Here is a 115,343-nt window from a genome sequence, read left to right as displayed (position 1 = left end):
AATGTCAGTTGCCAATTCAGATAAATCATGTAAATCGGAATTGCTAGCAACTGCAAAATACAGGGGATAAAGTCGTGAAATACTTTATTTACCACTTCGCCAACGCGGTCAACATCTTCGGTGAGACGGTAAGATAAATCACCTGCTTTTGCGGTTTCAAAATAGCTGAGATTTAGCTTTTGCAGATGGGCGTAGACTTGCTGACGGAGATGAAAAGCAACTTGCAAAGCAGCTTTCGCCATGTACATATCTTGTATAGACTGAAACAAGCCTCTAACAAGAAATACTAAAGCACAACTGCCAGTTATTTGAGCGATCGCTACTACATTACCTTGGGCAAAGGGAGTTGCCAATTTCCCGGCAAGATTAATCAACACTAAAGTCGCTAGTACGTATCCCAAGATCCCAATAAGTCCCTTGGTGATGGTTTGCCACTGGAGCTGGATATAAGGCAGTAGTTGCCAGTAATTAGAACGCGTTTTCAAGCTCGAAAGTCCACAGCGATATTTTACTTTGTTTGACGCTAGCAGTTTTGGGGAGTTTCTGAACACTTAACTAATTAGTTACACACTGTTTGAGCGTTCGTTCTTTTATGATTGAAGTGGAATGTTCATTCGTGGGGTCTTGCTTTATGAAACTGGAAGAGTATTTCAACACCCTTGCACCAGATGACATTCGACTCAAAGGAACCCGCATTGGGATTGAGAGCATTCTTTACGAGTATATCTATCGCTGCAAAACACCAGAAGAAATTGCCGGACAATTTCATACGGTGACGCTGGAACAGGTTTATGCCACGATTTTGTATTACTTGCATCATCGTTCAGAGGTTGATGCGTATCTGGTAAATTGGTTAGAATTTTCTCGAACCATGCGCGAAGAACAACAGCGCAATCCTTCTCCTGCCAGGATGAGGTTTCGGCGGATGCAGGAAGAAAACGCTCCAAAGCATTTACAGGAAAGCTAATGGCAATCCGGTATCTGTTGGATGAACATCTGAATCCTACATATCGCTCCCAACTTGTGCGGCGCAACCCTGAATTGATCGTGCGAATCATTGGCGATTTAGATGTGCCATCCAAAGGCACTCCAGATCCAGAGATTTTGATTTGGTGCGAAACCAATGAATTTATTTTGGTGACAAACAACCGTAAGTCTATGCCCGGACATTTGGCTGACCATTTAGCTTCAGGTCGCCATATACCTGGAATATTCACCATCGATGCAAACCAAAGCATCGGACAAACTGTTGAAGAGTTAATTCTCATTGTGGAAGCTTCGTTTGAGGATGAATACCAGGATCGAATTGAATATCTACCCCTGAGCCAATAGCCCATTCTCCACTCCCTCACCCTTCCACCCCTCACTTCCCTGCCTACTAAGATAATTTTTGCTGTTTCTCAACAATTCGTGTGTTAATTTCTTGAAGTTCTTTTATGTAGGGTATCCATAACTCTTTATCAGCTTGCTTAATTACTTGCTCAACCTTACGCATATCTTTTTTGCTATAGCTGATTTCAGGGATCTCAGAAACTCTTTTACTCAAATTACCCTCTAGTTTAGACAGTGCGTTGTGCTGTTGCTAACGCTCTCTACTGTGTTCTAAAAAATTAGCCCTCTCCTTGTAAGTAAGGAAAAGGCTGAATTAATCTTAAAATACTTCGTAATTTTCCGGTTTAATTACGAATTACGAACTTGTACTGAGCGTCTTGCTCTGAGAGAAGCCGTAAAGCCTGCGGCATAGCTACGCTTCGGGCGCAGCCTCTCCAAGAGTTGGGAGCCGAAGTATTACGAATTACGAACTACTTAATATCCGCCTTCTTCTTCGTATTCTGGCTGTCTTTCCTTGACTTTTTTAGGAATATTCACAGGCTTCGGTGCATCTTCCCAAGCATCGCCGTCTACGTCGTCATAATCATCGTATTCGTCAACGTATGGCTTGCTATAGGGCTGGGCTTCATACTTTAGCGGCTGCGGTTGTTGATACCTGTCGCTGCCCGTTGCCTCGCTCCAGTTATCTTCTTCCTCGTCTTCTTCGTATTGAATAGATTCATACTGCCGCGCTTTCATTACCTGACGCTGTGGCCTTTCTTCTTCCACATAGTCTTCATTCCATTCTTCTTGCGCTACGGGTTCGGGAGCGCGAACTTTTTGCCTGGGTGGCTGCAATGGCACTCCACTAGGCAGTTGATTGGGTGGTGCAATTGTACGTGGTGGAGTATAGCCGTATTCTTCTTCTATATCTCGCTCCCAAGGTGCTTTGCCGATACCCAAGCGCTCTAGTAAACCAACTGTTAATTGATTCACTCGTTCTTCGGCTCCCTCAAACACAATCAACCGATTGGGGCCAGTGCTGACAATTTCATCCACTGAGAACTCGTAAGTACTCACAAATTGATCGGGAATTTGGGGCAATCCTAAAGAAGCAATGACTATAGATTCAAGCTTCCCACTTTCGCCGTTGAACTTAAAACCGCGAACTTTGCCTAAGACTTCACCTGTTTCTGTAATTACTTCCCAGTTAATCAGATTACTGAAGGATTCAACATCGATATCTTCAATAACATCTTCGTTATCAACCAGGATGACATCACCAATCTGGCTGATGTTGTTGAGGTACATATAGCGCGGTATGCCCGAAATAGAGATCAGGCTGTCTCGCAAACCAAGAGCCACAACCTCTCGTTGATCGATATCAACCCAGACTTGACTGATGATGCCTAGCCGCTTGCCGTTGTCGCGGGTAATCACCTGGGTATTTAATATGTCGGAACGCCTAATTATCTGTTCAGAGGTCATTCTATACCGAGTCCTGATCTCGAATCCGGTTTGGTTTATCTATACACTATTATTAACAAAAACTCAAGCAGATGTATTGGATGATTGTAATTTAATCCCCAAAACTTGAGTGTAAGCTCCTCGTGCTTGAGTAACGCCAATTGTGCGTTCGGCTGATTCTATCATCGGACGACGCAAACTCACAACTATAAATTGCGCTTGTTGTGACTGTTGTTTAATCATTTTAGCTAATCGCTCTACGTTTGCTCCATCTAGGAACATATCTACTTCGTCAAAGGCATAAAAGGGCGATGGGCGGTAGCGTTGCAGGGCAAAAATAAAGCTCAAGGCGGTGAGTGATTTTTCTCCCCCAGACATGGAAGCTAGGCGCTGTACGGGTTTACCTTTGGGATGTGCGACTAAATTTAGCCCACTATTAAAGGGATCTTCGGGATTTTCGAGTTGCAAGAAGCCGTCACCATCTGAAAGAATGGCAAAAATTGATTGAAAGTTTTCATTCACAGCATCGAAAGCTTCTTTAAAGGCAAGTTGCCGCAATGTGGTAAAGTTTTCAATTCGTAAAAGTAGTTCGGTGCGTTCTCCTTCTAGTGTTTCTAATTTTTGCGTGAGTTCCTGGAGACGGTTTTGAGTGCGTTCGTATTCTTCCAACGCCAGCATATTTACAGGTTCCATTGCCTGTAAGCGTTTGGTAAGCGATCGCAATTCTTTCTGCAATTCTTCTAAATCTACTTTATCTGGAACTTCTGGCAAAGGATTTGGTAATTCTGCTCCTACATCTTGCAATTGAGTTTGCAGTGCAATTAATTCTTCTCGCCGCTTCTCTTGGGTTTCTTGGAGTTTTTGGATTTCCCATTCCAATTGTTGTTGGCGCAAAAGATGCGATCGCACTTCTTGTTCTGTAGCGTCGCGTTTTTGTTTCTCTTCGCCTAAATTCTGTTCCATTTGACTCAACGATAAACGGGTTTGGGTGATTTGCTCGTCTATCGTTGTGGTTTGTGAAAAGACGCGATGAATTGCGTCTTTACAAGAGGTTTGTTGGGTTTCGTATTCGGTGATTCGCGTTTCTGCTTCTTGGATTTTTTCTTGTAAACGTTGTTGCTGATTCTCTAAATTTTTTAATCTTTGTTCTGCTTCCCGTAATGCTGTTTCGCGTTGTTGCAATTGTTGCTCTTGAATTTTAATTGTCGCCTGGATTTGTTGCCATTCGCTGGGGGTTTGGGATGCTTCTAACTCTGCTAATGCGTGTCGCAATTGTTGCAACTCATTTTCTTGCCCAGGTAATTCCCGCTCTAAAATTTCTAATCGGGATTGAGCAGCGGCTAATTTTTCGCTGTTTTGGGCGAGTTGCGATCGCGTCCCTTCTAATTGCGCTGTCAAATTCTTAATATCTTTTTGCAACTGTTCCAATTGCAACTGCTGTTCTCGCCGTGCTTGACGCGCTTCTGTTAATTCTTGGGTGAGTTTTTTGGCTCTAGCTGACAAAGTAGCGATCGCTTCAGTACAACGCTCTAAAATTCGCTCAATATCCACCAAGCGACTTTTTAAAGCGATCGCTTCATCAGATTCCGCCGCTTCACCCGTACCAAAACGTAACGCTGAACGCTGGGTATTACTACCACCAGTCATTGCGCCACTAGTTTCCAGAAGTTCCCCGTCTAAGGTGACGATGCGATACAATCCTAAATTTTTCCGCGCCGTCTCTAGGTTGGCAAATACTACCGTGTTACCGAAAACATAGCTAAATACATCTTTGTAACGGCGATCGCAATCAACTAAGTTCACAGCATAGTTCACAAAACCGCTAGCAAAACGCAGCGTTGCATCTTGGGTAAATTTGGGAACGTGAATTTTATTTAGTGGTAAAAAAGTCGCTCTCCCTGCACGTTTCTGTTTGAGCAGTTCAATCCCGGCTGCGGCGATGCTGTCATCTTCTACCACAATATGTCCCAAGCGTCCACCAGCAGCCATTTCCAAGGCTAGCTGATGGCGGGGTTCCACCAGTCCCAACTGCACAACTAAACCGCAAACACCAGGCATTCCTGATTGTAAAATGACTTTACTAGCTTGGGTTCCTTGGACTTCTTGCTGTGCTTGCGCTTGCGCCTCGATTTTATCCAACTGACGTTGTTTTTCTCGTTGTTCAGAAAGTAACCGTTTTTGGGTTTCCTGTTGGATTTGCAGTTCTTGTTCTGTGGCTGAGAGATTTTGGGCTAAATTTTGGATGGGTTCGCTAGAGGCGTTAAATTCTGTTTCAATTTGATTACATTCAGTTTGTTTTTGAGCTAGTAGGGGTTCGTCGCGTTCAATTAACTGGGTTTGCTCTTGGATAAGCTGCTGTAACTGATTATTGCGTTCTCTGAGTTGTGCTTGTTCGGTGCGTTGCGGTTCTAGAGTGTGCAGCAAAGCTTCAATTTGACGGTTGAATGCTGTTTGTTGCTGCACCCAAGCTTCTGAAGCCGAGGCGATTTCTGCGGCGGCTTCGCGGGAGGTTTCTAAGGCTTGGTGGGCTTCATTTCTTTGGTGCTGGGAAGACGCGATGAATCGCGTCTCTACAATTTGTGTTTCGGCAATTTCTTCTAGGGAACGACGGTGTTTTTGAATTTCTTGCTGAGTTTGAGCTAGACGTTTGGCAGTTTCTTGGGAAGCTGTTTGTAATTCGGTTAGCTGACGCTGGAGTTGTTTACGTTCTGCTTCTTGGGTGGCGAGGGTAGATTGTACTGCCAAAAGTTCCTCTTCTCCCAATGCTTTGACGTGGGCATTGAGTTGTTCGAGTTCAGCCGTTTTTTGAACGATTTCGGAATTTAGGTTGGTGAGTTGGGTAGTGAGTTCGGTAAAATTGCGATCGCCTGTTTGAATTTCGCGAACTAACTTTTCTTGTTGTGTTTGCAAGGAACGCCATGATAAAACAGCTTCCCAAGATTGTTTAGCGAGAAATTCTGTGCGGAGTTTTTGATATTTCTCAGCTTTCGCCCGATCTTGGGAAAGGCGATCGCGCTGTGCAGTTAATTCCGTTTCAATAATCCGACAGCTATCTTCCTTTTCCTTCACCTCATCTAAAGTTGATTTGGCTTGGACAATTTTGCGATCGAACGCTGCCACCCCAGCTAATTCATCAATAATTTCCCGCCGTTCCCGCCCATTCATCGAGATAATACTGGTGACATCCCCTTGCAGTACTACATTGTACCCTTCAGGATAAACCCGTAGATTACTTAGTTCCCCATGCAACTCTGTTAACGTGCAAGGTACACCATTGATATAATAATTCGATGTGTAAGTCCCTTGGTGAGTGACTCGTAGCCTTCTAGTAACACTCCACTCTGCCGATTTTGGATTTTGGATTTTGGATTTTGGTTCTTCCTCTACTTCCTCCGCCTCCCCTGCCTCCCCTGCCTCTTCTACTTCCTCCCTTTCCGCCTTTGCGTCTTTGTGTGAAATTTCATCCGACAAATCAAACGTTACGGTGACGCTAGCCTCAATCGAGGCACGTCCTTTAGCCGTTTGAGTGTTATTTACCAAATCCGGTAAGCGATCGGCTCGCATTCCCTTAGAACTAGAGAGTCCCAGGCAAAAGAGCAGTGCATCTAAGATATTAGACTTACCCGAACCATTTGGCCCAGATATGACAGTACACCCCGGTAGCAAAGGGACAGAAGTAGTGCCACCGAAGGATTTGAAGTTCGTAAGTTCCACGCGCTTGATGTGCACCATAGGCGCTGGTTCGCTGGGCTAATGAAGAACAAGTGTATCAACTAATTAAGAATTCGCAAGAGGGTAGGAGGGAGGATTGGGGATTATTGTAGACGCACTGCGATGAGCCTGCAAGCTTCACCCAAAAGCCTTACCACAGGCGATCGCTCAGTGTACGACAAAAATTTTGATGTCGCAAACTGAACATCAAAATTTTCCCAGAGCAGATAATATCATGTCTGACTAATTACTTGTAATTCAAAAATTTATTTCAAGATATAACTAGTTTGAAATCGGCTCAAGGCATTCTCACACCGTAATGTGACCTGCTCAGGAACAGGAAGGAGTAAGGAAAAAAAGTAACTCAACCAAATGGTAGAGGGTATTAAAAGCACCAAATGAATTTATAATATAGTAATCTTTACAATTGGAAAAACGTAGAAAGAAAGTCCTCTTTACTACCCCAATCTACTGTCTGTGATTTAGTTCTTAACCCGCAAATATTTGTAGAACTTAGTAATGAAGAAATTAATTAAAGGTCTGCGCGAATTTAAATCTAGCTATTTTTCGGTACATCAAAAATTATTTGAACAACTTTCGCATGGTCAAAAGCCCAGAGTATTATTTATTACCTGTTCTGATTCTCGTCTCGATCCAAATCTAATTACACAAGCTCAAGTTGGTGAATTATTTGTCATTCGCAATGCAGGCAACATCATTCCACCCTATGGGGCAAGTAATGGCGGTGAAGGTGCGACAATTGAATATGCTGTTCAAGCTTTAGATGTTCGCCAAATTATTATTTGTGGTCATTCTCATTGCGGTGCAATGAAAGGATTAATGAAGTTACACAATCTCAGCGATGAAATGCCACTTGTACATGATTGGCTGAAATATGCAGAAGCAACTCGAAGGCTAGTTATAGACCACTATAGCCACTACGACGGAGAAGAACTGCTAGAGATTATGATTGCCGAAAATGTTCTTACTCAAATTGAGAATTTGCGGACATATCCAGTGATTCACTCTAAGCTTTATCAGGGGGAACTCAGCATTTATGCTTGGATTTATCACATTGAAACAGGAGAAGTTTTCGCATACGATCCCCAAAAGCACGCTTATGTTTTGCCTCAAGCTTTGGTTCCAGAATCAGAAATAGATGAGTCGTTCAAGGATCGAGTTCCAAATACCAATGTAGCAGTGCGTTCCCCTCAAAACCAGCAGGATGATGTTCAACCTTATGAGAAACAGTCTGTTTCTCCATTTGAATGGTTTCCAATGAGACGACTTTCTCCAGAGCAGATGGAGCGAATTTATCGAGGTTCAAATAATGGAAGTTGAAAGATAAAAATATAGAATTTCAAACATTCTATTAGAGGGTTGAGGGTGAGGTTTTTGTACCTTACAGCTATTTTCAGGTAAATAAACTACGCGGTAGGGGCACAAGCAATGCTCAGTGGTGTAAACTTAAGCCAAAACCCTTTTAAAATCTCGTTTTCAGCCAGAGGCTGAAAATGTTACTCTTGGCGGTGCCGCGAGTTGGGAGGCGGAGCCTCAATGAAGGGCATTCCCAGTCTGAGACTGGGAACGAGATCGATGGGTATTAACTACCTATTCCTGACTTTTATTTAAGTAAGTCAAAAATAGAGACTTACGTCTGTATAAGTCTCTATTTGGTTTCCATGTCGATGCTAACTGAAAGCTTCAATTATTCTTTTATGGCTTTTTTACAGCATCAACTTTTGCTTCTACCTTCACCGTCTTCACACCTTGAACTTCTTTAGCCAAAGTTTCAGCTTTCTTAAGTTCTTCAACAGAACTGGCTGTACCTTTAAGAACAATTTCACCCTGTTTGTTTTCAACTTGTAACTTGTTGCCTGGTAAGCCTTTATTTAACTTGGCGCTAACTTCAGTTTTTAAATCGCTCTTAGCTTTTGTTGCTGCTGTTTTTTCAGCATCAGTTTTAACTTTAGTATCTGTACTAGCTGCTAAAGGAGTAGTTTGTGTTTCTGGAACTTTGACAGTTTGATTTGTCTGTGAAGCTGGTTTTGCTGGTGCTTGAGCGGCTTCATTAGTTGTGCTAGGAGTTTCTGAACTAGTTTTAGGAGCCTCTTGGCAGCCAAAAGTACCAACTACCAAAATGCTACTAACTAATAATAGAATTAGTTTTTTCATTATTTATCTCCGAATTGAGTACTTGAAGCGATTAATTGAGATGTGTGTCATGGTGAGGAGCAAATTTAAAAAAACAATTAAAAGTGAAGTCGCAAAAGTGCTTCAGCAATAGCTCAGGTTACTGAAAATTGAAATTTGGGCAATTTCTTGAAGCTAAGATTTTGCACCCGGTTTTGAGAAATCTCAATTCAATTTTTCTGACGGCTGCTAACCAGGATGGCTTTACACACAGTCTGTGGCTCTCGATGAATTTAATGTAGATGCACAGTAGCTCTTTTGATGGTAGACTATGCCACTCCACAGTAGTGACTCGATGTTATCAGATTTGAATTAATTTGGCGATGTCTATGACGAATTTCAAACTTCAGCCTTTTTGCAATCCTGTATAAGCATTCTTACCAGCAAAATGTTACTTTATAAAACTATGGCTTACTTACAATGCCTTAAATATCAGGAAATATTAGTCAATGCCCTACCTTACTTCGGCTAGCGAAATTCGTGCCATTGTCGCTGAATATACAAACGCTAAAACATTGTGGATAGATACAGAAGTCGCTGACTATAAAAGTCGTAATCCCCGATTATCGCTGATTCAGGTATTAGATAATCCTCAAGATATGAGTGGCGATCGCGTCTATCTTTTAGATGTATTAGACCAGCCTAATATTATAGCTGAATTTATTGAAAAAATTATGATAAATTCTGCCATTGAAAAAGTTTTTCACAACGCGAGTTACGATCTAAAATTTCTCGGTAGCAAGAAAGCCAAAAATATTACTTGCACTTTGGAAATGGCTAAAAAAATACCTTATTATCTTTTGCCATTACCCAACTACCAACTCCAAACAATAGCTACAGCACTTTGTAGCTTTAATAATATCGATAAACAAGAACAAAAAAGTGATTGGGCAAAACGCCCTCTGACTGAAGAACAGATAGAGTATGCTTACCTAGACTGCATTTATCTTGCTCAAATTCACCTAAACTTGTTAGGCTTACAAGCCCAAGCCAGCCCCGAACCTGCAACAGAAGACTTAAGCTCGCTAAGTGCTAGATACTCGCAAGTTGAGCAGCAGTGGAAGTTGTTGAATTCAGAATTTGAGCATTTGCAAGAACGTATAAAAAAAGCTATGCAAGCTCAGAATATATCAGAAACTTATGATTATAAACTGACTAGTTATGAACGAACTACAATCAAAGCTGCATTTACAGAATTGGCAAAGCTAGCACAAACTCAAGGTATTGATTTAGATTTTCCGATTACGCTAACTCAGAAACTCCAAAAAGATTTAGGGGAAAATCTAGAACAACTATCTGTAGATATTGACAAAACTACCTCTTGGCGACTAACTTCTAAAACTCTAGAGAGTGAAACAGAGGATGAGTAAATTGTTCATATTGATACAAATGTCAGATTTTATAGAGTGATTGTGAAGAATAAATATTGAAATTTAATAATTCTTTCCTCCTCCCTTATCTGAGAAATCTATAAAATATTAGGGAAATTTGTCAATTAACTTGAAAGGACTATCAAAAGTTAGAATAATTATTGAGTTGAAGAATTAAAATCTAGATTTTGGTACTAATTCCATTCAGGTATTATGGCAGTTTATATTAACTTATGAAACGGCGTTTATTTGGGCGAAAGCGAACAAGGGTAAATACTTTATTTACCATAGCTATTTTTACTACATTGACAGCAACTAGCAGTATTTCTTGTAGTAAGAATGACAATGTATTAGTAACAGAAATAGGAGTTAGTCAACCTAGCCGTGGTTCAGCGACAACTTCCATTGGTGGGGAATTTTATCTTCAGGGAAAGAATCAGCATTTAAACGGCGACTTGCAAGCTGCGATCGCTTCTTATAGTAAGGCAATTAGTCAAAATTCTCAGTATGGCGCTGCTTACAACGCGCGGGGATTAGCCTATTTTGATTTGGGAGACAAGGAAAAAGCGATCGCAGATTACAATCAAGCACTCCGCATCAACCCCAATGATGCCGAAGCCCACAATAACTTAGGGAATGCCCGCGCCTCACTGGGAAACAACAGAGAAGCAGTTAAAGATTACAGTGAAGCAATTCGCCTAAATCCCAACTATGCCGAAGCCTACAATAATCGGGGAAATGCCCGCGCCACCAATGGAGATAAAAAAGGGGCAATAGACGATCTCGATCAAGCGATTCTCCTCAACCCCAAATATGCGATCGCCTATAATAATCGAGGAAATGCTCGTGCTGCCAATGGAGATTTCCAGGGTGCGATCGCAGATTACAATCAAGCCATTAGCCTCAATCGTAACTTTGCCCCTGCCTACAATAACCGAGGAAATGCCCGCGCCACCAATGGAGACAAACAGGGGGCACTCAGGGACTTACAACAAGCAGCAAGTATTTTTCAAAGTCAAGGTAACAACGACTTATACCAACAAGTGATGAATAATATCAAAGAACTTGGACAGTAGCAGGGGGGCAGGGGGCAGGGGGCAGGGAGCAGGGGGCAGGGAGCAGGGGGCAGGGAGCAGGGGGCAGGGAGCAGGGAGCAGGGGAGCAGGGGAGCAGGGGGCAGGGGAAACCTAATGCCCAATGCCCAATGCCCAATGCCCAATGCCCAATGACAAAATCACATCCCAGAACCAATGTGAATGCGATCTTCAACTTCCGCAAATTTTTCCTGTGCTTGTTGTTCAGTACTCAACAGTGAAACGACAATCGCCACAATAAACGCCAGTGGAATACTGATTAATCCAGGATTTTTGAGGGGAAAGGGTGCAGAAGCGTGCTTGAGAATCGTTACTTGAATAGTAGGTGATAAATAAATCAGCACTAAAGAGGAGACAGTTCCTACTAACATACTTGCAACCGCACCATTGGTTGTGAAGCGTCGCCAAAGCATGGATAAGAGCAATGCTGGGAAGTTTGCACTCGCAGCGATCGCAAATGCTAAACCTACCATATAAGCTACATTTTGCCCTTTAAACAAGATACCCAAGAATATCGCCACTAACCCCAAAAGCATTGTTGCACCGCGAGCCACCTTCAACTGTTCTGACTCGTCAGCATGGCCAGAGCGCACCACATTTACCCACAAATCATGAGACAATGCAGCTGCACCTGAAAGTGTCAACCCAGCGACAACCGCCAAAATCGTTGCAAAGGAAACAGCCGCGATAAAACCTAAGAAAGCATCGCCACCGAGAAATTCTGCCAACATTGGTGCAGCCATATTACCACCAGTACCAATTTGCTTGATGGCATCTTGACCTACTAACACCATCGCTCCAAAGCCCAGAATGAAGGTAAGGAGATAAAAGAGGCCAATAATAGCTGTGGCATAAGTAACAGAGAGCCGCGCTGCTTTGGCGTCGGGTACTGTGTAGAAACGCATGAGAATGTGGGGTAATCCAGCAGTGCCGAACATCAACGACATCCCCAAGGAGATAGCATCAAAGGGATCGGAAACCAGTTTGCCCGGAGCTAATACACCTGTATACTTCTGGGATGCAGCAGCGAAAAGAGCGATCGGGTTAAAACCAAATCGTGCCAGTACCAAGATAGCTAGTAAAACAGTTCCGCCGAGCAACAAAACTGCTTTGATAATTTGTACCCAAGTGGTGGCAATCATCCCGCCAAAAATCACATAAGCCATCATCACACAACCGACGATGACCACAGCTAATTCATAATCAAAGCCAAATAGTAGTTTGATTAATTCCCCAGCACCTACCATCTGGGCAATTAAGTAAAAGCTAATTACTACTAGCGTTCCAATTGCAGATGCAATACGTACAGGTTTTTGCTGCAAGCGAAAAGCCACTACATCGGCAAAAGTGTATTTACCTAAGTTACGCAGTGGTTCGGCAATTAGGAACATGACAATCGGCCAGCCCACCAGGAAGCCGATAGAATAAATTAAGCCGTCAAAGCCATTGAGTGCCACCAGCCCAGCGATACCTAAAAAGCTAGCTGCACTCATAAAGTCTCCAGCCAAGGCCAGCCCATTTTGGAAACCGCTGATTTTACCACCAGCTGTATAGAACTGTGCCGTATTTTTGGTGAGCTTTGCCGCCCAATAGGTAATGCCTAAAGAACTTACAACAAACAGAAAAAAGAAAGCGATCGCCAATGGGTTAAACTTACCAAGACTGGTAATATCCGCCGCTAGTGGCAGATCGAACCACACACTATTCATGCTTTTTTGGTTTAGTATTTTGAATTTGGGACTAGAAATTGCTAATAGCTATTGAGCATTGGGCATTGGGCATTGGGTATGGGGCATTGGACATTGGACATTGGGCATGGAAAAGAGACAAGGTAGACAAGGAAGAGGGGGAAGACTTGGGAGAGATTTGTTCAATAATTCCCCCTTGTCTCCCTTGTCCCCCTTGTCCCCCTTGTCCCCCTGCTCCCCTGCTCCCATGCCCAATGCCCCATGCCCCATACCCCATTTTTATTTGCGTGTCAGCCTTGCAATTTGGTCGTCATAACTACTATTTGCCCAACGCACATAGATAAAAATTAATACCCATGCTGAGACAATTACCAGCGCCCCTAGTAAAATTCCCAAGCTGAGACCAGGAACTACTAATGACCCCAGCAGAGGTTTATTGAACGCGATTAATAGGATAAAGCCAAAGTAAATAAACATCATGGCTCCACTGAGAATCAGGGATACCCGCCAACGTTCAGCGGCGAGAGCCTGGAGAGCCTTTGTGCGATCGTTCATGTCTTCCTTTAGGTTGAGAAGATTAGGTCAGATTGTCTCATTGAAGCTGATTTCTGCGTAATTTTCTTAAAGATTATTAGTAAATCTATTGCTATATCAGGTAATAAAATTAACTTTGCATGATATACCCAAATAACAAGACAATAGCGACTCTGTTTTGAGTCAAGAAACATAAAACTATAGATGCAGTTAGACACAAATAAAGCTCATCTATTTGTGATTTGTGATTTTGCGCATACAAGTATTTTTTTATACATTCAATTAAGTCTATAGCTAACCAATTAAGTTTTTAGATACTAAAAAATAAAATAAATACGTAGTTATTCCCAGGTTTTAAAATCCTTAAAGTGTTATGAACTACTTTTTTTAAGCTATAAAATCAACTGAGATTAATATAAGTAGTAAATTTTAATTTATAAAATATACCAAAAATTACAGTAGCTATTTAAGTACCAGTTTTAGTAAAATTTATACCATTATTTTGTTATTACGCAGATAGGGCATTACCAAAATTTAGTAACGTATGTTTATCGAAACACTAATCACAAACCCGATTCATTTTTTCAGAATCGTTGTAATTGTTATATTCTCCATCACTTTGCATGAACTTGCTCACGGCTGGGCTGCGATGAGTCAGGGAGATGACACTCCAGAACAAACTGGTCATCTGACGCTTAATCCTGTAGTTCATATGGGTCAAGAATCTCTCATCTTTCTCTGTCTCATGGGTATAGCTTGGGGACAAATGCCCGTCAATCCATCCAAGTTTCGCTCAGGTAAGCTAGGCAATATTTTGGTATCCGCTGCTGGGCCAATATCAAATCTGGCTTTAGGTATTTTATTTATTATGATGCTTAAAATTCTCGCTAATTTGAGTCTTTCAGGACTATTCAGTGCCGAATTTCTTTACCTAGCAGCTCGGATAAATTTGACCTTATTTTTGTTTAATCTTTTGCCGATTCCACCACTCGACGGCTTTCATGTCTTCAGTGAAATTTTTCCTCAGCTAAAACCATTGAAATATACTCAATTTGGACTTTTTGCCATGATGGTTCTATTTATAGTTCCGGGTTTTGGCATCGGACTTGGTAGGATTGCTGATTTTTTTATCCGGTCAGGATTGGGGATGTAAACAGCAAATATTTAGGCAAAAGCAAGGAAAATTTAAATGGAAATCAAGCAAAAATTTGTGGTTGCTGCTACTAGTATTGCCTTGAGTATTGCTGCTATACTTCTACCATCTGGAGAATCAATGGCGAGTACATTATCTATAGGTCAATATAGTAATAAATGGTATTCTATAAATAATCATTTAGTTAAATATCCTCACGAAATAAGTCCACAATTAATGGTTGTGCAACCAGAGCTATTTAACTCTGTGTTAGGAAATTTTGTAATTGAAAAAGGTAATTTTATGACCTGTTTGGATCGGGAGCGATCGCCATTTACCTCTTCCATTGAATTATTGATGAGATTATTAATCATTGGAAGTTTTGGTTCTGTGGGAATTGCAGGTTATTCTTCCTTTGTAGAGCGCTATTTTCAAATCATTAATAAAGATTTAAAAATTATTTACTACAGTATTATTTTGTTATTGTCTTTACAGATTATAGGTAGTGTTATTGTTTTGATGTCTTCACCCACAAGGTCAATTTCTTCTGTAATTAGTCCAAGCTCTACCTGTATTTTAGGGAATCCCTAATAAATGGTGCTTATATTTACAGTCTTTTAAAAGAATACTGAAAAATATTGGATAGTGATTACTTCAGTAATCTTAACATTGAAGTTAGTGGATATGCTTAGTTACCTTAAAGACACAACTTGAGTGGCAAGATTACTGTGTTTGATCTGGAAGACTTTTTTAACCTTTCATCTGATCTATTTTGTATCATCGGACAAGATGGTTTTTACCAACAAGTTAATCCAGCATGGGAACAAGTATTGGGATGGAAAGCGGAAAACTTAATCGGGCATCCGTGGCTGGTATTAGTGCATCCAGATGATATCACAATCAGTCACTTGCCAACGGAACCACAGCAACAGTTGCAATGGGACAGCCGTTATCTTCATAAAGATGGTAGTTATCGGTGGTTGTGTTGGAGTTTATCAACTTCTCAAAAAGGACTCATTTATGCAGTAGGTAAAGACATTAGTCAACAACTGCGGCGAATAGAAGCGCTACAAACTGAACGGGAAAGCCTTTATAACCTACTCAATCAGTTACCAGCTTTTCTCTATCTGCAACCCAAGGATTATGGGGTGGGATTTTATAACCAACGCTTTTGCGAGGTATTTGGAGACCCCACAGGGAAACATTGTTACGAAGCGATCGCCGGATTAAAACAACCTTGTCCTGAATGTCCTACCTTTCGTGTTTTTGATAGTAATGCTCCGCAACTTTGGGAATGGGTGGATAGTAAAACAGGCCGGGTATATCAGATTTACGATTATCCATTCAAGGATATAAATGGTGAGCCGATGGTTGTGGAAATGGGTTTAGATATCACTGCTGTCAAAAAAGCCGAGGCTGCTTTGCGACAAAGGGAGCAGGAATTAACTCAAAAAAATCAACAACTTCAAGAAACCCTTAAACAATTACAAAAGACCCAAGCACAACTAATTCAAACAGAAAAAATGTCTTCTTTGGGACAATTAGTCGCGGGTGTAGCTCACGAAATTAATAATCCCATTAGCTTTATTAATGGCAATATCACTCATGCTAAAGAATACATCCAACAATTGCTAAAAATACTGCAACTTTACCAAAAAGAATATCCTCATCCAACACCATTGATTCAGGAAGTAATAGAAGCAATCGAGTTAGATTTTGTCATTCAAGACCTACAAAAATTGCTAGATTCTATGCAAATGGGAAGCGATCGCATTCGCAACATTGTACTGTCGTTGCGGAACTTCTCACGATTGGATGAAGCAGAAATGAAAGCAGTGGATGTTCATAGCGGTATTGATAGTACGCTAATGATTCTGCAAAACCGCCTCAAAGCCAAACCTGACAGTTCCCAAATTCAAATTATTAAAGAGTATGCTCAACTTCCTCTAATAGAGTGTTACGCTGGTCAACTTAACCAGGTGTTTATGAATATTATTACTAACGCGATCGATGCTTTGGAAGAGTTATATGTCAATAACCAAGAGTCAAGTTGTAATCCACAAATCACTATTCGCACTGAGTTACTCAACTCAGATTGGGTTGCTATTGAGATTGCTGACAATGGAGTGGGAATGTCGCAAGAAATTCAACAACGTCTATTCGATCCCTTCTTTACAACTAAAGTAGTAGGTAAGGGAACTGGTTTAGGGATGTCAATTAGTTATCAAATTGTCACAGAAAAACATCAGGGTCAATTGCGATGTATTTCATCTCTAGGAGAAGGAGCAACATTTATAATTGAGATTCCTATTCGACATTTACTGCTTGACAATAAAGAAGTGCAAAAATGCTAAAAACCTTTAATCTTTTGGGATTTTCTATGAGGCTTTTCCAGTAGTTATCAATTAAATTCATAATACATATTTGTAGTAACACAACTATTTGTGCCACTCCTGTGTAATCAGCAAAAATTAGAATTGCTAAATAATCTAATTATCTGTAATGGCAGAAAGAACTTTACTGTAATATTCTGTTTTGGTATAGATACTGATAATACTATCACCAACTGCAAAAAAACTGCCTTCTTGCTCATTTTTAGAAAATTGTAAGTTTGGGTATTTCGCAGCAGCTTCGTCAGCAGTCATAGTTTTGGCTTTCATTTGATCTGGCAAGAGTCCAGTACAACCAATGTAAAATACCAAAGGAGATATTTTATCTTGGTAGATATTTTCTGCATATTTTTCTAACTTTTTATTTGCCACTATTAAAACTAAAACCATTTCCTCTTTGCCGATTTGCTTACCAGCTTGTTTGTCCCGTAATAACTGCGCTAAACTATCAGCACCAACTTTCTGAAGAATACCTCCAACAATACCATTTTGCTCAAGCCCAAGAAAATCATCAAAAATTGGTTTCATCAATTCGTCAGCTTTTGTAATCTTGGTACGTGATGACAGTAATCTGTGCCTCACAGCGAGATTCTGATTAAATGCCATCTCGAAACTCGGATTCATGATAATTTCTCCAGTTTCTTTGTGATAAAGACGATACATTTTATTGAGAAACTTGTTAGCAGAAGGTAATTTACTCAAATTCAGAATATCTTGATTGCCGATATCGATTTTATAACTCAATTTGGAGTCAATAGTACCATTAGCTAAAGCTTCGCTGATATCAGTGTATTCATTGGTTGTAGGAAAGTTGATGTAAGTATTCTTAGATAGATAGTGCTTTTTAAACTCATCTAACTGCGCCTCGATAAATACATCTGATTCCTTTTTTAAGTGAGCAGAAATAATACTAGTCAGTACTTTAATTTCTGCCAGTTCATTGAATAGTCCATCAATATTGCTGTAACGACTATTAGCAGCTACAAGTGGCAAATTATTTAACTGAATCGTATATTCTGCTCGGAAATCAAATTCTTCTGCGTCCAATATACCTTTTTGTTTGAGTAAATCAAAGACTTTTTTACTGCTAATTTTGACTTGTAATGAATTTACATTCATTTTGCCGTCACTTACAATTGTATAATTATTAAATGTTTTGAGGTCATTTACTAACAATCCTGCTACTTCAATAGTAGGAGTTTGATCTTCAAATTTTATAAGTTTAACTCTACGTTTGACAAGCATATTGATAGTAGCAGTGTTGCGGCTAAACTTAAACTCTCCCAGATCGACGTACTCAGCATTATCTATATATTCTGTTGTCAACCAAGGTTGTAACAGTTCTCCATTTTCGTTTCTAATGCCTCTAATACGCTTAACACCTGTTCTTTGATAATATTCTTGTAGGTGCTTGATATTGATGATAATGTTATTGCGATATTGTGCAAAAATTTGGATTAATTCTACTAGAGAAATTTTATTGTCGCTCATATTCTCACCTTGCGAATAAGGTCAATAATCTTTGATAACAACGGTTATTGAAGTTTATTAATATTCCAAAATAAACTGTTCTTACCGTGTGAAATTTCATGGTAAGTTCGTGGAGATTGAGGGTTTAAGTTTAAACGCAGAGGGGAGGCAGCGCGTTGCGGGGGTTCCCACGGCAGTCGCTCATGGGGGGAACCCCCAAGACCAGGCTGCCTCACCGTTGTAGCGACTGCCGTCGCGCAGAGTATAGCGCAGAGGAACGCAAAGTAAGTTTTGAGTCTATTCGCTAGGAATTTAGGCAACGCGAAGAACAGCCTTGCCTAAGCTTATAGTACAATTGTATCATACAAAGAACAAGCTGTGTAGGCGTAGCCGCTGGTAGATATTGCTTTGTTTTGAGTCTAGATTTAGGCTCCGGGTTTGAAATAATCGAAGAGGCGATCGCCTGAATCTGCGCGAATCAATGCTACAACTACATCTGGTAAGGTGGCTAAACTGGGATAAACCAAGTAACGCGGTTCCCAACGGGGACGGAACTTGTCTTTGTAGGCGTGCAGTCCTTTGAAGTTGTAGAAACGATTCAAATGCTCGTAAAGATAGTGCAATACTTTCTCCAAGCGGCGCGATTCCGGGTTGTCTCCAACTCCAGCAAGTGCAGAAAGACCGAAATTAAAGCTGTCGTACCCATTCTCTTTAAAATGCTGGAGCAGGGAAATAAATAGAAAGTCCATTGTGCCATTTTCAAGAGATGAGCGATGTCGCATCATGTCAATAGTCGCTTCGTTAAGTTGATACTCTCGGATAATGTTGGCAAAGGCGCTAATCTCACCTTCAGGATTATGCACCACAGCAATCTCGCACTCTCGCAGGTAAGCTTCGTCAAACCAACCCAAAGAAAATTGTTTTTCTGAACCTTGTACCATTTTTAGCCATTCATCACTCACAGATTTGAGCCGATGCAATAAATCATTAGCGATTGGTGGTTGGTAAAAGTCGATTTGGTATCCTAGCTTAGTTAACCGACTGATTGATGGTCTAAAGTTTTTACCAGCTTTACCTTGTAAGGTAAAACTTTTTAAGTCAACGATCGCTTCCTCTCCAATCTTGAGTACCTTAAACCCCAACGATTTATAAAGCTCAATATCATCGGGCATAGTTTGGTAAAAGCCAGGATACCAGTCATTACGCTGACAAAACTGTTGGAAAGCAATAATTGTCTCTTTGCGGTCTTCAATGGGGCCGATGGGATCTCCCAAAGCGATCGCGCCCCGTCCTTTGGGAACATAAGCAATTATACTATTACCCGAAGGACTGAAATAATAACTTTTATCATTTAAGAGAGTGAGCGCTGCTAAAGAAGAACATCCATATTGCTCGACAATTTCTTTAACTCTTCGTCGCTCATTTGTAGTTGCTAGATTGCGCCAAAACACAGGTTGCAACAGCATTACTATTGCATAAGTAAAAGTACCTGCGGCAATAATATAGATAGAATTAGCAAAAAATTCTCCAAATCTACTTTTTGGTTGCAGTCCCCAATTATCCTCGGTGAAGAACATTGCCAAAGTCTGAACTATCGCTTCTCGCCAATTAAAATTCTCTGAAAATTTCCCGTCTAACAAGTAAAATCCAATAGTTCCGTATGCCAGAGTAAATAATAAAGCGCCTATCAGCACTCTGACTCCCCGTGCAATCGAAGGACGGTCTGATTGCGCCGTGAAATAATGCCGCATCAAGATTAATTGCAGCAGCAAAACTCCAGAGAGTAGACTCTCTTCATAGTCCAGTCCTTTCAGCAAATGGCTGAAAATGGAAATTATTAGTAAACCAATGGTAAGTAACCAGGCTATTTTTTTACGGCGTAATAAATTAGTAGCAAGTGTTAATAAAACAAACCCAGTCAAGGCTGCAAATATATGACCGCTGGCACGAATTTCAAATGGTAAAAATTCCTTTAACCACTGATTCCGTCCATACAGGTTAGGTGTCACGGCTGATAATAAATTTACTACTCCGACTAAACCTGTTAGAAAAGCTGCACTCCAAAGTCCAATCTGAGTTTTTAAATTATTTGTCATTTTTCGTTAGTAGTTAGGAGTGAGGAGTTAGGAGTTAGGAGTTTTCAATTTTTAACTCTTAACTCTTAACTCCTGTACAGACGCGATTAATCGCGTCTCTACTCTGACTGTTTAAACTGCTCTCCAACATAGGAGAGTGAATCTTTAAGGTGTTTGTGGAAGTAGTTCCAGCCTACATTAGCACCAGACAAACCATGACCGCCAGGAAATGCATAAAATACGTGAGCAATACCTAATTTATTTAAGGTTTCGTTAAAGGCTTTGGTAGAGGCTAACAAATTAGGATCGTTCACACCTGCATCTAGGTAAACACGCAATCGCTTCCTATCTTTAACTGGTAGCTGTTGCACAATTTGTTGAGGACTATTTTGTGAACCGCTGTCATCAGTAAAGTAACCACTATGGCTAAACAAAATCTGAAAGTTATTGAGATAGCGTAATCCAATATTAAATGCACCCCATCCTCCAGAAGATAGACCTCCTAGCGCCCAAAATTGGGGTTCTTCCAAAGTGCGGTAGCGCGACTTGACAACTTGTACTAATTCTGAACCAATCAAAGTCCCCATTTTGCCATTCGGTCCATCAAAGTAATCGGGGTCGTATAAAGGACTAGAACCGCGATTATCATTACCATCAGGTGTAATCACAATCGATGGCGGTAATTTTCTACTTTGATAAAGTTCATGCAATACATCTAAAAGTGCGTATTTATCAGCATAAGCACGAGCATCATCATGACCCCCGTGTAGTAAGAATATCACAGGGTAGCGCTTTTGGGGATTTTTGCTATAACTAGGGGGCAAAATCACGCCGTAGTTACGGACTGCACCCATCGCTTGGGAGTTGAAGGTTGCTAATTGAAACTTTAGCCCGGTATTTGCCTCTTCTTGGGGTGGGTCTAGTTGTGGCGCACCTAAGATGAATACATAATAATAACCAGCGCTAGCCAGGAGTGCGATCGCTCCTACTAAGGCAATTAAAAATTTAGAAATTTTCATATTCTTTATATTCTTTTAACTTAAAAAAAATTACCTCCATTAGAACTTACTATAATGAATATTTTACAAATGTCAGTATACTTTTTAACTGTGGTTTTAAAGTATTAACTGGTTGGCAAAATAATATTATTTCTACTAGTAGTTCGCCAAGCGAACGCAAGCGGGGTAAAGGGGAAGGTGGGGTCCCAAGAAGGGGATAAGGGGAGGGTGGAAGGGGGAAAGGGGAAGGGGGAAAGGGGAAAGAAATGGAATTTTCCCTTTCCCTTTAACCTTTAACCTTTTCCCCTCTTTCCTTCTCACAAGCGCATTTTTGGGTTGGCAGACTACTAGCTTAGACATTGTATAGCAGTTCTTGCTGGAGGTAAAACTATTGCTAACTCTAGCATTCACCTTTCCAAAGGTTCTAACCTGTGTAACTGCGGCTATACTATGGATTGTTAATTATTTTGAGCATTTTTTTATGATTAATACTTAAAGTTTTATCAGCCATATTTGCTGTTTCTGAAGCTCGAAATTGTTCGCCGACAAATGTTAATGAATCTGCTAAATGCTTCCGCCAGTACTGCCAAGTGTGACTACCAGGAAACTGACGAAATGAATTATAAATTTTCAGTTGATTTAGTATTTTACTAAATTGTTCTGCTTCCTTGAGTTCATCAATATCTGATGTACCCGAATCCAGGTAGATTTTTAACCTTTTTTGAGCTTGTATAGGAATGGTTTTAATATAAAATATTGGGCTATTTGCTGGGCCACTTTTATCATTAAAATAACCACTATGACTAAATAAAATCGAGAAACGATCCAGGTTGTGTAATCCGACATTTATTGCTCCCCAACCACCAGAAGATAAACCACCTATCGCCCAAAAATTTGGATTATTTATTGTGCGATAACGGCTTTGCACAACTTTTACTAACTCATCGCCTACGGCTGTAGAGACTTTACCATTAGGGCCATCGAAATATTCTGGATCTCGGTAGGGACTAGAGCCACGTTTGTCGTTGCCATCTGGTGTAATGATGATGCTGGGTGGCAACTTACCTGTAGTATAAAGTTGTTCTACAGTCTTGAGAGCTTGTCCCTTATTCTGAATAAACCAATCACTGGGATTACCATGTCCACCGTGGAGGAGAAAGATTACAGGATACCTTTGTTTGGGGTTTTGCTCATAGCCAGGAGGTAAAGAAACGCCATAAGTGCGACTTGCACCCATTGCTTGACTATCGTAGGTTTCAATTTTGTAGGTTAGGAGAGTTTGTGAGTTGCTAGTATTGCGCTGGATTGGAACAACGGAAGGCGTTGTTTGTAAATCCTGCTGTTGCGGTGGTTTTGCAACGACACTTTGGTAAAAATTACAGCTAACTAGAGTGAATACTGAAAATAGCAAGAGAGTTTTAGGTTGTTTGTAGTTCATCTTTGAAGGAAATTGAGCATGAGGTAGTCGTTGCTTGTTTTCAAAATCTTATGCAAATGATATGTCAACGCTGTGTCAACAGAATGGAAACTTTACGACTGGTTGTAAATTAAAAGTCAAGGTTAGGATAAGTTTCTTTACTATGCTTAAAAAGCTGCAACTGAATTTCAGTTCTTTGTTTGGCTTGTTGCTGCTGGTGCTTTCCCTGTTGGCGATCGCTAACGAATTACGTGAGTATAATTATCGTGATATTCTCAACTCTCTAGCTGCTATTCCCAAAAATCGCGTAAGTTGGGCAATTTGGCTAACAGCTTTGGGTTATCTAGTGATGATTGGATACGATATCTTAGGTTTTAACTACATTAATCGTTCTTTAAGTTGGAATAAGATAGCTTTCACTAATTTTATTAGCTCTGCATTTAGTAATACTATCGGTTTTGCCTTGCTAACTGGCAGTGCTATCCGTTATCGATTTTATGCTAGTTGGGGAGTGTCAGCAGTGGCGATCGCTCAAGTAATTGCTTTCGCCAATTTTACTTTTTGGTTGGGAATGTTTGCCGTTGCAGGTTTCTTATTTATCATCAACCCCCTGAAGATTCCCACTCAATTACATTTACCTTTTGCTACTGTGCGTCCCATCGGCGGAATTTTTCTGCTATTAGTTGCAGTTTACTTACTAGGAAGTATTTTTATCAAACAACCATTAATAATTCGGGGACATGAATTTCGATTTCCTTCTTTGAAAATATCCCTGGCTCAAATAGCAATTTCTAGTTTTGACTGGATTCTTGCGGCAGCAGTTCTTTATGCTTTACTTCCTAGCAATATATCTTTGTCATATTTAGACTTTTTGGGAATTTATTTACTAGCGATGTTTGCAGGTGTAGTTAGTAATGTTCCCGGTGGTTTGGGAGTATTTGAAACTATAATTTTGCTGATTCTATCTTCAAAAGTTTCGGCGGCGGCAGTTTTGGGTTCAATGTTAGCTTATCGGGGAGTCTACTATTTCTTACCTTTGCTAGTAGCAGCAGGTTTGCTCGGAATTTATGAGCTTAGATTTAGAAAGGGGAATTAAAAAATAGAACTCTTGTATGAATCAAAAGCCCCGATCTCCCAACCCCTTCTCCCAAGCTTGGGAGAGGGATTTAGGGTGAGGGGTATTTATGTCAAATTCGTAAAATCAGTAACTACCGTTATTTTTAAATGCGGAATTCTGCGGTGTTATCTTCACATTTGGCGGCAGAAATTCATAATTTTTGCTGAGGCGATCGCTAAACAAATACCACAAAAATAGTAACAGTTAGTTGCAAATTTTGAAGTAGATTTCCAGAAATCACCATCAAAATTTGGTTTTACTGTTTGAGGATAGAAATAATCATGAAAAATAAAGTATTGTTTGGCGCCATCTTCATGGCAACTTGGGTAGGAACATTAATTCCCAGTGCTTTTGCTGCTTCACCCTGTTCTGTAGGACAAAAGGCTGAGGTTCTTTGGAAGGAAAGATGGTATCCAGCAACGGTACTTAAGGTTAATGATGAGAAGTGCTATATCACCTACGATGGTTATGATAGTTCCTGGGATGAATGGGTTGGCACTGCACGCTTTCGGGCATCATTTCAAGCTGGAGATGCAGTGAGAATTTTGTGGAAAGGAAAATGGTATCCAGGGCAGGTTTTAGAAGTTAGCAACGATCTTTATAAAATTACTTATGATGGCTATGATAGCTCTTGGGATGAGTGGGTTGAACCTGCTAGGGTAAGCAGATAAAGAATATTTCACTTTTATAAGTTTAAAGGGACGATTTCACCTGTTGGAGTCGTCCCTTAATTTGTTTTATCAAAACAGAATTCAGGAGTCAGGTGGTCACTGAGCGTAGTCGTTGGCGCAGCCTCTCGTAGAGAAGTGAGTCAGAATTAAGAATGAATTTTGTACAACTGGTGAGAGGCTGTTAAACTAAGAGCCATAAGTGAAATCTCGTATACTTTGGCAAACTTATGGAGCCAGTATCACTGACAGCAGGTGCGATCGCAACTTTGGTAATTATCAAAGCCTTTGAAAAAACTGGGGAAATCATCGGCGAAAAGGCTTGGAACGAAGGCGAAAAGTTGTTAGTTTTGCTGAAACGCAAGGAACCTAGTACGGCAAAGCTTATCGAACAGGCTAAAACACAATCTTTAGATTACGGTCAAGCTTATCTCATTGGGCAGCAAGTAGAGGAAGCGGCGAAGAAAGATCCTGAAATTGCTCAAGCTGTAGAGGCAGTGGCGGATGCTGTTAAATCTCAACCCTCTATTATCCAGAATTTTACGAACACAGTAGATAAAAATTATGGCGGCAATGTTGGGAACGTTTCTAATGATAACCGAACCCAAACCTTTAACTTCTGACTACAGTCGCCCGAACGGGAACGGGTAAAGTTAAATCCCTCTACTGAAATACCGCAAAATTTGCCCCTGAGTGGGGTGGTGGAATTTGTTGGACGTGAGGAAGAATTGCAAAATCTTCACCAACTTTTGCAGGATAATAAACAAGTTGCCATTGCTGCGATCGCTGGGATGGGTGGAGTTGGTAAAACAGAACTCGCCTTACAATATGCCATCCAGCGCCGCGAAACATATAACGGTGGACTTTGCTGGTTGCTACCAAAAACTGGAGATGTGGGCATTCAAGTTGTGCAGTTTGCCAGAACGCAGCTTGATTTAAAGCCGCCAGAAGATTTTGATTTACTCGCCCAAGTGCAATATTGTTGGCGGCGTTGGCGTGAGGGTGATGTGCTGCTCGTGCTGGATGATGTCAGTGACTACGAGGAAGTCAAACCTTACTTACAGTCGCTACCTTCTCGGTTTAAAGTGCTGATGACTACGCGCCAGAAGTTGGGACGCATCGCACAGTTATCTTTGGATGTGCTGCAACCAGAGGCGGCGCTGGAGTTATTAAAGTCAATTATTGGCGTAGAACGAATTGAAAAAGAGAATGACCTAACCCCCCAGCCCCCTTCCCTGCGAGGGAAGGGGGAGTTTGATTCCCCTCCCCTGGTAGGGGAGGGGTTAGGGGAGAGGTCACGCGGGGAACTGGTAGCATTGCATCTGTGTGAATGGCTGGGATATTTACCTTTGGGTGTGGAATTAGTCGGGCGCTATCTGGCGCGGAAACAGGATTTATCTCTAACAGAAATGTTGCGGCGGTTGGAGAACAAGCGATTAGATGAGCGTTCTCTGTCTAAATCTAAGTCGGAAGCTGACATGACAGCACAACGAGGTGTGTTAGCAGCCTTTGAGTTGAGTTGGCAAGAATTAGAGGACGACGATAAACAATTGGGTTGTTTATTGAGTTTATTTGCCGCCGCACCTATACCCTGGAAGTTGGTGGAACAGTGTTTACCAGAAGAAGATGCGGAAGATTTAGAGGAAATTAGAGATGATCGCTTGCTGAATCTGTATTTACTCCAGCGCAAAGGTGAGGGAATCTATCAATTGCATCCACTGTTGCGGGAGTTTTTTCAATATAAGTGTACAGGTTTAGATAAGGGAGAGGAATTAAAGCGATCGCTTTGCCGAGTAATAGTAGCAATCACTAAAGAGATTCTTGAATCTCCTACTATTAAACAAATCACCGATGCTAGTCCCGTCATACCTCATTTGACAGAAGTAGCCAAGAATTTTATTCAATATCTTAGTGATGAAGATTTAGTTTCAGTATTCATGGGTAACGCTCAATTTTGTGAAAGTCTGGGATTGTATGACCAAGCACCACCTTGGTATGAGCAGTGTCTAGAAGTCACTAAACAGCGATTGGGAGAGGAACATCCAGTTGTTGCCCAAAGCCTCAACAACTTGGCATATCTTTACCATTCCCAAGGAAAATACAGCAAAGCCGAACCTCTGTACCTACAAGCATTGGAACTATGGCGACGCTTAATGGGAGAGGAGCATCCAGATGTTGCCCGAGGTCTCAACAACTTGGCGAAACTCTACGAATCCCAAGGAAAATACAACAAAGCCCAACCTCTGTACCTGCAAGCATTAGAACTAAGGCGACACCTGTTGGGAGAAGAACATCCAGATGTTGCACTTAGCCTCAACAACTTGGCATGTCTCTACTACTCTCAAGGAAGATACAGCGAAGCCGAACCCCTGCTGCTGCAAACTTTGGAACTAAGGCGACACCTGTTGGGAGAAGAACATCCAGATGTTGCACTTAGCCTCAATAACTTAGCCTGTCTTTACGAATCCCAAGGAAGATACAATGAAGCCGAACCCTTGCATATGCAAGCTTTGGAACTCAGGCGACACTTGCTAGGAGAACAACATCCAGACGTTATACTTAGCCTCAATAACTTGGCCTGTCTTTACAACTCCCAAGAAAGATACAGCGAAGCCGAACCCCTATACTTGCAAACATTGGAACTATGGCGATGCTTGCTGGGAGAACAACACCCATTTGTTGCACTTAGCCTCCATAACCTGGCTTATCTTTACAACTCCCAAGGAAGATACAGCGAAGCCGAACCCCTGCATCTGCAAGCTTTGGAATTAAGGCGAGACCTGCTAGGAGAAGAACATCCAGATTTTGCGGTTAGCCTCAAAAATCTAGCAGAACTCTACCACTTACAAGGACGTTATGTGGAAGCTGAACCATTGTATCTGCAAGCTTTGGAGGTTTTGGAGCAACAATTAGAGGTGAATCATCGCTACACTGTCAAGTGCCGTGAAAATCTGGCAAATTTGCGCGATCGCCTCCCTCCAAATCCAGAATAAGCTAGTTTTGTGCAAAGCGTACCGCGATCAAACTGAAAAGCGCGATCGCCTAGACTAAAATTCATATTGAACTAAGTAAAAATGCCATTCAACTTACTCAAAAAGAGCTTTTACTTTCTCAAAAGCAGCTTTTACTTTCTCAAACCCCAGTTTGCTTTCTCATTTTGGTGTTTTCCGCAAGCAAAATAAGCTTTGACTTACTCAAAAGCAGCTTTTACTTTCTCATTTTGGTGTTTTCCGCAAGCAAAATAAGCTTTGACTTACTCAAAAGCAGCTTTTACTTTCTCATTTTGGTGTTTTCCGCAAGCAAAAGCAGCTTTTACTTTCTCAAACCCCAGTTTGCTTTCTCATTTAAGTAATTCACGCATTCGTTTTGGTATATCATTGAGCCAAAAGCTGGCGTAGGCGTAGCCCGTCGGAGACATCGCTTTAGAAAAGAAGTTAAATCAACAGGCGATCGCTATTATGCAGTTGTGAATGATGAAGAGCAATGTCTCCCACAACAAAAAATCAGCTACGATAAATCATATAATTATCTTCACAAACATAGCAATGTTAATTACATACACTGCAAAATATACAAAAACTAATAGCGGATATATGGGACAACTTATTGAATGGCAAGAAGTCATCACAGAAGGAGAAACCTTAGAAGAATGCAGGGCTATGTTACAAGATGCAATCAAAGAAATGATTCTTGCCTATCGCCAACAAAATAAAGAAATGCCCACAGGTGGTTCTTTGCTCGAACAAATTCCTATAGAGGTTTGAGTGTGTTAGTCAAGCGAAAAGAGCTAATTAAATACTTAGAGCAAAATGGCTTTTATTTATTAAAGGAACGAGGAAATCATTAAATTTATACTAATGAGATAAAAACTCTTACTGTAAAACGCCATCGTACCATTGATCGTATTACTGCTAATGAAATATGTAAACAAGCAGGTTTATTACCTAATTTTTAACTACAAAGTGTAAATCAATAAGCGATTGCTCTTTTAAATCTCATCAAACACAGCAATGTTAATTAAAATATAGGATTACTCAAATAAATCAAATCCCTTTTCGCTTCTCAACTTTCTGTCAAAAGTCACTGTTGAACTACAACCAGAATCTTGAGCAATCGCCCCAATTAAATAATCAGAAAAATCTGCACTTCCCTGCTTAAATCTTTGTAATGCTTGATAAACTAAAGAGCGATTTTCTAGCTCAAATACCGAACATTGCAGCATTAATTCTATAGTGTTACTAATTTCTTCCCTACTAAATTGATAAGTACTACTCCGTAAAACCCATACCAATTCACAAATCACTATATTAGCAACAAAACATTGCTCTCCCCCTTCGATAATTTCAGCAGCTTGCTCCCACTGCTTTTCATCATCTTTTGTTAAGTAGCGCACTAAAATATTTGTATCAAGTCCAATCACTTGCGCCTTCTTTAATTGCAGCTTCCATTTCTTCTAAAGTTGCGCTTTTCATGCCCGGACGGTGTAAAATCCCTGATAAACTTTGGATGGAGATATTCAGGGGAATTAATTTAACTATTCCATTTTCATCAATGACAAAATCAACTTTACTACCTGTATCAAGGTTAAGATAATCCCTAATTTCTTTAGGAATAGTTACTTGCCCTTTAGTGGTGATGGTCGCACTAGCCATTATCCAGGCTCCTTACATAAGTTCCTTACCTGATTATAAAGTCTACTGCGCCTAATGCACCGCCACAGGTAAATCGGCACAATAAAACCTTTAAAATATGATAGCCTCGCCCCAACAAAACTATCTTACTGCTGAAGAATACCTCCAAATGGAGGAACAGAGCGATATCAAGCATGAATATATAGACGGTTATATTTACGCGATGGCTGAGGTGCTCGATCCACACGTAACCATAGCTGGAAACTTTGCTACCTTCCTCCGTAATCATGTGCGCGGCTGTGGTTGTCGTGTTTACATCGCTGACATGAAAGCTCGAATCGAATCTCTGAATCGCTTTTATTATCCTGATGTAATGGTTACTTGCGATCAACGAGATCGAGAAACGCCAGGTTATAAAAGATTTCCCTGTTTAATTGTGGAAGTTTTATCTAATTCTACCGAAGCCTTTGATCGGGGCGACAAATTCGCCGATTATCAAACATTGGAAAGTCTGCAAGAGTATGTTTTAATTAATACAAAACGTCAGCTAGTTGAGTGTTTTCGACGCAATGAACAAGGGTTGTGGGTTTTACAATCTTACACATCAGAACATCAATCATTTCGACTCAATAGCGTGGATTTTGAGGAAACAATGGCAGCACTTTACGAAGATGTGGTTTTTGAATAATCAATTATTATAGGGCATTCGACGCAATATTTAGTAAACTATATAACTGATAAGCCTTGAAAGCTTCCTTACCAGGCGGAAGCGTTGATGAAAACAGGCACAATTGATTAAATAAAAAGTTATGGCGCTCATAGTTCAGAAATACGGTGGTACATCTGTCGGTTCAGTGGAACGCATTCAAGCTGTTGCACAGCGCGTTTATAAAACTGTTCAAGCTGGAAACTCTATTGTCGTAGTAGTTTCGGCAATGGGCAAAACCACCGATGGACTCGTCAAACTAGCTAACGAAATTTCTCCAAATCCTAACCGCCGGGAAATGGATATGCTGCTTTCTACTGGCGAACAAGTAACCATTGCCTTACTCAGTATGGCTTTGCAGGAACTCGGACAGCCCGCAATTTCTATGACTGGCGCTCAGGTAGGAATTGTTACTGAAGCTGAACACAGCCGCGCTCGGATTTTGCATATTGAAACTACTCGCCTAACTCGCCACATAAATGCAGGTAAAGTAGTTGTAGTAGCTGGGTTCCAAGGTATCTCTAGCGTCGGAGAGATGGAAATTACGACTTTGGGGCGTGGTGGTTCCGACACTTCAGCAGTGGCGATCGCAGCTGCATTAAAAGCGAATTTTTGCGAAATTTATACAGACGTTCCAGGTATTCTCACTACTGATCCCCGCTTAGTTGCCGAAGCCCAGTTGATGGATGCCATCACCTGCGATGAAATGTTGGAATTAGCTAGCTTGGGGGCAAAAGTGCTGCATCCCCGTGCTGTAGAAATTGCCCGTAACTATGGTGTTCCCCTGGTAGTTAGGTCTAGTTGGACAGATCAACCAGGTACTTGGGTGACATCAGCCAAACCCCAAGGGCGATCGCTAATCAATTTAGAAATTGCCCGTCCTGTAGATCATGTAGAATTTGATACTGACCAAGCAAAAGTTGCTTTGTTGCGCGTACCCGACAAACCAGGTGTAGCAGCTAGGTTATTTGGCGAAATTTCTCGGCAAAAAGTAGACGTAGATTTAATTATTCAATCAGTTCATGAAGGTAACAGTAATGACATTGCCTTTACTGTCACCACACCAATATTAAAACGGGCAGAAGCAGTGGCAACAGCGATCGCCCCAGCACTGAGAAGTCCATCTAACCCCAAATTTGACGAAGCCGAGGTAATGGTAGAACATAACATTGCCAAAGTCAGCATCGCAGGCGCAGGAATGATTGGCCGCCCTGGTGTGGCTGCAAAGATGTTCGCTACCTTAGCTGAAGCAGGCGTGAATATTCAAATGATTTCCACCAGCGAAGTGAAAGTAAGTTGCGTAGTCGATGCCGCAGAATCCGATCGCGCCGTTTTGGCACTCCGCACTGCTTTTGAAATTGAAGCAGGGGAAGGGGGGACAAGGGGACAAGGGGGACAAGGGGGACAAGGGGGACAAGGGGGACAAGGAGGACAAGGAAGAATCATTGAACAAATTTCTCCCTTGTCTCCCCCCTCTCCCTTGTCTCCCTTATCTCCTCCCTCTCCTCCCGTTCGCGGTGTCGCCCTCGATTTGAATCAAGCGCGTCTTGCGATTCGCCAATTGCCAGATCGTCCGGGAATGGCGGCGAAGTTGTTTGGATTATTAGCGCAACACAATATTAGTGTTGATATGATTATCCAATCTCAGCGTTGCCGGGTGATTGATGGTGTTCCCAGACGAGATATTGCTTTTACAGTCTCGCGGATAGACGGGGAAAATGCCAAAAAAATGCTTACTCAAGTAGCGGCAGAGTTAGGATGGGGTGAAGTTGTTTTAGATAATGCGATCGCTAAAGTAAGTATTGTCGGTGCAGGGATGGTAGGACAACCAGGCGTTGCGGCTAAAATGTTTGAAGCTTTAGCTCAACAACAAATCAATATTCAAATGATTGCCACCTCAGAAATCAAAATTAGTTGTGTTGTGGCACAAGAGCAAGGTGTTAAAGCTTTGCAAGCCATTCATGCAGCCTTTGAACTGGCTGGTAGCGAGAAATTTGTCGTGCCAGCGTAAAATCTGAATCAATGAGCTTTCTACCCCAAATTCCTCTCTTAAGCTTGGGCTACGGTTTACACACAAGTCAAATTACCCCCCTTAATCCCCCCTTATAAAGGGGGGATAACAATAAATCTTGTTCCCTCCCCAATACATACGGGGAGGGTTAGGGCTTTCAAGGGCAGGCTTTTAGGCTTTCGATAAATAGTTGAGAATGTTCTCAATTATTGAACGTAGTTTTAAGTTCTCAGACAATGGTTTTGGTTTTAAAATCCCAAAAATTTGTCTAATCAAAAAAACCTGCCCCAGAAAGGAGGGTTAGGGTGGGGTAAAACCGTGTATTTCTCAGCTATTTCAGACTTGTGTATACACCGTAGCCTTTATAAGGGGAGGGTTAGGGTGGGGTAAAACCCTGGTTACTCAGCTATTTCAGACTTGTGTATACACCGTAGCAAGCTTGAGAGAGGGACTTTGCAATATACACGCGGTAGCAGCTTGCGCATCGCTCTCATTTGAAATTGCTTAATAAATAAATATTTATATTTTAAAATCAGTAATAATAACACGTAAGCTATAATCGAACAATTTATCAGACTATAATTTTATATTGATGAATAGTCATTTACTAGATGGACATTATCAAATACTAAAAGTTCTCAATGATGGGGAAAAAGAGAAAACCTATCTAGTTGAAGATGTTAATCTTAATGGCCAAGAATTTATAGTAAAGCATTTATCTCTTCCTAATAGCAATCCTCAAGCTTTAACAATCCTACGCCGCTTGTTTGCCAGCAAGGCAGAAACTTTAGAAAAACTCGGACAAGAAGACGATAAAATTCAAAAGCTCATTGCTTCTTTTGAAGAAAATGAAGAATTTTATCTAGTCCAAGAATTCATACCGGGTAATCCTTTAACTGAGGAAATTATCCAGGGACAACTTCTCAAGGAAGACCAAGTAATTAGTCTTTTGTCAGAGACATTAGAAACTTTGGTAGTTCTACATAGCTATGGCATAATTCATCGGAATATTACACCAGCAAATATTATTCGCCGGGAATCAGATAAAAAATTAGTTTTGATTAATTTGGGTACTTTTAATGAAGCGATCGCTAATACTGTTGATAATTCTGAGTATATGCCTATAGAACAAATTAACGGCAATCTCAAATACAACAGTGATATATATGCTTTAGGTCTTGTTGCGATCGCCGCACTGAAAGGTTTACCTACAAAGGAAATATCTAATTTGCGAAGTCATAAAAATAAGCTGACAGGTGAAATACTTTGGCGCGATAAAAATATAAAAGTTAACAGAAAATTAGCAAAAATTATTAATAAAATGGTGCGTTTTGATTATCGGAAGCGCTACCAGTATGCAACGGAAGTCTTAGAAGACCTGAAAAAGTTAATAAATGTTGATGACGATCGACAAAAACAGCATCAAAAAAAATTATTACTGGTTATAGGGGGGATAGCTGGCTGTGTTGCACTTGGTATCGCAGCTTGGCAATTTAAGTTGCTAAAACCTGTAAGTGATGCTCAACAGACATTATACCAAGAGGGAGTGAATAAATATGAGTCAGGAAACTATGAAGGAGCAGTTGCAGATTTCAATCAGGTTATTGAATTAGATCCGCAAAACGCTTTAGCTTATAATAGGCGGGGTGATGCTTATTATCGATTAGGAGACTACGAGCAAGCACAAACAGATTCTAGCCAAGCTATTTTACTCAATCCTCAAGATGCTAATGCCTATTTTGATCGAGGATTTGCTTTTTCGGCATTAGGCAAATACAAAGAAGCGATCGCAGATTATACTCAAGCCATTAAGTTAAATTCTAAAGATGCTTATGCTTACTATGGACGAGGATTAGCTCGTGCTCAATTGAAGGATAATAAAGATGCAATTGAAGATTTTAGTAAAGCGATCGCTCTTAAACCCCAGTATACCGAAGCCTACTTGCAACGAGGTATTCTCCACCGCCGCCTCAAACAAAGAATTGAAGCAATCCAAGATTTTGATAAAGTAATTAAGATTAATCCTAGCGATGCTAAAGCTTTTTATCAAAGGGCTTTAACTCAATCTCTTAATAAACAAAAAGATGAAGCAATTAAAGATTACACAGATGCACTCAACATCAATCCCAAATACATAGAAGCTTATCTGAATCGTGGTGATATTTACAGCGATCTGGGAAATCAAGTAGAAGCTACTGAAGATTACAACACTATTTTACAGATCGATCCTAAATTTATTGCAGCTTATATTCACAGAGGTATTCACCGCTTTTCTTTTGGAGATTATAAAGGGGCTATTCAAGATTATACTGAAGCACTAAAACTAGATACTAATAATATAGCAGCTTACAACAACCGTGGTAACGCTTATCTGGAACTGGGAAATAAAAAAGCTGCAAATCAGGATTATTCACGAGCGATCGCAATTAATCCTAACAACGCCCTAGCCTATTATAACCGGGGTGTGATTCGCACTAAGCAGAAAAATAAATCGGGTGCGATCGCAGATTTCAAAAAAGCTGCAAAACTATTCCAACAGCAAGGGGAACAAGATAGTTATCAAGATGCACGGCGGGAAATTGCAATTTTACAAAATAATTCAGCGCCAGCTCTAACTAGTCGCCCGAAATCTGGGAAAATAGAAAAAAATTGAGCTACTACTCAATATAGTGTTGGCTATCAACGGTCAAAACTCTTAGAGAGTGATTGTGCTATTTAAATGTGTTTTATTTTACAAATTTACGATATTACTTTATCAAGCTAGTTTTTATGGTTTGTAGTAAGCACTTTAGTGCTTAGAAAACAAGGACTAAATTCCTGATTAATTCCCATGAGTCACTGCATTGTATTACGACTCAATTAGGATTACTATATGCTAATTCTCCTGACTTTTTATCCAGATAACCTGGAAATATTTACTCATAGAGATGTTGATACGGTACTGAAAAGAATTGATGGTTCTCACAATATTTGGTTGCGTTGTGTTCACTTCCGCGATCGCACTGGAACAGCCAGGATTATCAAGCACTTTGGACTAAATCCATCTCGTGTTAACATGATTTTCAACCATTCCCCTGTAGGAATTGATGAAGACGTAGAAGATTGTTTATTTGACAGCTATGAAATCCTAACTTCTCAAATAAAAAATAATGAGTTTGAGGTGGTGCGTGGCAACATTGTAGTTGGAAATAATTTTATCATAACTTTTGAAATCACAGAATTAAAAATTTTAACTATTTTAACTAATAATCTCCAAAAGCGATCTCTAGATATTGAGAAATTAGGAATTGACTATCTTTTTTATCTCATATTTAAAGACATTTTAAATAACTACGAAACTGTATTTACCTATATCTCTAGAAAACTTGATGATTTAGAAGATGAAGTTTTAGACAATTCTGGTGATGAATTAACGTACAAAAAAATTGCCACAATGAGGCAATCTACTCGTTCTGGGCGCCGTAATTTTCAAAGCATCAAGTTACTTATGGCTATTATGGATAATGAAGATTTCCAATGGATCGGTCAGCCAGTAAAAGAACTATTCAATCAAGAATTAGTTCATCACGTTGATAAACTCTGGCAAGAATATCAAGCTATAAGAGCCTGGATGTCAGAATTAATGGAAATTCAACGCGATAATATTGCTAGTAAAACAGGCGAACGAATTAATCGCCTGACTATCTTATCGACCATCTTTTTACCAATTACTTTTATATCTGGTTTCTATGGTATGAACTTCAAAAATATGCCGGAATTAGAACAACCTTTGGCTTACCCTGTAGTAATCTGTATGATGGCACTAATTGTGATTGGCAGTATTGCCTATGCTAAAAAACAACGTTGGCTGTAGAATATATAAAGTTACTAATAACAAGATTATCGATTCATTAAAAAGCCATTTATTTGAGTCTGTTGGTGCAGAATAAATTAAAATGCGATGACTATATATATTATTTAAATAAACTGAATCAACCCTAAATCGGCAAAGAAACGTGAATTTACCATTGATTATTCGTGCTGAAGAATATAACCAGAAAACAGCAATTGTGACAACAGACGGAGCATTTACCTATCGGGATTTGCTACACACTTCCAGTCAAATAGCAACAAGTCTTCTTCAAAATACAGAAGATTTGCAAGAGCAGCGAGTTGCCTTTCTCATTCCGCCTGGGTTTGAGTATGTAACGACTCAATGGGGAATTTGGCGGGCTGGTGGCATAGCTGTACCTCTGTGTATTTCCCATCCCCGCCCAGAATTGGAGTATGTAATTACTAATTCTGGAGCATCGATTATTGTTGCTCATCCTAATTTTGAGGATATACTGCGCTCGCTAGCTGAAAAATACAATTTACGATTTATCCTCACCTCAGAAACGCTTCCACATAACATTAGTCGCCTCCCAGAGATAGATATCACTAGACGCGCCTTAATTCTCTATACCAGTGGTACAACAGGTAAACCAAAAGGTGTAGTTACGACTCACCAAAATATTCAAGCGCAAGTGACTAGTTTAATCACCGCTTGGGAATGGACATCGGACGATCGCATTTTGCATATTCTGCCACTACATCATATTCATGGGATTATTAACGTACTGACTTGTGCATTATGGGCTGGCGCGGAGTGCCATATATTGAGCAAATTTGATGCCGAAACCGTTTGGAGGCGAATTTGTGATGGTGACTTAACCTTATTTATGGCAGTACCAACAATTTATGTAAAGCTAATTGCGGCTTGGGAAACTGCCCCTAAAGAACGCCAAAAAATCATGTCAGCAGGCTGTGCTAAAATGCGCCTGATGGTTTCTGGCTCGGCAGCGTTACCAGTTCAAGTTTTAGAAAAGTGGCAAACCATCAGCGGCCATTTTCTGCTAGAGCGCTATGGTATGACTGAAATCGGCATGGCGCTATCAAACCTTTTACACGGTGAACGGTTGGCTGGATATGTCGGCAAGCCTCTGCCTCAAGTTGAAGTGAGATTAGTAGATGAGAACGGAGAGTTAGTTCCAGCCGGAACACCAGGAGAAATCCAAGTTAAAGGCCCCGGAGTGTTTCTCGAATATTGGCAAAACCCGGAAGCAACCGCCAAAGCCTTCCAAGATGGCTGGTTCCGTACTGGAGATACCGCCGTAGTTGAGAACAGCAACTACCGAATTCTGGGACGGATGAGTGTGGATATCATCAAAACTGGAGGGTATAAAGTTTCTGCTTTAGAAATTGAAGAAGTACTAAGAACCCATCCAGATATCCAAGAATGTGCAGTGGTTGGGGTTGCTGATTTAGAATGGGGCGAACGGGTGTGTGCCGCCTTAGTATTGCAAGGCTCACAACCTTTAACATTACAAGCTTTCAGGAGTTGGGCAAAAGAGCGATTAGCTGTTTATAAAGTGCCAACCCAAATTTTGATCGTTGAAGAATTACCGCGCAACGCGATGGGGAAAGTGACTAAGCCGACGGTGGTTGAACTATTTTGCTGATAGGGATGGTCATTGGTCATTGGTCATTTGTGTTTCTAAGGACAAAGGACAAAGGACAAAGGACAAATGAGGTGATTTATGAGTGACTTAGTTTTTCTACCCGCTCATCAACTTGCTCAGATGATTCGCGATCGCCAAGTCTCTGCTGTCGAAGTGTTCGATGCTTACCTGGCGCAGATTTATAAACACAACTCAAAACTGAATGCGATTTGCACGTTAGACGAAGACAATGCTCGTACCAGAGCAAAGCTTGCAGATGAAGCCCTAGCTAGAGGAGAACACTGGGGCGCTCTGCACGGTGTCCCTGTGACAATCAAAGACATTTTTGAAACAGTAGGACTACGTACCACAGCAGGTTACATTCCTCTCAAAGACTACATTCCTCAACAGGATGCTACCGTTGTTGCCAGGTTGCGAGCAGCAGGAGCCGTTATCCTGGGAAAAACCAACATGGCAGAACTGGCTGGTGATTTTCAAAGTACAAATTCTCTATTTCCACGGGTAAATAATCCCTGGAATCTTGACTATACAGCAGGTGGCAGTTCTGGAGGTAGTGCTGCTGCTGTTGCCGCCGGACTTTCAGCATTAGATATAGGCAACGATATAGCGGGTTCTGTGCGCCAACCTGCAACTTTCTGCGGCGTGTATGGCTTAAAGCCAACAGATCGCCGTATTTCCACCGCCGGAAGTATCCCTGAAGTACCGGGAATGCCGCTATGTTTGCGACAAATGTTGACTATTGGCTGTTTTGGGCGATCGCTCGAAGATATTCGCCTTTGTTTCTCACTGATTGCTGGTGCGGATCTGCGTCGCCCAGATGTGCCACCGATTCCCCTTGATACTCCATCAGGCAAGTCCTTGCAGGATCTTAAAATTGCTTGGATCGATCAATGGGTGGAAGTTCCCGTTGCTGCGGAAATTCGAGGCGCAATACAAACAGTCGTACAAAAACTCGCTCAAGCAGGTAGTTATGTGGAACGCTGGCTTCCCAAAGACTTCGATTTATCGACAGTGTGGAACCTCTGCGGGCGGATGGAAGCATATATCAACAACTACGCCCAACCCAAGGATCGCTATAATGTGCTACGCAGCTTAGAATTACTTTTTCGCACGGCAACTCAAGGCGACAAAAAATTGCGAAAATTGGGGAATTTCAGCAGCTTTCTGCCAGAAATTTTGAATCCCAGCTTAAAAGGATATTTCGAGACACTCACCGAGCGCGATCGCTTCATTTCCCAAATGGATGAAGCCTTAGAAGTATGGGATGTATGGCTCACTCCTGTGACAGCAACCCCTGCATTTACCCATTGTCCGGCTTGGAGCGCCATTGATATTCAGGGCAAATCCTATCCTCATGCAGTGGCAAACGGAGCTTACACTATGCCATTTAATCTCAGCGGTCATCCGGCGGTGGTGATTCCTATTGGGCAAACTCATAATGGCTTACCGATTGGAATCCAAATTATTGGCAAACGATGGCGCGAGATGGAGTTGTTAGCGATCGCTCAAGAACTTGATAAAGTGGTTGGTGATTTCCGCCATCCATTAGGCTATTGAGGAATGGCAGCAATTAAACTTCACCGTTATAACCCTATCCTGACTGGTTCCCAGCCTCCAGGCTGGGAACTCATTCTGGGAGGCTCCGCCTCCATAGCTTGACAAGAGGTGGAACCTCTTTTGAATACATTCCCAGCCCGGAGGCTGGGAACGAGGCTACACAAAGGCGCTCTTTGGTTTTTAATTAACGTGAGTTCGACAAGACCTTTTTTGACCTCTCCCCCAACCCCTCTCCGACACGGAGAGGGGAGCCAAAACCGTAATTTCTCGTTGCTCCTCCCTTTCCCCGTGGGAGAGGGAGGTTGTCCGGGAGAGGTTCATCGAACTCACGTTTAATTAAGGATAATTGTAGGTTGGGTGGAATGTAGTGCAACCCAACAAACCCGCGAAAATGTTGGGTTACGTTCCTCCACCCAACCTACGCAGTTTATGGTTTTTGACGCTAACCCAAGCCTATTGCGCTATAACCAACTCACGGGAAGTTAAAAAACTCAAACAACCCAGTCGCCAAAATAGCAAATGAGTACGCCGAAATAGCAATTGCGTTCGCCGAAATAACAAATGCGTTCGCCGAAATAACAAATGAGTTCGCCGAAATAGCAATTGCGTTCGCCAAAATAACAAATGAGTTCGCCAAAATAGCAATTGCGTTCGCCGAAATAACAATTGCGTTCGCCGAAATAACAAATGAGTTCGCCGAAATAACAAATGAGTACGCCGAAATAGCAAATGAGTACGCCAAAATAGCAATTGCGTTCGCCGAAATAGCAAATGAGTACGCCGAAATAGCAAATGATTAATTATTGTAGAGACGGCGATTCATCGCGTCTCTTGCCTTAACCGAACAGTATTGCGATCGCCTCTACCCAGTTTCCCACCCCTTCGGTATTTTCGGCGGACACCAAAAGAGGTTTTTACTAGACACACCAAGGGATTCCAGAATTCCTCGCATCACCTCTGTGCAGTACATCCAATGTCCCAAATCGTCATACATACGATCGGGATTAAACTCGACATTGTAATGCAGCACATTGGGAAGGTCTAAAAACTCATCACCGCTTTGGGGAGAAAGAAGCAAGAGATGAAATGGCTTCCCCTGGCATTGTTTTTCCAGCTTGTTCACTAAATCGATCACACCACCGCGTAGCTTGCCGCCGTAGGCATCGCTAATTCCTGTGCGAACAAAAAGCACTTTGTCGCAGTGCCGCAGTGTATACCAAAACCTTTCAGCGCGTGCTGTGTAACGAACCCGCATCCGTTCATAGACGGGAGACATATCTTGAACAGCGTTGTCTGTCTCCTCGACTTCATGGGCAAAGGATAAACCCGACCATTTACTGTGGTAAATTCTACCTGCATCGGGACTGTAATGCAAAAAAGCAGGGTTCCACATATCATCAAAACCGGTTTCGATCGCATCCGCAACATCTGCAATATTAGTGGTGCGCGTTAAATCGAAGGGAAAGGCGGGGCCATCATATTCCATTTTATACAACATCATCCGGACGGCACAGCGATCGCCAAGGGGAAGAATTGCCACACGGCTGATATCCGATAACTCACATTTGTATTGGAACAACACCGCAGACTTAGGTGGTGCTTTTACTCGGCTTTCTAGCCCATTTTTACCAATCATCATTGTGCGAAAAGGGACATCGGGATAAAGCGGATCTTCATAAACACCCGATGGCATGGCTTTAAGGGCATTGCAAACTTCCGTCCACATTGGCTGGATGTTGTACTCGCTGTCTGATTCGTTGATTATCCAGAGGTGGCGTTCATCCGTTTGCAAAATCCCTAAATGCCCGTCATAGAATAAAACGTTGTTCGGCGAAAAGAGATTGAAGGCGGGACTATATTCTAAATCGGTATTTGGGGGGATGTTTATTGTAGTTGCGATCGCACCATCCTCTACAGCGAAGAAGGGGAGCGTCCCCGGCTTGACAGACTTCGCAATGTAAATACCTGATATCAATCCAGCCTTAGTTTGCAGTGCAGTTTGTAGTTCTTGCCAATAGGGAGCGATCGTGTAGCTGTATTTTGAGCGATTAACAATCCGTAAACGCCTCTCTTTCATACACACGGAGACATGAAAGCCCCCATTATCAAAGTAGATAGGAAATTCATTCGGTTGCCGGAAGCGTTGTTTTTCTTTTGCTAATTCGTCTTTGTCGATATCGAATAGTTGCTGGTCGATCTGCTGATACATGAGGCTATGGCCAACTGTGTTCGGGTGAGCCGGATCGAAGGATGTCCCCGCTTTCCATCTTCCTTGTCCATCATCTACAGCTGCCAACCAATCCAGTACAGGTACGCCCCAATTTAGCATCCGGTTGTGTGTGTCTCGGAGCAGCCAGTAATGTTCCTGGGAATAATCGCCATTGGGATAGACACTGCCTAAAATCGGAATTGCCCCGATGTCGCGCGTCATTTTCACAAGTTGCTGCAAGCCACTTTCAAACCGTCGCTGTACTGCTCGTCGTTCGTGAGGGGAACAGTAAGCTAACCCTTCGTTACCCAGAGATAGGGCAATGATAACGATATCCGGTTTTTCTGGGGTGACAAACCAGGGAAATCGAGCGATCGTTCTGCTGACATTCGCTCCCACCTCCGACACGTTCACCAGTTTATGCCCATATTTTTGCTGTAAAGCTTGTGCCAACTGCCAAACCCAACCTTTCAAAAACCAGGCTTTATGACCTAATGCAACGGAACTACCAATGACTACGATTTTTAAACCTTCAGACTCTCGATCCAAGGTGACTTTAACAGCAGGTTTCTCAATATATCCAAACGGATAAGCTTGTAAATAACCGAATGCGCCATCATCCACAATAATTGTGCTGGCACGATCGCTAGAGTCAATCGGAATCCAGCGGTTTGTATCTATTAAGCTTTCCCATTGGGCGTTGCCGTTGACATCGAGTAGCACATACTTGTATTCAACTCTCTGTTGACCACCTGACTCTTGAATGCCAATTTCATCTGTCCACCATAAAGGATAGCGATCGCCACTTGTACGCAGATGAACACATTTACTAATATCCCACAATCCCAACTCTGGAGTAGAACCCACCAGACCAATGGATTCGCCCGTTTGAGTGTATGCACTGATCTGGAATCGATACATAGAGTTTATCCTGATTTAGTGAGGACAATACCAAACGGTCAACCCCTTCGGGGAATTCAAAATTCAAAATTCAAAATTCAAAATTACAATCCCCATAAATAAATTTAGGGGCTTGTATCCTTTTTGTCTTCGGTCACCTGAATCCTGAAATCTGTTTTGAGAATATCACATAGAACTCTTAATAATCCGGTATTAATCTTTTTAAGTATAGTGAAGCTCTGATTTACATCACCCAAAGCTATAGTAGGCAACCTTTTCAAAGCTAAAATCCGATTTTTATCAAAGAATCTTATACTGATTAAATAGAACTTATTGTATTAAAAGTCTTAACACAACTAAGAACAAATCAAAAAAAGGATAAGATTAAGTTAAATTGGTTCTATCGCTCAATACGCTTGGGTTAAGGAAAATTGTAGGTTGGGTTGAAGCTTTGAGCAACCCAACAAAGCCCCGAAAATGTTGGGTTTCGTTCCTCAACCCAACCTACACATTTCAAAGTTTTTGGCACTAACCCAAGCGTATTGTTCTATCGCTCTCTTTTATACAAGTAGAACGAGGTGAAAAAACCAAACTATAGTAACCTTTTCCCCAAACCAAATTCTGAGTTCAAAATGCACAAAGCGAGTAGTATTGGTGCCGCAAGGTGGCTTTGCACCGCTTCACGAATGTCAGAAAATGAGACAGGGCTAAATTGTATGTCCATATCTACGATTTTTTGTGACACTTGCGTAAGTCCTAGTAAGTGTTACAAATAGTTTCAATTGAAATTAATACTTACCGAATAATTTTTAGCAATAATAAGTTAAGCGAGTTGAGATTTAGCTCAGTATGGATAACTTACCTCAAAACGATTCTAGCTCCCCTGTTGGGGGTGGTTTACCTGTGATTCAGTATTGGGTAGAAAAAACTCTCTCATCAAAAGGATTAAAATTATGGCAAACTCTCAATCATAAAAGTGCGTGTTTATCCTGCGCTTGGGGCACGGGTGGACAAAAAGGAGGGTTTGTTAATGAAGCGGGAGAATATTTACAACGCTGTGCTAAAAGTGTAGAGGCGATCGCTGCGGAATTGCAACCAGGAATTAAGCGAGATTTTTTCCGAGAAAATAGCATTAGTGAATTACAAAAACTGACTTCTCAAGAATGCGATTCCTTGGGTAGATTAAGTTATCCTGTCATTCTCAGATCGGGTTCATCCCATTATCAACGTATAAGCTGGGAAGAAGTTTACCAGATCGCTACACAAGCTTTTAATTTCCCACCAGCACGAATTGCTAGTTATAGTTCTGGACGCTCATCTAATGAAGCTGCCTATTTACTACAATTATTAATGCGATCGCTAGGTAGTAATAATCTAGCAGACTGTTCAGATTTGTGTCACGCACCCTCAACAGTGGGGTTAAAAAAAGTTTTCGGCTCAGGTACATCGATGGTGAGTTTAGAAAACCTAAAACATAGTGATTGTATAGTTTTAATTGGTTCTAACGCCCCTGCAAATCATCCACGACTGATGAACGAATTGATCGAATTGCGGGAAAGAGGCGGAAAAGTAATTATTATTAATCCCCAAATTGAAATCGGTTTAGTTAAATTTGCGTCTCCTGCATTTCCGATCAAATCTTTACTCACAGGAGGTTCTGATATATCTTCTTTATATTTACAACCAATTCCTGGTAGTGATGCTGCATTATTTGTCGGTTTACAAAAATCTCTGATTGAACAGAATTTAATTAAAATAGAATATCTGAAATCCTATACACAAGATTGGCAAAAAGTTGTAGATTACGCTAATAATATCTCGTGGGATAATATCACTAGCACCTGTGGCTTATCCCAAGAAGAAATCACAGCAACAGCTTATATAATTGGTAAATCAACGCGCGTAGTTTTTGCCTGGGCAATGGGGATAACTCAACACTCTAACGGCGTAGATAATATTTTTAGTATTGCTAATACAGCTTTAATTACAGGTAACGCTGGTAAAATTGGTGCTGGGACAATGCCCATTCGAGGACATTCCAATGTGCAAGGCTTTGGTTCAATGGGTGTTACTGTAAACTTGCGAGAAGAAATCAAACAAGCACTATCTCAATTATTAGGCAAAACTCTCAATGAAACTCCTGGCTATCATACTCGTGACTTAATCACAGCAGCAGAATTAGGAAAGATAGATACGCTGTTTTGTTTAGGAGGAAATTTGTATGCAGCTAACCCAGACTTACAGCAAGCAAAACAGGCATTCTCGCAAATAGAAACCGTATTTTATGTAGCCACCAAACCAAACTTAGGACATTTCCACGGATTAGCGAAACAGCAAACTTTAATATTACCTGTATTCAATCGTTTTGAAAATCCTCATAAAACAACAACTGAATCGGGTAATAATTTTGTGCGATTAAATGATGAAGGTAAAAGTCATTTAAAAGCGCCTAATGCCGAGCTAATTTCGGAAATAGAATTAATTACAGAAATTGCTCATCGTTTACATAGTGAAACCCCGATAAATTGGCGTAAGCTGCAAGATACAACTTATGTTAGAGAATTAATTGCTAAAACTATTCCTGGCTATGAGAAGATTGGCACAATTGACCAAAACAAGCAAGAGTTTATCATTGGAGGGCGGATTTTCGATGAACCGAAATTTCCCACACCTGATGGTAAAGCACAGATGTTTGTCACACCGTTACCGCAATTATCAGTACCAACTAAAGCAGCGTTTGGTGTGGCAGAAAATCAGCCAGGAATTGTGGTAATTTTAGGAACAGGACGCAGCTACGGTCAACATAATACTGTAGTTTATCGCAGTGAAGATAAATATCGAGGTATGCCTCATCGTCACTGTATTTTAATGAATTCTCTAGATGTCAAAAAAGCGGGATTCCAAGAGCATCAGCGAGTCATAGTGAAAGGCGATCGGGAAGAATTAGACAATATTGAAATTATTTGTGGGGCGATTCTTGAAGGTGTAGCTTTTATGTTTTATCCTGAAGCTAATGTTTTATTTAAAGCAAAAATCGATCCGCAAAGCGGTACACCTGCTTATAAAAGAGTTCCAGTTTGTATTATAGGTTCTCGTCTTCTTTAAAAACAGGCGAATCCAGGCTTTGAGTTTTTGTCGTTTGTAGACATCAGTTAAATTATTGAGAGTAAATTGTAATAAATAAACTTATTATCCGTTGTTTCAGAAAAGTTTAAATGGCTATTCCACAATCAGTTTTGTTACTACTCAACTGGGATGTGCCTGAATACAAGCATCATAAAAACATAAATAAATATTAATATCTTAATAGTTATATATAAGTTAAGAGTTAAATAATCTTAGGAGAAATAAAATACCTGGGATTTGCATGGCAGTTGTATTTGCCAGATAGAGTGATGCAGATCCTTTCTCAACCTAGAATAACAATTTTTTAGCTGGTACTGGCAGGCATCCTGAGTCGGTGACTGCCGAGAAACCTTGCGTTTGAACATGAAGGAAGCAACAATGAGTAGCAATCTAGCCGTCAAACTGCGCTCTGGAACTCAACAAGCCCACACCTCAGCGGAAAATGTGGCATTCATGAAATGTTTTTTGCAAGGAGTTGTGGATAGAGACTGCTTCGCTAAATTCTTAAGCAACTTGTATTACGTCTACAGCGAACTAGAAGCGGCATTAGAGAGCCATAGAGAGCATCCTGTGATTAGTGCGGTTTACTTTCTGGAACTTAATCGCCAATCCTCACTTGAAAAAGACATGGTGTTCTATTATGGGGATAATTGGAGAGAGCAAGTTACAATCTCACCTGCTGCCCAGAGCTATATTGAGCGCATTCGGGAAATTTCTGCTAGTGAACCAGCCTTATTGCTAGGTCATGCCTACACTCGCTACATGGGCGATCTTTCTGGGGGTCAAATGCTACAAAAAGTTGCTCAGTCAGCCCTAAAGCTTTCTGGCTATGAAGGCACATCCTTTTACAACTTTGAGCAAATTCCTGACAAAAAGGCATTTAAGGATAAGTATCGTCAGGCATTAAATGCATTACCTGTTGATGATATAACAGCAGAACGGATTGTTGCAGAAGCTAATAATGCCTTTGGGTTCAATTTAAAGATGGCTCAAGAGTTAGAGGGAAGTTTAATTAAAGCACTCGGTCAAGTTCTCTTTAATAGCCTCACTCGTTCTCACAATTCAGGTAGCCCTGAAATAGCTGCGGCTAATTAATTTTGGCATTGGGCATTGGGCATGGAAAAGAGACAAGGTAGACAAGGAAGAGGGGGAAGACTTGGGAGAGATTTGTTCAATAATTCCCCCTTGTCCCCCTTGTCCCCCTTGTCCCCCTGCTCCCCTGCTCCCCTGCTCCCCATTAATTACTCCCTTCATTTATTGGAAAGCAACTCAATGGTTTTTCTATTACCTGGTGTTAAGTTCGATCTGGATCTGATTCAAAAGTACGACACTCGCGCACCTAGATATACTAGTTACCCGCCCGCTACAGAGTTAAGCGAAACATTCACTGAAACTGATTTTAAGACCGCGATCGCCGCATCAAATCAACGTAAAACTCCTATGAGTTTATATTTCCATATCCCTTTTTGCCAAAGTGCTTGCTACTTCTGCGGCTGTAATACAGTAATTTCCAACAACAAGAATATTGCTAAACCTTATGTGGAGTCTTTGGTTGAAGACATTAAAAACACCGCAGCTTTAATCGATTCTGATAGAAAAGTGCTGCAAATCCACTGGGGAGGTGGTACTCCTAATTATTTGGAGCGTCACCAAGTAGAATTTTTATGGAAAAATATCAATCGCTATTTCAACATCGATCCCCAAGCAGAAATCTCAATTGAGATTAATCCCCGCTATATCGATAAAAACTACATTTTCTTTCTGAGAAAGATTGGATTTAATCGCATTAGTTTTGGCATTCAGGATTTTAATCGCCAAGTTCAAGTAGCTGTTAATCGCGTCCAACCTGAAGAAATGCTCTTTGATGTCATGAGTTGGATCAAAGAAGCTAAGTTTGAAAGTGTGAATGTAGACCTAATTTATGGTTTACCTTATCAAACACGTGAGACATTTCAAGAAACGCTGAAAAAAACGATTGAGTTAGATCCTGACCGAATTGTTGTGTTTAACTTTGCTTATGTACCTTGGCTCAAACCGACACAAAAAAATATTCCTCAAGAGGCGCTACCGCCAGCGGAGGAAAAGTTAGAGATTCTGAAAATGACCATTGAAGAATTAACGAAAAACCAATATCTATTTATTGGAATGGATCATTTTGCTAAAACTAATGATGAACTAGCGATCGCTCAACGTAATGGTACTCTTAAACGCAATTTTCAGGGCTATACTACCCACGCCGAGACAGAATTATTTGGTTTTGGTGCAACATCCATCAGTATGTTAGAAGATGCTTATGCTCAAAACCACAAGGAGTTAAAGGATTATTATCAAACACTGGCAATAGGTAGTTTACCTATTAGTAAAGGTATCAAACTAAGTCAGAATGATATTATTCGACGGGATGTGATTATGAGTATTATGTCTCATTTTCAGCTTTATAAGCAAGATATTGAAAACAAATATCAGATCGGTTTTGATGAATATTTTTCTGAAGAACTAGAGGCGTTAAAACCACTAGAAGCTGATGGTCTAGTCAGTTTATCAAAAAATCAGATTCAGATTACCGACATCGGTAGATTGCTAGTAAGAAATATTGCCGTCATCTTTGATACTCACACAAAAACGCGAGAGACAAAATTCTCCCGCGCCATTTGATATTGCTTCTGCAAATCTTTACCACATATTATCCCCTCAATCTACCTGAAAAATAAAATTTGAGGGGATATTATTAAGACTATAGTAATCCGATTTTATGTTTGAACTTATTTGTGTGTGTGGTGCATGAAGCGCAGTGCAAGCGGAATAGCCAGTCAAAAGGTAATTGGAATAAAGTTGTTAAATAAAAATCTGTAACAAAAATCTTGGTTAATTATTTATAGAGGTAATTAACGATCGGCGATCGCGAAAATTCTCAAAAGTTGAATCAATAAATATTTTTCATACATCCCCAATAAGTTAGATACGAACTTTATACCTTAAGAGAGAGATAAAAAAGAATATATTGATTACTTAATTAACATTTAGTTTTGCCGACAATAACTATGTCTATGATTAGATGTTTTTAATAACTTCTAGCTTACAATACGCAAAAATTTTCGTTTAACCTTAAAAAGATTTAAAAAACGCAAATTCTCATCCAATTCTGAATATAAAGTATTGTGTATAACTTTTGGATTTAACATTTACCCCATCTGGTAGAAATAATTCGTAATTAGAGTTGATAGCTTAGATATTAAGTGAGTGAGATTGTTGAGGCGGTTATGAGTATTATTGCTTGGATAGTTTTAGGACTTTTGGCAGGTGCAATTGCTAAAGCTATTTATCCTGGTTCTCAAGGCGGCGGAATTCTCTCCACAATGATTTTGGGTATCATTGGTGCTTTCGTCGGTGGAACTTTATTTACCTTGTTAAGAACAGGAACTCTGCAAATTACTGCGGCTGGCGCTGGTTTAACTCTTCCCGGTATTTTAGTGGCTGTGCTTGGTGCAATTGTTGCTATTTATATGTGGGGATTAATCAGAAGAAGCAGCAATGTATAACCGCTGATTGGCAGTTATCAACCCTGAGATAACTACTGTATTTTACTCAGTCTTCTAGTTCACCAGTTGAAGAAGCTATAAAACATCAAATTTAGCTCTATCTGGAAAAAAACTGAAAGATAAGTTGATTCGTTCTGTAACACCAAATTTTGAGAAGTGTAAATCTATGTTTTTCCACAAAAAAGAGCCTATTCATGCAGTTAACGTTAGTGAACCAAACCCTCGTTTTGCTCAGTTGCTACTAGAGCAGTTTGGCGGAGCGACTGGAGAACTTAGCGCAGCGCTTCAATATTGGGTGCAATCATTCCATGTCGAAAATGCTGGCATTAAAGATATGCTCCAAGATATTGCGATCGAGGAATTCAGTCATTTAGAAATGGTTGGTAAACTCATTGAGGCTCATACTAAAAATGTAGATCAAACAGAGGCTTACAAGAGTACTCTTTTTGCAGTCCGAGGAATTGGGCCTCATTTTCTAGATAGCCAAGGTAATGCTTGGACTGCAAGTTACTTGAATGAGGGTGGAGATGTAGTACGTGATTTAAGAGCTAACGTTGCAGCTGAAGCTGGCGCTCGTCAGACTTACGAAGAATTGATTAAGTTGGCAACCGACAAAGGAACCCAAGAGACTTTAGTCCATCTGTTAACACGAGAAATTTCTCATACTCAGATGTTTATGAAAGCTCTAGATTCGCTAGGTAAGCTGACAGATCCTTTCTTTGGTAATATTAAGCCAGATGAAACTGTTGCTCTCTACTACAATCTATCTACAAACGGAAACGGTCAAGATGAGCGTGGGCCCTGGAATTCTGAGCCAACATTCAAATACATTGCTAATCCACTAGAAAGCCACTCTTAATTGCATAGATTGCAGTCAAAATATAGGTTGATTTTGAGCAAAAAGGTTTTTGGCTGGTTCTGAACAACTCCCAATAATCTGGTGGGCAAATAGCTTACCTTGTTTAAAAAATGTTGGGCTGTTTAGCTACATTTAGCGAGCAAAAAAATCCCGACTTTTCTAAGAAGTCGGGATTTTTATTTTCAGCAATTTTCATGTATTTGAACCGCACCTGTCGTCGGGGCGCAAGCCCTTGCGCCCCTGCTTCAATTTCTACCCCGATATTTCTGACTTTAGAAATTAATTCAACTAAAAATCCGGAGATTAACTTGTGATTGTCAACCCTACGCCAAATGGTTGGGAAGTAATTTATCATCGTGCCCATGCTTTATTAGCAGCTGAACTGGCTGGACAATGGCGACGTAAAGATGCTCCTGCAAGGTTATATGAAACAATAGCTGCAATTTCTCATCACGACGATCTAGAAAAAGAGTGGGAAGAAGATATTCTAACTGAAGCGGGTGCGCCAAAGGACTTTATGCTTTCCACAAATGCTGATTTAGATGCAGGTGTCGATAAATTGGCTAATTTGGCAAAGAATGCCCTTTATCGTGGACGATGGGTAGCTCTATTAATTTCTATGCACATCAGCCGTTTAAATGAGTCAAGCCGGGGTAAGTCTTCAAAATTAGACAAACTTTTAAACGAGCAACTTCAAAATCAGCGACGTTGGCGTAAAGAATTGGGCATCAAAAAGGAGGAAGTTGATGCAGCCTATGCATTTATGCAATGGTGCGATCGCCTTTCGCTTATTCTTTGTCAGCAGGAACTACCTGAAGATGAGCGGTTTTTAGAAATTAGCAAGGGCCCTGAAGGTGAGCGCTATGACATTATGCAGCGCAGTGATAACTTGGTTGTTGTCAAACCCTGGCCCTTCCAAAACGATAAATTCACGGTCAACGTCGAAGCTTGCGACCTCTCCCAAGTGAAATTTGAGAGCAGCGCCGAATTAACTCAAGCACTACAAGAAGCGCCGATCGAGGTACTAGAGTGGACATTTGTTAAGAATTAGATGCATAAAGCTTACAGCTATTTTGCTGAAAATAGCTGTAAAAAACTAGGTTATGCGATCGCACTCTTTTATCAAATCCCTACTTATACCACTCCAATTAATAATTGCAACACATCCTTGGTTGAAGACGCGATTCATCGCGTCTCTACAAATGATCTATTTGTCGCACTCTTTTATCAAATCCCTACTTATTCTTACAATGGCGATCTCAGTCACGACTGCTGATGAGATACCAAAAGTAAGTAGGTCGGTGTAAATATTTATCGTTTGGATGAGGCAGGATAGCGCAGCGTTAGCGAGTCCGCGAGCGTCGGCAGGAGGCTCAGTTGGCAGGAGGGAAGAGGGTTTGAGTCTATTTAATTTTTATTAACATAGTTTGGTTTTTCCACACCGTTTTACTTAGCGATCGCATTTAGCCTTTAAGGGTGAAGTCAGTTTTAATTCTTCTAATTTTTATCTAAAGATGTAGTTTTAAGACAGATTGTTATTACTTATGATAGTTCCTCTAAATCATTCCAATCAGTGAAAGTAAATATACTTAATAACTGAGGTTCAAAGCATGGACTCAACAGGTAAGGTTCAAACTGTGGACTCGTCCTGGTCTCTTCCACTGCTGTTGAAAGAGTATGCAATGAGCCGAGTAACTGTCTACTTTTATAGCGACAGATGGGTTCCAATTAAATATTGTTCTTTGGAAAAGGCAATTTTGCTTCACCACAAGGCAAGTTTAGAAGGCAAGGAAATTTTGTTATTTCCTGCTAATGTAGACCCTAATGAATTCTCAAACTCTTTTAACTAAAATGCATTGAGGTAGACTATCTTTCCAACATCTTGGCAACAAATTAATCAACTATAAAGGCGTACATATATATGTACGCCTCTAATTGTAAATTGAGTTAGAAATGCGTGCCAACTTGAAAGCCAAAGGTGTGGCGATCGCCATAAAATACAACTGCATCAGGTGGTCTAAAGGCTGTATTTACATATATCTCGTCAAAGATATTATTGCTTAGTGCTACGATTGCTAAGTCCAAATATATACACAATAAAAGTTGTTTGAGCTACTAAGATTCCGAGCGCTGTTCCTCCAAGTGCTACCCTAGCTTGAAAATTTCCAAGCTCATCAAGCTTTTGGGTTTCAATATATACTCTGGATTGCGGATAGAATTGCCATCTTGCTGCTTCTGAGTTGACGAGTAAACTCAGAGGTAGACTGAGAATATAGCCCAGAATCGTAAATCCTAAAGCTGTCGGAATAGTCAGCTTCAAGTTTTGAAATAGTAATGAGCGCATGGAACAAAAAATTAGCTAACTTTAAAAGTTTTACAACTATTTGAATAGTTAGAAATATACCCAAAGGTTGGTATTTAGTATTTTGAAAGTTATACCAATTTGAAAAAAGAATGCGACAAATAGACCATTTGTAGAGACGCGATTCATCGCGTCTTTACCCAAGAATGTGTTGCAATCATTAATTGAATTGGTATTACATACAGAGTAGGAATCGCTATACACACCAATCCAGATATTTAGTAGTAAAGATTTGGATTACTTCTGATATTAAACCAACCCAGAACGCAGTGCCACAACTGCTGCTTGCACGCGATCGTCCACTGATAATTTATTCATAATCCCTCGGACGTGAGTTTTGATGGTATTGGGACTAAGATAGAGTTTTTCGGCAATTTCTGGGTTACTCAACCCGTCTACCATCAGCTTTAACACTTCTAACTCGCGCCCAGATAAGTTGGCGGTGTTGGTGGTGGGTGAAGGCGGTTTGAGATTATCAATGACTCGCCGCGCAATTTGGGGGTCGAGATAGGCTGCACCATCAACTGCGGCTGCGATCGCACTTAACAATCTTTCCACACTTGCACCTTTGATACAATATGCATCTGCACCGCTAGATAGTGCCGCAATAATTTCTGTCTCTGTTTGATGAGATGTCAGCATCACTACATGAGTTGCTGGCAGTGCCGCCTTAATTTGCTGTGTCGCGGCAATGCCATCCAATCGCGGCAACCCAATATCCATAACTACCAAATCAGGTTTCAGTTGCAGTGCGGCTTGAACTCCCAAATAACCATCTTCAGCTTGTCCGACAATCTCCAACTGAGGATGAGCCATTAACGATTGCTCTAATCCCAATTGCATCATCGGATCGTCTTCGACAATTAACACGCGCAATGGCGGAGCATTGACGGGTAAATTTAAGGGATAGCGAGTTTCTAAAGACATTTTTATTAATTAAGAGTTAGGAATTAGGAGTTAGGAGTTAGGAGTTAGGAGTTAAGAGTTAGGAGTTAAGGGTTGAGAATAGCTTTCAAGGTTAAGTATTTAGGTTTCCAAAAAATAATTGAGGAACTTTTCAATTATTCAACTGAGATTTAGGGCTTCAGACAATTATGTTGGTTCTCAAACTCAAGAAATTGGTCTAATCTGAAAAACCTACCAATCATAAACAAAGCAGGAAGTCAGGAGCTATTCATAACTCTTTAATTCTTAACTCCTAACTCCTAACTCTTAACTCCTAACTTAATTTTATTCTTCCACGCGATAGCCTAATTCTGCTAAACTAATCCGCGACTGTCGCCATTTTGGCTGGACTTTCACAAATAATTCTAGATAAACTTTGCCAGCGATTAACTTTTGGATTTGTTCGCGGGCTTCACTACCAATTGCTTTGAGCATCGCTCCACCTTTGCCGATGAGTATGCCTTTTTGGGAATCACGCTCGACGTTGATAGTAGCAAGTACGCGGGTAATGCTGGGAGTTTCTTCTACTAGGTCAATGGCGATCGCTACTGAATGGGGTACTTCTTCACGAGTCAATAATAAAATTTGTTCTCGGATCAATTCACCCATAATAAAGCGTTCTGGCTGGTCAGTTACCAAGTCTGGAGGATAATATAATGGCCCAATTTCTAAATGTTTAATTAATAATTCTTGAAGTTGCGGTAATCCGGTACTAGTCTTGGCAGAAAATTTCACGATTTCCCATTGATGGGATTGGGCCATCTGAGCGTAGCTATCATCTAGAAACTGCGAATCAGCCGGTTGTTGGTCGGTTTTGTTCATACCCAGAATTACTGGTGTTTTGCTGCGACTAAGCAATTCAGCAATGTAGCGATCGCCCGATCCACAAGCCACAGATCCATCTACCACAAATAACACTACATCTACCGATTCAATGGCAATTTTGGCATTTTGCACCAATACTTCGCCCAATTGATGATGGGGCTTATGAATTCCTGGCGTATCTACAAATATTAACTGCGCTTCTGGTGTAGTTAATACACCGCGCAAACGGTTACGTGTAGTTTGTGCTACTGGTGATGTAATGGCAATTTTTTGTCCTACTAACTGATTCATCAAAGTAGATTTACCGACATTTGGACGACCAACAATGCCGATAAAACCTGATTTAAAATCAGGAGGAGCCTGGGGAATTGTTACTTCTCCTGGAAAAGAGAAGTTGTAATTTTCAATACTAGTCACCTTTGGCTCCACCCTCATATTTGATAGCTGGGATAACTTGGTTTTTTCTTAGACACAAAATAGGCATAAAATTACCCTGGCATTTTTAGGGATTGCTTTTGCCGAGGTTTAATCTACTACTGGCTCTACACTTATATTTTACAGCTGAGATCGCCTTAGTTGTAGTATTCAGAAGCAAAGCCACATACTCCGAAAGCTTCGGTCAGAATTTAGTAGTCAGAATATTAAAAAAATTAAACTCCAAGTTTACCTCATTTCATCGGCAATCATACCAAACCCACATAAATTATGACTTCTGGTTCAAGAGTTGCGGAATTTTTAGACTTTGTTTTGTTTTTAGATCCAAAAGAAACATAAAATTACTTTGGCATTAACAGGGAGGACTTTTGCTTAAGTTTAATCTGCTGCTAACTTTGGCTTAATTTTCATCGACTGCTGAACATATACATTTGGATCAAAATGTCAACAAAAAATGTGGGAGAACCCAAACGCATAGGAATTCTGACAAGTGGAGGTGATTGTTCTGGTTTAAATGCTGTGATTAGGGCTGTAGTAAATTGTGCTGTAAATACTTACGGCTGGGAGGTTTTGGGAATTCGTCAAGCGACTCTAGGATTAATGGCGCGTCCGCCACAATTCACCAAGTTGGAAGTTGACCAAGTTGACTCGTTGTTAACTGCGGGTGGCACAATGTTGGGGACAACCAATAAAGGCGACCCTTTTGCTTTTCCAATGGCGGATGGAAGTTTATGCGATCGCTCCGAAGAAATTATTGCAGGTTATCATCAACTAGGTTTAGACGCTTTGATTGGTATCGGCGGTGATGGTAGCTTGGCAATTTTGCGTCGCCTAGCTCAACAAGGTGGTATTAATTTAGTAGGTATTCCCAAAACCATTGATAACGATATTGGCGTTACCGAACACGCTATCGGTTTTGATACAGCAGTAAATATTGCCACAGAAGCACTAGATCGGTTACATTTTACCGCTGCAAGTCATAGCCGAGTCATGATTTTGGAAGTAATGGGTCGTGATGCTGGACACATAGCCATAGCTGCGGGAATTGCGGGGGGAGCAAATGTAATTTTAATTCCCGAAATACCTTATACAGTTGAACACATTTGCCACAAAATCAAAGAACGCCAAGAAAAAGGCAAAAACTATTGTTTGATTATTGTTTCTGAAGCAGTTCGTACCCAAGACGGCGAAAATGTGACAATTACCAATCGCTTAGGTCAATCTCGATACGGAGGAATTGGTGAATATTTAGCCGATGAAATTATTCAGCACATTGGTGTAGAAACGCGAGTCACAGTTTTAGGACACATTCAACGAGGTGGAACTGCTTCACCACTGGATAGATTAGTTGCAACAGCCTTTGGCGTAGCAGCAGTTAATCTAATAGCCGAAGAGCGATACGATCGCATGGTGACATGGCAAAATCGCCAAGTATTAAGTGTACCAATTACAGAAGCGATCGCTCAATATAGCGCTGTCGATCCCAATGGTACTTTAGTTAAAACCGCTCGTGGTATGAGTATTTATTTGGGAGATTAAACATATATGGTAGAGGCGCAGCTATACTGTGCCTATCAAAGTACAAAGTTTAGTAGAGTTTGATATTGTACAGGTGTTGGAAATTAAAAATGCTATTTAATGTATTTGAACCACCCCTGTCGTAGGGGCACAAAGCCTTGCGTCCCTTGACGTGTGGTCTATTTACCTGAAAATAGCTGTAATATAATCATAATATTAGGTCTGTTAATATTGTGAGTTTTGATAATGTTTGTAAGCTGCTGGCAGAAAAATATCCAGCAGATTTTGTTCGGTGGTTAATTGCTGAGGAATCGGCAAATATAAAGGTGCTAAAAACTGAATTAAGCTTGGAACCAATTCGTGCAGATTCTGTGACTTTTATTCAAACTAAAAACAGGATTCTGCATATTGAGTTTCAGACTTTAACACAGTCTAGCCCTGCAATTACCTTCCGAATGCTAGATTACTCTGTGAGATTAAAGCGTCAGTATAAATGTCCAGTTGTGCAGGTAGTCATATTTTTGCAAGAAACAAATGATAAAATTGCTTTTACTCAAGAATATGTGGATGATACGACAGTACACCGCTATCAAGTCATACAGATGTGGGAGCAAGATTCGAGTGTATTCTTAAATAATGCAAATTTATTACCTCTGGCTATTCTGAGTCGTACTGATTCCCCACAAAGTTTATTGTCCCAGGTTGCGGAAAAAGTGGCTACAATTTCAGATAGAGAGACAAAACAAAATATTGCCGGGTATACAGAAATTTTAGCTGGTTTGCGATTCGACAAAACTTTGATTCGTCAATTGTTAAGTGAGGATATTATGCAAGAATCAGTGATTTATCAAGATATTTTGCAAAAAGGAAAACAACAAGAAGCTTTTTCTTTATGTATGTCTCTGCTAGAAGAACGTTTTGGTGAGATTGATGAATCAATTTATCAAAAAGTTCAAAGTTTGAGAATTGAACAATTAGAGGCTTTATGTCGATCGCTCTTAAGAATGTCTGAGATGGATGATTTAGTAACTTGGTTGGAACAGCAACATAGTAGTTGAAGTTAAATTGATTTTCTTTAAGAAAGCATCGCACCTCTCTACAACCCTAAACGAAGTGAAACTGTCACACTCATCGATATCCCACCCAGAAGTGAAGTTCAGGGCTTCAGCTATGAGACTCGGAGTTCATTCTGAGACGGAATAGAAACGCAGTGCGAGATCGTTAATAAAGATATTGTTTAAAATCACTTGATATATTTGTTACCCTCTAACTAACAATTCCCAATACAAACTCGCCTTCATTCACAGCCTGATTAGTTGCCACATCATAAACCAATCCATCTTGTTGAGCGCAGACATCTATTACACTCGGTAACTTACCTTCTTTATTAAAACTCAGAATTTGATAGAGTTTGTCTCCAGCTTTTACTGAAGTGCCTAATTCTATTCTGGATTGAATCATACCACCTGCGATCGCATAATATTTTTTTCGGTTGCTGCTAGATGCAAAAGTCATTTCATGGGTTTTTGTGTCACTTGATAAATCAGACATTTGTAGGACACCTTTTTGTGCTAAATAATTTTTTACACCCCGTACACCTTTAGCGACTGAATCAGGATTCATTTGCATTCCTGAGCCTAATTCTAGTGTCCAAGCTTCCACATCAAACTTAATTTCTCTACCCAACTCTTTAAAACAAGCTTCCAGCGCTAACCAAGGTTTGATAAAAGCTTCATCAAAAGCATCACCATCGTATTTATTAAGCAAGATTCCAAAATCGAGTAGAAAGTATTTTGCACTGTCTTCTCGATTTCGGAAGTAATAAAGGTAGTCTAACGCTTGATTTGTAGAACTATGTAAATCAATTAAGTAATCTGCATCTAAACTCAGATTTTGTAGTTTGTAGCCAAAAAGCTCAGTGTATGGCACTGCACTAGGAGAATTAATTTTTTCTAAAATTTTCATGAATTGTTGCTTAATTATAGTTAGATAATTTTGTCGAACGACCTTTAGATCGAGATGAAGTTGAGATTTAGTAAAAGCTACTAAATCATCAGCTTCTTTTTCGTAGTCCCAAAATATGCGATTCCAGTCTTTGGCTTCGTAAATGCAGTAACGTCCAGGAGAAAAATGATGAGCGCGTTCATTCGTCCCCATTGGATTACAAACCGGAACTAGCCAAATTTCTCCAGTTAAATCTGTATGATTTATTGTTAATAAAAACTCAATTAGCTGGTGAATAACGGCATTACCAGCAATTTCTGCACCGTGCAGATTAGATTGAATGTAAACCTTTTTACCGGGTTGAGCGCCGATGAATTTGTATAGTTGTAAGGATAGGCGATCGCCCGAAGCCATTTGACGTAATACAATAGTCTCAATATCTGGCTGCATAAAATAATTCGCTGATAATTTGAGTACATTATCGCTGTATCTGTACTGAATTAAAACTCAATCTTCCTCTCTGTGCCTCTGCGTGAATTACTCAAATTAAGCTAGCATCAATTTACCCAGTAACCAGCACAGCAGCAATGGCAACAAATTGGTTGCGAATCACCCATCAAGGCGAAACAATCCAACTTTCTTGGCAACGCGGATATGAAAGTCCTCGCCTCGCCCCAGAAGTAGCCTTTCAGCAACCATTCGATGAAGAAAAGCTAACTGATTTGCGCTGGTACTTAGAAGATTATCTCAAGTTTCCCTACGGTATCTTTCTAGATAACGCCGCAAAAATCGAACAAAAGTTACAGCAGTGGGGACAAGAATTATTTGAGCTAGTATTTCGCAGCACAGAAAAAGGAAGAGAGTTTTTTCAAGAAGCCACACGAGATGGACTTGATAAATGCGAACTGGGCATCATTTCTGATAACGCCAACGTGCTGAATTTACCTTGGGAATTGCTGTATTCCCCCGACTATCAATTTCTTGCACCTTCACTGGCGGGAATGTATCGCAGTCTCAGCAGTCAGGGCGTAAAAGCACCATTGCCACCAATGCCCGATGACCAACTGAATATTTTATTAGTTATTGCTCGTCCTGACGATGAGCAAGACGTAAATTTTAAAACTATTGCCCGTCCCTTGCTGGCGGCGTTGCAACCGATACGTCAGCGAGTCAATCTCAAGGTATTGCGTCCCCCTAGCTTGAAAGAGTTTGAAGCAGAATTACAAACCCATAAGGGTTTTTATCATATCGTCCATTTTGATGGACATGGGAATTTTGACAACCAGACACAGGGCGTTTTAGTCTTTGAGGATGAGCAGGGAAACGAGCAAGCTGTCAGCGCTAGAGAAATTGCCCAATATTTGACAGATTGCCGCGTACCCATTTTTGTGCTGAATGCTTGCAAGTCTGGACAAGTAGGGGAAGAAGCTTTTTCTTCTGTGGCGGGACAGTTGGTGAAATTGGGGGCAAAGGGTGTAGTAGCAATGGCGTATTCAGTTTACGCCAAAGGTGCAGAACACTTTATTGGGCGGTTGTATGGGGAATTAGTCAGGGGAGAGTGTATCGCCACAGCCGTTGCAGCTGGACGGAAGTCCATGTCTATTGAAAAAATGCGCCCCAGTCCGAAAGGAAATTTACCTTTACAAGACTGGCTTGTGCCAGTGCTGTATCAGCAGGAACCCTATACGCCTTTTGTTCCTCAAAAGACAGCACCCAGCTTTGCCGAGTTGATGGCGCAAGCGGACAACATTTCAGAAAGTAGCAAAGCTGTAGGTTTACCTGATGAAAGTGCTTATGGCTTTATTGGGCGAGATTATGAGATTTTGCGTTTAGAGAGAGCATTTCGGCAAAATCATGTTGTGCTGGTGCAGGGAATGGGCGGTGTCGGTAAAACTGAGTTAGCCGCAGGTTTCGCCCGGTGGTTGGATGATACTCAAGGACGGACTGGGGGTATTTTCTTTACCTCCTTTGAACAGGGTGCGGGGTTGAGTCAGGTAATTAACCAAATTGGGAGGGCGTTAGGCGGTGAGAGATTTTCCCAAATGATGCCAGAACAGCAAGAGGCTGTAGTGCGGCAATATCTGCAAACTCATCCTTGTTTGTTGATTTGGGATAACTTTGAACCTGTCAATGGTTTCCCTACGGGGAACGAACCTTTAGTGAGTGGGGAAGAGAGAAATAAGCTGAAGCGGTTTCTGAAGGAATTGCGGGGTGGTAAATCTTGGGTATTAATTACCAGTCGCCGCGAAGAACCTTGGTTGGATTGTGGGTATAGTTTAATCAATTTGCGGGGGTTGTCTCAAGCGGATGCCCAAGAGTTAGCCGCGAAGATTTTGCAAACGGTGGGTGTGGAGAGAAAGAACCTGCCAGCAGAGTATTTGGAATTGCTGAAATTGTTGGGAGGACATCCCTTGTCTTTGCGGGTGGTGTTACCGCATTTAAAGATGCAGACACCTGTACAGTTAATTGAGGCGTTGCGGCGGGGGTTGGATACTTTTAGGGGACAAGAGGAAGAAGGTAGAGAAAAATCTCTTACTGTGTCGTTGGATTATTCCTTTGCGAAGTTGTCGGAACGAACACGTAAGCATTTACCATTTTTGGCGCTGTTTTCTGAGAGGATTTATGCTGGGACACTTTCTAATTTTTCAAAAGATTTTGGCTTTGAAAATTTGCTGGAGTTTAGACAAAAATATAAAGATATATTTGGAGAAAATTTAGAAATAGAAGACTGGTTGAAGATTCTAAATGAAGCAGCAAAAGCAGGAATTTTAGAAAATATTGGGGATGGCATTTACGAAATTCATCCTGCTTTACCTTGGTATTTACGGCAATATTTATCTCAATATTGTAATATCGGGGCAGTTAGCGAACTTGAAACAAAGTTAATGGCATTTTATTTAATATTAGCGGCTGCTCATGATATACAAGACCGAGGTAATGCTGATACAGCAACTACAGTTCTATTACTTGAAGAGCCAAACCTACTGCAATATTTACGGTTTGCACTAAACCAAAAAGCTTGGAGTGCAGCAGCAGGAATTTTAAGAGCTTTAGGTCAAGTTTATGATATTCTTGGTTTCACAGCAGAGTATCGCTCTTTGCGACGAAAGGCGCTTTCTCAAATTGGTACAAACTTAGCAGAAATAAAGGCAAATGATGAAAGCGCTTTTGGATTTTGGACATATTTAAAAAGTGCTGATGCTCTAGAAGCCCTTCGACAAGGTGAAATAGATAACGCTAGACTGATTCATCAAGAAATTCTAGATGTATATACAGCATTAGATGATTCATCTCTCATTGGCGAAATTGCAATTGCCTATGTAAATTTAGGTACTATAGCACGAGAAACCAATGATTTTAATGCAGCTTATAACTATTATCAAAGTGGGCTAAAAATTTATAAAGATGCTGGTGATTTTTATCATGCAGCGGCAGTTTATTATGAATTAGGAGTAACTGCCCGACAACAAGGGAGATTTAAAACTGCAACTCACTACTACCGAAAGGCTTTTAAGATTTATGAAGATGCTGGTGATTTGCACAGACTTATAGGTGTTTATCAAGAAATGGGTGTAGTTGCACGATATAAAGGAGATTACACCCAAGCAATTTTAAATTATACAAAAGCTTTACATATTTGTGAACAATTGGGATATGATTATTTTGCTGCTGGTATTTATCATGAGTTAGGTGAGGTAGCAAAGCTTCAAGGAAATCTCAATTTTGCGAAACAACTTTACTATCAAGCTCTTCAAATTTATGAAGATAAAGAGGATTGGTATAATGCTTCAGATGAGTACCAAGGTTTGGGTGAAGTTGCAAAGCTAAAAAGTAATTTTGATGAGGCAATAGCCTACTTTAAAAAAGCTCTCGACATTAGAATAGAACTGAAAATCCCGAATAAAATATCGGCAACACTCATAGAATATGGTAAAACTTTGGAGAAGCAGAATAATTACGCTGATGCTTTACAATTTTATATTCAAGTCTTAGATAATGATATTACATATAAGCATAATCAAGAATGGATTTATGAGGATATCAAATGTTTAGGGCGAATGCTCCAGCAGTTAGGAGAAAGCCAGTTTCAAGTTATTTGGCGCGAGGCGACGGGTGAAGAGTGCGCTGGAGAGGTGGGCGAGGCAATTTGGGCAGCGCGAGATGAGCTAGGTTGATTCAGATCCCCGACTTCTTGAAGAAGTCGGGGATCTCGCAGCTTCTCAAATAAGTTTTGTTTAAGCGTTGTTAGCGATGTCTACGACGGGCTACGCCTACGCACAGAGCGCACTACCCTAAAGAGCGATCGCATAAGCTTTTGTCAAAATGTTGTAACCTTAAGCCTTAATGTTGTAATTGTAAGGCTTAATGTCGTAACCTTAAGCCTTAATGTTGTAACCTTAAGCCTTAATGTTGTAACCTTAAGCCTTAATGTTGTAACCTTAAGCCTTAATATTGTAATGTTGGTGACGACAAGACATTCACTTATAACTGCGATCGCTGATTCAAGAATTAATAAATTCTCTCTAGGTAATTTTCTAGGAGATGTCTATTATGGTAAATCTTAATACTTCCAATAATGCCAGCAATGATTCTATGGGTGCAGTTCGCATCAAAGTTAAACTAACAAATGCCATAGACGAAGCTCTTGTGAGTCGAGGAATGCTTAATCCCAATATGTTGCAGGTATATGAAACCGAAGCACTGGTGGATACTGGGGCTGTGCGTACAGTACTACCAATGTCGATTGTACAGCAGTTAGGTTTGAGAATTCGGGGTCAGCAGATTGCCCAATACGCTAACGGCATGGAAGAATCTATTGGTGTGACGGAACCTGTAATTATAGAATTAGAAGGGCGAGAAACGACGGAAGCGACATTAGTTACAGGCAATACTGTGCTGATTGGGCAAACAGTACTGGAAACGCTAGATTTATTAGTAGATTGTAAAAATCAGCGACTTACACCAAATCCTGAGCATCCCAATTATCCCGTATTAAGGATATAGCATGAATCTCCAATTAACCCCTGGCGAAATCCAAGAATTTCAGCAACTTCTGCCAAACGACACTCCAGCGCAACAAGCTCTTACTACCCTGCAACAACACAACGGTAATCTAGAAGCGAGTTTTGATACACTCTGGCAAGAGAAAGTCGGCAAAACAGATTATAGTAGGGGCAAAAAATCTCTTTTGCAGCTGACTCTCGACGAAATCCGCGCGGAAATCTGTGGTGATGATGGTTTACGGGGCAAAATCAAAGAATACACTAATAACCCCGGTAGTAGTTCTTTGCTCAATAGTATCATTGGCTCACTGGTTGCCGTTGCAGCAGTACATGGAATACCAATTGATGGTGCGATCGCCACAATTGTCGTGTTATATATTATCAAAATTGGAATTAACGTTCTCTGCAAATACACTGAGCCAGATAGCTAGGGAGAGCAAGGCAAAAATAATAACTCCTAACTCCTAACTCCTAACTTTTAACTCCCTCACGTTCCTGGTAAATTTCGTAACCGTTCATCCAAATGACTATGGTCTGCCAAAACTTTTAATAACGGCCCATGTGAGGTAAATTCTACAATACTGACCGAAGCCACAGGGCATCCCAAACGAAAACGGAAGCGTCCGACATCAACCCCTAGTAAACTACACAGAAGAATTCTAATGGTTGCCTTGTGTGAAACGACTAAAACCTTTCCACTAGTGTAATTTTGTTTAATTTCTTCAATTACCTGCAAGGCGCGAGAAGCAATTGTGACAGCCATTTCTCCGCCAGTTGGCGCATTCCAAGCCGGATCTGCTGACCAACGAATATAATCATCGTGATATTCACGGCTAATTACTTCTGGGGTTTTTCCTTCCCACAAGCCATAGTTGATTTCCTTCAAACCATCTCTAAGTTGTGGTTCTATTCCTATTGCTTCATACAAAGGTTTTGCTGTCTCCACAGTTCGCTGCATTGGACTACAAAATATTGCTGTCCAATCCATAGAACTATATGTATCTGCAAAAGCTTTTGCCATCTCCAAGCCTTCTGGAGTAAGTTTTGAATTTATAGAACCGCAAAAAGAATTGTTGCGGCTGCATTCTGTCTGTCCGTGACGGAGAAAATAAAGAGTTAGGTTCACGGTATATTCTCATCGATTGTGAATTTAAGAGCGCTAACAATCAGATGTAGCTGAAGATAGTTAATGCCTGTGGTATATTACTACAATTTTTGATATTTTAAATGATTTTCATATTGAGCAAAGTTGTCTAGCTACGATCGTCGTAGACAGATTTGCAACGGAAAATTACTTTAAAGGAGGTTGAGGTATCTGAGTGTGTAAGTTCTAACTTGAGAATATGATACGGTTTAATTAAAGGTGATTGGTATTTCAATAAGCAATAAATCGCTTCTCTACATCAGGTTTTTGTTGCTCATTGTGAACTGTATTGCTTTATAGTTTTAATAATTATAAAAAATAAATTACAGCATTTTGCATCTAAATGAAATACATTCTTACCCCCCTTAATCCCCCCTTATAAAGGGGAAACTTTAAATCTTGCTCCCTCCCCAACCCATACGGGGAGGGGTGATTCAAGGATTTTTGCAAGAGGTCTATTAACTTGCAATCTGCTGTAAAAAGAAATTAAGCATAAATATAGAGACGTAATTAATTACGTCTCTATAAAATTTCTGTCAATCAAGCTAGTCCTTTATCTTTCAACGCTTGCTAAGAATAGAATAAAGGCGCATAGCATTGAATATTTAGCATTTCGTAATTTTTTCTTGCAAAAATGGAATCCACCCCATTTATATCCCTAGAGTTTCTGCAAAAAAAATCATGAATTACTAGTCAATGTTTTTCTTGACATTATCTTTCACGTCTTCAATACCATGACGTACTTCGCTTTCGGCTTGCTTTGCTTTACCTTTAGCTTTATCTTCTGGATCTCCAGTAACGTTTCCTAATGCTTCTTGGGCTTTACCTTCAACATTTTTAGCAGCAGCCTTTGCGCGATCTTCTATGCTCATTTTGATACTCCTGATTCAATTAAAAATTCATTTCAAAGCTATCAACTGACTTTGAAACTCTTTGTTATTACCTTTACACATTAACTTAAAGTTTTTGCTAAAGCCTTCTACCACAAGGAAGATTCAATAATTCGGAATTCGTAATTGGTAATTCATAATTAAGAAAGTTAGTTTTAATAAGCGTTCTGGCTGTTAATTGAATATAAAATAAAGTGAGAATAGTTTAGTTACCTATGCTAAAAGACATAGAATAAATGTTACAAATGGTAATTTTTACTTTTTAAATAAAAAAACCCAGTTTCCTATAGAAAATGGGTTAATAAAGTTATGGGGATGTTTGTTGTTTAATCTAGAAAACCCATCAGGTTTTCAGGATTGTCAATCTGATTTGATGCTATCGGACGATTACCGAATGTCGAATAGCTTTCATCAATTACTAATGAACTTGAGGCAATTGGACGAATCCCAGAGAGATTCATACTTTCAACAATTTGGAATCTATTAGCACCAATTGGTCGAATACCCATTGCATTATAGGTTTCAACTACTTCCAAATTACTAGTGCTAACAGGACGCACCCCAGAAATTGAAAGGTGTTCAGCAACTTCTATGTCGCTAGCGCCTATAGGGCGAATTCCAGAAATGGCGAGTGTTCCAGAAGCTCCTACTGGCAGTTCATTAACTTCCTCGGCTTTATCTGCATTCAAGCTCTGGTCTTGTTGATTTTCAACTTCCTGTGTAGACTTGGCATACTTCTGCCGAGAACTGGTTGCTTTGCCAGTGTTGCTATTAGTCATAAACGAACACCTCTAGTTTGTTAACTGAATTTTACAATAATTAAGGAAAGATGAAATTTTTTCCCATATACCTTAGAGTTTAACCTTAAAAAACCTCATATAGATATAAGAATCTTTAAAACTAATACATAAGTAAATTTAAAGCAATAACTTTTGTAAATAATTATTACTATATATTTGGTCTAATCAGCCAGCTACAATAGATACAGAGCGGAATTGTCACCATGAGATAGGGTATTTACAGCAAAACTGTATGACAGAATTTTCTCTTCAAGCTCCCTTTAGTCCCACAGGCGATCAACCACAAGCGATCGCTAAACTTTCTGCTAGTATCCAATCAGGCAATCGTTACCAAACTTTACTAGGAGCCACTGGAACTGGCAAAACATTTTCCGTAGCAGCAGTTATTGAGAAAATTGGCAAGCCGACTTTAGTACTGGCGCATAACAAAACCCTGGCTGCACAGCTTTGTAACGAGTTGCGGGATTTCTTCCCGAATAACGCAGTCGAGTATTTTGTCAGCTACTACGATTATTATCAGCCAGAAGCGTATATTCCCGTCACCGATACTTATATTGAAAAAACGGCGGCGATTAATGATGAAATAGATATGTTGCGGCATTCAGCAACGCGATCGCTTTTTGAACGTCGTGATGTCATTGTCGTTGCCTCCATCAGTTGCATCTACGGTTTAGGAATGCCAGCAGAATATCTGAAAGCTGCCATCCCTCTTCAGATAGGTATGGAAGTAAATCAGCGTCAAATTTTACGAGATTTGGCAAATGTTCAATACAGCCGTAACGACATCGAAATGGGTCGGGGAAAATTTCGCGTCCGGGGTGATGTCTTAGAAATTGGCCCCGCTTATGAAGACCGAATTATTCGCGTCGAATTCTTTGGTGATGAAATAGACGCAATTCGCTATATCGATCCGGTAACAGGTGAAATTCTCAAAAGTTTGGAAGCCGTAAATGTCTACCCTGCACGTCACTTTGTCACCCCAGAAGAACGGTTAGAAGTCGCTTGTCATGACATTGCAGCAGAGTTAAAACAGCAAAAACTAGACTTAGAACAAGCTGGGAAACTATTAGAAGCGCAACGTATAGATCAACGTACACGCTATGACTTGGAAATGCTGCGCGAAGTCGGTTACTGTAACGGCGTTGAGAACTATTCCCGTCACTTAGCAGGAAGACAAGCAGGAGAACCACCAGAATGTTTAATTGATTATTTTCCCAAAGATTGGCTATTAGTTATTGATGAATCTCACGTTACCGTGCCACAAATTCGCGGCATGTATAATGGCGACCAAGCGAGAAAAAAAGTTTTAATTGAACATGGATTTCGGCTTCCTAGTGCTGCTGATAACCGTCCTTTAAAAGCTGAAGAATTTTGGGAAAAGGTAAATCAATGTATTTTTGTTTCAGCAACTCCCGGAAATTGGGAATTAGAAGTTTCTGAAGACCATGTAGTTGAACAAGTAATTCGACCAACTGGCGTGATCGATCCAGAAATTTCTGTGCGTCCCACAGAAGGACAAATTGATGATTTGTTAGGCGAAATTAAAGATAGAGCCGACCGCCATGAACGAGTGTTAATTACCACATTAACTAAGCGGATGGCGGAAGATTTAACCGAATATTTGCAAGACCACAGTATAAGGGTACGATATTTACATTCTGAGATTACTTCTATTGAGCGCATCGAGATTTTGCAGAATTTGCGCGAGGGAAATTTTGATGTATTGGTTGGTGTGAATTTGCTGCGGGAAGGTTTGGATTTACCGGAAGTTTCATTAGTAGCAATTATGGATGCAGATAAAGAAGGTTTCTTACGAACCGAGCGTTCCTTAATTCAAACTATTGGTAGAGCCGCGCGTCACATTCAGGGACAAGCAATTTTGTATGCCGATAATCTGACAGGTAGCATGATTAAAGCTATTGATGAAACAGACAGGCGGCGTGGAATTCAAACAGCACATAATCGACTGCATGGGATTACACCACAACCGATTGTGAAAAAATCAAGTAATGCGATTTTGGCTTTTTTAGATGTATCTCGACGGTTAAATGCAACTGATTTAAAAGTAGTAGATGAACATCTAGATGAACTGCCATTAGAACAGATTCCCCAATTGATTACTCTGTTAGAAACGCAGATGAAAGAAGCGGCGAAGAAACTAGAGTTTGAAGAGGCGGCAAAATTGCGCGATCGCATTAAACATCTGCGGGATAAAATGCTAGGACGTTAACCTAAATTTTACGCTCACGAATCAGCGTTTGAATCTACTACAGATGCTCAGTGGGATCGTCTAGCTGACTTTTTTCCCTCTGAGCAATGAAGTCAAGTGATAGAAGTTAAATTTTAAAATTGTAGTGTTCTTGGCGACTAAATTTAAAATTTTTGTATAGGAATAAAAAAATTAGTATAATAGCTAGCTAGTCTAAATGAAATATATTATATTTAATTAATATTTTATTTCGCAAGCATAAATATTACTAATTTGTTAATAAAAAATTAGTAATATTTAAAATCATATAAAATTTAGCATTTTGTAAATAATAGAGTTACAAAATATAGAATTCACAACCAGATATTAAAAAGTTTCTATCTTCTGCCTCCTTCAACATCAATCATTCACACTCACAAGTTTGGGCAGTCTAGATATAGGGATATCCAAGAAGTAAGAAAGAACTTCTTGCCGCCAAGTATCATAAAGTACTGGCAAATCATCAATTTCAATACCAATAGCTTTTTGACTCAACTGCCAATGATCCCGAAGGTAATGATTGCGCCGACGTTGACCTTCTTCATCCGCTTCTAGAACTTGTGCAATCAAATCCTCTTTCTCTAGTGGCGAGGCTTTATCAAATTTACGTTGCCACCAATCTACAACACCCAGGCGGTGGACTGCTTCATCTGGCAAGATTCTTTCCGCTGCAAACTTGGCTGAGTCTGGGTCATTGATTTTGCTGGTACGGCTATTGATAAATAAGGGACTTCCAAAAAATAAAACATCCCATTTAAGATAATGATAATCATTTTAGGGGGGAGAAAGCGGCAGCCATCGGCTGCCGCTTTCTCCCCTCCTTTTTGTAGTAAATTCAGTAATGATGAATTTTTGGGTGCAGCAGAGGTGTCTATAGTATTAACTTCTTCACTGAAACAACTATTAAAACAAACAGCATCTCAATTAAAAGGTGCTGCAAAACGTAAGTTTATAGCGTCAACAGTCCAAGGTTTGGGTGTAGGTGGACAGAGACTTGCAGAATCGGAATTAGGATGGAATCGAGGTACTATCCGTAAAGGGATGAAAGAATTAACTAGTGGTGTTACCTGTATTGACAATATGAGCGCAAAAGGTCGCTATAAAGCAGAATTACATTTACCAAATCTCCTAGAAGATATCAAAAATTTAGTAGATTCCCAAAGCCAGACAGACCCAACTTTTAAAAGTCAAAGACTATATACTCGTCTCTGTGCTACCGAAGTGAGAAAGCAATTAATAGAAAAGTATGATTATAGGAATGAAGATTTACCTACGTCAGAAACGATTCGTCTGAAACTGAACCTCTTAGGCTATAACTTGAGACGAGTAGCTAAAGTTCAACCTCAAAAAAAATTCCCCAAACCGACGCAATCTTTGAGCAACTAGATATAGTAAATCAAAATGCATCTTCTGACGGAAGTGTCTTGCGTCTGTCGCTGGATGGAAAAGCTCGCGTCAAAATTGGCTCATTTGACCGAGGAGGTAAAAGCCGGGCTAAGGTCGAAGCTGATGACCATGATTATCATCCTAAAACAACCGTAACTCCTTATGGGATATTCCTTCCAGAGCTTGATGAACTTTTTTTATATTTTACGGAATCGAAAGTTACAAGCGATTTTATAGTTGATATTTTAGAGGATTTTTGGATGAGTGAGAAACATCGTTTTTCTCACGTTGAAACATTACTGCTCAATCAAGATAATGGGCCAGAGAATAGTTCTCGACGCACCCAGTTTATGAAACGTATAGTAGAGTTTGCCCAGAAATACTCATTGAATATACGTTTAGCTTACTATCCGCCTTACCATAGCAAATATAATCCCATAGAAAGAACATGGGCAGTATTAGAAAATCATTGGAACGGCAGCATCTTAGATGAAATAGAAACGGCTTTAAACTTGGCTGCTAGTATGACATGGAAGGGTAAACATCCAATTGTTAAGTTAGTTACTCAAACTTACGCCACCGGAGTGAAACTCACAAAAAAAGCTATGTCGGAAATTGAGAAACAAATTGAGCGTTTGACTCATTCTCAAAACGAATTTTTTCCCAATCTGGGTAATTGGTTTATTGATATTAATTTTGCCAAAACGTAAGTTATAAATAGTAATTTACAGCTTTATAGTCTTAAATAAACATAACTTCACTTTGCGGCTTGCTCGTGCGAGTGTAGATTTTTTCATGCTTACAAAGGGGGGAAGAGAGCGGCAGCCGACGGCTGCCGCTCTCTTCCCCTTAATAATGATTATCATTATTGAGTAACTGCCAAAAGATTAATTTTTGGGACAATTTATTCTTTGGAAGTCCCTAACAAAGCCACAATATGAAGTTCGTAGTGCAACTCAAATGCTAAAAAGCCTTGCCAATTACGAATAGGTAAATCACCCAGATAATCCCAATGCTTCTGTACCTGCTTTTGGATATCCTCTATTGGGTCACGTCCTGATATCGTCTGCGCTCTTACACGAGTATTTTGAGCGTGTGCGCCATCATCACCGATTTGTCTACTCAAAAATAACTGTAGTTCCGGGTCAGCAAAGGAGTCAATTATCTTAGCGCAAACTTGCACAATAAACAGGTCATGGGCTGCACCAGCCACACGGAAGCGGTAAAAATTCTCTCTTTCCTCATCAGTTTCTGGTGGTCTAGGTTCTTGCGATCGCTTCTTTGGAATGTGAGGGGCGTGCTTATCAAGCAGTTTATCAAAAATTTCTAGTTCTAAATCAGTAGTCCAAGCTGGACGAGTAAGTATTGCTGTCATAAAGTTTCCTTTGGGTAATGGAGAACAATTTAATCCAAAATCTAAAATCGTTCGACTGAGCTTGTCCTGAGTTTCGACTGCGCTCAACTACCGCGTAGCCGAAGGGCGTAGCCGAAGTCCAAAATCTAAAATTCTTAGCCTCTATCACCTATTTTCAAATTAGCGTGAGCGCGGCCCGTCGCAGACATCGCTTCACTATTTACCGTTAACGTTCGCACTCTTGGTATAATTTCGGCAGCAAAACGCTCCATTTCTGTGGTAAAGGGCTGGAATTGCAGCATGAAAGTACCAATTCCTACTTTGGTGAATTCAGCAATCCGATGGGCTACAGTTTCATAGCTACCAACTAATCCTGCTGCTGTACCGCCATTGCTCCCCACACCGGGGTACTTAGCCATGTTTTTGAACATAACTACTTCAAAATCTACTCCTTTGAGTAATTCTGAGCGATCGTCTTGTGCTAGTACCATTGCTCTAAGGCTTTGATATTCCGCTTCCGCCTCTTCGTCTGTTGGTCGAGCAATGACAAAAGCTGACATAGCAAAACCCAGAGGTTGAGAGCGAGACTTAGTTTTTTGAGCAACAGCCGCAATAGTTTCGCGGATGACTTCAATCGGACGACCATTCAGGAAAAATGTATGCGCTTCTTTTGCGGCTAGTTCTTGGGCTGGTTCTGACTCTCCCCCTACATACACACGCGGATGTGGTTTGGCTACAGGTTGAGGATTGAGCTTCAAATCATCGATCTGAAAATATTCACCGTAGAAGTTGACTTTCTCTCCACTCCATAAAGCTCTAACGACCCTAATCCATTCATCCGAATAGCGATAACGCTCATCGTGGTTAAGGAAATTGATCCCCGACTTTTCTATTTCTGGCTTGAACCAGGCACTTACTAAGTTAATAGCAAAGCGTCCACCACTGATTGCATCAATACCTAATGCCATCTTTGCTAAGACGGCAGGATGAAATAGTAGTGGCTTAACAGCTGCAATAATCTCGATAGAGTTTGTTGCTTCTGCCAAAGCTGCTGCTGTTGTCCAAGTTTCTAGCTGGTCAAGTTCTTGGTTCCTGGGATTGATGATATGTTGCGCTATTAAAGTTGTGGTAAATCCGCACTTTTGGGCCAATTGGATTAAATTCTTGGCTCGTGAGTAACTAGCATCACAAGGTTCAAGAGGATGGTTCATTACGCCGCAGTTGCCGTAAACAGGAATCCAAATCCCATAGCGTGGTTCAGACATAGCTTTCTAGAACCTTTGTAGTCGGCACTAAAACTTTATTTTTACACCTTAAAAATATACTGTAAGTCGGTAGATTTATAGTAGTATACTATGAGATTTGCATAGGTGAGGATAAAAAACAAGGTATATTTCCCTAGTCCCCATTTAATTTGGAGGCAAGAATGTCAGAACCACGCTATGGTATTTGGGTTCCTGTTGGGGGTAACTTTGGCCCTCTCAATACACCAGATGAACCGATTGATGCTAGTTATGAACGCACGCGATCGCTAGTATTAGAAGCAGAACGTTTAGGATATGTGACAACCTTAGTCGCACAGCACCTTGCTAATCCCCGTAGTCTAGATTTAGAACAGTTGGAAACTTGGACAGCTTGTGCGGCGTTGGCTGAGGCTACGGAAAGCATAGAAATTATCGCCGCGATTAAACCTTTATTATTTCATCCAGCCGTTCTAGCCAAAATGGCCTTGGGTATTGATGCTATCAGTCGCGGACGTTTTGCTATCAACCTAATTAGTGCTTGGTTTCGCCCAGAAATGGAGCGTACTAATATCCCTTTCCCTCCCCATGATGAACGTTATCGCTATTCTGATGAATGGTTGCAGATTGTTAGAGCTTTATGGAGTGGTGAGAAGGTGAACTTCAAGGGTGAATATTTCAAAATTCAAGATTTGAGCCTCCGACCTCTCTCTGTTGCTCAACCCTACCCTCGTATTTACTTGGGAGGAGCATCAGACCCAGCAAAAATTTTAGCAGCCCAACAAGCCGATGTTTATTTCATCAACGGTCAGCCGATTGAAGATGTCCGCCAAGTAATTAAACAAGTTTTAGACCGACCACGTTTCCTAGCCCAACCAGTCCGCTTTGGTCTTTCAGCCTTTGTGATTGCCCGAACTACAGACGAAGAAGCGCAAGCAGAACTAGAACGACTCATGGCACTGCAAAAATTGGAAGAACAATATAAGTTAAGTGTTGCTAAAGGAGTTGACGCAGAAGCCGTTATGTTCCAACTCTTCGCCAAAAATCCGGCTGTTGGCGGCAATGGTGGCACAGCCGCAGGATTGGTTGGCAGCTATGATACAGTGGCAACTCGCGTTGCAGCTTTCGTTGACGCAGGTATCGACACCTTCATGCTGCAATTTAATCCCTTTGTGCAGGAGATGACACGTTTTGCCCAAGAAGTTATGCCTCGCGTGCAGCACTTGCAAAAAGTTGCTTAGTTGTTGACTGAAAGGAGGCAGGGGGCAGCCCTTCGACTTCTCTGCGAGACGCTACGCGAACGCTCAGGGCAGGGGGGCAGGAGGAAAGAATTTATTTTCACTCTGTCATTCGGTTTCAAGTACACCAGTTCTAATCGGATCGGAAATTAACTTGTAATACTAAAATGTTTGATAAGCTAATAATTAGGGTATCATGCTAAATATAATTTGCCGTACACACTCTTTGTATATATTGTGCAAACTCTATCTACTGCATAATTTAGTCAGACAAATCAGCGATACCTCCGGTATAGCGATCGCTAACGCAAGTTTATAGACAAAAAAGCCGATGAGCAAAACACGCCAGTATAGAAGCTCATTGGCGAAGACTGCACCGATGACAAATTACTAGCAAAAAGTGGTGCTTAGAGGTTGTGGAAAATGCAGGTGGGTGGATTTTTGCTTGTAGAAGCCGCTCACAGTGGCAAAGAAATATGTTGACTGCTAAATAAGGAGGAAAGGAATTGCTAACAGAAAATGAACTACACCTATCTGCCGATGTGCTGGTAATTGGTGGTGGCCCTGCCGCAGCATGGGCAGCATGGGCAGCCGCATCCCAAGGAGTCAAAGTCATCATTGTTGATAAAGGTTTTCTGGGTACGAGCGGTGCAGCTGCTGCTAGTGGTAACGGCATTATGGCTCCTTCTCCAGAGAATTGGAACAAAGTTTTATCGGAGCGTTATCGCATAGGAAAAAACCTCGCTAACTCACGTTGGATCGAGCGTGTGATCGAAAAAACTTGGCTGAGTTTGCCCCTAGTGGAAAGTTGGGGCTATCGTTTCCCCAAAGAAGATGGGGAATCTGTGCGTCAGAGCTATTATGGGCCTGAATATATGCGGGTACTTCGCAAAAACCTTTTGCGTGTTGGTGTACAAATTTTCGACCAAAGTCCGGCTCTAGAACTTTTATTGGCTGACGATGGCTCAGTCGCCGGGGCAAGAGGTGTACAGAGGCAACATCATCGTAGCTATACCGTTCGTGCTGGTGCAGTAGTCTTAGCAAATGGCGGTTGTGCATTCTTGAGTAAAGCATTAGGGTGCAATACTAATACCGGTGATGGGCTGCTGATGGCAGTAGAAGCTGGTGGCGAACTCTCTAGTATGGAAGCTTCCAATCACTATGCAATTTCGACCGCTTTTAATGCCACAGTGACGCGGGGTGTTCCCTTTGGCTGGGCTAGTTACACTGATGAAGCAGGTAACGATCTTGGTGGCTATATTGATGGTCGTCGCGATCCATCGTTCCTTCCCAATGCCCTCTTGAAAGGCTCCGTTTATGCTTGTTTGGATAAAGCCACACCTGAAGTCAAAGCAGTAATTGAAAAGTCTCATTTCATCGCTTTTCTACCGTATAAAAAAGCTGACATTGACCCCTATACAGAACGAGTGCCTGTAACCCTAATTTTAGAAGGTACAGTCCGTGGTACAGGTGGAATCCGTTTGACCGATGATAGTTGCGGTACAAAGGTTCCTGGCCTCTACGCCGCCGGTGATGCTGCATCGCGGGAGTTTTTAGCTGGGTTAGCTTCTGGAGGCGGTGGCCCTAATGCTGCCTGGGCAATCTCTACAGGGCAATGGGCTGGAGTTGGGGCAGCTACCTTTGCCAAAAGTTTGGGCGATCGAGCAAATGAACGGGTTGCACGTCCTGCTGGTCAAGTGGGATTGCGATCAGCTACGCTGGGCGGAACGCCATCGCCGATGGCGGGGCGTAGCCCATCGCCTTCACCATCTTCGGAAACATTCGATAGTGAGGCGATCGTGCGTGGCGTACAAGACCAGATGTTCCCGTTGGAGAAGAACTACTTGCGTTCTGAGCAGGGACTTCTAGATTCCCTCGCCAAATTAGAAACCCTGTGGCAGCAAGTACAAGGGAACCCGAAACAAGATACAGTGCGCGATGTGGAATTTTCTCGTCGAGCAGCTGCTCTGACGGCTGTAGCGCGATGGGCGTATTTTAGTGCTTTACATCGCACGGAAACACGCAGCGAACATATTCGTGTGGACTATCCCGAAACCGATCCAAATCAGCGTTATTACCAAGCAACTGGCGGTTTAGATAAACTTTGGGTGAGGCGCGATTGGATTAAGGATGCCATCGCTACACCACCAGTACAAACCTCTCAAACCACACCCTCTGTATCAAAGTTGTAATAGGAGCAGGATCGTGATCGAGCTTGTCAGCCATAAACTCTGTATCAATTGCAATCTGTGCGTCCAGGTATGTCCTACTAATGTTTTTGACTCCGTACCGAACCAACCACCTGCGATCGCTAGGCAAGAAGACTGTCAAACTTGTTTCATGTGTGAAGCATATTGTCCTGCGGATGCACTCTATGTTGCGCCCCAATCTCATACCAATGTTGCAGTCAATGAGGATGAATTAATTGAAAGTGGCATCATGGGTGAATATCGTCGCATCTTGGGTTGGGGATATGGCAGAAAAAATAATAGTGAATTAGATACTGCTCATAAACTACGCCAACTACCGCGCCCCTATCAAAGTTAATTTCAGTAGGCTTGATTTTTAGTTGTATCGCTCTCTTAAGGGACTTCCAAAGAAAAAAACATTCAATTTTTATTGTGGGGTGGGCGACACGATAGCCCAATGGTTAGGGCGGACAAGATGTCCACCCCACAAGATTGAATAATTTATTTCTTGGTAATCCCTAAGAATCAAGCCTTTGCAGTCCTGGAATGCAAGTTTTTGGTCAGGTTAAGTGTTTTACCCCTAGACATACTTTTTCGGATCTTGCATTTGCAGCTTATATATGTGAATATTCCATCATAAAATACGGTAAATTGCCTGATTTATCGTAGTATGATGTTGCTTATAGTTTAAATGTACCTATGTTCAGTAAGTATTTACCACATCGACTGATGAAGATTGTCAGCAGCCTTCTTCAAAATTATGAAATATCCAGAATTGGCATATTTGCCTTATTCTTTACCTGTGGGTTAACTTTGACCCTTGTGATATCTGCGTGTTCTGCCACCAATACGGGTAACTCTGTAGCAACACAGACAGCAAAACAAGGTGTGGTAGTTCGTATCGGCTATCAAAAAGCGGCGACTATTCTCAGCGCTCTCAAAAACCGAGGCAATTTAGCGCAAACTTTAAAGACTGCTGGTGCTTCGGTGACATGGGCAGAATTTCCCGCCGGTCCACCTATGCTAGAAGCAATGAACGCAGGTAGTATTGACTTTGGCTATACAGGTGAATCACCACCAATATTTGCCCAAGCCGGAGGTACTCCCTTGGTTTATGTTGCTTACGATCCTTGGAGTCCCAAAGCTGAAGCAATTATTGTACCGAAAGATTCACCAATTAAAACGGTTGCTGACCTGAAAGGGAAAAAATTAGCCTTTGCTAAAGGCTCGAACAGTAACTATCTTGTTGTCAAAGCTGTAGAAGCTGCCGGATTAAAGTATAGTGACATTCAACCAGCACATCTAACACCAGCAGATGCCCGTGCAGCATTTACTGGTGGTAACGTTGATGCTTGGGCAATTTGGGACCCTTACCTAGCAGCAGTTGAACACGACACAAAGGTTAGAAAATTAACAGATGCGACAAATTTAGCACCGAATCGGGGTTACTATCTTGCGCGTCAAGAGTTTGTTAAATCTCACCCAGATTTATTGAAAACCCTGTTAGATGAAGTAAGCATTGTAAATGAATGGGCAACAAATAATCCAGAAGAAGTTGCCAAGTTTTTAGAACCAGAGTTAGGTATTCCCGCAGCAGCATTAGAAATTGCCGAAAAACGACGAAAATATGGTGTTTTACCGCTAACAGATGAAGTAATCACTCAGCAACAAAACATTGCCGATACTTTTTACAAAATCAAGCTAGTTCCCAAGCAAATCCAAGTCAAAGATATTGTTTGGAACGGTAATAAATCTTAGAAGTTTCTCCCTACTCGCAAAAGCTTATGGACATCAACACCCAACAGATAAAAACTGATGTACTTGTCATTGGTGGCGGTACAGCCGGGACAATGGCTGGAATTAAAGCCAAACAAGCAAATCCCGATGCAGAGGTGCTGATCTTAGAAAAGGCTAACATCCGACGGAGTGGTGCGATCGCAATGGGTATGGATGGAGTTAATACCGCAGTCATTCCCGGTCATTCTACCCCAGAACAATACGTGCGCGAAATCACCCTTGCTAACGATGGCATTGTCAACCAAAAAGCCGTATATCAAACAGGCAAATTAGGTTACGAAGTCATCCAAGAATTAGAAAGTTGGGGTGTGAAATTTCAAAAAGATGCCCAAGGCAACTATGACTTAAAACAAGTGCATCGTGTGGGTAAATATGTCTTACCCATGCCAGAAGGAAAAGACCTCAAAACGATTCTTACCCGACAAGTTAAACGCCACAAAGTCAAAGTCACAAATCGCGTCATGGCAACCCGCGTCTTAGTCAAAGCAGGACGTGCGATTGGTGCAGTAGGATTTGATGTCAGAAACGGTGATTATATTGTCATTCAAGCTAAAGCAGTCATCCTGTGTACAGGTGCTTGTGGCAGATTAGGATTACCTGCTTCCGGCTATCTCTACGGCACTTATGAAAATCCTACCAATGCCGGCGATGGCTATTCAATGGCTTATCATGCAGGTGCAGAACTTAGTAATATTGAATGCTTTCAAGTTAATCCTTTAATCAAAGATTACAACGGCCCCGCTTGTGCTTATGTCGCCGGGCCTTTTGGCGCACACACAGCCAACGCCGAAGGAAATCGCTTCATTAACTGTGACTATTGGAGTGGTCAAATGATGTTGGAAATCTGGAAAGAATTAAATTCTGGAAAAGGGCCAGTCCAACTCAAAATGACTCATCTGGATGAAGATACAATCGCGGAAATTGAATCTATACTTTGGGCAAATGAACGACCAAGTAGAGAACGTTTTCATCAAGGTAGAAATGAAGATTATCGCACTCACGGCGTCGAGATGCACATTTCTGAAATAGGCTTATGTAGCGGTCATAGTGCCTCTGGTGTGTGGGTGAATGAAAATGCTCAAACAACCATTCCAGGTTTATATGCAGCCGGAGACATGGCCAGCGTTCCCCATAATTACATGATTGGGGCATTTGTTTTTGGTCGCATAGCCGGAACTCATGCCATTGAATATATCCAAAATTTGGATTTTATTGAACCAGACACAGATTTTTTAGAAGCTGAAAAAGCCAGAATTTATGCACCTTTAACTCGTCCGAATGGTGTACCTCATACTCAAGTTGAATATAAATTAAGACGCTTAGTAAATGATTATCTGCAACCACCAAAAACAGGTAACAAAATTGATATTGGTTTAAAACATTTTGTGCAATATCAAGAAACATTAGATTTAATGGGCGCTCGTGACCCTCATGAATTGATGCGTAGTCTAGAAGTTCACTTTATTCGCGACTGTGCAGAAATGGCAGCCAGAGCATCATTATATCGTCAAGAAACTCGTTGGGGGCTTTATCATTACCGCTTAGATTATCCAGATAAAAATGATGAAGAGTGGTTTTGTCATGTCAATTTAAAGAAAAATGAATTAGGGAAAATGGTATTGTTTAAGCGTCCTATCGATCCTTATATTGTGGATATCAATTTACATCATGAAATTTATGATGTAGCAGTGAAATAAATATGAAATATTTATTTTGGGATTTTGATAATACACTAGGTTATCGTCAAGGAATGTGGAGTGAAACATTACATTCAATTTTAATATTGAATGGAATCTCTAATATAAATTTAGAAGATATTCGACCATTGTTGAAGAATAACTTTACTTGGCACTCTCCAGAAACTCCCCATAATTTATTTTTTAATGGTAAAGGTTGGTGGGAGTATATGAATGAATATTTTGCAGAAATATATGAAAAAGTAGGAGTAAATAAAAATCAGGCGAAAAAATATGCTTTCCAAGTCCAGAATGAATATAAAAATATTGAAAAATGGCATTTATATGATGATGTAATTCCTACTTTGCAAGATGCAATTAAAAATAATTATAAAAATATAATTCTCTCAAATCATATACCTGAACTACACGAAATTATAGACAATTTAAATATTACAGAATACTTTGAAAAAATATATACGTCTGGCAAAATTGGATATGAAAAACCCAACCTCAAATTTTACGATCGAGTCATTAATGATTTAAAGATTGAAAAAACAGAATGTGTAATGATAGGTGATAGCTACAATGCTGATATTACTGGAGCATTACAGGCAGATATACAAGCAATTTTAGTCAGGAAGCCTAATGATAAAAATTATAAACTTTATAGTCAAGATTTCGGAGGGATACTAAAAATAATTAGAAAACTCTCAACTATTGAATAGAGCATTTTCGCGAAAGAATTGAATGAGTTATAAAGCCATAATTTTCGATCTCGATAATACACTGTTAAATTTTGAAATATGTGAACGTCAAGCTATTCTTGGTGCCTTGAAAGCTTGTACAATATCTTTGGATTTACATAAAATAAGTGAAAATGTTTTTCTGCAAGCATTTGAAACTTATAATTCCCAGTATTGGAGACAACGAGAAATCTTTTCTCCTAGTGAGTTGATAGAGATATCTTATCGAAGTACACTTGCTCAATTAGATATACAAACAGATAAAATCAGCAATCTTAGCCAAAGTTTTTGGCAAATTTTTAATCATTCAAGCGTCTTGGAACCTAATGTATATGAAGTGCTAACTGTTCTTGCACGTAGTTATCGTTTAGCTGTCATCAGCAACGGGTTTGTATCAGCGCAATTACCGAGAATGCAAGCTGCTGGAATCGAGCATTTTTTTGAGGAAGTTGTAGTTTCTGAAGCAATTGGTTTTGCTAAACCATCTCCTGAGATATTCCATCATGCTTTATCTAAGTTAAATTTAACATCAGCAGAAGTTCTTTACGTTGGAGATTCTCTAAAGCACGACTATGCGGGAGCAACACAAGTCAAAATGGATTTTTGTTATTACAACAGAAAAAATCAAAATTTACCACAAGAAGTAAAACCAAAGTTTATGATAAGTGAACTCTTAAATTTGCTGGAATTGTTTAACTAACAGATTTTTCATTGATTCATCTAAAATTAGATTTTAAATAGGTTGTTTTAAATTAGTTTGAAGAATTTTCTAATATGTCTATATATAATTCAATTGGTCAACAATACTCAAAAACTCGCGTTCCTGATATCCGTATTGTCAATAAATTAATTGATTTACTCAATTTACCTAAAGGTAGCATTATAGCTGATATTGGCGCTGGTACTGGTGGTTACAGTTTAGCACTAGCTAATAAAGGATTTATTGTTAATGCTGTTGAACCTTCTGTAGTTATGCAAAAACAAGCAGTAGAACATCAGCAAATTAAGTGGTTTACTGGCTATGCAGAAAATTTACCTCTACCAGATCAGTCTGTTGATGCTGTTGTAAGTATCCTAGCAATTCATCACTTTTCTCATCTCGAAAAAGCTTTTCAGGAAATGCACAGAATAATTAGAGATGGGGCAATAATTTTGTTAAGTTTTGATATTAGATTAGCTCAGAAGATATGGCTTTATGATTATTTTCCGTTTTTGTGGGAAGATGCCTTACGATTTTTACCACTTAAGGAACAGGTTAATTTAATTCAGAGTAATACTAAAAGGCGTGTTGAAGCTATACCCCTTTTGTTACCATACGATTTATCTGATTTATTCGCAGCAGCAGGCTGGAGACGGCCAGAGTTATATCTTCAACCAGAAGTACGTGCAGGAATATCATCTTTTGCTTTAGCTAATCAAGACTTAGTAGAACAAGGAGTAAAGTTACTTGCAGCAGATTTAAGTAGTGGAAAATGGAGCAAAAAATATGGTGATATTTACAATTTGACAGAGATTGATATAGGCTATCGTTTTATCCGTGCAACGCTGGATAACTAAATAATTGTAATTTAAAATTAAATTATGACAAACAAAGTTAGTGTAGATGAAAAAATTAAAATTAGACAATTTGAGATTAAAGATGTAGAGAGAATTGCTAGTCTTTGCGAACAACTTGAATATTCTGTGACTAATCAACAAATAGAGCAACGCCTGACTAAAATTCAAAATAACGATGCTCATATTGTATATGTTGCTACTGTAGAAGATGAATATGTAATTGGTTGGGCGCACGCTCATATTTGTGAATCAATAGTTATTCCAACTCCAGCGATTATTTTGGGATTAGTTGTAGATAAAGATTATCGTCATAGTGGAATTGGACGTTTTTTGATGCAGCAAATTGAACAGTGGGCTTCTCTGGCTGGATGTGATAGTGTTCTGTTACGTTCTAATACTAAACGCAAAGAAGCTCACTTGTTTTATGAGAAAATTGGTTATACCAACATCAAGCAATCATTAACTTTTTATAAAAAATTGTTTTAGTGCGATCGCTCTCTCCTGTAGGTTGGGTGGAACGTAGTGGAACCCAACAAATACCATGAAGAAAAATGCAAAAACTTTCAACTATAAAAATATCTCTATTCTCCAGGTAAAATTCACGCTGCAATTATTTTTATCTGTGGAAATCTTCTTTAAAATTTTCGTAATTTGCTGTACCATCCCCTTTGATTGCGATCGCACCGTTGCTAGGATTGGTTTTGATGGTTAAGGTTGTGGGGTTGATGCTGCTGTCTGCGTCGCTGTCATTAGTAAAAAGGTATTGGCATGACTGGTGAAGAATTGCTGAAGCGATATGCTGCTGGGGAAAGAAACTTTAGTGGGATTAATTTGAGTGGGGTTGATTTCAATAGTATCCCTATCAATGGCACTAGTATTGATCTGACTGGTATCGATCTCAGTGGAGCCAATCTCACTCAAGTTGTGCTTGGCTCGGTTAACTTGACCAATGCCAATTTGAGTGCGGCAATCTTGCTCAAAGCTGGGATGCACGATGTTACTCTGACTGGAGCCAATCTGATTGGAGCCGATTTGAGAGGGTTGGAAGCTCATGAATCTAATTGGCAAAGAGCTAACTTGACCAGAGCTAATCTGGGATTTAGCAAGCTCACTCAATTGGATTTGACTGAAGCGATCCTCAGCCATGCCGACTTGACTTGTGCCGATCTTATAATGTGCAAATTTGTCGATGCTGTAATGGCTTCCATTCAAGCGGTCTGCACTAAAATTACGCATGGCTTCTTCAACAGAGCTTATCTGAGAAAAGCCAATTTGGAGCGAGCTTGGATAGAGTCCACGGTTCTTGACTATGCCAACTTTACTGCGGCTAACTTGATTAATGCTGGTATCATCGATTGTGATGCTGCCAAAGTTAATTTCACCCATGCCTTTATGAGTGGTATCACCATTAGAACTCCCTTTACCAAAAGTAACTTCAGTAATGCCGACCTCTCCGATGGAAGTTTTTACCGACTGATCGTCGAAGAGTGTGACTTTAGAAACGCTTTCTTTCACAGGACTCGAATAACCCAAGTTACCTTCGAGAACTGTTTGTGGGGTGAGGTAAGTAGTTTCGATACCGACGCTATCATCAGAGACAATTAAATTGGCAGATATCCCTCTAGTTATAGTGTTATCCCCAGTGCGATCGCTCTCTCCTTTAGGTTGGGTGGAACGTAGTGGAACCCAACACATGACATCGGGAAAACAGAAAATATTCACACTATAATAATCTCTCTATTTATTGTAAAAATTAATGCTAAACCTATTTTATATATTTAGTTATGCACTAAGATTAATATCCTTTGATGTTGGGTTACGGCGCAATATAAATTTTTAATTGTGCCGCCAAGATACTAACTTGCGCCTCCACCCAACCTACAAATAGATTATTCCTTTCCTACATCTTCAGTAAATTATATCTCTATTCCTGAACCCCAATTTATATCGTAAACTCCTTTGTTTACATACAAAATAAAACTTGAATAATTTCAATCTTTAGGTGCTTTAACATATCCATGCTTAACAGGGTTATAATGAATATAATCAACATGACGAATAAAATCAATTTCGTCTTGAATTTGATGTACCCAAAATCTGCGCTGCCAAACAGCTTTTTCACCTTTATTTTGACGCGATCCAGAGATTTTTCCTTGATATTGAATATCACAACGATGGGTAAAATAATTTTTTATTAATCGCCAACGATTTGAAAAATCACTATCACCTGGGGGTAACGTCCAAATACAGTGTATGTGGTTTGGTAATATGACAATGGCATCTACAAGAAATGGAGATTTGCTTATTACTTCTCTGAATGCTTGTCTTAACAGCAGAATATTCTCTGCATTACAAAGAAATTCCCGGCGGTTATGAGTAACAACGGTAAAGAAAAATGTACCTCATTCTATCTTGGCTCTGCGATATTCCATAAGGCCTATAAACAACCTAAAATCATGAGATAATTGATGTAAGCTTATCCCATTGATTTTACCGTTTAGCAGTTTGATAACAAAAGTATGGAGTTATTTTATGGCTTTAATCAATCAAAGAATAGATGTTCCTGTGATCGTTGATGAATCAAAATGTTTAGAAAAATGCACAGCCTGTATTGAAGTTTGTCCCTTGGATGTATTGGCGAAAAATCCAGAAACAGGCAAAGCTTATATGAAATATGATGAATGTTGGTTTTGTCTGCCTTGTGAAAAAGAATGTCCAACCAATGCAATTACTGTGCAAATTCCCTTTTTGTTACGTTAACTATCTCTAGTAAAATTAATGAATGATGACCTCAATCATTGGCTAGAAATGCTGCGATCGCCTGACGTAAACGATCGGATAGTAGCTGTCAAAACCTTGCAACATCTCGGCGATGACGAAACAATCGATGCTTTAATCATCGCTTTGAAAGACGAACATATTACTGTTCAGAAAATAGCAATATCTGCCCTTTGGGAGATTGCTAATCCTGTTGCCATCCCGGCTTTAATTGAATGCCTCGGTTCAGCAGATTCAGATATTCGCACTGAAGCCGCCTCAGCATTAAACGAGTTAGTTACACAAGATGAATTGTTACTTTTACTAGATAAACTCCAAAGTAATGATGTAAATATTCAATTAAATATTTTAGTGCTTTTGCGGAAGATACATGATATTCAATCTTTACCCGAAATTTTACCATTTTTAGAATCAAAAAATCCTGAGTTAAGAGAAGCAGCCGTTACAACACTGCGATATATCAATCAACTAGAAAAATGTCCGCAAGCTTTAAATTTAATCTTTGATGAGGAAGCAAGTGTACGTCGTGCTGCTGCTTTAACTTTAGAACATTTACAAGATGCAGAAGCGATCGCAATCCTTTGTCAAGCACTTACAAATGATAGTGACTGGCAAGTTCGCCGGAATGCAGCGAAATCTCTGGCTATTCATGCAAATAATCAAGCAATTTCAGCATTAGAAATAGCTTTAAATGATGAACATTGGCAAGTGCGCAAATCAGCAGCACAAGCTTTGCAAAAAATCCCAGATATTCAAGTTATGCCGAGATTAATTCAAGCATTAACAGATGAATATGCAGATGTAAGAAAAGAAGCTGCGATCGCACTTGGAAATTTAGCTCATCCCGACGTTATTAATCCCCTACAACAAGCCTTAGACGATCCTGACAAAGAAGTTTCCATCCAAGCGCAACGGGCAATTCAGAAGATTCAAACAGATACAATAGTCTCAAGGGAGCAGTAAATAACTAAGGGAAAGCTTAATGGACAATCCATTTCCTGGAATGAACCCGTATTTGGAACAGCCTGAACTTTGGCATCAAGTTCACAATCGTTTGATTGTAGCGATTGCTGATGATCTGACTCCTCAAATCGCCCCTAAATACCGGGTTTCCATTGAAGAGCGAGTTTACACTAGTGTAGATGATATCTTACTCGTAGGAATTGCTGATATAGCAGTTGCCAAACGTAACACTACAGATAACAGTACAACTTTGACTACTGCAAAACTTGCTGAACCTAGTAAAGTGAAAGTTCCTGTACCCGAACAGATAACTGAGCGATTTTTAGAGGTGCGAACAACTCCAACTAAAGAAGTAGTTGCTGTGATTGAAATACTTTCCCCCAAGAATAAACGCTCCAAAGAAGGTAGAGCCACCTACGAAAGTAAACGACAGAAAATTTTGGCTTCTGCAACCAACTTAGTAGAAATTGACCTTTTGAGACAAGGGCAGCCAATGCCTCTTCTCGCAGCATCAACCACAGATTATAGTTATAGTATCTTGGTCAGTCGCAGCTATAACAGGCCTGATGCAGATTTATATACTTTTGATTTAAAAAACCCAATTCCTGTTTTTCCTGTACCTTTGCGTGAGGGAGAACCTGAACCTATAGTTGACTTGCAAAGATTATTAAATGAAGTTTACGAACGTGCTAGATTTGACTTGGCAATTGATTATTCACAACCCTTAAAGATAGTGCGCTCGCCCGAAGAAGAAGCTTGGGTGAGAGAAGTTTTGCAGAGAAGCTAAATCAGAGCGATCATTCTTGTTAACTCAGTAGTGCCAAACCGATCGAAGCTTTGCTAATTTCGCAATACAAATTCTTTACTCCAAATTATTGACCTCTGCTTATCATCAATATTTATCAGGTGGACTTTATCGACAAAACAACGATAATTTAAATCTAAATGCTGTGCTTCTTCTAACACTTGCAAAAATTTATCTGTATCTTTTGTAAATTTTCCTAGCGTTAAATGTGGAACGAATGGTAAATTATACCTGAAATATTCAGCTAATATACTTGTATATAATTCGTTGTGTAGTTTTATCGTATCTACTTTTCCTTCTTCAACCATTAAAAACATATACTCATCCCATGATTTTTGTAATCCTTGGAGACAAATAGGAAATGTTTTCCACTTACTCAAGATACTATCAATATGAAGAATGAGATTGTTTTCATTAATAGACTCGATTATGGGAAATACAAGTGTAATATGTGGTTCAATTAAATCAAATTGTGGGTCATATTTCTGCCTTATTTGATCGATATCCTCTGTGTTAATATTGGGGTAATGAACGAGTGCGTAAGACATACTCATAAATGATTAAAGGTTATACAGCAGATTTCAACTTCTCTACAAGAGCTTAAACCAATATCAGGTACAGAAATACCCCTTCTAACATCCAGAAGATATGACTACAGTCCATGAGCAAGAAGTTGTCCAACTACTCAAACAAATTATCGAACCTATTTTAAAAAATGATATCGTTAGTTTGGGAATGGTGCGAAATCTCCGCATAGTTGATGACTACGTTTACTTACGTTTATATATTGGTTCTCATCAGCACCAGTTACAGTCAGAAATTCAATTCTTATTATCATCTTTATCTTGGTGTAAAAAAACTTATATTCAAATTTGTACAATTCCCGGTGTTAAAACAACTCTAGGCATCTCTAGCGGTAAAGGTGGTGTGGGCAAATCCACAACAGCCGTTAATCTCGCCGCAGCTTTAAAATTACAAGGTGCAAAAGTAGGATTATTAGATGCTGATGTTTATGGCCCCAATGTTCCCCAAATGTTGGGTTTAGGACAAGCTGATATTCAAGTGATTAATACTCCCACAGGTGATAAGTTTTTACCTTTAGAAGCTCAAGGAATAAAAATAATGTCAGTGGGTTTACTTGCAGAAGCAAATCGTCCTTTGGCATGGCGGGGGCCTGTATTACATAAAATTATCACGCAATTTTTGCAAGATGTGGAATGGGGAGAATTAGATTATTTATTAATAGATTTACCTCCTGGTACAGGTGATGCTCAAATTACAATTATCCAAGAAAGCCCAATTTGTGGAGTCATTTTAGTGACAACTCCTCAACAAGTGGCTGTTGCAGATGTGCGACGTAATATATATATGTTTCGCCAAGTGGGTGTTCCTGTCCTTGGTATCATTGAAAATATGAGTTATTTAATTTGTGGTGATTGTGGTTCACGCACACCGATTTTTGGTAGTGGTGGTGGCGAACAACTAGCCGCAGAATTACAAGCGCCTCTGTTGGGACAAATTCCCATCGATCCCCGCATTTGTAGCGGTAGTGATACTGGAAATCCGATCGCGATCGGCGAATATGCTTCACCAGCAAAGGAAGTTTTTACACAAATAGCTACTTCATTAAATACTACTTTTACGTTACACAATGAGACTACACAACTTGACCAAGCTTACTAGCTTCAGGAACTTCAATCAATTGCCCTGTTTTGACATCGTAGATATAGCCATAGATCGGAATTTCATTCGGAACTAATGGATGCAAACGAATCCGTTGGACATCTGTATAGACGCTTTTGGCTTGGTCATCAATAGTTAACCAATTGATAAACTTGCCTTCGCCCGATCCCGACTCAGAGCCAATATCTGACCAACCTCTTTCATCTAGCTTGGCTGTTTTGAGGCTACTAGAAAGTAAATTACTGATGATTTCATTAGTGAAGGTTTCCATGCCGCAATTAGTGTGATGAATTACAAACCATTCACGCGTACCCAGTAACTTGTAAGAAATCACTAAAGAGCGAATCGCATCATCGCTAGCACGCCCACCTGCATTACGAATTACATGGGCATCTCCTTCAGCTAGTCCAGCAAATTTAGCTGGATCGAGCCGAGCATCCATGCACGTGAGAATTGCAAACCGACGAGATGGGGGTATGGTGAGATTACCTTTATCACCGAATTTATCAGTGTAACTAAGATTAGCTGCCAGAACTTCTTCTACAATTTGGCTCATTTTGAGTTGATGTGGGCGATCGCTAGTAGGAGCGCAAGGCCTTGCGCATTCGTGTCAACTTAACGTGAAAGCCAGCCGAGAACAAGCTTTTAGATATTGTCTCGGTTGTCTCGTTCCCAGTCTCCGACTGGGGATGTTCGTCGTTGAGGCTCCGCCTCAAGACTTGCGGCAGAGCCGTAACGATCAGCATTTCCAGCCTCTGGCTGGAAACGAGGTTTGAAAAGGAGTTTGAGCTTAAGTTGACATCAATGGGCCTTGCGCCCCTACGAACGGTGTGGTTCAAATACACGAAAACTGATGTAATTAGTTTGACGCAGAGGCGCAGAGAGTACGAGTTTGAAACAAGTTTTTGCGATCTATGCGGGGTAAAAAACTAATGTTCGGAGTTCGATGCTTTCTCGTGGGGGAGCGTTGGCTGGGCTGGTGGGGTCTTCAAAGGCTGTATGGGCAGCAAAACGGGCGTGTCCGTCTTCTGCGGAGTCGAAACATTTGATAAATAGTGCTTCGTCCCTGTGCATTTGCGGGAAGTAGAACCATTTATGTTGGGAGTTATACGTGACTCCGTATGTCTCACCAACCCGATCGCGGTAGACAAGATCGCCAGCTACAAGGTCTGTGGGTGCGATACTTTGCGCGTCACACAGTGCTAGTGGTGACTCTTGGATTGGTTGGGCGATCGCTCGCCAAACATTGATGATGGCAAATCGTTGTTTTAGTAACGTATCAATATCATCATCATCTATGCCTCGCGCTGCTAGTTCCAAACGGGCGCGAGTATAGCCTGATTTGGCGGTGAAGTCGTTGTGTACGCGCTTAGCGGGTTCTTTAATATTATTCTCACCTGGCTTGGAGTTACCAGCGTTACGCAAGGTATGATCGAATATCACTACCTTCGTTGCACCTGTCACTTCTTTTAACAATTGCTCGGCTTCTGGATAGTAGACGCGGACTACTTCGTCTTCATCGTAAAAGTTGCGGACATTAGTATTATGTCCAGTAAAGGCGAATCCTTCTCGATCTAACGAGATGTTCTCTGAGATGGAGCGAGCGTTGTAAATTGGCAGTTTGTGCGTCTGATAAGTTGCATTCGTGCGAGGAATCCCGGTTGGCGGTTCGTAAGTATAGTTAACAGGTTTTTCTGCCATTGGAACTAGGTAACTGAGGTTAGCCTCTACGGATGGCAGTTCTTGGGAAATCGGTCTATCTAGAACTTGGTTATTTAAGCTCATAGGTCATCCCATTTTGGATTTTGGTTAATTTTTGGTCAATACTTAACAGTTAATGATTCACTCCGATCGCCATACCTTTGTGTGCTATTTTTGAGATGCACCAACGGGAACAGGTTCACCGAGAACTTTGGCAAATCTTTGCAAATAGAAGTCCACAGGGTTTGCTACTGCTTGGATTGAGGAGCGATCGCTTAACCTGTTCCACCATGTCTGCAAACGAGGTGTTTCTGCTGGTAGTGTGAATTTGCGGAAGTGTTCTAAGAGTGGTAAACGTTCAAACCAGGGATAGAAGCTGATATCTACTAGGCTAAACCGATCTCCTAAGAAGTAATCACCTTTGCCTAATCCTTCTTGTTCAATATATAAAAGTGCTTCTGTGAACTCTTTTCGTCCTTGTTCTTGTTCTTGGCTATCTTTACCACGTAAAAATTTGTTAAAAGCCGGGACAAGGCGAGTATTGGCGTAATCTATCCAAATCCGAGCGATCGCTTTACCTGCGGGATCGCGGGGTAACAAAGGTGGTTCTGGAAAAACTTCATCTAGATATTCATTGATAATGGCGGACTCGTAAATTTCCACATCCCCATGTTTGATAGCCGGAACTTTACCATAGCGCGAAATCTGGGTGTACCCATCTGGTTTATTTTGTAAATCAATTTCTATCGGGGTGAAGTCAATACCTTTTTCCAGTAAGACAACGCGAGTCCGTTGAGAGAAGGTAGAGGCTTTGGCGAAGTATAGTTGGATGTTGCTCATGAAATTTTTTTCCTTGTAATAATCGTGATATGTAGACTATTCAACCTAAAGCAATAAAACAGAAGTTGTTCAAGAGCGATCGCCCACTATGGATGAAAGAAACCATCTGTTTTCTCCAGAGCTAGATGTGTTGATTGGTGCAGTTAAATAATTGATTGGCAGGTATCTACGTCAGTTTAAATGATATACTACAGTTTATCGGTCGATTTAATGTACTTAAAATAGTATACAGTCTTTATGAAAATATGCATACCTAATTATTAGTGTAACTAAATAAATAGTTTGACATAATCAGGTATTTGTGCATTGGGATTCTTTTTGTTGGCTGTGGCGTTTATCGCTCATTCGCAATCCTTACTGGCTACATCTGGCAGCTAAACAACTTGGACACGATAAACTTTGGTATGTCAATGCGATCGCGCTTGGCTGCGATCTCAACTGGGTTTAATTGAGCATCAACCACCTCAAACCCTTGCTGTTTAGCGGTTGGAGTTGTGGCTATTCGACCAAACATGGTATTGTATGCATTCTAGTCATCACAGTGCTATTTTTTTACTTTAATACTAAGTATACAAACTTTCTGTTTTACTAATATTAAGCTTTGCTAATACTATTTCAAGGCTGGTGATATGCAAGTCTACTAAAACTTCATCCAAAAAATTAGTAGAGACATTGTATTTCAACGTCTTTACCAATGTCCTAATCCGTGCAAATTATCTTAATCCAAGGGTAATAGGTAAAGGAAAAAACAGTATGAACAGAGTGAACGCAAAGCGCACGAAAGGCAACACAACCTAACAAGTAGAAACGTCTATTCCCCCTTAACCCTGGTTTGCCACTCTCGGAAAACAATAATTGAATTTAGATTCTGAGACTTAGGTTTAATCAAGCTTTGAGGCTTTATTTTTTAAGATAAACTAAAGTTTTTAGACAAAAAGTAGAAACTAAAACCCGATAAAATTTTGGGTTATTGCATTCTCCAAAAGTGACAAAAGAGGAGAAAAAAGGGGGCTAGTGGATCTCTTGTGCGTAAGTCCTAACAATGAACGAAGCATGAAAACCTTAAACAGGATTGGAATAATTTTAAAATAGGGAAAAACTGATGATACCAAGTAATAGAGTAAAAGTCCAAAAACATAAGCCAAAGTTTTTTTTGAACTTCCACCTGCGCTTAAATCTGTAAACTTTTCTTGTTTCATTATTGGACAAAGTTTATCTTTTTTTGGATCTTGGATGACTCAAATTGCTTTGGTATGGCTAGTTTATCAGTTAACTAATTCGGCTGTATTAGTGGGTGTAGCTGGATTTACAAATCAAGCTATGGGCTTAATTATTACACCGTTGGTAGGAGTATTGCTAGATCGCTGGAACTTACGATATGTTCTATTAACTACTCAGCTAGTATCTATTCTACTATCTTCTACCTTAACCTTTTTAACTCTTAGCGATAACATCAATGTTGCATGGATTATTGTCATTGGCACGATTCAGGGAATTGTAAAAGCTTTCGATTTACCAGCACGCCAGGTAATTATTCCCAGACTTTTGGATAAGAAATCAGATACTTATAGTGCAATGGCTTCACATTCATTCTTGATTAATACAGCGAAGTTTGTTAGCCCAATGATTGGGGGTTTACTGATTGCCAGGTCTGGTGCAGCTTCTTGTTTTTTAGTAGATAGTATCAGCTATCTACCATTTATATCTGCAATTTTAACTATCAAAGTCAACCCAGTTATCAATAATTCCTTAGGTCAAAAACCCAAAATGTGGAAAAACCTTAAAGAAGGGTTTGTTTATGTATACGAATTTTTGCCGATTAAATATTTATTAATATTACAATTTATTATTTGTTTTATGGGAATGACTCATGTAAATCTAGTGCCGATTTTTGCTCAAGAAGTACTAAAGGGTAACGCTGAAACTATGGGCTTTCTGATGACAGCTTCGGCTTTTGGTTCCATAGTTTCAGGTATTTATCTCATCTCTAGAAAAAATGTTATGGGGCTGGGAAAAATTATAGCAATATCTGGCGCACTTTTAGGTTTAGGTTTAATAGTTTTTTCTCGCTCAAACAATTTAGAGATTTGTCTACTATTCATGTTTATCATCGGCATGAATAATACTCTAGCCTTGGCTTCAATCAGTAACTTTATGCAATCAATTCTTCCTGATGAAGACAAAAGAGGTAGAGTAACTAGTATATTTACAACTGGTTTTTTAGGAATACTGCCTTTTGGTAATTTATTTTTCGGAGCATTGACAGGTTACTTTGGTGTTAATAATGCTTTATTATTTGGCGGTGTTTGTTGCATTTTAGGAGCATATTTCTTTAGTAGACAACTGCCCCAAATAAGAAAAATAGTCCATCCAATTTATGCAGAGTTAGGCTTAATTGCCCAGTCCAATAAAGGCTAAATCCGCTTTGATGGGATGTTGTCTGGGAGCGATGTCTACTACAGGCTACGCCTACTCTTAGTTCTCTCAACTCAACTTTTCAACAACAACCGCCTTTGATACTCGCGCAAAACCCACTGCGTTGCGTTTCATCCACAGTCTCAAACAGAGAATATGACGCTGTGTGCTATTACTCTAGGGGTTTCACGCTCTTGCTAAGTTTATTGTAAAAACCTCTTGATTTTTATCACCGATTGTGAGACAGTCTGATTTAACATCCATAAACTACGGTAAATGGATAGATTTACAGTATTATTTAGCTTGAGTGGAAGCAACCGGTGGTTTTAGCTGTGCTTTAATCCCGGCTACATCCGATCGCACTGATTACAACTACAAAAGTATAACAGCCATGCAATGAAAGCATAATATCGGCATTCAGTGCTGGTATGACTGTCACGAAAAATCATATCAAGTTTGGATGATTACTTTTAATAAAATCTATCAATTTAGGTTGGGTTTGACTGCCGTTAAACCCAACCTAAACAAGGATCGAATGTTGGGTTTGACTGCGAGAAGCCCTTTCTCTAGGAGATGCTATTCGCATTAGATTCTAGGTTCTTCAACCGAAGCTACAGATATTATTAAGTGTTTAACCGAACCTGATATCACTCTTATGCAAGTTACCTTCCAGTACCAGTAAAGTAACCCCAGATATCATCCCAAATCTGGTTCGATTTTCCTGTTTCTCTAGAAGTGGGCATTTTCTGTGTGGCTAGTTGTTCTAGTTTTCAGATGCTCATGTATTCACTTATGACTAAATTTTGGGATTATTTTTTCTAGTGGAGAACATCTCATGCAAGTAAATCCAAATTCTCATCAAGATTCTGAAAAAAATGCTCAGGCTCATAGTGAAATAACAAAAACTAAGCAACCTCAAACGAGCGCAGGTAGTAAAAGATTATTCCTCAGTCGCGGCAGCAGACGTTTATTTCTCGGTCGCGCTGGTTTGTTTAGTGCAGCTAGTGTTGTGGCAGGGGTTTTCAGCTCATCCCTTTCCTTGAAGAAAGGAGGAAATGTTGTACAGGCCCAAAGACCTCCTGTAACGTCTACTCCTGCAACGTTTAACTATAGCAACTTTCGTAATAGAGCTTTTCAAGTACGTATAAGAGCAGCCAAGGTTAATTCGGAAATTCCTATTCCTCCTCATCCCACCAATCGAGATGAGGCGAAGTATGCTAATAAAATTGCGACGGATACACGAGGATTACCCCATAACAAGCTGGGCGAAGTGGATTTGAAGGCTTATCAATCTTTTATTAATGCGTTGACCTCCGACGATCCCAATGAGTATGAAAATATCATCCTGGGTGGCAAACGGAAGCTGGTACAACCGCTCGGTCCATTAGCGGTTAGCTTGAGTGGGCTGAATCCGACCCAATTGACAATTCCAGTGCCACCTACCCTCGATAGTGCAGAGCAGGCGGCTGAATTCCTCGAAATTGCTTGGCAACAACTGTTGCAGGATATACCCTTTAGCGAGTTCCACAATAATACAACTAACCCGCTGATTCTGGCAGCAGTTCAGGATCTGAATCGGTTGTCAGCATTCAAAGGGCCTAAACAGAACGGACGAGTTACACCCGAACTTTTATTTCGAGGCACCGCGATTTACGTTAATGGCTCTGGTGGAACAACTTACTACACGTTACCAGGGGTAGATGTGGGACCATACGTCTCCCAGTTTTTACTGCGTCCTGTGCCCGCAGGAACACAGAGTTATGTTCAGCTTAACCGTGTTCCTCTAGCTATTCCCGAAAATAGTTTTCAAACCAACTATAACGAGTGGTTGCTAGTGCAAAATGGTGGTGATTCTGGTCGAACGATTAAATTTAACTCAACCCCTCGCTACTTTATCAACGGGCGCGACCAGTCAGAGATTGCCCACACGCCACCACCCGTATATACAAATGCTGCTCTAATTCTACTCGCCAAGCCAGTCATTAATGACTTCCTAGCTGGTGGCGTTGGCTCACCTTACAATCCCGGTAATCCTTATAACAACTCGAAGACCCAAGCGAGTGGTTCTGCGACATTTGGCCCAGGGTATTCACAATCTCTCATCGCTTGGGTTGCTCCACATGCAATCAGAGCGGCTTATTGGCAGAAGTACTATGTTCACCGTCGTCTGCGAGCAGAAGCTTATGGTGGGTTGGTTCACAACAACAAGGTGAATAAAACAAACTATCCGATTCACCCCGATGTTTTTAACTCAGAAGTACTAGACCGCTTCTTTAGTAAAAACAAATCCTATCTGCTACCGCAAGCTTTTCCTGAAGGGGCACCATTCCACTCTTCTTATCCAGGGGGCGCTTCGGTGTCGGCAGGTGCCAGTGTCACGATTTTGAAAGCACTATTTGATGAGAGTTATGTGATTCCGAATCCGGTGGTACCCGATCCCAAAGATCCCACCAAGTTGATTCCCTATCAAGGCCCACTGCTGACCGTGGGCGGCGAATTGAACAAACTAGCGGCAAATATTGGCTTGGGTCGTGATAGTGCTGGGATTCACTGGCGCACAGATGCAGCAGCGTCGTTGGCCCTTGGCGAAGCGATCGCCATCAGCATTCTCAGAGATGAAAAGCTAACATTCCGCGAAAAATTTGCAGGTTTCACCTTCACCAAGTTTGATGGTACAAGAATCACAATTTAAGGCTTTAACTGTTTAGAAAATGTAGAGACACGATATTTCGCGTCTCTACATTTACTTAAATCCTATTTAGTTTCAGAGCTCTACAATGTCTGATCTTCGGAGATTTTACTCTCGGTCGCGATCTATGTTATTGAGCGTAGCGGTAGCGCTCGCCTTCTTGATATCTACAACACAAGCACTCAATCCCAAAAATATAGTATCAGCAAAAGAAACATCGCCGGACATAGAACTAGCTAAGAAAATCGGTAAAGAAATTATTGCTGCTTGTCCCGTTGTCTCTGATGCTAAAAATTTAGCTGCCTTCAACTCATGCGCTGATAAACTCGCTAAACTTACAACTCTCCGCGAAACCATGAATGCACCCTTCTTGTGGGGCGCTCAAAGCAAAGTCGGTAATTATAATCTCAAAGATAATCAAACAACTGAATTTAATCCATTAGTTTGGCGTCGCATTTACCTAGCTACTTTTATGTTCAAAGGTGAACCAAAGGTTGAACAGGTAAACAATTTAATTGTGATTCACCTTCCCATTCAGTTCCGCAATCAGCTTGATATTGGTGCTTATCCTTATCCTTTTTGGCACTCATCGAAAAAATGGAATTCTTACCAGCAAAGTACTGAATTACTTCTGTTTCTAGAACAGAAAAAGCTCAAAGGGGCGCTGCGTTCAGCTGTGGTTGACTCACAAAGACCAGTAGTAAATCATGTATGGGATGGTAATTGGGTTTGGGATGATGCTCATGGTCAGAAACAACCTTATGTGACACTATATACTCGTTTGTTTTCTGCATCAAACCCACACGTCGCCGAAGTTGATGCTGCTTATCGTGCATTTGAGGTTAATTTACGTCAACACGCTTGTATTGTTTGCCATAGTCCAGACAACGCGGCTAAACAAAATCCTTTAGTAATGCTGAGTTATCCAAATCAAGCGCTCTCTTTACGACACGAAACGGTACGCCAAATTCAAGAAAAACGAATGCCACCTCCGGCTGGTATTATTAACGATCGAGAGCGACAAAAGCTAGTTGAACTCGCCCAAGCATTTGCTCAAGCAGGCGACCAAGCCCTAGCTTACGAAGGAGAAAAATAGCTTCTTTCAAGTTCATTCAAACAACTGGTAATTGAATCTGATGTGGTGCCAATACGGTTCGGTTAAAGGGTAAAGGGTAAAGGGTAAAGGGGAAAGGGGAATAAAAAACCTTTAACCGCAAACCCTTTTCCCTTTTCCCCAAACCCTATTTTGAGTTCAAAATGCTTATCCGAACCGTATTGGATGTGGTGCTGTCAGTGCTAGTTTGTCAGCTAAGAAAATCGACTGAGAATATTACATGATTTCACGATCGCACTCGTTTTCTCAGCCACCAAACCATAAAAGCAACAATTATTCCAACTATTAAACTGGCACTTAAAGGATACTTGCAAAAGAAGTCAACTTGCTTAAAAATATCTCTACAATCTTTTGCCGTCTCTCTTAGCAGGGATACGGTTGCTATCCCAGCACCCGCAACAGCTACAAGCTCTTGAAAGTTACGCTCTCGTTCTGCTTTCTCGGCTTCTATGCGACTGCGAGTAGAGTTAATTGTATCTTCTAAAAGTTGCAAGCCAAGCTGCATATTTTCGATATCTTTGGTAATTTGTGGTAAATATTTTTTGTTCGCTAGGGCGCTAAATTTTTCTAAAAAATCTAACTGATTATTTTGACCCGCTTTTTCTTGAATCAAAGCCAAGCGAAGTTGATAGTTAGATAAATTAATTTCAATAATTTGTTTTTGGAAAGAAAGGTTTAGTAAGTCGATTGTATATTGCTGAAGAATATTATCAATATTATTTAAAATCTTGCGAGAAGTTGTAATATTATGCTTTTCTTGCCGAGAATTGCTTTGATTGGTAATTTTTCTATTTTCTTCAATCTGTTTATAATGATTGAGCAGAGATTCTTTGACTAAACGACTTTGCCAATAAGCCCACGAAATCTTACTTCGATAACAAAACAAACCCATCCAATCTTTATAAAATTCCGCAGCTTGTTCTGCGCTCTCTCGATTATTATAAATAGCAATAATCACATGATGTTCATTACTATTTAGAGGCGTTGTTACATTTTTTAGGCTCTGATTTATATATTGCGATCGCCCGATTTCAAAAGCTTTTCCGTCTAAAAAAGTACCTTTTTCTGGTTGCCAATAAGTATCATTAAATAAAGCATAATAGCAATTTCTAGCAATCTCTTCATGGTTCTGAGATGAATTTTCTGGTAGCCAACCAGAAAGCAACCAGCTTTTTCCAATTATTGTCAGTTCTTTATTTAGTTTTTGTTCAATTTCAGTTTTTAAGATTGCAAAAGACTTAGCTGGTTGAGTTTCAGTTTGATTATTAATAGAACAATCAATTTGTAAGCCATAAGTGTCATTTAATCTCACAGCATAATAGTATCCTTCTAAAGTTTTATTGTGGCAAATAAAGTTAATTTGAGGAGGATGGGTAATCTCTAAATACTCAGTTTCAATATCAGGATCGTAGAATTGAGTACCAGAGGGGAATTGCTCTAAAAAAGCTGCTTGATTTTTTTGTGTTTCTGCATCAGTTGTGTTTAAAGAAGTTTTTAAAGCATATAAAAACAAATCGAGTGTCGGATAGATTAAATCGCTCATCGCAAGGGCAAAACTAATTGGATTGATTGGATTGAGATAAAAACTGTTTCCATTTTTCTAAAAATTTGACTTGTTTCACGGTTTCTTCTGGTTGAGAAGAACTACCAACAATGACTACAATATTATTGAGTTGGCTTTCGTAACCTATAGCTTCATCTTTGGGTTTAAATCCTCTAGTGATTGGATATTTTTCAAGAGTATTAAGCCTACTAATTTCTGCTTCAGTCGGAAGTAATTCATGAGGAATTTCTTCGAGATTATCTAATTGAGATTTATACAATTGATAAGACTGATTTAAGTCAGGATTAGGAGTAATTATTTTTAATAAACGTTCTTTAATATAGTCTTCCCAAGCTTTGGGTTGGGTGTCTAATTGCTTGGCAACTTCTTTTAAATTCTGTTTCTCTTGTTCTCCAAGGGCGGTTTTTAAGTCTTGAAACGCTAAGAGAAAAGCGATGATAGTATTGTCAGCCTTTGTATTCATAGGTTTTTATACCAAACTCACTACGAATAGTATAAACGTAATTTCAGTGAGATAATTACACTATGTATTTCATGTTCAGTTTTGATTTTCTATCTCTAAAAAAAATAATTATTAAAGTCAATGTTGCTTATTATACCTTTTATTTGAGTAAATTAATCTAGTTTATTGCACTGTATTCTAGTGATTTTTCATACAAACTAAACAAATGCTGTGGACAGATTTTGCCTACAGTTTAACCAAAAAGTTATCAGAGTCAGTCAGGTAAGAAAAATGGCATCGGAATGGGCTGCTCAAGTTATTGGAATTAATTATTACCCAGAGTACACTACTCTAAAGCCGCTAACAGCAGCAGCAGAGGATGCAGAGAAAATTGCCCAACAATTAGAACTATACGGTTATAGACCTTTTCGCGCTCAGTGTTTACCTAAAACTTTAAACCCGAAGGGAGAAAGTAAAATTGACCGCCAAGGGGCAGTAAAGGTGCAAGAATTGAGAGAAGCGATCGCTAATCTTTTCAATCCTCCCGATCCAAACCCCACGCCAGAAACAGCGTTATTCTTTTTTTCAGGACATGGGTGGTGCAAAACTGTGGCGGGTAAAGAAGAAATATTTCTAGCTACCAGTGATGTTTTACCTGATGCAGAAATCTATGGTATACCCTTAAGTTGGTTGGGCGAGCAGCTGCAAAAAAGTCAGGCTAAACGAGTCGTTGTTTGGCTAGATTGCTGCTATAGCGGTGAATTGTTAAAATTTATTCCCACAGATAAAGACTACTGTTTCATTACTGCAACCCGTTCCTACGAAACTGGTGTCGAAATTCCCCACACGCAGGGGTTGTTGACGGAGGCGTTACTTGCAGGATTGAACCCGGAAAATGACGCAGATGGGATCGTTAATAGCCACAAATTGGCAGATTTGATTATCAGCCGAATGTCGAATACAGTCCAGCGTCCGTTAATTGCCAATTCCCCACGCGCTATTCTGCTGACAACTAAGTTTTCTCAAAAAAGCTTTCAGGATAAGTGTCCTTATCGTTCCCTGTCGTATTTTAAGGAGACTAAGGAAGATGCTGAGGTTTTTTATGGGCGGAGTGCGCTAACTGGACAGTTGATTAAACAGATAACAGATAAGCATCGCCTTATTGCTGTGTTAGGTGCTTCCGGTAGTGGGAAATCATCTCTGTTACGGGCTGGGTTATTATACCAGCTGAAGTTAGGGCAAGATATTGCAGGGAGCGATCGCTGGACTTATATTACACCGTTTACGCCGAAAGAATCTCCTGTTAACAGTTTACAGGAGGCTTTTGCACTTTCCTTGCCTAATCTTTCCCATCCAGAGACAACGCCAGATATTGCCCATGTTATCGGCGCTGACTTTTCACGGGATCTGGAAAACCTCTCTCCAAACCTCTCTCCTGCGAGGAGAGAGGCTTTGAATTCTCCCCCTTCCCTTGTAGGGAAGGGGGCTGGGGGGTTAGGTTTAGCGTTAGCTTTTCCACATGACCTAAATTGTCAGGTCATCGGCGAGGAATTAAAAGCATTAAACACACCAGTCATTTTGATTATCGACCAGTTTGAAGAATGCTTTACTATGTGCGATGACAGCCAGCGCCAAGAATTCTTTGACTGTTTGCAGGAATTAATTGACTGTACAGATAACCTCTGTATTTTCATTGGGATGCGATCGGATTTTCGGGCGAGATGGCGAGAATATCCCGAATTTGCCAGCAGAATCCATAAACCTTACATCAACGTCGAACACCTAAACCGTGAAGAAATTGAAGAAGCGATTACTAAACCGGCTGATTGGGTAGGATTAGGCATAGAGGGCAGGTTAAAACAGCAACTAATTAATGATGTTGAGGATTACCCCGGAAGTTTGCCTTTGCTGCAATATACGTTGACAGAATTATGGCGGGAGTCGAGAAATCAAGGCGATGAGATTCTCAGCCTGAAAACTTATGAGGATTTAGGCGGGGTGGAAGGAACGCTACAAAAACGCGCCGATGCAGTTTACGACAGTCTTTTACCAACAGAAAAAACTGTGGCGCGGCGGATTTTTCTGGAATTGACGCAAATGGGAGAAACCACAGATATACGGCGGCGCGTGCGTTTGGGTGAGTTGGTTAATTCCCATCATTCCTTTAATCTTTTGCAATACGTGAGTGAGAAGTTAGCCGGTAAAGATGCCCGATTAATTACAAAGACGGATGAGCCAGATTCCCAGGATGTAATTTTAGATGTTGTCCACGAAGCCTTAATCCGCCACTGGCAAATGTTGCGTGAGTGGAAAGAGGAATATAAGTTGGGAATAGCGATTGAGCGACAAATTGAAGCGGAAGCGCAAGAATGGGAAAAGAATCAGAAAAAGCCAGGATTTCTGAGAAAAGATGACAGATTAGCAGTAGCAGAGGGATATTTAGCTAGATTTGGTGATTGGCAAATGCTGAATGGGGTGGCCCAGGAGTATATTCAGGAGAGTCAAGAACTGCAAAATCGCCTGGTTCGAGAAGAGAAAGAACGCCAACAAGAAAAGTTGGCAGCAGCACGGCGGCAAAACCGAGTTGTCACTTTGTTTAGTATGGGGTTAGCTGGAGTAGCTATCTTTGCTGGTTATCAATGGTATAATGCCCAAAACAAAGCTAAGGAAGCAGCACAACAAAGTGCCATTTCTCTGGCGCAAAGTTCTGAAGCTTCTCTACTTTCTGACAGACAACTTGAGGCTGTGGTTGCAGCTACACAGTCAGGTAGACAAATTTTAGGTAGACCAATTAAAAATGCCAATTTAGAACAAGAAGCTAAACAACAAGCTGTAGTGGCACTCAAGCGAGCAATTTACAATACCCAAGAGCGGAACCGCTTAGAAGGGCATAGCGATGCGGTCAGGGGCGTAGCATTTAGCCCCGATGGCAAAACTATCGCTTCTGCTAGTGCTGACAATACCGTGAAAGTCTGGGATGCGGTGAGTGCCAAAGAAATCACCACCTTCAAAGGGCATAGCTCTGAGGTCTGGGGCGTAGCATTTAGCCCCGATGGCAAAACCATCGCTTCTGCAAGTTATGACAAAACCGTGAAAGTCTGGGATGCGGTGAGTGCCAAAGAAATCACCACCTTCAAAGGGCATAGCGATGCGGTCTATAGCGTAGCATTTAGCCCCGATGGCAAAACCATTGCTTCTGCAAGTTATGACAAAACCGTGAAAGTCTGGGATGCGGTGAGTGCCAAAGAAATCACCACCTTCAAAGGGCATAGCGATGCGGTCAGTAGCGTAGCATTTAGCCCCGATGGCAAAACCATCGCTTCTGCAAGTTATGACAAAACCGTGAAAGTCTGGGATGCGGTGAGTGCCAAAGAAATCACCACCTTCAAAGGGCATAGCGATGCGGTCTATAGCGTAGCATTTAGCCCCGATGGCAAAACCATTGCTTCTGCTAGTTTTGACAAAACCGTGAAAGTCTGGGATGCGGTGAGTGCCAAAGAAATCACCACCTTCAAAGGGCATAGCTCTGGGGTCTATAGCGTAGCATTTAGCCCCGATGGCAAAACCATCGCTTCTGGAAGTTCTGACAAAACCGTGAAAGTCTGGGATGCGGTGAGTGCCAAAGAAATCACCACCTTCAAAGGGCATAGCGATGTGGTCTGGGGCGTAGCATTTAGCGTCGATGGCAAAACCATTGCTTCTGCAAGTGATGACAAAACCGTGAAAGTCTGGGATGCGGTGAGTGCCAAAGAAATCACCACCTTCAAAGGGCATAGCTCTTGGGTCTGGGGCGTAGCATTTAGCCCCGATGGCAAAACCATCGCTTCTGCAAGTTATGACAAAACCGTGAAAATCTGGGATGCGGTGAGTGCCAAAGAAATCACCACCTTCAAAGGGCATAGCGATGGGGTCAATAGCGTAGCATTTAGCCCCAATGGCAAAACCATCGCTTCTGCAAGTGATGACAAAACCGTGAAAGTCTGGGATGCGGTGAGTGCCAAAGAAATCACCACCTTCAAAGGGCATAGCGATGGGGTCAATAGCGTAGCATTTAGCCCCAATGGCAAAACCATCGCTTCTGCAAGTGATGACAAAACCGTGAAAGTCTGGGATGCGGTGAGTGCCAAAGAAATCACCACCTTCAAAGGGCATAGCGATGCGGTCTATAGCGTAGCATTTAGCCCCGATGGCAAAACCATTGCTTCTGCTAGTTTTGACAAAACCGTGAAAGTCTGGGATGCGGTGAGTGCCAAAGAAATCACCACCTTCAAAGGGCATAGCGATGCGGTCAGTAGCGTAGCATTTAGCCCCGATGGCAAAACCATCGCTTCTGCTAGTGGTGACAAAACCGTGAAAGTCTGGGATGCGGTGAGTGCCAAAGAAATCACCACCTTCAAAGGGCATAGCGATGTGGTCAGTAGCGTAGCATTTAGCCCCGATGGCAAAACCATCGCTTCTGCTAGTTATGACAAAACCGTGAAAGTCTGGGATGCGGTGAGTGCCAAAGAAATCACCACCTTCAAAGGGCATAGCGATGCGGTCAGTAGCGTAGCATTTAGCCCTGATGGCAAAACCATCGCTTCTGCTAGTTATGACAAAACCGTGAAAGTCTGGCAGTACCTAAATATAAATAACCTAGATGATTTAATCACTTACAGTTGCAACAGGCTACGTGGTTATTTACAATCAAATCCCAATGCGAGCGACAAGCACCTCTGCGATGGCATTGGTACTAAGAGCAATTAGAATGTTCCCTTCGACTCCGCTCAGGGAACGTTTTGCTCAGGGAACGTTTTGCTCAGGGAACTCGAAGCTGCCTGAGCGAAGTCGAAGGCAGCACTCTCTGCGATGGCATTGGTAATAAGACCAATTAGAATGTTCCCTTCGACTCCGGTCAGGGAACGTTTTGCTCAGGGAACTCAAAGCTGCCTGAGCGAAGTCGAAGGCAGCACTCTCTGCGATGGCATTGGTAATAAGACCAATTAGAATGTTCCCTTCCCTTCGGGACGCTACGCGAACGACTCCGCTCAGGGAACGTCTTGCTCAGGGAACGTTTTGCTCAGGGAAATCGCACTGATTAAAACAGGCGATCGCTTCACTGATATTTGCCGATCTAAACATTGACTGCTGTTCAAGTTTTACAAGGATGATGAAAATTCAGAGGGGTGTTCCCTGAGCGAAGTCGAAGGGAGCGACCGATCTTGTAGCAACTTCCGCTTTGCTTGCAGCAACTTCCGCTTTCACGTTTCCGTGTTTTGCGCAAGCTGTAGCAACTTCCGTTTTCACGTTTCCGTGTTTCGCGCAAGCTGTAGCAACTTCTGCTTTCACGTTTCCGCCTTTTGCGCAAGCTGTAGCAACTTCTGCTTTCACGTTTCCGTGTTTTGCGCAAGCTGTAGCAGCTTCCGCTTTGATGTTATACCAATTCATAATTGGTAATTCAAAATTCGTAATTACTAATTAGGATAAAGCAAATAAATTTTAGGCTTTTTTAGAAAAATCAACAATTCCACGTATGACAACCTTTTCAACAATTGTCCACTATAGAGTTATGAGAAATTGAGAAAATGAGTATTAATTTATGGGAAGGCGAAAACGCAATTCACGTACTCTTGGCAAAGCCGAACTACGTCTAGCAAGCGTTAAATCTATTAGTCACACTCTTGATGTCGGAGAAGGGTTAACAGTCAAAGATTATACTGAAAAAATTGAAAGTGTGCGGCAATCTCTAGAAGCATACAATACCACCCTCTCTACTATTGATGTCTTACTAACCCAGCTTGTCGAAAACGAACAGGAATTAGCAGACTATTCTGAGAAAATTTTGCGTGGTATTGCTTATAAATATGGTAATAATAGCCACGAATATCAGATGGCTGGAGGTACTCGTAAAAGCGATCGCAAGCGTGCTGTGCGTCAAAGCGTGGTTTTGCCGAATTAACTAGGCGCGATTAAATGCGATCTATGCGATCGCCAACCAAAAATTACTAGACCTCTTGCAAAAATCCTTGAATCACCCCTCCCCAACCCTCCCCGTATGTGAAGGCTACCGTGTACACACAAGTCTGAAATAGCTGATAAATCTGGGTTTTACCCCACCCTAACCCTCCCCTTGCAAAGGGGAGGGAACTAGATTTTCTTGTTTCCCCCCTTTACAAGCTACGGTGTATACACAAATTTGAAATAGTTGATTAACTAAGGTTTTACCCCACCCTAACCCTCCCCTTGCAAAGGGGAGGGAACTAGATTTCCGATTTCCCCCCTTTACAAGGGGGGATTAAGGGGGGTAATTCGACTTGTGTGTACAACTTCAAAGGAGAAAGAAGTTTTCTGGACTAAAAGTTCTTCTCGACTAAACTTTTTGAATACTCCACAATAGTCTCAACCAACTCAAAATTCAATAAGCCTCCTACATAGAAGGTTTTGCGTTGACCTTGCAGGGCTTCTAAGCGATCGTAAAATCCCGCTTGCATGACCTCTGAAGTAACGTGAGGAAAGTAAGGCCACTTATCGTAGGTGTAGTAATCATCATCTACCTGCACTCCCAAATTCTTTAATGTCTTTTGAATCCCTTGGAGAACATCTGTTTTAGTGATTTTTCCCTCACGATCTAGGCGAGTGTAAAAGGCAATCAGGTCATTGTCAGCAAACTGTTGAGCAATAAACCAAGGATTCCCCACCGCATTTAAGGGAATGACATTAGTTACTGGGGTTGGCATTTCCAGTTCGGGAATCAGATAGGTAATCAAACTGTAGGGATTGAGAATAATCTGCTCAAATAGGTCTTTCTCTGCTGGCGACAAATCGAGAAAGGTGTTGAGAACATTCAACGTCAACGGACAAGCTAAAACCAGATAGTCAAATTCTAAAACTTCTTCATGGGTAACAATCTTGTCAAGAATCTGCTCTTGCTCGGTGAACCGCACCCGTGTAATTGCTCCACGCTTGATTTCTTTGATGTCAATATTCAAGCGCACATTTATTCCCCAAGCAACACGCTCCCAGAAGCGTTGGAAACCATCAATAAACCGTTTAGGCCAACCGCAGCGCATATCTGCACCGTAAGTAACTAAAGTCCCAAAGGTTTCTAGGGTCATGTATTTTAAGGCATAGACAGCAGGGATTTCGTTTAAATAGCCATAGCCCATTGCGGTAATCGGAATTTCAAATAAAGTTGTTAGACATGACAAATTTTTCTCTGCTAACCACTGGGAAAAAGGTTGAGTGAGTTCGGGATGTTGACTGATACCGGCAAACCCAGGAACGGAAATAATTGGCTCTAACCAAAGACGCTCCCACCAATAGCGCCCAACGGCTGCCAAAAACGTTACTGGGTCGGTTCCCTCGGTAACGGCATTCATAATTGAGGTGTAGGCAGGTTGTCCCGGTTGAGATTTAAAAGGGTTGTAGACTTGCCCTGGCCCTTCGCTGTAAAGTGGAGCGCCGACTTCTTCAGCCATTTTGAGGACTTCTTTGTAGGCAGGGGTGAGATAATTTGCTCCTAAGTCAAAAGAACGAGAATTATAAGTAATGGAACAACACAATCCCCCTACCCGTCCAGCTTTTTCTAAGACAAGTACGTTGCGGTAGCCTTGCTTTTTCAAAAAGTAAGCCGTAGATAATCCGGCTGCTCCCGCCCCGACAATACAAATTCGTGCATCTTTAGATACTTTAGTCATAATAGTCGTTCTTCCTAGTAGTAATGTGCCCTGATTTGAGAATGTTGCGATTAGTAGAAGGCAGCACTTCTCTACGAGAGGCTGCACCAACGGCTACGCTCAGTGACCAAGCAAGAAGGCAGGAACGTTACTGTTCCTGACATTCACGCTTTTAAAATCTCCTAATTTATATAGATAGATCGCAACTTCTACTGAAAATGTGGATAAACTGCTTCTGTGAATAATTGCTGAATGGCTGGCTGTTTAAGTAACGATTCATAGTCTTGTCGCACGGGGATATCGTAATTAGCAGTGCGAGGTGCGATCGCAGATAACCAAGTAGTGTGCATTGTGAAGCCAAAATCCAGTTGTGGATGACTCAATTTGCATATAGGCCCAGCCCCTAATCGATCGGCTTGGAAGATCCAAATTTCGTTGTTATTTTCCCCAAATACCGTACAGACGATATAGCCATCTGTAGAACTGCCATTGCTGTTCAATCTCGGTACAAACTGGGGTGAACTGATGAAGTAACCAGAGGGCGCATCATAAAAATCTGCCACCTCCATTTTGATTGTATCGACCCGAAATAAAGAAGAAGGGCGATTGTGAAATGCTTCTTCTCGTTGCATTAAGTCTTTTAGTGGTACAGCCCGATAGGGATACTCTTCGTACAAGTTGTAAATAAACTCAGTCAGCAATTCTGGCCAAAAACCGAGGGATTGCCAATAAATATTATCAATCCGCTGAGGAGGCAATCCAGAGGCCAGCTTTTCCTGGCAAGCGTAGAATCCTATACCCCAATGACGGCGAGTATCGTAAATTACTTTGGCATCTTGAATCTGACCTGTCTCGCCGTTTATTTGATAGCGACCCAGACGACCCACATCCATTTGCCCATTAGATAACATTCCTCCCAACCACAGAGGCGCAGATTTGGGAGCATCGAATTTTGATATATCATACTTGCGAACCCATTCGGCAATATCTGTGGCGCAGAGATGGGCAGCGTGCAAGGTGATTTGACCGTCAGGGTTTTCGTAATCGGTCAAAAAATGCACTGTTTCTAAAGGAATTACGGCTGGGCGGACTACGACAGTAGTCACATCTGCTTTCAGGTCAGCCCGACGCACGATGTAAATGGGAGAATTGGGCTGCTGCGATCGCGTCAGTAATCGCCGCAGAAGGCGCTCAGTTTCCAAACTATCGGGAATGGGATTATTCAGGATTTGTTCTGGGCCAATCTTCAAGGAGGTGTCCATCAGCACCACGTAATCTTTGGTAACTGCCAACTGATGGATGCTTTGTTCAATTCGCACCGGGGAACCATCCGGCAGTATCAAATCCCACTGCTGGAGTTTACCGACACCATTCCACCGCATCAGACGAACAAAATCTGGCATAGCAGTTCCCAACAATTTCTCAATCCAGCCAATCAATAGTTGCGAGAAACTTTGAGAAAACTTCGAGAACATTCCCAAGGGAATCTGCAAAGGATTGTTGTCTAAAAGTTGAGCGATCGCACTTAGCAATTGCTGTAGTTCCTGGGGCAGTTGTTCTAGGTCATAAATGAAACGCGCACTTTCAAGAAAATTACTCAGCGATCGCCCATAGTTAACTAAAAAAACTTCGTTAGTATAACCATCAAAGGCTGGGTGAGACGTACTCAACACCGGGGGGAAAGGATAGGGAAAAGGTAGAAACGGTTTCCACTCAGTATTACCTCCCACTGGGGTAACAATCTCTAAACTATTGGTATCAATTTCATAGGGACGACCAGCGTCATAAGTAATCATTAATCGCTCTTGGCTGTCTTTAGCCGTATTAAAGGCGAGAAAGGCAATATCTACCTCATCTCGCAAGCCCAAGGAAGGGGAGAAGCGTAACAACCCATAATCGCGAAATTGATGAGAGCGATAAGTAGGATTTTTAAAAGTTGCTCGATCTGCATAATAGCAAGGTGTACGTGCCAGTTTCGTCTTGACAGTCACCTGTCCGGCTTGCCAATCTAAGCGGTAAATCATCCCATCACCGTTAAAAATGTGGGTTGCATTTGGATTGGGTAAGCCCCCAGAAGCAACACTACCTACAGGCGCAATAATAAACGTATGTCCTGATAAATCTGTCGGTACATCTCCATAGATGACATTCATCGGTAAATTCGATATTTCCTGACGGCTGGCAGTCATTGCTGCCTCTGGAAATCGGGGTTCGGGAATTTTAGGATTCATTAATTGATACCCTGATATTGTCTAATTTGGTGTTTTGCTTTTAGGTATAACACTAGGTTTTAATTTAAAAGTTGAGCTTTTGCCCTCAAATGTCCAAACATCAGCTTTTTCAGGATTTTTAAATCCAACTATGAAGAGTGCTGAGTTGAAAGATCGTTTACAAGGGACTACCGTGTATACACAAGTCTGAAATAGCTGATAAATCATGGTTTTACCCCACCCTAACCCTCCCCCCTTCGACAAGCTACTTCGGCTACGCTCAGCACAAGTCAGGGCATCGCTTGCAAAGGGGAGGAAACTAGATTTCCGGTCTCCCCCCTTTCCAAGGGGGGATTAAGGGGGGTAATTAATTACTCAGTACTTCTTAATTTAGTCAGCAATCAGTATGTAAATCCCTTAAAATTTAACTGCCTCAGTAAAAATTGATGCTATTTCTTTTCCCGGCTGACAGCGCTCAAGATACATCTGCGCGACTCGATCGCACGGGTTTTGCTGCAAGCAATCTTGAAAATACTCGGCTGCTGCGGCAAATTGTTGTTGTTCGTAACACGCTAATGCTGATGCAAATACTTCTAAAGTAGCCGCTTTACCTGCATTCACTTTTGGGGAATCGGCTGCAAACACTTCATGAACAGTCACAGCATTCGTTTTACCCTTCACCTTCACCTGACCAATTACACGAATACCATAGCGATCGCGATTTTGTAAGCGTTCAAAAGTTTGGTCGGTAATTAAAAGTGGCGCGTTGAATGTTTTGGTCAATCCTTCGATTCGCGCTGCTAGATTAACTGCATCACTAATCACTGTACTATCCATGCGATTCAACCCGCCGACTGTCCCCAAAATGAGCGAACCAGTATTAATCCCAATGCCAATTTGAATTGGTAAGTAACCTTTGGCTTTGCGTTTTTCGTTGTAGGTTGTTAATGTCTGCAACATGGCAATTCCCGCCTGTACGGCATCATCGGCATCTCCTGCAAACAAAGCCATGATCGCATCACCAATATATTTGTCGATAAAGCCATTGTTTTCGAGAATGATCGGCTCCATGCGGCTGAGATAGGAGTTAATAAATCGGAAATTTTCGGCGGGAGTCATGCTTTCGGAAAGGGTGGTGAAGGCGCGAATGTCGGTAAATAAGACTGACATTTCTCGCTGCACCTGATCGCCTAATTGCACGTCTATAATGCTTTGCTTATCGAGGAATTGCAGAAATTGGCGCGGGACAAAGCGTTCATAAGCTTTGTTGAGTGCAGCTAAATCTGTATACAAACGGGCATTTTCAATGGAAATAGCTGCTTGTGCGGAAAGCAGGTTGAGCAACTCCAAACGATCTGGTGTAAATGCTCCGGTTGTCAAGTTATTTTCTAAATAGACAATCCCTGCTAACTTTCCTTGATTAATCAAGGAAGTACACAAAATCGATCGCGGCTGGTATTGGCGAATGTAGGGGTCTTTGATGAATTCCCCAATCCCTACTGCTTCGTGGATGGCATCGTTTAGGACTACATTAGTTTTAGTGCGAATCACATAATTAACGATCGCAGTAGAAAGAGTTTGGTTATCTTCAATACTGAGTGATTCCAACACCTGAATAGTATTCTCACCAACGGTTCCCTGAGCTTCAATTAGAAATTTTCCTTTGGTTGACAACAGCAAAAATCCCCGTTGCGCCCCGGCATTTTCTATTAAAATCCGCATTAAGTTAGATAAAAGTTTATCTAGTTGAATTTCTTCAGAAAGGGTTTGAGAAGCTTTGATGACTGTCACCAAATCCAATGACTCTGAGCGGCTGGTACTTGTGAGACCTGTTGGGTGAGAAGTAGTGGTTGATAAAGTTGAGTTAACAGCTTTTTCGAGAATGCGCGTTAAGATTTGGGGATACTTGGCTTCTAAATCTTTTACCTTAGCGATCGCTCCCCACTGCAAATAAAGATAACGGGCTTCTTGCAGATATACTTGGGCAATCTTGGATTTGTTCTGGGCTAGATAAAATTTGGCAGTTAATTCATTAGCGAGAGCCGCTTCATTCAAATATTGGTTTTCTTGGGCTAAGGCAATGGCGCGATCGTAACAAGCGATCGCCTGACTAGATTCTTCATGCACCCGATGCCATTCTGCTTCTACCAGCGCTAATTTATGGCTATAGTTGACAGGAGAAAACTTTGCCCAGACTTGCAATTTTTTCCGGTTTGCGGTTACTCGCTGAAGTAACTTTTGACGTTCTGCTGCACTGACAACAGAAGCTAAAGCTAGTCGTCCTAAAGAGTCATAAAAGTGGAACCATCCCACAATATATAAAGCCACAACTGCATCTAAATAAGGAATTGCTAAATCAGCATTCTTGACAGCTGTAGCATAATCTTCAAACCAATAATTCAGCGTGAGGTGATTAGTATAAATATAAAAAATAGCTGTGCGATAGTTACTCTCAATATGCTGGGCTAACATCACCGTTGCATCATAAAATTCCCCCATCAACTGACAGGGATTAGCATTTTTGCCCTGTAAATTAGCAACTACTTGGCGAGAAAGTTGAATGAGAACAAATATCGGTTTTTTCTTAAACTGCTGAATTGCATCTGCGTAAATAGCTAGACATTCATCTAATTCAGCCAGATTTTGACCAGTAAAATAGGAATGCATAGAGGATGTATTGGCACAAAATGCAGCGTATTCGGTATCACCCGTATCCCGCCCAATTTGAAATCCTGCTTGCAGTGAAGGAATAGTATTTTGAAGTGGTTCTTGCCAATGGCGAACAAAGGAATTAACTACAAATAAAGTTCTCGCTTGCAAATGCTTGGCATTGAAGCGGTCTAGCACTTGCAAGGCTAATTCACCAAATTTATATCCCCCTTGCAAATCCCCAACAACGCCACAGAGAATCAAACCATAGGTAGCGTAGGCAAAGGCTGATTCTGCCGCATTGCCATATTTCGCGGATATTTCTACCTGTTTAAAGACCGTCAAAGGAAAAACATTCGGGGCTGCGAGGTAGGTCGCCGAGGCAATACTTGCCAGGATGCGAATTGCCGCTAATTTTGTGGGATGGGTGAGTTTTGGTAAGTCAACTAAGGTGTGTACCTGCTTACCTGCCAAAGCAAGTTTAGTTTTTAGCAATCCCAGCATAATTTGCGGTTGACCGGGGTTGCTGGCTAAGGGAATGCCCAGCAGTTGCAGAACTTGCAGACCGAGTTTAGAAGCTGCCAATAATTGATCGCAGGCGATCGCAGCTTGGATTTTAATGGCATAAACCTGCACCTGATCGACTGTGCTACGGGTCTTTTGCAGAACTTCATCTGTGAGTGCATCCATGCGTTCAAAGTCCCCACCCAAATAAGCAGCTTCGGCGGCGGCGGTATGCAATGCCAAAGCTAGCTGATATTGTTGCCGCCAACAGTTAGCTGCTAGGCAATTAATCCCCATTGTCAGATAATCTAAAGCTGGCTGATAGGCTGCTGAGGCTTTGGCTTTGTTACCTGCTGTTAAATTCAACTGAGCTAATTTTTGTCGCTGTTGACGATCTGCGATTAGGACGATGCCGAAATTCAGTTGATTAACAATGTCAAAAATCCTTTCTTCTTGCTTTTGGGGAGTAATGCCTTGTAATAATAGTTGCCCAATCTGCAAGTGTACTGCCTGTTTTTGGTCAGTAGAAATCAGTGAATAAGCTGCTTGCTGGACGCGATCGTGCAGGAATTTGTAGACTACATCCAAATTTGTCAGCGCTGTTACTTCTAGGTCGGCAACTTGCAAGAGTTGGTAGTCATTACCTTGGGGTAAAATTAGTCCGGTTTGCACGGCTTCCCAGAGTTGGGCGGCGACATCTGCAAGAGATTTTGAGCTAGCGATCGCTAAAGTATGCAAATCAAAGGAATTGCCAATACAAGCTGCTAATTTTAAAGCTTCTTGGGTGGCTACTGGCAGCTTTTGAATTTTCAGCGCCATCAACTCAACTACGTTATCGGTAATCTGCGCTGCTTGGATTTTTGTCAGTTGCCACTGCCATTGTCGCTGAGTGAAATTAAACTGGAGTAATTCTTCTGCATACAGCGACTTCAGAAATTCATTCATGAAGAAGGGATTGCCATTTGTCTTCTGCTGAAGCAGTTCTGCTAAAGGAGTAACTTCTGCTAAATCGGCATTGTTGAGAGTATCGCTGAGGAGTTGTTGAATTTCAGGCAATGCTAAGGGCGTTAAGGTGAGTTCGTGAATAGCCACTCCTGCTTGTTCTAAGGATGCGATCGTTGTCCGCAGGGGATGGCTTTTATCTACTTCATTATCGCGATAAGCACCAATCAGCAACAGATATTGACTGTCTGCTTGACTAATTAACAACTGAATCAGCTGGAGTGATGCACTATCCGCCCATTGCAGATCGTCCAAAAACATCACTAAAGGATGTTCCTTTTGGGTAAAGACCTTAATGAAGTTTTGCAAGACCAAATTAAACCGAGTTTGCGCTTCCTTGGGCGATAGTTCTATAACGGGTGGCTGCTGACCAATAATCAGTTCTACCTCTGCAATCACTTCGATAATCACCTGGCCATTGACACCAAGAGCATCTAATAATTTTTTGCGCCAAATAGCAATTTCGGCTTCACTTGTAGTTAATAGTTGGCGAATTAAAGCTTGAAAGGCTTGAATTAAAGAACTGTAGGGAATGTTGCGTTGAAACTGGTCAAACTTCCCAGAAATAAAATATCCCCGTTGCTGAGTAATCGGTTTATAAATTTCTTGAACTAGGGCTGATTTGCCAATTCCAGAATAACCTGCAATCAGCATCACTTCACTTTGACCGTGACTAGCTCGCTCAAAAGCTGCCAGCAAATTTGTCACTTCCGCCTCGCGTCCGTAGAGTTTTTGAGGAATTTGAAATCTACCGGAGCAATCTTGCTGTCCCAGTTCAAATAAGGAAATTTGCCCTGTAGCGTGCAACATCTCCAAACATTGCTCTAAATCTGCCTGCAATCCAAAAGCACTTTGATAACGCGCTTCGGCAGTTTTTTCTAGCAACTTCATCACAATTTGCGAAAGCGCTGGTGGAATTTGAGGATTGATGCGATCGGGTGGAATCGGTTGTTTGGCAATATGGCTGTGAACCAGTTCTACAGGATCGTCGCTAATAAAAGGTAAATGCTGGGTCAACAGTTCGTAGAAAGTGACTCCCAAAGAGTAAAAATCGGTGCGATAATCAATCGAGCGATTCATCCGTCCTGTTTGTTCGGGAGAAATATAAGCGAGAGTCCCTTCTAAAACATTCAGATTTCGCAACGTGGGATTTTCCCGCGACAACAAAGTAGCAATCCCAAAGTCAATTATTTTCGTTTGTTGAGTTGTGGGATTGAGAAGAATATTGGCAGGATTAATGTCTTTATGAATAATTTGTTGCTGATGAATTGCTTCTAAAGCTGCCGCTACTTGTATAGCCAATTGCAAAAAATTATTTAGCGGTAGAGGCGATTGATTGAGTAACTCACGTAGAGGTTGCCCACCAAAATCCTCTAAAACTAACACTAAGGTATTTTGATATTTTTTCAAGTCGTAGGCTTGGATAATTCCAGGCGCTTGAGCGCGGCGTGTGAGATCGTATTCAAGTTTAAACCGAGCGATCGCTTCTGGGGATGGGTATTCTTGCCACAGAACTTTCAGTACTACTGGTTGTCGATCTAACTCTCGGTATCCTCGATAAACCTGAGAATTGGGGCTTGCGTGCAGTTCTGTCAGGACTTTATACCCTTCCAGTGCGATCATAGATTACTCAAGCGTTTGCTGTGTTGTTAAAGTCTATTCAGTATAAATTATTCACCTTACAAGTGAACAGAGATTAGCCGAATGCTACATACAAACTGTGAGTAGATGGACGAAAGCGATCGTCTAATGGATATAACGGGAGTCAGCAAATTGTATCTGCAATTTTCCCGGAAATTGCGCTTACAGTCGAACAAGTGTTAGCTGCGGGTAATGTTGGTTAGAAAATAGTGATGCTTAGGGGATGTTTTAAAAGTGGTTGGCTGTGATTTTAATAGAATGATTACCTCCCCTTTGCAAGCGATGCCCTGAGCTTGTCGAAGGGGGGAGGGTTAGGGTGGGGTATTTTTAATACTCTGTTAAATAACCACATATTAAGCAAAAATCAAAATATTCTTCCCTGTAGCGACTACCGTCCTCCCTGTAGCGACTACCGTCCTCCCTGTAGCGACTACCGTCATCCCTGTAGCGACTACCGTCATCCCTGTAGCGACTACCGTCATCCCTGTAGTGACTACCGTCATCCCTGTAGCGACTTCCGCCTTCCCTGTAGCGACTTCCGTCATCCCTGTAGCGACTTCCACCTTCCCTGTAGCGACTACCGTCTTGACGTTATGAGAAACAGACTTGTGTTACAGCATCTTCCCTTAAATAGAATGTTCCCGTACTTCAACAATAAATATTTGCCAGAGATGCGATCGCCTATGCAATATCTTTAGGTGTAGCGTCTGTTACTAACATCGTTATTTTTTAGTCAGGTTGGGGAACTCTATAAATACGTTTCAGTAATTGCCCAACGCTAGATGTGGGCTGCTCTGAACCGTATTGTAACGATATCTGGAGTTTTGAGGATCGGCTGATGGATAAATCAATTATTCAGTTGGTTGATGAGTTACCGACTGACAATATTACTGTCAAAGTTTTAAAGGCTCTTGATTATGTAGCTCCAGGTGAATGGAGCAATTTGACGGGGTTTGACAATAATATCCGCGCCATTACAGGAGTTACCGATGCTAAGGTAATTCAGAAAATCCGCGATCGCGCTGCTAGTTTATACATAGATCCTCAACAAGGCTACCAGTTTGCCATCAAACTTTATCAAACAATTGATAAAGCAGACACAGCGATGGCGGCGGCGGCTTTAGCGAATAAAGCTAGTGAAAAAATCGGCTTTCTCTCTTTTTTAGGCAAAATTACTCCCAAAGCCGATGTCACTCAATCCATTGACTTGGTACTAAAAATCGCCGTCGAAATCATTGCCTTTTGCAAACTAAACGGCATTCCTCAACCTAATCCTCAAGAGTTTGCTAATTCCCTGACTAACAACTATCAAAATGCATCCCTAATCCGGATGGTAGCTTTAGTTTGTCTAGATGGAATTCTCCCCTTGGGCCCTGACTTTCTCAGCAAAATTCACGGAGTTATTAGTGGTACTGATGCTAGTGCAATAACTCAAAATCCGGTTTTCTTAGCCGTTAATAACTTTCTTCCAGGCAGCAATCCTTCTGATAAAGTTGGTTTTATCAGTCAGGGTTTCAACTCCGTGCAAGGCTGGATGAATAATTTAGTATCCAAGACGGGCATAACCCCGCAATCAATTTCTAGTAATTTGGGTAATTTTATTCAGATTGCTGATGATAATTTAGATTTAGTTGCAGCATTCTTAGATCAAACTACCAATTACTACGAGCATACAGGAACTCAAACTGTCGCTCGCAGTTTGATTTTGCAAGCATACACTCTAGTAAAAGAGGAAAT

The 115,343-nt window shown here is 40.9% G+C and carries 89 protein-coding genes and 2 pseudogenes (2 of these 91 cut by a window edge); 55 read left to right on the top strand and 36 right to left on the bottom strand.

Annotation, left to right across the window (positions count from 1 at the left end):
• A protein-coding gene (locus ACR5KR_RS13985) for an ABC transporter ATP-binding protein (protein WP_448266942.1) crosses the window boundary here: on the bottom strand, positions 1–485 show its beginning. The gene continues 1,240 nt to the left of window position 1, outside the view; only the first 485 of its 1,725 coding nucleotides appear in the window; the start codon lies at positions 483–485; its stop codon lies beyond the left edge, outside the window.
• Positions 486–631: 146 nt separating this feature from the next.
• Between ACR5KR_RS13985 and ACR5KR_RS13980 the strand changes: the two genes are divergently transcribed.
• On the top strand, positions 632–967 hold the full coding sequence (locus ACR5KR_RS13980) for a DUF433 domain-containing protein (RefSeq protein WP_448266941.1): 336 nt from the start codon (positions 632–634) through the stop codon (positions 965–967).
• Positions 967–1,332, top strand: coding sequence for a DUF5615 family PIN-like protein (locus ACR5KR_RS13975; RefSeq protein WP_448266940.1), 366 nt, complete (start codon positions 967–969; stop codon positions 1,330–1,332). The genes ACR5KR_RS13980 and ACR5KR_RS13975 overlap by 1 nt, the downstream gene beginning before the upstream one ends.
• A 474-nt stretch (positions 1,333–1,806) precedes the next feature.
• Here ACR5KR_RS13975 and ACR5KR_RS13970 read toward each other — a convergent pair whose 3' ends face one another.
• Entirely contained in the window at positions 1,807–2,799 is a 993-nt protein-coding gene (locus ACR5KR_RS13970; RefSeq protein WP_445631854.1) for a PRC-barrel domain-containing protein, read from the bottom strand.
• 63 nt (positions 2,800–2,862) lie between these two features.
• Positions 2,863–6,510 (bottom strand): chromosome segregation protein SMC, encoded by a 3,648-nt coding sequence (smc, locus tag ACR5KR_RS13965; RefSeq protein WP_448266939.1) that lies wholly within the window; start codon positions 6,508–6,510, stop codon positions 2,863–2,865.
• 498 nt (positions 6,511–7,008) lie between these two features.
• On the opposite strand from smc, the gene ACR5KR_RS13960 reads away from it, so the two are divergent.
• A complete protein-coding gene (locus ACR5KR_RS13960; RefSeq protein WP_448266938.1) occupies positions 7,009–7,830 on the top strand; it encodes a carbonic anhydrase in 822 nt (273 codons plus the stop codon).
• 375 nt (positions 7,831–8,205) lie between these two features.
• Here ACR5KR_RS13960 and ACR5KR_RS13955 read toward each other — a convergent pair whose 3' ends face one another.
• Positions 8,206–8,664 (bottom strand): BON domain-containing protein, encoded by a 459-nt coding sequence (locus ACR5KR_RS13955; RefSeq protein WP_448266937.1) that lies wholly within the window; start codon positions 8,662–8,664, stop codon positions 8,206–8,208.
• 467 nt (positions 8,665–9,131) lie between these two features.
• Between ACR5KR_RS13955 and ACR5KR_RS13950 the strand changes: the two genes are divergently transcribed.
• Together ACR5KR_RS13950 and ACR5KR_RS13945 are read left to right on the top strand one after the other, a co-directional pair.
• Complete coding sequence (locus ACR5KR_RS13950) at positions 9,132–10,052, top strand: ribonuclease D (protein WP_448266936.1); 921 nt, start codon at positions 9,132–9,134, stop codon at positions 10,050–10,052.
• 233 nt (positions 10,053–10,285) lie between these two features.
• Positions 10,286–11,128 carry a tetratricopeptide repeat protein gene (locus tag ACR5KR_RS13945; protein WP_448266935.1) on the top strand — a complete coding sequence of 281 codons (843 nt, stop codon included), beginning with the start codon at positions 10,286–10,288 and terminating at the stop codon, positions 11,126–11,128.
• Between the two features lie 158 nt (positions 11,129–11,286).
• Here ACR5KR_RS13945 and ACR5KR_RS13940 read toward each other — a convergent pair whose 3' ends face one another.
• Complete coding sequence (locus tag ACR5KR_RS13940; protein WP_448266934.1) at positions 11,287–12,855, bottom strand: sodium:solute symporter family transporter; 1,569 nt, start codon at positions 12,853–12,855, stop codon at positions 11,287–11,289.
• Between the two features lie 258 nt (positions 12,856–13,113).
• Positions 13,114–13,389: a DUF485 domain-containing protein gene (locus ACR5KR_RS13935; protein WP_096536625.1), complete on the bottom strand. Its 276-nt coding sequence runs from the start codon at positions 13,387–13,389 to the stop codon at positions 13,114–13,116.
• A 523-nt stretch (positions 13,390–13,912) separates the two neighbouring features.
• Here ACR5KR_RS13935 and ACR5KR_RS13930 point away from each other — a divergent pair.
• The 3 genes from ACR5KR_RS13930 to ACR5KR_RS13920 all read left to right on the top strand — a co-directional run bounded on the left by ACR5KR_RS13930 (position 13,913) and on the right by ACR5KR_RS13920 (position 16,854).
• Positions 13,913–14,521, top strand: coding sequence for a site-2 protease family protein (locus ACR5KR_RS13930; protein WP_448266933.1), 609 nt, complete (start codon positions 13,913–13,915; stop codon positions 14,519–14,521).
• A gap of 36 nt (positions 14,522–14,557) precedes the next feature.
• A complete protein-coding gene (locus ACR5KR_RS13925; protein ID WP_448266932.1) occupies positions 14,558–15,091 on the top strand; it encodes a hypothetical protein in 534 nt (177 codons plus the stop codon).
• 137 nt (positions 15,092–15,228) lie between these two features.
• Complete coding sequence (locus tag ACR5KR_RS13920; protein ID WP_448266931.1) at positions 15,229–16,854, top strand: PAS domain-containing sensor histidine kinase; 1,626 nt, start codon at positions 15,229–15,231, stop codon at positions 16,852–16,854.
• A gap of 135 nt (positions 16,855–16,989) precedes the next feature.
• Here the strand turns inward: ACR5KR_RS13920 and ACR5KR_RS13915 are convergent, their stop codons facing one another.
• The 4 genes from ACR5KR_RS13915 to ACR5KR_RS13900 all read right to left on the bottom strand — a co-directional run bounded on the left by ACR5KR_RS13915 (position 16,990) and on the right by ACR5KR_RS13900 (position 22,871).
• Positions 16,990–18,381: a hypothetical protein gene (locus ACR5KR_RS13915; RefSeq protein ID WP_448266930.1), complete on the bottom strand. Its 1,392-nt coding sequence runs from the start codon at positions 18,379–18,381 to the stop codon at positions 16,990–16,992.
• 404 nt (positions 18,382–18,785) lie between these two features.
• The gene (locus ACR5KR_RS13910) at positions 18,786–20,456 is read right to left on the bottom strand and encodes a phosphatidylglycerol lysyltransferase domain-containing protein (protein ID WP_448266929.1); all 1,671 of its coding nucleotides are present in this window, start codon (positions 20,454–20,456) and stop codon (positions 18,786–18,788) included.
• A gap of 98 nt (positions 20,457–20,554) precedes the next feature.
• Positions 20,555–21,454: an alpha/beta hydrolase gene (locus tag ACR5KR_RS13905; protein WP_448266928.1), complete on the bottom strand. Its 900-nt coding sequence runs from the start codon at positions 21,452–21,454 to the stop codon at positions 20,555–20,557.
• 427 nt (positions 21,455–21,881) lie between these two features.
• On the bottom strand, positions 21,882–22,871 hold the full coding sequence (locus ACR5KR_RS13900; RefSeq protein ID WP_448266927.1) for an alpha/beta hydrolase: 990 nt from the start codon (positions 22,869–22,871) through the stop codon (positions 21,882–21,884).
• 142 nt (positions 22,872–23,013) lie between these two features.
• On the opposite strand from ACR5KR_RS13900, the gene ACR5KR_RS13895 reads away from it, so the two are divergent.
• The 5 genes from ACR5KR_RS13895 (at position 23,014) to ACR5KR_RS13875 (ending at position 28,399) form a co-directional block, all read left to right on the top strand.
• Positions 23,014–23,946 carry a lysylphosphatidylglycerol synthase domain-containing protein gene (locus ACR5KR_RS13895; protein ID WP_448266926.1) on the top strand — a complete coding sequence of 311 codons (933 nt, stop codon included), beginning with the start codon at positions 23,014–23,016 and terminating at the stop codon, positions 23,944–23,946.
• A 302-nt stretch (positions 23,947–24,248) separates the two neighbouring features.
• Positions 24,249–24,638: a Tudor-knot domain-containing protein gene (locus ACR5KR_RS13890; RefSeq protein ID WP_448266925.1), complete on the top strand. Its 390-nt coding sequence runs from the start codon at positions 24,249–24,251 to the stop codon at positions 24,636–24,638.
• 227 nt (positions 24,639–24,865) lie between these two features.
• The gene (locus ACR5KR_RS13885) at positions 24,866–25,258 is read left to right on the top strand and encodes a hypothetical protein (protein WP_448266924.1); all 393 of its coding nucleotides are present in this window, start codon (positions 24,866–24,868) and stop codon (positions 25,256–25,258) included.
• A gap of 75 nt (positions 25,259–25,333) precedes the next feature.
• The gene (locus ACR5KR_RS13880) at positions 25,334–27,628 is read left to right on the top strand and encodes a tetratricopeptide repeat protein (RefSeq protein ID WP_448266923.1); all 2,295 of its coding nucleotides are present in this window, start codon (positions 25,334–25,336) and stop codon (positions 27,626–27,628) included.
• A 477-nt stretch (positions 27,629–28,105) separates the two neighbouring features.
• Entirely contained in the window at positions 28,106–28,399 is a 294-nt protein-coding gene (locus ACR5KR_RS13875) for a type II toxin-antitoxin system HicB family antitoxin (protein ID WP_448266922.1), read from the top strand.
• Positions 28,400–28,665: 266 nt separating this feature from the next.
• Here the strand turns inward: ACR5KR_RS13875 and ACR5KR_RS13870 are convergent, their stop codons facing one another.
• The gene (locus ACR5KR_RS13870) at positions 28,666–29,055 is read right to left on the bottom strand and encodes a PIN domain-containing protein (protein ID WP_448266921.1); all 390 of its coding nucleotides are present in this window, start codon (positions 29,053–29,055) and stop codon (positions 28,666–28,668) included.
• Positions 29,042–29,287, bottom strand: coding sequence for an AbrB/MazE/SpoVT family DNA-binding domain-containing protein (locus tag ACR5KR_RS13865; RefSeq protein WP_445631873.1), 246 nt, complete (start codon positions 29,285–29,287; stop codon positions 29,042–29,044). The genes ACR5KR_RS13870 and ACR5KR_RS13865 overlap by 14 nt, the downstream gene beginning before the upstream one ends.
• Positions 29,288–29,384: 97 nt before the next feature.
• On the opposite strand from ACR5KR_RS13865, the gene ACR5KR_RS13860 reads away from it, so the two are divergent.
• From ACR5KR_RS13860 to ACR5KR_RS13835, 6 genes are all read left to right on the top strand, one after another.
• On the top strand, positions 29,385–29,954 hold the full coding sequence (locus ACR5KR_RS13860) for a Uma2 family endonuclease (RefSeq protein WP_448266920.1): 570 nt from the start codon (positions 29,385–29,387) through the stop codon (positions 29,952–29,954).
• A 121-nt stretch (positions 29,955–30,075) separates the two neighbouring features.
• Entirely contained in the window at positions 30,076–31,983 is a 1,908-nt protein-coding gene (locus ACR5KR_RS13855; RefSeq protein ID WP_448266919.1) for an aspartate kinase, read from the top strand.
• 592 nt (positions 31,984–32,575) lie between these two features.
• The gene (locus tag ACR5KR_RS13850; protein WP_448266918.1) at positions 32,576–34,636 is read left to right on the top strand and encodes a tetratricopeptide repeat protein; all 2,061 of its coding nucleotides are present in this window, start codon (positions 32,576–32,578) and stop codon (positions 34,634–34,636) included.
• Between the two features lie 219 nt (positions 34,637–34,855).
• Positions 34,856–35,836: a magnesium transporter CorA family protein gene (locus ACR5KR_RS13845; protein ID WP_448266917.1), complete on the top strand. Its 981-nt coding sequence runs from the start codon at positions 34,856–34,858 to the stop codon at positions 35,834–35,836.
• A 142-nt stretch (positions 35,837–35,978) separates the two neighbouring features.
• Positions 35,979–37,463 carry an acyl-CoA synthetase gene (locus ACR5KR_RS13840; RefSeq protein ID WP_448266916.1) on the top strand — a complete coding sequence of 495 codons (1,485 nt, stop codon included), beginning with the start codon at positions 35,979–35,981 and terminating at the stop codon, positions 37,461–37,463.
• Positions 37,464–37,541: 78 nt separating this feature from the next.
• Positions 37,542–39,020, top strand: a complete 1,479-nt coding sequence (locus ACR5KR_RS13835) for an amidase (RefSeq protein ID WP_448266915.1) — start codon at positions 37,542–37,544, stop codon at positions 39,018–39,020.
• Between the two features lie 862 nt (positions 39,021–39,882).
• Here the strand turns inward: ACR5KR_RS13835 and ACR5KR_RS13830 are convergent.
• Positions 39,883–42,150 carry a DUF1796 family putative cysteine peptidase gene (locus ACR5KR_RS13830; protein ID WP_448266914.1) on the bottom strand — a complete coding sequence of 756 codons (2,268 nt, stop codon included), beginning with the start codon at positions 42,148–42,150 and terminating at the stop codon, positions 39,883–39,885.
• Positions 42,151–42,978: 828 nt separating this feature from the next.
• Here ACR5KR_RS13830 and ACR5KR_RS13825 point away from each other — a divergent pair.
• The 7 genes from ACR5KR_RS13825 (at position 42,979) to ACR5KR_RS13795 (ending at position 50,929) form a co-directional block, all read left to right on the top strand.
• The gene (locus ACR5KR_RS13825) at positions 42,979–45,234 is read left to right on the top strand and encodes an FdhF/YdeP family oxidoreductase (RefSeq protein WP_448266913.1); all 2,256 of its coding nucleotides are present in this window, start codon (positions 42,979–42,981) and stop codon (positions 45,232–45,234) included.
• A 399-nt stretch (positions 45,235–45,633) separates the two neighbouring features.
• Positions 45,634–46,350 (top strand): biliverdin-producing heme oxygenase, encoded by a 717-nt coding sequence (locus ACR5KR_RS13820; protein ID WP_445631883.1) that lies wholly within the window; start codon positions 45,634–45,636, stop codon positions 46,348–46,350.
• A gap of 177 nt (positions 46,351–46,527) precedes the next feature.
• Positions 46,528–47,910, top strand: a complete 1,383-nt coding sequence (gene hemN, locus ACR5KR_RS13815) for an oxygen-independent coproporphyrinogen III oxidase (protein WP_445631884.1) — start codon at positions 46,528–46,530, stop codon at positions 47,908–47,910.
• A 605-nt stretch (positions 47,911–48,515) separates the two neighbouring features.
• The gene (locus ACR5KR_RS13810) at positions 48,516–48,794 is read left to right on the top strand and encodes a GlsB/YeaQ/YmgE family stress response membrane protein (protein WP_445631885.1); all 279 of its coding nucleotides are present in this window, start codon (positions 48,516–48,518) and stop codon (positions 48,792–48,794) included.
• A 166-nt stretch (positions 48,795–48,960) separates the two neighbouring features.
• On the top strand, positions 48,961–49,653 hold the full coding sequence (locus ACR5KR_RS13805; protein ID WP_012410902.1) for a manganese catalase family protein: 693 nt from the start codon (positions 48,961–48,963) through the stop codon (positions 49,651–49,653).
• Between the two features lie 310 nt (positions 49,654–49,963).
• Complete coding sequence (locus tag ACR5KR_RS13800) at positions 49,964–50,704, top strand: DUF3891 family protein (protein WP_445631886.1); 741 nt, start codon at positions 49,964–49,966, stop codon at positions 50,702–50,704.
• The gene (locus ACR5KR_RS13795) at positions 50,705–50,929 is read left to right on the top strand and encodes a hypothetical protein (protein ID WP_448266912.1); all 225 of its coding nucleotides are present in this window, start codon (positions 50,705–50,707) and stop codon (positions 50,927–50,929) included. It begins immediately after the preceding gene.
• Between the two features lie 777 nt (positions 50,930–51,706).
• Here ACR5KR_RS13795 and ACR5KR_RS13790 read toward each other — a convergent pair.
• From ACR5KR_RS13790 to era, 3 genes are all read right to left on the bottom strand, one after another.
• A complete protein-coding gene (locus tag ACR5KR_RS13790) occupies positions 51,707–51,997 on the bottom strand; it encodes a hypothetical protein (RefSeq protein WP_445631888.1) in 291 nt (96 codons plus the stop codon).
• A 267-nt stretch (positions 51,998–52,264) separates the two neighbouring features.
• Positions 52,265–52,942: a response regulator gene (locus tag ACR5KR_RS13785; protein ID WP_445631889.1), complete on the bottom strand. Its 678-nt coding sequence runs from the start codon at positions 52,940–52,942 to the stop codon at positions 52,265–52,267.
• Positions 52,943–53,245: 303 nt separating this feature from the next.
• Entirely contained in the window at positions 53,246–54,220 is a 975-nt protein-coding gene (gene era, locus ACR5KR_RS13780; RefSeq protein ID WP_448266911.1) for a GTPase Era, read from the bottom strand.
• A 456-nt stretch (positions 54,221–54,676) separates the two neighbouring features.
• Between era and ACR5KR_RS13775 the strand changes: the two genes are divergently transcribed.
• A complete protein-coding gene (locus ACR5KR_RS13775) occupies positions 54,677–55,759 on the top strand; it encodes an ATP-dependent 6-phosphofructokinase (RefSeq protein ID WP_448270193.1) in 1,083 nt (360 codons plus the stop codon).
• Positions 55,760–55,971: 212 nt separating this feature from the next.
• Entirely contained in the window at positions 55,972–56,796 is an 825-nt protein-coding gene (locus tag ACR5KR_RS13770) for an Rpn family recombination-promoting nuclease/putative transposase (RefSeq protein ID WP_448266910.1), read from the top strand.
• A gap of 208 nt (positions 56,797–57,004) precedes the next feature.
• Here the strand turns inward: ACR5KR_RS13770 and ACR5KR_RS13765 are convergent, their stop codons facing one another.
• Positions 57,005–58,132, bottom strand: a complete 1,128-nt coding sequence (locus tag ACR5KR_RS13765; protein WP_448266909.1) for a succinylglutamate desuccinylase/aspartoacylase family protein — start codon at positions 58,130–58,132, stop codon at positions 57,005–57,007.
• 137 nt (positions 58,133–58,269) lie between these two features.
• Between ACR5KR_RS13765 and ACR5KR_RS13760 the strand changes: the two genes are divergently transcribed.
• From ACR5KR_RS13760 to ACR5KR_RS13750, 3 genes are all read left to right on the top strand, one after another.
• Entirely contained in the window at positions 58,270–61,857 is a 3,588-nt protein-coding gene (locus tag ACR5KR_RS13760; RefSeq protein ID WP_448266908.1) for a tetratricopeptide repeat protein, read from the top strand.
• Positions 61,858–62,233: 376 nt separating this feature from the next.
• A complete protein-coding gene (locus ACR5KR_RS13755) occupies positions 62,234–62,686 on the top strand; it encodes a retroviral-like aspartic protease family protein (protein WP_448266907.1) in 453 nt (150 codons plus the stop codon).
• 1 nt (position 62,687) lies between these two features.
• Complete coding sequence (locus ACR5KR_RS13750; protein ID WP_448266906.1) at positions 62,688–63,116, top strand: hypothetical protein; 429 nt, start codon at positions 62,688–62,690, stop codon at positions 63,114–63,116.
• 56 nt (positions 63,117–63,172) lie between these two features.
• Here ACR5KR_RS13750 and ACR5KR_RS13745 read toward each other — a convergent pair whose 3' ends face one another.
• The 3 genes from ACR5KR_RS13745 to ACR5KR_RS13735 all read right to left on the bottom strand — a co-directional run bounded on the left by ACR5KR_RS13745 (position 63,173) and on the right by ACR5KR_RS13735 (position 65,498).
• Positions 63,173–63,811 (bottom strand): histidine phosphatase family protein, encoded by a 639-nt coding sequence (locus ACR5KR_RS13745; RefSeq protein ID WP_448266905.1) that lies wholly within the window; start codon positions 63,809–63,811, stop codon positions 63,173–63,175.
• 707 nt (positions 63,812–64,518) lie between these two features.
• Entirely contained in the window at positions 64,519–64,701 is a 183-nt protein-coding gene (locus ACR5KR_RS13740; RefSeq protein ID WP_099103871.1) for a CsbD family protein, read from the bottom strand.
• Positions 64,702–65,045: 344 nt separating this feature from the next.
• Positions 65,046–65,498: a hypothetical protein gene (locus ACR5KR_RS13735; protein ID WP_445631895.1), complete on the bottom strand. Its 453-nt coding sequence runs from the start codon at positions 65,496–65,498 to the stop codon at positions 65,046–65,048.
• Between the two features lie 253 nt (positions 65,499–65,751).
• Here ACR5KR_RS13735 and uvrB point away from each other — a divergent pair, with 253 nt between their 5' ends.
• Positions 65,752–67,749 carry an excinuclease ABC subunit UvrB gene (gene uvrB, locus ACR5KR_RS13730; protein WP_448266904.1) on the top strand — a complete coding sequence of 666 codons (1,998 nt, stop codon included), beginning with the start codon at positions 65,752–65,754 and terminating at the stop codon, positions 67,747–67,749.
• A 378-nt stretch (positions 67,750–68,127) separates the two neighbouring features.
• On the opposite strand, the gene ACR5KR_RS13725 is transcribed toward uvrB, so the two are convergent.
• On the bottom strand, positions 68,128–68,424 hold the full coding sequence (locus ACR5KR_RS13725) for a hypothetical protein (protein ID WP_448266903.1): 297 nt from the start codon (positions 68,422–68,424) through the stop codon (positions 68,128–68,130).
• A gap of 216 nt (positions 68,425–68,640) precedes the next feature.
• Between ACR5KR_RS13725 and ACR5KR_RS13720 the strand changes: the two genes are divergently transcribed.
• Positions 68,641–69,863, top strand: a protein-coding gene (locus ACR5KR_RS13720; protein ID WP_448270155.1) for an ISAzo13 family transposase whose coding sequence is annotated in 2 segments (ribosomal slippage) — positions 68,641–69,121 and positions 69,121–69,863 — 1,224 coding nt in all. Because the reading frame shifts where the segments join, the coding sequence is not laid out codon by codon here.
• A gap of 194 nt (positions 69,864–70,057) precedes the next feature.
• Here ACR5KR_RS13720 and ACR5KR_RS13715 read toward each other — a convergent pair.
• The gene (locus ACR5KR_RS13715) at positions 70,058–70,528 is read right to left on the bottom strand and encodes a hypothetical protein (RefSeq protein ID WP_448266902.1); all 471 of its coding nucleotides are present in this window, start codon (positions 70,526–70,528) and stop codon (positions 70,058–70,060) included.
• 134 nt (positions 70,529–70,662) lie between these two features.
• The gene (locus tag ACR5KR_RS13710; protein WP_448266901.1) at positions 70,663–71,772 is read right to left on the bottom strand and encodes an LLM class flavin-dependent oxidoreductase; all 1,110 of its coding nucleotides are present in this window, start codon (positions 71,770–71,772) and stop codon (positions 70,663–70,665) included.
• 161 nt (positions 71,773–71,933) lie between these two features.
• Between ACR5KR_RS13710 and ACR5KR_RS13705 the strand changes: the two genes are divergently transcribed.
• The 12 genes from ACR5KR_RS13705 (at position 71,934) to ACR5KR_RS13650 (ending at position 82,680) form a co-directional block, all read left to right on the top strand.
• Positions 71,934–72,989, top strand: a complete 1,056-nt coding sequence (locus tag ACR5KR_RS13705; protein ID WP_448266900.1) for an LLM class flavin-dependent oxidoreductase — start codon at positions 71,934–71,936, stop codon at positions 72,987–72,989.
• A gap of 503 nt (positions 72,990–73,492) precedes the next feature.
• The gene (locus tag ACR5KR_RS13700; protein WP_448266899.1) at positions 73,493–75,178 is read left to right on the top strand and encodes an FAD-dependent oxidoreductase; all 1,686 of its coding nucleotides are present in this window, start codon (positions 73,493–73,495) and stop codon (positions 75,176–75,178) included.
• 13 nt (positions 75,179–75,191) lie between these two features.
• Positions 75,192–75,533: a 4Fe-4S binding protein gene (locus ACR5KR_RS13695; protein ID WP_322708593.1), complete on the top strand. Its 342-nt coding sequence runs from the start codon at positions 75,192–75,194 to the stop codon at positions 75,531–75,533.
• A 371-nt stretch (positions 75,534–75,904) separates the two neighbouring features.
• On the top strand, positions 75,905–76,933 hold the full coding sequence (locus ACR5KR_RS13690) for a sulfonate ABC transporter substrate-binding protein (protein ID WP_448266898.1): 1,029 nt from the start codon (positions 75,905–75,907) through the stop codon (positions 76,931–76,933).
• A gap of 26 nt (positions 76,934–76,959) precedes the next feature.
• A complete protein-coding gene (locus ACR5KR_RS13685; protein WP_448266897.1) occupies positions 76,960–78,669 on the top strand; it encodes a fumarate reductase/succinate dehydrogenase flavoprotein subunit in 1,710 nt (569 codons plus the stop codon).
• Positions 78,670–78,671: 2 nt separating this feature from the next.
• Complete coding sequence (locus ACR5KR_RS13680) at positions 78,672–79,376, top strand: HAD family hydrolase (protein WP_448266896.1); 705 nt, start codon at positions 78,672–78,674, stop codon at positions 79,374–79,376.
• 22 nt (positions 79,377–79,398) lie between these two features.
• Positions 79,399–80,094 carry an HAD family hydrolase gene (locus ACR5KR_RS13675; RefSeq protein ID WP_448266895.1) on the top strand — a complete coding sequence of 232 codons (696 nt, stop codon included), beginning with the start codon at positions 79,399–79,401 and terminating at the stop codon, positions 80,092–80,094.
• Positions 80,095–80,168: 74 nt separating this feature from the next.
• Entirely contained in the window at positions 80,169–80,951 is a 783-nt protein-coding gene (locus tag ACR5KR_RS13670) for a class I SAM-dependent methyltransferase (RefSeq protein ID WP_448266894.1), read from the top strand.
• Between the two features lie 24 nt (positions 80,952–80,975).
• A complete protein-coding gene (locus ACR5KR_RS13665) occupies positions 80,976–81,437 on the top strand; it encodes a GNAT family N-acetyltransferase (protein ID WP_448266893.1) in 462 nt (153 codons plus the stop codon).
• Between the two features lie 55 nt (positions 81,438–81,492).
• Entirely contained in the window at positions 81,493–81,663 is a 171-nt protein-coding gene (locus tag ACR5KR_RS13660) for a hypothetical protein (RefSeq protein ID WP_448266892.1), read from the top strand.
• 56 nt (positions 81,664–81,719) lie between these two features.
• Positions 81,720–82,556 (top strand): pentapeptide repeat-containing protein, encoded by an 837-nt coding sequence (locus ACR5KR_RS13655; RefSeq protein WP_448266891.1) that lies wholly within the window; start codon positions 81,720–81,722, stop codon positions 82,554–82,556.
• A gap of 1 nt (position 82,557) precedes the next feature.
• Positions 82,558–82,680, top strand: coding sequence for a hypothetical protein (locus tag ACR5KR_RS13650; protein ID WP_448266890.1), 123 nt, complete (start codon positions 82,558–82,560; stop codon positions 82,678–82,680).
• Positions 82,681–82,867: 187 nt separating this feature from the next.
• On the opposite strand, the pseudogene ACR5KR_RS13645 reads toward ACR5KR_RS13650, so the two are convergent.
• Positions 82,868–83,383: pseudogene (locus tag ACR5KR_RS13645) on the bottom strand (REP-associated tyrosine transposase).
• A gap of 100 nt (positions 83,384–83,483) precedes the next feature.
• Between ACR5KR_RS13645 and ACR5KR_RS13640 the strand changes: the two are divergent.
• Genes ACR5KR_RS13640 through ACR5KR_RS13630 form a run of 3 tightly spaced genes read left to right on the top strand, consistent with a single transcriptional unit; the run spans position 83,484 to position 85,479 of the window.
• The gene (locus tag ACR5KR_RS13640; protein ID WP_012408944.1) at positions 83,484–83,711 is read left to right on the top strand and encodes a 4Fe-4S dicluster domain-containing protein; all 228 of its coding nucleotides are present in this window, start codon (positions 83,484–83,486) and stop codon (positions 83,709–83,711) included.
• 18 nt (positions 83,712–83,729) lie between these two features.
• A complete protein-coding gene (locus ACR5KR_RS13635; protein ID WP_448266889.1) occupies positions 83,730–84,692 on the top strand; it encodes a HEAT repeat domain-containing protein in 963 nt (320 codons plus the stop codon).
• 19 nt (positions 84,693–84,711) lie between these two features.
• Positions 84,712–85,479, top strand: coding sequence for a DUF4058 family protein (locus ACR5KR_RS13630; RefSeq protein WP_448266888.1), 768 nt, complete (start codon positions 84,712–84,714; stop codon positions 85,477–85,479).
• Between the two features lie 53 nt (positions 85,480–85,532).
• On the opposite strand, the gene ACR5KR_RS13625 is transcribed toward ACR5KR_RS13630, so the two are convergent.
• Entirely contained in the window at positions 85,533–86,051 is a 519-nt protein-coding gene (locus tag ACR5KR_RS13625; RefSeq protein WP_448266887.1) for a 2'-5' RNA ligase family protein, read from the bottom strand.
• 94 nt (positions 86,052–86,145) lie between these two features.
• On the opposite strand from ACR5KR_RS13625, the gene ACR5KR_RS13620 reads away from it, so the two are divergent.
• Entirely contained in the window at positions 86,146–87,180 is a 1,035-nt protein-coding gene (locus tag ACR5KR_RS13620; RefSeq protein WP_448266886.1) for an Mrp/NBP35 family ATP-binding protein, read from the top strand.
• On the opposite strand, the gene ACR5KR_RS13615 is transcribed toward ACR5KR_RS13620, so the two are convergent.
• The 4 genes from ACR5KR_RS13615 to ACR5KR_RS13600 all read right to left on the bottom strand — a co-directional run bounded on the left by ACR5KR_RS13615 (position 87,155) and on the right by ACR5KR_RS13600 (position 90,235).
• On the bottom strand, positions 87,155–87,736 hold the full coding sequence (locus ACR5KR_RS13615) for a beta-class carbonic anhydrase (RefSeq protein WP_448266885.1): 582 nt from the start codon (positions 87,734–87,736) through the stop codon (positions 87,155–87,157). The two genes, ACR5KR_RS13620 and ACR5KR_RS13615, sit on opposite strands and share 26 nt — an antisense overlap.
• Positions 87,737–88,092: 356 nt before the next feature.
• On the bottom strand, positions 88,093–88,965 hold the full coding sequence (locus ACR5KR_RS13610; RefSeq protein ID WP_448266884.1) for a CmcJ/NvfI family oxidoreductase: 873 nt from the start codon (positions 88,963–88,965) through the stop codon (positions 88,093–88,095).
• Positions 88,966–89,049: 84 nt separating this feature from the next.
• Positions 89,050–89,721: a glutathione S-transferase family protein gene (locus ACR5KR_RS13605; protein WP_445631916.1), complete on the bottom strand. Its 672-nt coding sequence runs from the start codon at positions 89,719–89,721 to the stop codon at positions 89,050–89,052.
• 361 nt (positions 89,722–90,082) lie between these two features.
• Positions 90,083–90,235, bottom strand: coding sequence for a hypothetical protein (locus ACR5KR_RS13600; protein WP_448266883.1), 153 nt, complete (start codon positions 90,233–90,235; stop codon positions 90,083–90,085).
• Positions 90,236–90,909: 674 nt separating this feature from the next.
• On the opposite strand from ACR5KR_RS13600, the pseudogene ACR5KR_RS13595 reads away from it, so the two are divergent.
• The 3 genes and pseudogenes from ACR5KR_RS13595 to ACR5KR_RS13585 form a co-directional block, all read left to right on the top strand.
• Positions 90,910–92,139: pseudogene (locus ACR5KR_RS13595) on the top strand (MFS transporter); the annotation flags it as partial.
• 832 nt (positions 92,140–92,971) lie between these two features.
• Positions 92,972–94,828, top strand: a complete 1,857-nt coding sequence (locus ACR5KR_RS13590; protein ID WP_448266882.1) for a vanadium-dependent haloperoxidase — start codon at positions 92,972–92,974, stop codon at positions 94,826–94,828.
• Positions 94,829–94,913: 85 nt separating this feature from the next.
• The gene (locus tag ACR5KR_RS13585; RefSeq protein WP_448266881.1) at positions 94,914–95,921 is read left to right on the top strand and encodes a c-type cytochrome; all 1,008 of its coding nucleotides are present in this window, start codon (positions 94,914–94,916) and stop codon (positions 95,919–95,921) included.
• A gap of 244 nt (positions 95,922–96,165) precedes the next feature.
• On the opposite strand, the gene ACR5KR_RS13580 is transcribed toward ACR5KR_RS13585, so the two are convergent.
• Complete coding sequence (locus ACR5KR_RS13580; RefSeq protein ID WP_448266880.1) at positions 96,166–97,482, bottom strand: hypothetical protein; 1,317 nt, start codon at positions 97,480–97,482, stop codon at positions 96,166–96,168.
• A 13-nt stretch (positions 97,483–97,495) separates the two neighbouring features.
• Positions 97,496–97,966 (bottom strand): hypothetical protein, encoded by a 471-nt coding sequence (locus ACR5KR_RS13575; RefSeq protein ID WP_448266879.1) that lies wholly within the window; start codon positions 97,964–97,966, stop codon positions 97,496–97,498.
• Positions 97,967–98,236: 270 nt separating this feature from the next.
• Between ACR5KR_RS13575 and ACR5KR_RS13570 the strand changes: the two genes are divergently transcribed.
• Complete coding sequence (locus tag ACR5KR_RS13570; protein ID WP_448266878.1) at positions 98,237–102,691, top strand: nSTAND1 domain-containing NTPase; 4,455 nt, start codon at positions 98,237–98,239, stop codon at positions 102,689–102,691.
• Between the two features lie 411 nt (positions 102,692–103,102).
• On the opposite strand, the gene ACR5KR_RS13565 is transcribed toward ACR5KR_RS13570, so the two are convergent.
• Entirely contained in the window at positions 103,103–103,372 is a 270-nt protein-coding gene (locus ACR5KR_RS13565; RefSeq protein WP_448266877.1) for a hypothetical protein, read from the bottom strand.
• Positions 103,373–103,523: 151 nt separating this feature from the next.
• On the opposite strand from ACR5KR_RS13565, the gene ACR5KR_RS13560 reads away from it, so the two are divergent.
• Entirely contained in the window at positions 103,524–103,883 is a 360-nt protein-coding gene (locus ACR5KR_RS13560) for a hypothetical protein (protein ID WP_448266876.1), read from the top strand.
• Positions 103,884–104,277: 394 nt separating this feature from the next.
• On the opposite strand, the gene ACR5KR_RS13555 is transcribed toward ACR5KR_RS13560, so the two are convergent.
• The 4 genes from ACR5KR_RS13555 to ACR5KR_RS13540 form a co-directional block, all read right to left on the bottom strand.
• Positions 104,278–105,621, bottom strand: a complete 1,344-nt coding sequence (locus ACR5KR_RS13555) for an FAD-dependent oxidoreductase (protein WP_448266875.1) — start codon at positions 105,619–105,621, stop codon at positions 104,278–104,280.
• 188 nt (positions 105,622–105,809) lie between these two features.
• Positions 105,810–107,831 carry a carotenoid oxygenase family protein gene (locus tag ACR5KR_RS13550; protein WP_448266874.1) on the bottom strand — a complete coding sequence of 674 codons (2,022 nt, stop codon included), beginning with the start codon at positions 107,829–107,831 and terminating at the stop codon, positions 105,810–105,812.
• A gap of 396 nt (positions 107,832–108,227) precedes the next feature.
• Positions 108,228–113,588: an AAA family ATPase gene (locus ACR5KR_RS13545; protein WP_448266873.1), complete on the bottom strand. Its 5,361-nt coding sequence runs from the start codon at positions 113,586–113,588 to the stop codon at positions 108,228–108,230.
• 371 nt (positions 113,589–113,959) lie between these two features.
• Positions 113,960–114,169 (bottom strand): hypothetical protein, encoded by a 210-nt coding sequence (locus tag ACR5KR_RS13540; RefSeq protein ID WP_448266872.1) that lies wholly within the window; start codon positions 114,167–114,169, stop codon positions 113,960–113,962.
• 275 nt (positions 114,170–114,444) lie between these two features.
• Here ACR5KR_RS13540 and ACR5KR_RS13535 point away from each other — a divergent pair, with 275 nt between their 5' ends.
• Positions 114,445–115,343, top strand: the 5' portion of a protein-coding gene (locus tag ACR5KR_RS13535) for a Tudor-knot domain-containing protein (RefSeq protein WP_448266871.1). Its footprint extends 415 nt past the window's final position; the window shows 899 of its 1,314 coding nt (coding positions 1–899); it begins with the start codon at positions 114,445–114,447; its stop codon lies off the right edge, out of view.

The organism is Nostoc sp. DSM 114159 (assembly GCF_053470285.1).
The sequence above is the reverse complement of the archived record's forward strand: the minus strand, read 5'-3'. Positions and strand labels throughout refer to the sequence as shown.

Bases quoted from the DNA above. Each gene is read 5' to 3' on its own strand.
- ACR5KR_RS13825 (WP_448266913.1), top strand. From the start codon at position 42,979: ATGGATAACTTACCTCAAAACGATTCTAGCTCCCCTGTTGGGGGTGGT.
- ACR5KR_RS13915 (WP_448266930.1), bottom strand. From the start codon at position 18,381: ATGAGCGACAATAAAATTTCTCTAGTAGAATTAATCCAAATTTTTGCA.
- ACR5KR_RS13760 (WP_448266908.1), top strand. From the start codon at position 58,270: ATGGCAACAAATTGGTTGCGAATCACCCATCAAGGCGAAACAATCCAA.
- ACR5KR_RS13605 (WP_445631916.1), bottom strand. From the start codon at position 89,721: ATGAGCAACATCCAACTATACTTCGCCAAAGCCTCTACCTTCTCTCAA.
- ACR5KR_RS13805 (WP_012410902.1), top strand. From the start codon at position 48,961: ATGTTTTTCCACAAAAAAGAGCCTATTCATGCAGTTAACGTTAGTGAA.
- ACR5KR_RS13810 (WP_445631885.1), top strand. From the start codon at position 48,516: ATGAGTATTATTGCTTGGATAGTTTTAGGACTTTTGGCAGGTGCAATT.
- ACR5KR_RS13665 (WP_448266893.1), top strand. From the start codon at position 80,976: ATGACAAACAAAGTTAGTGTAGATGAAAAAATTAAAATTAGACAATTT.
- ACR5KR_RS13955 (WP_448266937.1), bottom strand. From the start codon at position 8,664: ATGAAAAAACTAATTCTATTATTAGTTAGTAGCATTTTGGTAGTTGGT.
- uvrB (WP_448266904.1), top strand. From the start codon at position 65,752: ATGACAGAATTTTCTCTTCAAGCTCCCTTTAGTCCCACAGGCGATCAA.
- ACR5KR_RS13935 (WP_096536625.1), bottom strand. From the start codon at position 13,389: ATGAACGATCGCACAAAGGCTCTCCAGGCTCTCGCCGCTGAACGTTGG.
- ACR5KR_RS13680 (WP_448266896.1), top strand. From the start codon at position 78,672: ATGAAATATTTATTTTGGGATTTTGATAATACACTAGGTTATCGTCAA.
- ACR5KR_RS13580 (WP_448266880.1), bottom strand. From the start codon at position 97,482: ATGAGCGATTTAATCTATCCGACACTCGATTTGTTTTTATATGCTTTA.
- ACR5KR_RS13750 (WP_448266906.1), top strand. From the start codon at position 62,688: ATGAATCTCCAATTAACCCCTGGCGAAATCCAAGAATTTCAGCAACTT.
- ACR5KR_RS13565 (WP_448266877.1), bottom strand. From the start codon at position 103,372: ATGAATTGGTATAACATCAAAGCGGAAGCTGCTACAGCTTGCGCAAAA.
- ACR5KR_RS13615 (WP_448266885.1), bottom strand. From the start codon at position 87,736: ATGAGCCAAATTGTAGAAGAAGTTCTGGCAGCTAATCTTAGTTACACT.
- ACR5KR_RS13835 (WP_448266915.1), top strand. From the start codon at position 37,542: ATGAGTGACTTAGTTTTTCTACCCGCTCATCAACTTGCTCAGATGATT.
- ACR5KR_RS13820 (WP_445631883.1), top strand. From the start codon at position 45,634: ATGAGTAGCAATCTAGCCGTCAAACTGCGCTCTGGAACTCAACAAGCC.
- ACR5KR_RS13850 (WP_448266918.1), top strand. From the start codon at position 32,576: ATGAATAGTCATTTACTAGATGGACATTATCAAATACTAAAAGTTCTC.
- ACR5KR_RS13715 (WP_448266902.1), bottom strand. From the start codon at position 70,528: ATGACAGCAATACTTACTCGTCCAGCTTGGACTACTGATTTAGAACTA.
- ACR5KR_RS13600 (WP_448266883.1), bottom strand. From the start codon at position 90,235: ATGTTTGGTCGAATAGCCACAACTCCAACCGCTAAACAGCAAGGGTTT.
- ACR5KR_RS13625 (WP_448266887.1), bottom strand. From the start codon at position 86,051: ATGAGTATGTCTTACGCACTCGTTCATTACCCCAATATTAACACAGAG.
- era (WP_448266911.1), bottom strand. From the start codon at position 54,220: ATGAGGGTGGAGCCAAAGGTGACTAGTATTGAAAATTACAACTTCTCT.
- ACR5KR_RS13785 (WP_445631889.1), bottom strand. From the start codon at position 52,942: ATGTCTTTAGAAACTCGCTATCCCTTAAATTTACCCGTCAATGCTCCG.
- ACR5KR_RS13620 (WP_448266886.1), top strand. From the start codon at position 86,146: ATGACTACAGTCCATGAGCAAGAAGTTGTCCAACTACTCAAACAAATT.
- ACR5KR_RS13590 (WP_448266882.1), top strand. From the start codon at position 92,972: ATGCAAGTAAATCCAAATTCTCATCAAGATTCTGAAAAAAATGCTCAG.
- smc (WP_448266939.1), bottom strand. From the start codon at position 6,510: ATGGTGCACATCAAGCGCGTGGAACTTACGAACTTCAAATCCTTCGGT.
- ACR5KR_RS13755 (WP_448266907.1), top strand. From the start codon at position 62,234: ATGGTAAATCTTAATACTTCCAATAATGCCAGCAATGATTCTATGGGT.
- ACR5KR_RS13635 (WP_448266889.1), top strand. From the start codon at position 83,730: ATGAATGATGACCTCAATCATTGGCTAGAAATGCTGCGATCGCCTGAC.
- ACR5KR_RS13795 (WP_448266912.1), top strand. From the start codon at position 50,705: ATGCATAAAGCTTACAGCTATTTTGCTGAAAATAGCTGTAAAAAACTA.
- ACR5KR_RS13945 (WP_448266935.1), top strand. From the start codon at position 10,286: ATGAAACGGCGTTTATTTGGGCGAAAGCGAACAAGGGTAAATACTTTA.
- ACR5KR_RS13660 (WP_448266892.1), top strand. From the start codon at position 81,493: ATGAAGAAAAATGCAAAAACTTTCAACTATAAAAATATCTCTATTCTC.
- ACR5KR_RS13545 (WP_448266873.1), bottom strand. From the start codon at position 113,588: ATGATCGCACTGGAAGGGTATAAAGTCCTGACAGAACTGCACGCAAGC.
- ACR5KR_RS13675 (WP_448266895.1), top strand. From the start codon at position 79,399: ATGAGTTATAAAGCCATAATTTTCGATCTCGATAATACACTGTTAAAT.
- ACR5KR_RS13640 (WP_012408944.1), top strand. From the start codon at position 83,484: ATGGCTTTAATCAATCAAAGAATAGATGTTCCTGTGATCGTTGATGAA.
- hemN (WP_445631884.1), top strand. From the start codon at position 46,528: ATGGTTTTTCTATTACCTGGTGTTAAGTTCGATCTGGATCTGATTCAA.
- ACR5KR_RS13905 (WP_448266928.1), bottom strand. From the start codon at position 21,454: ATGAAAATTTCTAAATTTTTAATTGCCTTAGTAGGAGCGATCGCACTC.
- ACR5KR_RS13560 (WP_448266876.1), top strand. From the start codon at position 103,524: ATGGGAAGGCGAAAACGCAATTCACGTACTCTTGGCAAAGCCGAACTA.
- ACR5KR_RS13885 (WP_448266924.1), top strand. From the start codon at position 24,866: ATGGAGCCAGTATCACTGACAGCAGGTGCGATCGCAACTTTGGTAATT.
- ACR5KR_RS13655 (WP_448266891.1), top strand. From the start codon at position 81,720: ATGACTGGTGAAGAATTGCTGAAGCGATATGCTGCTGGGGAAAGAAAC.
- ACR5KR_RS13900 (WP_448266927.1), bottom strand. From the start codon at position 22,871: ATGAACTACAAACAACCTAAAACTCTCTTGCTATTTTCAGTATTCACT.
- ACR5KR_RS13910 (WP_448266929.1), bottom strand. From the start codon at position 20,456: ATGACAAATAATTTAAAAACTCAGATTGGACTTTGGAGTGCAGCTTTT.
- ACR5KR_RS13585 (WP_448266881.1), top strand. From the start codon at position 94,914: ATGTCTGATCTTCGGAGATTTTACTCTCGGTCGCGATCTATGTTATTG.
- ACR5KR_RS13860 (WP_448266920.1), top strand. From the start codon at position 29,385: ATGATAGCCTCGCCCCAACAAAACTATCTTACTGCTGAAGAATACCTC.
- ACR5KR_RS13685 (WP_448266897.1), top strand. From the start codon at position 76,960: ATGGACATCAACACCCAACAGATAAAAACTGATGTACTTGTCATTGGT.
- ACR5KR_RS13875 (WP_448266922.1), top strand. From the start codon at position 28,106: ATGATGAAGAGCAATGTCTCCCACAACAAAAAATCAGCTACGATAAAT.
- ACR5KR_RS13975 (WP_448266940.1), top strand. From the start codon at position 967: ATGGCAATCCGGTATCTGTTGGATGAACATCTGAATCCTACATATCGC.
- ACR5KR_RS13790 (WP_445631888.1), bottom strand. From the start codon at position 51,997: ATGCGCTCATTACTATTTCAAAACTTGAAGCTGACTATTCCGACAGCT.
- ACR5KR_RS13865 (WP_445631873.1), bottom strand. From the start codon at position 29,287: ATGGCTAGTGCGACCATCACCACTAAAGGGCAAGTAACTATTCCTAAA.
- ACR5KR_RS13765 (WP_448266909.1), bottom strand. From the start codon at position 58,132: ATGCAGCCAGATATTGAGACTATTGTATTACGTCAAATGGCTTCGGGC.
- ACR5KR_RS13940 (WP_448266934.1), bottom strand. From the start codon at position 12,855: ATGAATAGTGTGTGGTTCGATCTGCCACTAGCGGCGGATATTACCAGT.
- ACR5KR_RS13930 (WP_448266933.1), top strand. From the start codon at position 13,913: ATGTTTATCGAAACACTAATCACAAACCCGATTCATTTTTTCAGAATC.
- ACR5KR_RS13950 (WP_448266936.1), top strand. From the start codon at position 9,132: ATGCCCTACCTTACTTCGGCTAGCGAAATTCGTGCCATTGTCGCTGAA.
- ACR5KR_RS13630 (WP_448266888.1), top strand. From the start codon at position 84,712: ATGGACAATCCATTTCCTGGAATGAACCCGTATTTGGAACAGCCTGAA.
- ACR5KR_RS13740 (WP_099103871.1), bottom strand. From the start codon at position 64,701: ATGAGCATAGAAGATCGCGCAAAGGCTGCTGCTAAAAATGTTGAAGGT.
- ACR5KR_RS13980 (WP_448266941.1), top strand. From the start codon at position 632: ATGAAACTGGAAGAGTATTTCAACACCCTTGCACCAGATGACATTCGA.
- ACR5KR_RS13570 (WP_448266878.1), top strand. From the start codon at position 98,237: ATGGCATCGGAATGGGCTGCTCAAGTTATTGGAATTAATTATTACCCA.
- ACR5KR_RS13845 (WP_448266917.1), top strand. From the start codon at position 34,856: ATGCTAATTCTCCTGACTTTTTATCCAGATAACCTGGAAATATTTACT.
- ACR5KR_RS13925 (WP_448266932.1), top strand. From the start codon at position 14,558: ATGGAAATCAAGCAAAAATTTGTGGTTGCTGCTACTAGTATTGCCTTG.
- ACR5KR_RS13710 (WP_448266901.1), bottom strand. From the start codon at position 71,772: ATGTCTGAACCACGCTATGGGATTTGGATTCCTGTTTACGGCAACTGC.
- ACR5KR_RS13735 (WP_445631895.1), bottom strand. From the start codon at position 65,498: ATGACTAATAGCAACACTGGCAAAGCAACCAGTTCTCGGCAGAAGTAT.
- ACR5KR_RS13555 (WP_448266875.1), bottom strand. From the start codon at position 105,621: ATGACTAAAGTATCTAAAGATGCACGAATTTGTATTGTCGGGGCGGGA.
- ACR5KR_RS13970 (WP_445631854.1), bottom strand. From the start codon at position 2,799: ATGACCTCTGAACAGATAATTAGGCGTTCCGACATATTAAATACCCAG.
- ACR5KR_RS13690 (WP_448266898.1), top strand. From the start codon at position 75,905: ATGAAGATTGTCAGCAGCCTTCTTCAAAATTATGAAATATCCAGAATT.
- ACR5KR_RS13670 (WP_448266894.1), top strand. From the start codon at position 80,169: ATGTCTATATATAATTCAATTGGTCAACAATACTCAAAAACTCGCGTT.
- ACR5KR_RS13855 (WP_448266919.1), top strand. From the start codon at position 30,076: ATGGCGCTCATAGTTCAGAAATACGGTGGTACATCTGTCGGTTCAGTG.
- ACR5KR_RS13960 (WP_448266938.1), top strand. From the start codon at position 7,009: ATGAAGAAATTAATTAAAGGTCTGCGCGAATTTAAATCTAGCTATTTT.
- ACR5KR_RS13830 (WP_448266914.1), bottom strand. From the start codon at position 42,150: ATGTATCGATTCCAGATCAGTGCATACACTCAAACGGGCGAATCCATT.
- ACR5KR_RS13610 (WP_448266884.1), bottom strand. From the start codon at position 88,965: ATGAGCTTAAATAACCAAGTTCTAGATAGACCGATTTCCCAAGAACTG.
- ACR5KR_RS13890 (WP_448266925.1), top strand. From the start codon at position 24,249: ATGAAAAATAAAGTATTGTTTGGCGCCATCTTCATGGCAACTTGGGTA.
- ACR5KR_RS13895 (WP_448266926.1), top strand. From the start codon at position 23,014: ATGCTTAAAAAGCTGCAACTGAATTTCAGTTCTTTGTTTGGCTTGTTG.
- ACR5KR_RS13575 (WP_448266879.1), bottom strand. From the start codon at position 97,966: ATGAATACAAAGGCTGACAATACTATCATCGCTTTTCTCTTAGCGTTT.
- ACR5KR_RS13550 (WP_448266874.1), bottom strand. From the start codon at position 107,831: ATGAATCCTAAAATTCCCGAACCCCGATTTCCAGAGGCAGCAATGACT.
- ACR5KR_RS13705 (WP_448266900.1), top strand. From the start codon at position 71,934: ATGTCAGAACCACGCTATGGTATTTGGGTTCCTGTTGGGGGTAACTTT.